At 66.4% G+C, this 115,343-nt stretch carries 96 protein-coding genes, 2 tRNA genes and 2 pseudogenes (2 of these 100 running past the window's edge); 47 read left to right on the top strand and 53 right to left on the bottom strand.

Features of this window, described 5'->3' with window-relative positions; genetic code table 11:
* A protein-coding gene (locus tag HT578_RS05990) for a bifunctional diguanylate cyclase/phosphodiesterase (protein ID WP_239026512.1) crosses the window boundary here: on the bottom strand, positions 1–2,513 show its 5' portion. 304 nt of this gene lie to the left of the window's left edge; the window shows 2,513 of its 2,817 coding nt (coding positions 1–2,513); its start codon is at positions 2,511–2,513; the stop codon falls past the left edge of the window.
* A 241-nt stretch (positions 2,514–2,754) separates the two neighbouring features.
* On the opposite strand from HT578_RS05990, the gene HT578_RS05985 reads away from it, so the two are divergent.
* Entirely contained in the window at positions 2,755–3,696 is a 942-nt protein-coding gene (locus HT578_RS05985; RefSeq protein ID WP_039396878.1) for an IS110 family transposase, read from the top strand.
* Between the two features lie 195 nt (positions 3,697–3,891).
* On the opposite strand, the gene HT578_RS05980 is transcribed toward HT578_RS05985, so the two are convergent.
* Positions 3,892–4,194 carry a hypothetical protein gene (locus tag HT578_RS05980; protein ID WP_039392569.1) on the bottom strand — a complete coding sequence of 101 codons (303 nt, stop codon included), beginning with the start codon at positions 4,192–4,194 and terminating at the stop codon, positions 3,892–3,894.
* 28 nt (positions 4,195–4,222) lie between these two features.
* Positions 4,223–5,815, bottom strand: coding sequence for an isocitrate lyase (locus HT578_RS05975; protein WP_213502692.1), 1,593 nt, complete (start codon positions 5,813–5,815; stop codon positions 4,223–4,225).
* A gap of 184 nt (positions 5,816–5,999) precedes the next feature.
* On the opposite strand from HT578_RS05975, the gene HT578_RS05970 reads away from it, so the two are divergent.
* The 4 genes from HT578_RS05970 (at position 6,000) to HT578_RS05955 (ending at position 9,825) form a co-directional block, all read left to right on the top strand.
* A complete protein-coding gene (locus HT578_RS05970; protein ID WP_213502685.1) occupies positions 6,000–7,397 on the top strand; it encodes a helix-turn-helix domain-containing protein in 1,398 nt (465 codons plus the stop codon).
* Positions 7,398–7,536: 139 nt separating this feature from the next.
* A complete protein-coding gene (locus HT578_RS05965) occupies positions 7,537–8,481 on the top strand; it encodes a GAF domain-containing protein (protein ID WP_213502683.1) in 945 nt (314 codons plus the stop codon).
* 57 nt (positions 8,482–8,538) lie between these two features.
* Positions 8,539–9,315, top strand: a complete 777-nt coding sequence (locus HT578_RS22385) for a TonB family protein (RefSeq protein ID WP_277884192.1) — start codon at positions 8,539–8,541, stop codon at positions 9,313–9,315.
* Positions 9,316–9,384: 69 nt separating this feature from the next.
* On the top strand, positions 9,385–9,825 hold the full coding sequence (locus HT578_RS05955) for a DUF2721 domain-containing protein (protein WP_213502681.1): 441 nt from the start codon (positions 9,385–9,387) through the stop codon (positions 9,823–9,825).
* Positions 9,826–9,921: 96 nt separating this feature from the next.
* Here the strand turns inward: HT578_RS05955 and HT578_RS05950 are convergent, their stop codons facing one another.
* Positions 9,922–11,682: a fatty acyl-AMP ligase gene (locus HT578_RS05950; protein ID WP_213502679.1), complete on the bottom strand. Its 1,761-nt coding sequence runs from the start codon at positions 11,680–11,682 to the stop codon at positions 9,922–9,924.
* A gap of 153 nt (positions 11,683–11,835) precedes the next feature.
* On the opposite strand from HT578_RS05950, the gene HT578_RS05945 reads away from it, so the two are divergent.
* On the top strand, positions 11,836–12,381 hold the full coding sequence (locus HT578_RS05945) for a regulatory protein RecX (RefSeq protein WP_039392573.1): 546 nt from the start codon (positions 11,836–11,838) through the stop codon (positions 12,379–12,381).
* A gap of 115 nt (positions 12,382–12,496) precedes the next feature.
* On the opposite strand, the gene HT578_RS05940 is transcribed toward HT578_RS05945, so the two are convergent.
* On the bottom strand, positions 12,497–12,829 hold the full coding sequence (locus tag HT578_RS05940; protein ID WP_039392574.1) for a glycine zipper 2TM domain-containing protein: 333 nt from the start codon (positions 12,827–12,829) through the stop codon (positions 12,497–12,499).
* 247 nt (positions 12,830–13,076) lie between these two features.
* Between HT578_RS05940 and HT578_RS05935 the strand changes: the two genes are divergently transcribed.
* Both HT578_RS05935 and HT578_RS22460 read left to right on the top strand, forming a co-directional pair.
* On the top strand, positions 13,077–13,478 hold the full coding sequence (locus HT578_RS05935; RefSeq protein WP_039392575.1) for an NADH:ubiquinone oxidoreductase subunit NDUFA12: 402 nt from the start codon (positions 13,077–13,079) through the stop codon (positions 13,476–13,478).
* Positions 13,460–13,921, top strand: a pseudogene (locus HT578_RS22460) (DUF2155 domain-containing protein); the annotation flags it as partial. The gene HT578_RS05935 and the pseudogene HT578_RS22460, both read left to right, overlap by 19 nt.
* 35 nt (positions 13,922–13,956) lie before the next feature.
* Here HT578_RS22460 and aat read toward each other — a convergent pair.
* On the bottom strand, positions 13,957–14,691 hold the full coding sequence (gene aat, locus HT578_RS05930; RefSeq protein WP_213502677.1) for a leucyl/phenylalanyl-tRNA--protein transferase: 735 nt from the start codon (positions 14,689–14,691) through the stop codon (positions 13,957–13,959).
* Positions 14,692–14,877: 186 nt separating this feature from the next.
* On the opposite strand from aat, the gene HT578_RS05925 reads away from it, so the two are divergent.
* The 6 genes from HT578_RS05925 (at position 14,878) to rplA (ending at position 18,987) form a co-directional block, all read left to right on the top strand.
* Positions 14,878–14,953: transfer RNA gene (locus HT578_RS05925), tRNA-Trp, on the top strand.
* Between the two features lie 173 nt (positions 14,954–15,126).
* The gene (locus HT578_RS05920; protein WP_239026510.1) at positions 15,127–16,698 is read left to right on the top strand and encodes a hypothetical protein; all 1,572 of its coding nucleotides are present in this window, start codon (positions 15,127–15,129) and stop codon (positions 16,696–16,698) included.
* Between the two features lie 144 nt (positions 16,699–16,842).
* Positions 16,843–17,037 (top strand): preprotein translocase subunit SecE, encoded by a 195-nt coding sequence (gene secE, locus HT578_RS05915; RefSeq protein WP_039392576.1) that lies wholly within the window; start codon positions 16,843–16,845, stop codon positions 17,035–17,037.
* A 34-nt stretch (positions 17,038–17,071) separates the two neighbouring features.
* Positions 17,072–17,608: a transcription termination/antitermination protein NusG gene (nusG, locus tag HT578_RS05910; RefSeq protein WP_039392578.1), complete on the top strand. Its 537-nt coding sequence runs from the start codon at positions 17,072–17,074 to the stop codon at positions 17,606–17,608.
* Between the two features lie 241 nt (positions 17,609–17,849).
* Positions 17,850–18,281 (top strand): 50S ribosomal protein L11, encoded by a 432-nt coding sequence (rplK, locus tag HT578_RS05905; protein WP_039392579.1) that lies wholly within the window; start codon positions 17,850–17,852, stop codon positions 18,279–18,281.
* A gap of 4 nt (positions 18,282–18,285) precedes the next feature.
* Entirely contained in the window at positions 18,286–18,987 is a 702-nt protein-coding gene (rplA, locus tag HT578_RS05900) for a 50S ribosomal protein L1 (RefSeq protein ID WP_148625302.1), read from the top strand.
* A 110-nt stretch (positions 18,988–19,097) separates the two neighbouring features.
* Here rplA and HT578_RS05895 read toward each other — a convergent pair whose 3' ends face one another.
* Positions 19,098–20,624, bottom strand: coding sequence for a TolC family outer membrane protein (locus tag HT578_RS05895; protein WP_213502669.1), 1,527 nt, complete (start codon positions 20,622–20,624; stop codon positions 19,098–19,100).
* A 215-nt stretch (positions 20,625–20,839) separates the two neighbouring features.
* On the opposite strand from HT578_RS05895, the gene HT578_RS05890 reads away from it, so the two are divergent.
* The 7 genes from HT578_RS05890 (at position 20,840) to HT578_RS05860 (ending at position 30,719) form a co-directional block, all read left to right on the top strand.
* Positions 20,840–22,642: a type I secretion system permease/ATPase gene (locus HT578_RS05890; protein WP_213502667.1), complete on the top strand. Its 1,803-nt coding sequence runs from the start codon at positions 20,840–20,842 to the stop codon at positions 22,640–22,642.
* Positions 22,639–24,000, top strand: a complete 1,362-nt coding sequence (locus HT578_RS05885) for an HlyD family type I secretion periplasmic adaptor subunit (RefSeq protein WP_239026509.1) — start codon at positions 22,639–22,641, stop codon at positions 23,998–24,000. Before HT578_RS05890 ends, HT578_RS05885 begins: the two co-directional genes overlap by 4 nt.
* A gap of 53 nt (positions 24,001–24,053) precedes the next feature.
* Complete coding sequence (locus tag HT578_RS05880; RefSeq protein ID WP_213502665.1) at positions 24,054–25,424, top strand: outer membrane beta-barrel protein; 1,371 nt, start codon at positions 24,054–24,056, stop codon at positions 25,422–25,424.
* A 34-nt stretch (positions 25,425–25,458) separates the two neighbouring features.
* On the top strand, positions 25,459–27,696 hold the full coding sequence (locus HT578_RS05875; RefSeq protein ID WP_213502663.1) for a GumC family protein: 2,238 nt from the start codon (positions 25,459–25,461) through the stop codon (positions 27,694–27,696).
* Between the two features lie 59 nt (positions 27,697–27,755).
* The gene (locus HT578_RS05870) at positions 27,756–28,835 is read left to right on the top strand and encodes a glycosyltransferase (RefSeq protein WP_213504098.1); all 1,080 of its coding nucleotides are present in this window, start codon (positions 27,756–27,758) and stop codon (positions 28,833–28,835) included.
* A gap of 17 nt (positions 28,836–28,852) precedes the next feature.
* Complete coding sequence (locus HT578_RS05865) at positions 28,853–29,401, top strand: polysaccharide biosynthesis/export family protein (protein ID WP_239026508.1); 549 nt, start codon at positions 28,853–28,855, stop codon at positions 29,399–29,401.
* 64 nt (positions 29,402–29,465) lie between these two features.
* Positions 29,466–30,719 (top strand): glycosyltransferase family 4 protein, encoded by a 1,254-nt coding sequence (locus HT578_RS05860; RefSeq protein WP_239026507.1) that lies wholly within the window; start codon positions 29,466–29,468, stop codon positions 30,717–30,719.
* Positions 30,720–30,891: 172 nt separating this feature from the next.
* Here the strand turns inward: HT578_RS05860 and HT578_RS05855 are convergent, their stop codons facing one another.
* The 3 genes from HT578_RS05855 to typA form a co-directional block, all read right to left on the bottom strand.
* A complete protein-coding gene (locus tag HT578_RS05855) occupies positions 30,892–32,880 on the bottom strand; it encodes a TonB-dependent receptor domain-containing protein (RefSeq protein WP_239026506.1) in 1,989 nt (662 codons plus the stop codon).
* Positions 32,881–33,272: 392 nt separating this feature from the next.
* Complete coding sequence (locus tag HT578_RS05850) at positions 33,273–34,193, bottom strand: LysR family transcriptional regulator (RefSeq protein WP_213502661.1); 921 nt, start codon at positions 34,191–34,193, stop codon at positions 33,273–33,275.
* A gap of 276 nt (positions 34,194–34,469) precedes the next feature.
* Entirely contained in the window at positions 34,470–36,302 is a 1,833-nt protein-coding gene (typA, locus tag HT578_RS05845) for a translational GTPase TypA (protein ID WP_213502659.1), read from the bottom strand.
* Between the two features lie 263 nt (positions 36,303–36,565).
* Between typA and HT578_RS05840 the strand changes: the two genes are divergently transcribed.
* Entirely contained in the window at positions 36,566–37,048 is a 483-nt protein-coding gene (locus HT578_RS05840; RefSeq protein WP_213502657.1) for an RDD family protein, read from the top strand.
* Between the two features lie 62 nt (positions 37,049–37,110).
* On the opposite strand, the gene HT578_RS05835 is transcribed toward HT578_RS05840, so the two are convergent.
* Entirely contained in the window at positions 37,111–39,639 is a 2,529-nt protein-coding gene (locus HT578_RS05835) for an ABC transporter permease (protein WP_213502655.1), read from the bottom strand.
* Entirely contained in the window at positions 39,632–40,381 is a 750-nt protein-coding gene (locus tag HT578_RS05830; RefSeq protein ID WP_213502653.1) for an ABC transporter ATP-binding protein, read from the bottom strand. The genes HT578_RS05835 and HT578_RS05830 overlap by 8 nt, the downstream gene beginning before the upstream one ends.
* 38 nt (positions 40,382–40,419) lie before the next feature.
* On the opposite strand from HT578_RS05830, the gene HT578_RS05825 reads away from it, so the two are divergent.
* On the top strand, positions 40,420–41,166 hold the full coding sequence (locus HT578_RS05825; protein WP_213502651.1) for an arylesterase: 747 nt from the start codon (positions 40,420–40,422) through the stop codon (positions 41,164–41,166).
* 211 nt (positions 41,167–41,377) lie between these two features.
* Positions 41,378–41,815: an FKBP-type peptidyl-prolyl cis-trans isomerase gene (locus HT578_RS05820; protein ID WP_039392589.1), complete on the top strand. Its 438-nt coding sequence runs from the start codon at positions 41,378–41,380 to the stop codon at positions 41,813–41,815.
* A 90-nt stretch (positions 41,816–41,905) separates the two neighbouring features.
* Here the strand turns inward: HT578_RS05820 and recF are convergent, their stop codons facing one another.
* Together recF and HT578_RS05810 are read right to left on the bottom strand one after the other, a co-directional pair.
* Entirely contained in the window at positions 41,906–42,994 is a 1,089-nt protein-coding gene (gene recF / locus HT578_RS05815; RefSeq protein WP_213502649.1) for a DNA replication/repair protein RecF, read from the bottom strand.
* 62 nt (positions 42,995–43,056) lie between these two features.
* Entirely contained in the window at positions 43,057–43,878 is an 822-nt protein-coding gene (locus HT578_RS05810) for a queuosine precursor transporter (RefSeq protein WP_039392591.1), read from the bottom strand.
* Positions 43,879–43,978: 100 nt separating this feature from the next.
* Here HT578_RS05810 and HT578_RS05805 point away from each other — a divergent pair.
* Positions 43,979–44,055, top strand: a tRNA-Arg gene (locus HT578_RS05805).
* Positions 44,056–44,110: 55 nt separating this feature from the next.
* On the opposite strand, the gene aqpZ is transcribed toward HT578_RS05805, so the two are convergent.
* Positions 44,111–44,827, bottom strand: a complete 717-nt coding sequence (gene aqpZ / locus HT578_RS05800) for an aquaporin Z (RefSeq protein ID WP_039392592.1) — start codon at positions 44,825–44,827, stop codon at positions 44,111–44,113.
* Positions 44,828–45,141: 314 nt separating this feature from the next.
* Here aqpZ and katG point away from each other — a divergent pair, with 314 nt between their 5' ends.
* On the top strand, positions 45,142–47,325 hold the full coding sequence (gene katG, locus HT578_RS05795) for a catalase/peroxidase HPI (protein ID WP_213502648.1): 2,184 nt from the start codon (positions 45,142–45,144) through the stop codon (positions 47,323–47,325).
* A gap of 75 nt (positions 47,326–47,400) precedes the next feature.
* On the opposite strand, the gene HT578_RS05790 is transcribed toward katG, so the two are convergent.
* The 5 genes from HT578_RS05790 to HT578_RS05770 all read right to left on the bottom strand — a co-directional run bounded on the left by HT578_RS05790 (position 47,401) and on the right by HT578_RS05770 (position 52,567).
* Positions 47,401–48,219 carry a ferredoxin--NADP reductase gene (locus tag HT578_RS05790; RefSeq protein ID WP_039394904.1) on the bottom strand — a complete coding sequence of 273 codons (819 nt, stop codon included), beginning with the start codon at positions 48,217–48,219 and terminating at the stop codon, positions 47,401–47,403.
* Positions 48,220–48,623: 404 nt separating this feature from the next.
* Positions 48,624–49,529: an alpha/beta fold hydrolase gene (locus HT578_RS05785; RefSeq protein WP_213502646.1), complete on the bottom strand. Its 906-nt coding sequence runs from the start codon at positions 49,527–49,529 to the stop codon at positions 48,624–48,626.
* 29 nt (positions 49,530–49,558) lie between these two features.
* The gene (locus HT578_RS05780; RefSeq protein ID WP_052322405.1) at positions 49,559–50,311 is read right to left on the bottom strand and encodes a GntR family transcriptional regulator; all 753 of its coding nucleotides are present in this window, start codon (positions 50,309–50,311) and stop codon (positions 49,559–49,561) included.
* A 79-nt stretch (positions 50,312–50,390) separates the two neighbouring features.
* Positions 50,391–51,755, bottom strand: coding sequence for an alpha/beta hydrolase (locus tag HT578_RS05775; protein ID WP_213502644.1), 1,365 nt, complete (start codon positions 51,753–51,755; stop codon positions 50,391–50,393).
* 47 nt (positions 51,756–51,802) lie between these two features.
* Positions 51,803–52,567, bottom strand: a complete 765-nt coding sequence (locus HT578_RS05770) for a hypothetical protein (RefSeq protein ID WP_213502642.1) — start codon at positions 52,565–52,567, stop codon at positions 51,803–51,805.
* A gap of 471 nt (positions 52,568–53,038) precedes the next feature.
* On the opposite strand from HT578_RS05770, the gene HT578_RS05765 reads away from it, so the two are divergent.
* From HT578_RS05765 to HT578_RS05755, 3 genes are all read left to right on the top strand, one after another.
* Positions 53,039–55,459, top strand: coding sequence for a TonB-dependent receptor (locus HT578_RS05765; RefSeq protein WP_213502640.1), 2,421 nt, complete (start codon positions 53,039–53,041; stop codon positions 55,457–55,459).
* Positions 55,460–55,497: 38 nt separating this feature from the next.
* Entirely contained in the window at positions 55,498–56,733 is a 1,236-nt protein-coding gene (locus HT578_RS05760; protein WP_213502638.1) for an MFS transporter, read from the top strand.
* 63 nt (positions 56,734–56,796) lie between these two features.
* Positions 56,797–57,321: a VOC family protein gene (locus HT578_RS05755; RefSeq protein ID WP_213502637.1), complete on the top strand. Its 525-nt coding sequence runs from the start codon at positions 56,797–56,799 to the stop codon at positions 57,319–57,321.
* A 2-nt stretch (positions 57,322–57,323) separates the two neighbouring features.
* Here the strand turns inward: HT578_RS05755 and HT578_RS05750 are convergent, their stop codons facing one another.
* The 6 genes from HT578_RS05750 to hmuQ all read right to left on the bottom strand — a co-directional run bounded on the left by HT578_RS05750 (position 57,324) and on the right by hmuQ (position 63,766).
* Complete coding sequence (locus HT578_RS05750) at positions 57,324–58,811, bottom strand: PepSY-associated TM helix domain-containing protein (protein ID WP_213502635.1); 1,488 nt, start codon at positions 58,809–58,811, stop codon at positions 57,324–57,326.
* On the bottom strand, positions 58,796–59,359 hold the full coding sequence (locus HT578_RS05745; RefSeq protein ID WP_213502627.1) for a hypothetical protein: 564 nt from the start codon (positions 59,357–59,359) through the stop codon (positions 58,796–58,798). The genes HT578_RS05750 and HT578_RS05745 overlap by 16 nt, the downstream gene beginning before the upstream one ends.
* The gene (locus HT578_RS05740) at positions 59,359–61,503 is read right to left on the bottom strand and encodes a TonB-dependent siderophore receptor (protein WP_213502625.1); all 2,145 of its coding nucleotides are present in this window, start codon (positions 61,501–61,503) and stop codon (positions 59,359–59,361) included. The genes HT578_RS05745 and HT578_RS05740 overlap by 1 nt, the downstream gene beginning before the upstream one ends.
* A 215-nt stretch (positions 61,504–61,718) precedes the next feature.
* Entirely contained in the window at positions 61,719–62,936 is a 1,218-nt protein-coding gene (locus HT578_RS05735; protein ID WP_213502623.1) for a TetR/AcrR family transcriptional regulator, read from the bottom strand.
* 90 nt (positions 62,937–63,026) lie between these two features.
* Entirely contained in the window at positions 63,027–63,440 is a 414-nt protein-coding gene (locus HT578_RS05730; RefSeq protein ID WP_084592167.1) for a group II truncated hemoglobin, read from the bottom strand.
* Positions 63,437–63,766: a heme-degrading protein HmuQ gene (hmuQ, locus tag HT578_RS05725; RefSeq protein WP_213502621.1), complete on the bottom strand. Its 330-nt coding sequence runs from the start codon at positions 63,764–63,766 to the stop codon at positions 63,437–63,439. The genes HT578_RS05730 and hmuQ overlap by 4 nt, the downstream gene beginning before the upstream one ends.
* A 191-nt stretch (positions 63,767–63,957) precedes the next feature.
* On the opposite strand from hmuQ, the gene HT578_RS05720 reads away from it, so the two are divergent.
* Together HT578_RS05720 and HT578_RS05715 are read left to right on the top strand one after the other, a co-directional pair.
* Positions 63,958–65,598 carry an NAD(P)/FAD-dependent oxidoreductase gene (locus HT578_RS05720; RefSeq protein WP_213502619.1) on the top strand — a complete coding sequence of 547 codons (1,641 nt, stop codon included), beginning with the start codon at positions 63,958–63,960 and terminating at the stop codon, positions 65,596–65,598.
* Positions 65,595–66,770, top strand: a complete 1,176-nt coding sequence (locus tag HT578_RS05715; protein WP_213502618.1) for a BaiN/RdsA family NAD(P)/FAD-dependent oxidoreductase — start codon at positions 65,595–65,597, stop codon at positions 66,768–66,770. The genes HT578_RS05720 and HT578_RS05715 overlap by 4 nt, the downstream gene beginning before the upstream one ends.
* A 6-nt stretch (positions 66,771–66,776) precedes the next feature.
* On the opposite strand, the gene msrA is transcribed toward HT578_RS05715, so the two are convergent.
* The 5 genes from msrA to HT578_RS05690 all read right to left on the bottom strand — a co-directional run bounded on the left by msrA (position 66,777) and on the right by HT578_RS05690 (position 73,825).
* On the bottom strand, positions 66,777–67,409 hold the full coding sequence (msrA, locus tag HT578_RS05710) for a peptide-methionine (S)-S-oxide reductase MsrA (protein WP_422394390.1): 633 nt from the start codon (positions 67,407–67,409) through the stop codon (positions 66,777–66,779).
* Positions 67,410–67,629: 220 nt separating this feature from the next.
* The gene (locus HT578_RS05705) at positions 67,630–69,414 is read right to left on the bottom strand and encodes a hypothetical protein (protein WP_213502616.1); all 1,785 of its coding nucleotides are present in this window, start codon (positions 69,412–69,414) and stop codon (positions 67,630–67,632) included.
* Complete coding sequence (locus HT578_RS05700) at positions 69,411–71,123, bottom strand: Hsp70 family protein (RefSeq protein WP_213502614.1); 1,713 nt, start codon at positions 71,121–71,123, stop codon at positions 69,411–69,413. Before HT578_RS05700 ends, HT578_RS05705 begins: the two co-directional genes overlap by 4 nt.
* A 221-nt stretch (positions 71,124–71,344) precedes the next feature.
* Positions 71,345–72,412 (bottom strand): LacI family DNA-binding transcriptional regulator, encoded by a 1,068-nt coding sequence (locus HT578_RS05695; RefSeq protein ID WP_213504092.1) that lies wholly within the window; start codon positions 72,410–72,412, stop codon positions 71,345–71,347.
* 48 nt (positions 72,413–72,460) lie between these two features.
* Positions 72,461–73,825 (bottom strand): MFS transporter, encoded by a 1,365-nt coding sequence (locus HT578_RS05690; RefSeq protein ID WP_239026505.1) that lies wholly within the window; start codon positions 73,823–73,825, stop codon positions 72,461–72,463.
* Between the two features lie 197 nt (positions 73,826–74,022).
* On the opposite strand from HT578_RS05690, the gene HT578_RS05685 reads away from it, so the two are divergent.
* Positions 74,023–74,928, top strand: a complete 906-nt coding sequence (locus tag HT578_RS05685; RefSeq protein ID WP_213502610.1) for an ROK family protein — start codon at positions 74,023–74,025, stop codon at positions 74,926–74,928.
* 13 nt (positions 74,929–74,941) lie between these two features.
* On the opposite strand, the gene HT578_RS05680 is transcribed toward HT578_RS05685, so the two are convergent.
* Genes HT578_RS05680 through accD form a run of 4 tightly spaced genes read right to left on the bottom strand, consistent with a single transcriptional unit; the run spans position 74,942 to position 78,580 of the window.
* Complete coding sequence (locus tag HT578_RS05680) at positions 74,942–75,892, bottom strand: acetyl-CoA carboxylase carboxyltransferase subunit alpha (protein ID WP_213504089.1); 951 nt, start codon at positions 75,890–75,892, stop codon at positions 74,942–74,944.
* 20 nt (positions 75,893–75,912) lie between these two features.
* Positions 75,913–77,262, bottom strand: a complete 1,350-nt coding sequence (accC, locus tag HT578_RS05675; RefSeq protein WP_213502608.1) for an acetyl-CoA carboxylase biotin carboxylase subunit — start codon at positions 77,260–77,262, stop codon at positions 75,913–75,915.
* Positions 77,263–77,276: 14 nt separating this feature from the next.
* A complete protein-coding gene (accB, locus tag HT578_RS05670; RefSeq protein WP_213502606.1) occupies positions 77,277–77,735 on the bottom strand; it encodes an acetyl-CoA carboxylase biotin carboxyl carrier protein in 459 nt (152 codons plus the stop codon).
* Complete coding sequence (accD, locus tag HT578_RS05665) at positions 77,732–78,580, bottom strand: acetyl-CoA carboxylase, carboxyltransferase subunit beta (protein WP_213502604.1); 849 nt, start codon at positions 78,578–78,580, stop codon at positions 77,732–77,734. The genes accB and accD overlap by 4 nt, the downstream gene beginning before the upstream one ends.
* A 276-nt stretch (positions 78,581–78,856) precedes the next feature.
* Between accD and fdhD the strand changes: the two genes are divergently transcribed.
* The 11 genes from fdhD (at position 78,857) to HT578_RS05615 (ending at position 89,617) form a co-directional block, all read left to right on the top strand.
* Entirely contained in the window at positions 78,857–79,696 is an 840-nt protein-coding gene (gene fdhD, locus HT578_RS05660; protein ID WP_213502602.1) for a formate dehydrogenase accessory sulfurtransferase FdhD, read from the top strand.
* 95 nt (positions 79,697–79,791) lie between these two features.
* Positions 79,792–81,012 (top strand): toxic anion resistance protein, encoded by a 1,221-nt coding sequence (locus HT578_RS05655; RefSeq protein WP_213502600.1) that lies wholly within the window; start codon positions 79,792–79,794, stop codon positions 81,010–81,012.
* A gap of 57 nt (positions 81,013–81,069) precedes the next feature.
* Positions 81,070–81,780, top strand: a complete 711-nt coding sequence (locus tag HT578_RS05650) for a hypothetical protein (RefSeq protein WP_213502598.1) — start codon at positions 81,070–81,072, stop codon at positions 81,778–81,780.
* Complete coding sequence (locus tag HT578_RS05645; protein WP_213502596.1) at positions 81,780–82,394, top strand: YqiJ family protein; 615 nt, start codon at positions 81,780–81,782, stop codon at positions 82,392–82,394. The genes HT578_RS05650 and HT578_RS05645 overlap by 1 nt, the downstream gene beginning before the upstream one ends.
* Positions 82,395–82,831: 437 nt before the next feature.
* Positions 82,832–84,502, top strand: coding sequence for a flotillin family protein (locus HT578_RS05640; protein WP_422394389.1), 1,671 nt, complete (start codon positions 82,832–82,834; stop codon positions 84,500–84,502).
* A 228-nt stretch (positions 84,503–84,730) separates the two neighbouring features.
* Complete coding sequence (locus HT578_RS05635; RefSeq protein ID WP_039392612.1) at positions 84,731–85,990, top strand: pilus assembly protein TadG-related protein; 1,260 nt, start codon at positions 84,731–84,733, stop codon at positions 85,988–85,990.
* On the top strand, positions 85,987–86,475 hold the full coding sequence (locus HT578_RS05630; protein ID WP_213502592.1) for a TadE/TadG family type IV pilus assembly protein: 489 nt from the start codon (positions 85,987–85,989) through the stop codon (positions 86,473–86,475). The genes HT578_RS05635 and HT578_RS05630 overlap by 4 nt, the downstream gene beginning before the upstream one ends.
* A complete protein-coding gene (locus tag HT578_RS05625) occupies positions 86,472–86,879 on the top strand; it encodes a TadE/TadG family type IV pilus assembly protein (protein WP_039392614.1) in 408 nt (135 codons plus the stop codon). Before HT578_RS05630 ends, HT578_RS05625 begins: the two co-directional genes overlap by 4 nt.
* 152 nt (positions 86,880–87,031) lie before the next feature.
* Entirely contained in the window at positions 87,032–88,030 is a 999-nt protein-coding gene (locus HT578_RS05620) for a Zn-dependent hydrolase (protein ID WP_338422182.1), read from the top strand.
* A gap of 20 nt (positions 88,031–88,050) precedes the next feature.
* On the top strand, positions 88,051–88,290 hold the full coding sequence (locus tag HT578_RS22145; protein WP_239026504.1) for a M20/M25/M40 family metallo-hydrolase: 240 nt from the start codon (positions 88,051–88,053) through the stop codon (positions 88,288–88,290).
* Positions 88,291–88,393: 103 nt separating this feature from the next.
* On the top strand, positions 88,394–89,617 hold the full coding sequence (locus tag HT578_RS05615) for an MFS transporter (RefSeq protein ID WP_213502590.1): 1,224 nt from the start codon (positions 88,394–88,396) through the stop codon (positions 89,615–89,617).
* A 6-nt stretch (positions 89,618–89,623) separates the two neighbouring features.
* Here HT578_RS05615 and asnB read toward each other — a convergent pair whose 3' ends face one another.
* The 6 genes from asnB to HT578_RS05590 all read right to left on the bottom strand — a co-directional run bounded on the left by asnB (position 89,624) and on the right by HT578_RS05590 (position 95,758).
* Positions 89,624–91,567 (bottom strand): asparagine synthase (glutamine-hydrolyzing), encoded by a 1,944-nt coding sequence (gene asnB / locus HT578_RS05610; protein WP_213502588.1) that lies wholly within the window; start codon positions 91,565–91,567, stop codon positions 89,624–89,626.
* 58 nt (positions 91,568–91,625) lie between these two features.
* Positions 91,626–92,747, bottom strand: coding sequence for an aspartate/ornithine carbamoyltransferase family protein (locus HT578_RS05605; protein ID WP_239026503.1), 1,122 nt, complete (start codon positions 92,745–92,747; stop codon positions 91,626–91,628).
* Entirely contained in the window at positions 92,744–92,866 is a 123-nt protein-coding gene (locus tag HT578_RS22380) for a hypothetical protein (protein WP_264191994.1), read from the bottom strand. Before HT578_RS22380 ends, HT578_RS05605 begins: the two co-directional genes overlap by 4 nt.
* On the bottom strand, positions 92,866–94,290 hold the full coding sequence (locus HT578_RS05600) for a sodium:solute symporter family protein (RefSeq protein ID WP_213502586.1): 1,425 nt from the start codon (positions 94,288–94,290) through the stop codon (positions 92,866–92,868). Before HT578_RS05600 ends, HT578_RS22380 begins: the two co-directional genes overlap by 1 nt.
* Entirely contained in the window at positions 94,280–94,522 is a 243-nt protein-coding gene (locus HT578_RS22140) for a hypothetical protein (protein WP_239026502.1), read from the bottom strand. Before HT578_RS22140 ends, HT578_RS05600 begins: the two co-directional genes overlap by 11 nt.
* A 765-nt stretch (positions 94,523–95,287) precedes the next feature.
* Positions 95,288–95,758: an Lrp/AsnC family transcriptional regulator gene (locus HT578_RS05590; RefSeq protein ID WP_039392622.1), complete on the bottom strand. Its 471-nt coding sequence runs from the start codon at positions 95,756–95,758 to the stop codon at positions 95,288–95,290.
* Between the two features lie 98 nt (positions 95,759–95,856).
* On the opposite strand from HT578_RS05590, the gene putA reads away from it, so the two are divergent.
* Positions 95,857–99,495 (top strand): bifunctional proline dehydrogenase/L-glutamate gamma-semialdehyde dehydrogenase PutA, encoded by a 3,639-nt coding sequence (putA, locus tag HT578_RS05585; RefSeq protein ID WP_213502584.1) that lies wholly within the window; start codon positions 95,857–95,859, stop codon positions 99,493–99,495.
* Positions 99,496–99,578: 83 nt separating this feature from the next.
* Here putA and HT578_RS05580 read toward each other — a convergent pair whose 3' ends face one another.
* The 3 genes and pseudogenes from HT578_RS05580 to istA form a co-directional block, all read right to left on the bottom strand.
* On the bottom strand, positions 99,579–100,787 hold the full coding sequence (locus HT578_RS05580) for an MFS transporter (RefSeq protein WP_213502582.1): 1,209 nt from the start codon (positions 100,785–100,787) through the stop codon (positions 99,579–99,581).
* 179 nt (positions 100,788–100,966) lie between these two features.
* The gene (gene istB / locus HT578_RS05575) at positions 100,967–101,824 is read right to left on the bottom strand and encodes an IS21-like element helper ATPase IstB (RefSeq protein WP_213502580.1); all 858 of its coding nucleotides are present in this window, start codon (positions 101,822–101,824) and stop codon (positions 100,967–100,969) included.
* Positions 101,821–103,322: pseudogene (istA, locus tag HT578_RS05570) on the bottom strand (IS21 family transposase). Before istA ends, istB begins: the two are co-directional and overlap by 4 nt.
* A gap of 498 nt (positions 103,323–103,820) precedes the next feature.
* Here istA and HT578_RS05565 point away from each other — a divergent pair.
* Positions 103,821–104,051, top strand: coding sequence for a hypothetical protein (locus tag HT578_RS05565; RefSeq protein ID WP_213502568.1), 231 nt, complete (start codon positions 103,821–103,823; stop codon positions 104,049–104,051).
* Positions 104,052–104,127: 76 nt separating this feature from the next.
* Here the strand turns inward: HT578_RS05565 and HT578_RS05560 are convergent, their stop codons facing one another.
* The 7 genes from HT578_RS05560 to HT578_RS22135 all read right to left on the bottom strand — a co-directional run bounded on the left by HT578_RS05560 (position 104,128) and on the right by HT578_RS22135 (position 111,137).
* The gene (locus HT578_RS05560) at positions 104,128–104,940 is read right to left on the bottom strand and encodes a phosphoadenylyl-sulfate reductase (RefSeq protein WP_213502566.1); all 813 of its coding nucleotides are present in this window, start codon (positions 104,938–104,940) and stop codon (positions 104,128–104,130) included.
* A 28-nt stretch (positions 104,941–104,968) separates the two neighbouring features.
* On the bottom strand, positions 104,969–105,403 hold the full coding sequence (locus tag HT578_RS05555; protein WP_039392627.1) for a DUF934 domain-containing protein: 435 nt from the start codon (positions 105,401–105,403) through the stop codon (positions 104,969–104,971).
* Positions 105,396–107,030, bottom strand: a complete 1,635-nt coding sequence (locus HT578_RS05550) for a nitrite/sulfite reductase (protein WP_213502564.1) — start codon at positions 107,028–107,030, stop codon at positions 105,396–105,398. The genes HT578_RS05555 and HT578_RS05550 overlap by 8 nt, the downstream gene beginning before the upstream one ends.
* Positions 107,030–107,326 carry a DUF2849 domain-containing protein gene (locus HT578_RS05545; RefSeq protein ID WP_039392630.1) on the bottom strand — a complete coding sequence of 99 codons (297 nt, stop codon included), beginning with the start codon at positions 107,324–107,326 and terminating at the stop codon, positions 107,030–107,032. The genes HT578_RS05550 and HT578_RS05545 overlap by 1 nt, the downstream gene beginning before the upstream one ends.
* Positions 107,323–108,123 carry a uroporphyrinogen-III C-methyltransferase gene (cobA, locus tag HT578_RS05540; protein WP_039394937.1) on the bottom strand — a complete coding sequence of 267 codons (801 nt, stop codon included), beginning with the start codon at positions 108,121–108,123 and terminating at the stop codon, positions 107,323–107,325. Before cobA ends, HT578_RS05545 begins: the two co-directional genes overlap by 4 nt.
* Positions 108,124–108,293: 170 nt before the next feature.
* Positions 108,294–110,576 carry a putative bifunctional diguanylate cyclase/phosphodiesterase gene (locus HT578_RS05535; RefSeq protein ID WP_239026501.1) on the bottom strand — a complete coding sequence of 761 codons (2,283 nt, stop codon included), beginning with the start codon at positions 110,574–110,576 and terminating at the stop codon, positions 108,294–108,296.
* Positions 110,577–110,705: 129 nt separating this feature from the next.
* On the bottom strand, positions 110,706–111,137 hold the full coding sequence (locus tag HT578_RS22135; protein WP_239026500.1) for an MHYT domain-containing protein: 432 nt from the start codon (positions 111,135–111,137) through the stop codon (positions 110,706–110,708).
* A 232-nt stretch (positions 111,138–111,369) separates the two neighbouring features.
* Here HT578_RS22135 and HT578_RS05530 point away from each other — a divergent pair, with 232 nt between their 5' ends.
* Positions 111,370–112,047 (top strand): helix-turn-helix domain-containing protein, encoded by a 678-nt coding sequence (locus HT578_RS05530; protein ID WP_039392631.1) that lies wholly within the window; start codon positions 111,370–111,372, stop codon positions 112,045–112,047.
* A gap of 17 nt (positions 112,048–112,064) precedes the next feature.
* Positions 112,065–113,018, top strand: coding sequence for a GGDEF domain-containing protein (locus tag HT578_RS05525; RefSeq protein WP_052322410.1), 954 nt, complete (start codon positions 112,065–112,067; stop codon positions 113,016–113,018).
* A gap of 49 nt (positions 113,019–113,067) precedes the next feature.
* Here the strand turns inward: HT578_RS05525 and HT578_RS05520 are convergent, their stop codons facing one another.
* The gene (locus HT578_RS05520) at positions 113,068–114,126 is read right to left on the bottom strand and encodes a mechanosensitive ion channel family protein (RefSeq protein WP_422394388.1); all 1,059 of its coding nucleotides are present in this window, start codon (positions 114,124–114,126) and stop codon (positions 113,068–113,070) included.
* A 32-nt stretch (positions 114,127–114,158) separates the two neighbouring features.
* Positions 114,159–115,343, bottom strand: the 3' portion of a protein-coding gene (metC, locus tag HT578_RS05515) for a cystathionine beta-lyase (protein ID WP_213502562.1). The gene runs 42 nt beyond the window's last position; the window shows 1,185 of its 1,227 coding nt (coding positions 43–1,227); the start codon falls outside the window, past its right edge — the gene reads right to left on this strand; the stop codon is at positions 114,159–114,161.

The following is a 115,343-nucleotide window of genomic DNA, read 5'->3' as shown; positions in this document are numbered from 1 at the left end:
CCGAAGTCGTCGATGGCCACCCCGATCCCCATCGCCTTCATTTGGCGCAGGCAGTGGAGTGCGCGCAGCTTGTCTTCGATGATCGCGGTTTCGGTGATCTCGAGCTCGAGGCGGCGCGGGGAAAGACCGGTTTCGGCGAGGATGCCATGGATCGTGGCGACAAGATCGGGCTTGGAGAACTGCACGGCGGACAGGTTTACCGCAACTTTCTCTCCGCCCGGCCAGCGCTGGGCCTCGCGGCAGGCTTCCTCGAGCACCCATTCGCCGATGGCGAATATCGATCCGCTTTCTTCGGCGATCGGGATAAACTCGTCGGGTGGAATGAAGCCAAGGCGGGGATGTTGCCAGCGCAGGAGGGCTTCGTAACCGCTGAGCTTGCCACTGCGCAAAGACCTCTGCGGCTGGTAGAGCAAATGCAGTTCACCGCGTGCGATGGCCTGGCGCAGGTCTCCTGCCAGAAGGCGACGTCGCCGGGCGGCGGCGTCCATGCCTTCCTCGTAGCAGCAGCAGCTTTCGCCGCGCTGGCCCTTCGCGCGGTACATCGCAAGGTCCGCGTTGTTGAGGAGTGTTTCCCGGTCGGAGCCGTCGTCGGGAAAGATCGCGATGCCCAGACTTGCGCCGACCTCGATGTCCCTGCAGTCGTTGGCGCCCGCGATGCAGGCGTGCAGTCGGCTGACGAATTCGCTGAGGTCCTGGGTGTCGGTAAATATCTTGGCCGCGGCAAACTCGTCCCCGCCGAGCCGGGCGACGACTTCGCTCTCGAGTGTGCCCTCCGTCACCGCGCGGCCGATGGACTGGAGCAGTGCATCGCCGGCGGCATGGCCGTGCGTGTCGTTGACGTCCTTGAAACGGTCGAGGTCCATCGCGATCACGGCGACCTTGCCTTGGGTGCGCTTGGCCAAAGCCAGCTTGTCGTCGAGACGCTGGTTGAAGCGGGTGCGGTTGGGCAGTCCGGTGAGGCTGTCGTGCAGCGCCATGTGCGCGATGCGCGCTTCGGAGCGGCGCTGTTCGGTGATATCATCGCACGTGGTGACCCAGCCACCGTCGGGCAGCGCGCGGTTGGCAATCGAGACGGCAAGGACCCCGTCGAAATCGATCGTGATCGGGGGCAGGGACGGGTTGGCGAAAGTCTCCTTCAGGAGCTGGCGGTACTGGGCAAGAGCGGGGGTGGCGTGCTCTGCCCCATCGGGGTTCATGAAACCGGCGCGGACCATCTTGGCAAGCGGTGTACCCGCTTCGCACACGGCGTCATCGAGGCCCCATAGCTCGCGGAAGCGGGCGTTGCACAGCACCAGGTGGCCGTCGGCATCGAACAGGCCGAGGCCCTCGTGCATGTTGGTCAGCGCGGTGTCGAGGCGCATCGAGGTCTGGGCAATCAGGTCCTTGTCTGCCTTGAACCCGCTCACGTCGCGCATGACGAACGAGTAGCCGACCAATCCCCCTTCGGGACCGCGCGTGGCCTGAAAGGTGCCGTGCCCCCAGAACGTGGACCCGTCTCGCCGCATGTAGAGACATTCGCCTGAGGCACTGCCCGTTTCGCGCGCATGCTCGAGTGTGCGCGCGGGCAGGTCGTCGCCGCGGTCGCCATAGCTGAACAGCCGCGCGACGGGCATGCCGAGCATGTCCTGTGCGCTGTAGCCGGTCAGGTTGCGCGCGCCTTCGTTCCACTGCGTGACGGTGCCGTCCGTGCCGAGCAGGACTATGGCATAGTCCGAGATCGAGCGGACGAGGTCGGAGAATTGCCGTTCGCTCCGCAGCAGTGACGCCTGGGCCTGGCTGCGTACGAGTTGGGTCGCCATGCCCGCCGCGAGCACGGCCAGCGCGACGGCGGCCACCCAGCCGGCAAGGGAACTTGCCGGGATGGCTGGAGCACTCAGTGCGCCATGTTCGGGGCCCGGTGTCAGTGCGGCCGATCCCAGAAGATGCAGGAGCGCCGTGCCCAGCGCAAGCAGGAGGGCGGCGAGCCACAGCGTGCCTGCACCGCGCCGCGCCAGCGTGTGGGTGAGCGCGGGATAGAAGAACAGTGCGGGCAGAAGGAGGGAGGCGGCGACAAGGCCGGGGTGCCATCGGAACGTCGTGTCAACCTGGAGTGAGAGGCCTCCCAGATAGTGCATGGCGCCGAAGCCGATGGCGAGCAGGGTCGCCGCCAAGGCCTTTGCTCGGACCGTTTGCCCGGGCACGGCCAGATGCAGGGCGAGGAGCCCGGCGGCCAGTCCGGAGGCCTGGCTGGCCAGCGTTAGGACCGCCGAATGGGCGTGATCGTGGCGTGAATCGTCTCCCAGAAGCGCAATGAAGTGGCTGGCCCAAGCGCCAAAACCAAAGGCGCCGCCAGCCGCCAGTGTCCAGAGGCGTCGTTCGCGATGTCGGCTGCTGCGCGCCTGGCGCAGCAGCAGGACGGTCGTCCCCGAAGCCATCAGGCATACGATGCCCGCCAGCAATACCAGGTCCATCCGGGACTGCTGGAGCGCGCTCGTCGCGATCAGGTCGAGGGTATCCGTGCCGCTGGTGCCCATGCGTAAGCTGTAGTGGGATCGGGCTTGAGACCGCTTGTCTTATGACATCGCCGTCCGTTTGGGCCATGCTGGATTGCCCGGACCGGGGTGGCCACCCCGGTCCGGGCGGAAGGGGACGGATCGCGAAACCGCCGGTCGTTAAGGGACCGGGTTAGAGTAGGATCGCCCCTTTCTTTTCCATCAGGCCCGAACGGATACCGGGGTTTTGGACCCGGATGACAAGCATGGGACAGCGGAAAAGATGAGCGACAATCTACCACAGACGATCGGCATCGACATCTCCAAAGCGAGCCTCGATTGCCATGCCTACCCCGTCGGCGCCGAGCGCCAGTTTGCCAATACCGCCAAGGGGCACAAGGCGCTGATCGCCTGGCTGCGACAATGGCCGATCGAACGGATCGCCTACGAGGCAACCGGCACCTATCATCGCGCACTGGAGGCGGCGCTGACCAACTGGCCCTGTGTGAAGCTCAACCCTGAACGGGCCCGGCGCTTCGCCCAGGCGACTGGCACGCTGGCCAAGACTGATCGCATTGACGCCATCCTGCTGGCTCGTATGGCCGCAACCTTGCAGCCAGTGGTCAGACCCGCTCGAAGCCCACAGCAGACCCAAATGGCGGAACTCATCAATGCCCGAGATGGCCTGGTTCGTGATCGCACCGCGCTCAAAAATCGTGAGAAAAATCTCACCATCGCCTTTCTCAAGCGCCAGTGTCGCCAGCGGCTCGAACAGATTGATCGACATATCGCGGCCCTCGATGCTGAGATCTCCAACCTGATCGCCGCCGATGCCGTACTCGCTCGTCGACACCAGATACTGACCAGCATCGCGGGTGTGGGAACGCTGACCGCCAACCAGCTCATCGCCACCATGCCCGAACTCGGCAGCCTTGAGAACAAGCAGGCCGCGTCCCTTGCCGGCCTTGCACCGATTGCGCGGCAATCCGGACAATGGAAAGGCAAAAGCTTCATCCGCGGCGGACGTGCTAACGTGAGGCAGGCCCTCTATATGCCGGCCCTCGTCGCCGCCCGATACAACCCTGACCTCAAGGCAAAGTACCAACAACTCGTCACCGCAGGAAAGCCCGCCAAAATCGCCATCACCGCCGTCATGCGAAAGCTCGTCGTGACCGCAAACGCTCTGCTCAAAGCCGATAGATGCTGGGCGCAATCTCAGACTTGATCATCACGGATACTCTAATCGAGCCTTGCGTAACTATCCGGGAGTACCGCTCCTCCATCTCAACAGGGCGCTCCGGCATGCAAATGGGCCCGCCCCGCAGTGACTGCGGAACGGGCCACGCTTTCCTCCCCAGGAAAACTCGAAGAATTCGGCTTCCCGACCCGGCGTTCTGGAGCGCCGGTGCCGGGGGCTCCATCAACGGCGGATTGCCGAGCCGAGGCGGTGATAGAGCGCGGAGTACTTGGACGAGATGGGATCGTCCTCATGGGCCTTCAGGTAGAACAGGCAGGCGTCCTGCAGCAGCTTGAAGTCCTGGTTGGACAGCACCGCGCGGGCGCGGGCCGGTTCGGTCGTGGTCGTTGCAGTCATCATGTCACGTCTCCTTCCATTGCGCGCGCCGGGATTGGCGTCGGTCGTTGTCAGTTCTTCGGTATCGGCGAGCGGGGCGAGTTTGAGAGTTACCCCGCTCGGCAATTTCAGGTGTTCGCGGATATCCATGCGCTCGCTCCTCTCCCAGGCGAGGCGGTCAGGCCGCGAACTGGTTCATCGTATTGTGTTCGCCGCCAGCCTTGAGAGCCGCTTCGCCGGCGAAGTATTCCTTGTGGTCATCGCCGATGTCCGAACCGGCCATGTTCTGGTGCTTCACGCAGGCGATGCCCTGGCGGATCTCCTGGCGCTGGACACCCTTGACGTAGCCGAGCATGCCCTGTTCGCCGAAGTACTCCTTGGCGAGGTTGTCGGTCGACAGCGCCGCGGTGTGGTAGGTCGGCAGGGTGATGAGGTGGTGGAAGATGCCCGCCTCGCGCGCCGCGTCCCTCTGGAAGGTGCGGATGCGCTCGTCGGCCTCGGCCGCCAGCTCGGTGCCGTCGTAGTCCACGCTCATCAACTTCGCGCGGTCATAGCCCGAAAGATCACGTCCCGCCGCTTCCCAGGCATCGTAGACCTGCTGGCGGAAATTGAGCGTCCAGTTGAAGCTGGGCGAATTGTTGTAGACCAGCTTAGCATTGGGCATTTCCTCGCGAATGCGGCTGACCATTCCGCCGATCTGGCCGATATGCGGCTTCTCGGTTTCGATCCACAGCAGGTCGGCACCATTGCGAAGCGCGTTGATGCAGTCGAGCACACAGCGGTCCTCGCCGGTTCCCTTGCGGAACTGGTAGAGATTGCTGGGCAGGCGCTTGGGGCGCATGAGCTTGCCGTCACGGCTGATCAGGACTTCGCCGTGACCGACCTCACCGGCTCCCACTTCCTCGCAGTCGAGGTAGCTGTTGTACTGGTCGCCGATGTCGCCCGCCGTGCGGGTATAGGCGATCTGCTTGGTGAGTCCGGCGCCCAGCGAGTCGGTGCGCGCCACGATCAGACCGTCCTCGACCCCCAGTTCCATGAAGGCATAGCGGATTGCCCGGATCTTCGCGATGAAGTCCTCGTGCGGAACCGTGACCTTGCCGTCCTGGTGGCCGCACTGCTTCTCGTCCGAGACCTGGTTCTCGATCTGGAGGCAGCAGGCGCCCGCTTCGATGAACTTCTTGGCGAGGAGGTAGGTTGCCTCGGCATTGCCGAAGCCGGCATCGATGTCGGCGATGATCGGAACCACGTGGGTCTCGTAGTTGTCGATCGCGGTCTCGATGCGCTTGGCTTCCATCTCGTCACCGCCCTTGCGGGCCTTGTCGAGATCGCGGAACATGCCGCCAAGCTCGCGGGCGTCGGCCTGCTTGAGGAAGGTGTAGAGCTCCTCCACCAGGGCCGGGACGCTGGTCTTCTCGTGCATCGACTGGTCGGGCAGGGGGCCGAAATCCGAGCGCAGCGCGGCGACCATCCAGCCTGAGAGATAGAGGTAGCGCCCCTTGGTCGAGCCGAAATGCTTCTTGATGGAGATCATCTTCTGCTGCCCGATGAAGCCGTGCCAGCAGCCCAGCGACTGGGTGTAGTTGGCCGGATCGGCATCGTAGGCCGCCATGTCCTGGCGCATGATCTTCGCGGTGTAGCGGGCGATGTCGAGCCCGGTGTTGAAGCGGTTCTGCAGGCGCATGCGCGCCACCGACTCGGCCTCGATGCCGTTCCAGTTGGGTTCGTTGCCGATGGTCTGTCCGGCGGCGCTGATCGTGCTCTGGTAGGTCACTGGTCTCATCCCGTTCATGGTGCCGTTGGCCTGCATTGCGAAGGGCCTTGGAAGCGGCGGTTGTTTCCGATGACCACCAGATACGGGCAAACTTTCTTGCGCGAAATGGCTTGCGCAGTGCCGTTGTCAAACTTTACAAGATTTGGATGTAAAGTTGTACAGGCCTCACAGGAGCCACCCCCGCATGGCTGAAACCCGCCCCTTGTACCTTGGTCCGCGCCTGCGCCGCTTGCGCCGGGAGCTCGGCCTCACCCAGCAGGCCATGGCCGACGATCTGGAGATCTCGCCCAGCTATGTCGCGCTGCTCGAGCGCAACCAGCGTCCGGTCACGGCCGAGATGCTGGTGCGGCTTGCGCGCACCTACCGTCTGGAAATCGGCGACCTCGCGAGCGAGGACGGCGAGGACTATGCGCGGCGTCTGTCCGACGTGCTGCGTGATCCGATCTTCGGTGATATCGACCTGCCCGCGCTGGAGATCTCGGACATCGCGATGAGCTTTCCGGGGGTGAGTGAAGCGCTGCTGCGCCTTCACGGCGCCTATACGCGCGAGCAGCAGGCACTGGCGGAACAGCGCGCGGCCGGCCCCGGCGCCGAGGAAAACGAGCCCGTGCGCGAGGCGCAGCGATTCCTGGCGGCGCGGCGGAACTATTTCCATCCACTCGACACCCGCGCCGAGGATCTTGCGGCCGAGATCGAGCAGGCAGGCGGGGCCGAGGCATGGCTCAAGGAGAAGGGGGTGCGCGTGCGCGCGCTGCCGCCCGAGGTCATGATGGGCGCGCTGCGCCGCTTTGATCGGCACAACCAGCAACTCCTGCTTGATGACACGCTCGATGGTCCCAGCCGCGACTTCCAGACGGCCACCCATATCGCGCACACCGCGATGCGCAGCGATATCAAGGCGATCCTGCGGGTGGAAACCTTCGCCAGCGAGACCACGCGGGTGCTCCTCCAGCGTGCGCTGGCGGCTTACGGCGCGGCGGCGATGCTCATGCCCTATGGCAAGTTCGCGCGCGCCGCCGAGCAACGTGGTTACGACATCGAGGCGCTGGGCGGCCTGTTCGGTGCGAGCTTCGAGCAGGTCGCACATCGCCTCACCACGCTCCAGCGGCCCGGCGAGGAGCGCGTGCCGTTCTTCTTCCTGCGTCTGGACGAGGCGGGCAATGTCTCCAAGCGCCTGGATGGAGCGGGCTTCCCCTTTGCCGCGCATGGGGGCGGATGCCCCTTGTGGAGCGTGCACCAGGTCTTTCGTGCGCCTCGGGTGATCCACACCCAGTGGCTCGAACTGCCTGGGGGAGAGCGCTTCTTCTCGGTCGCGCGTACGGTGGCAAGCGGGGGCAATGGGTACGGGCGAGGGCAGGTCACCCGCGCCGTGGCGCTGGGCTGCGCGGCAAGCGAGGCGTCCCGCCTCGTCTATGCCCGGGGGATGGATGCGGATATCGCGAAGGCCACGCCGATCGGCGTGACGTGCCGGTTATGCCATCGGTCGGACTGCACGGCACGTTCGGTGCCGCCGATTGGACGCGATGTCATGGTCGATGACACGCGGCGCGGGGCGCAGCCCTATACCTTCACGGATGGCTGAAGGGCCGCAGCGCTAAGGATTTCGCCGGTGCCGGCGCTTGAAACTCCGTTACCCTTGTTCGCGTATCGCTCGCCTTGGGCGTCATGCCTGTTGAGGGCCATCGCTCGGGCGGTGGGAGGAAGGAGGGCGGCACAAGAGGATGGAGCGCGAGCCGTTCATACGCGCGATCGAGGTGTGGGTGCCGTCTGCCGATGGGACAACGATCGATCTGCAGTCGGGGATCTATGGCGAGATGGATTATTTCGCCTCAGAGAGCCGGGGCATGCAATTCCGCCTTGGAGAGGGACTTCCGGGACGCAGTTGGAAGGAGGGGAGGCCGATCCTTATCAAGGATCTCGCCAACTCGTTCTTCGTGCGCAAGGAGGCTGCTCTCAGCGAGGGGCTCAGTTGCGCCGTTGCAGTGCCGGGCTTCGATGGCCCGCGATGTGTATCGGTGACCTTGTTCTTCTGCGGGGACGATCGCTTTCGCCTCGGTGCACTCGAACTGTGGTGCGCCCGTCAGGGGGAGGAGGAGTTGTGCCTCGTAGATGGCTATTTTGGTCATGCGCGACGCTTTGAGGCCGACGCGCATACCTTTCGCTTCCATCGCGGCTACGGAGTTCCGGGGAAGGCCTGGGACCAGGGGCAACCGGTCATTCTGCCCAAGCTGTCGCCCGAAGGGCGGTTCCAGTGCAACGAAGCGCAGGAGCCGACCGGCTTCGACCGGGCGATGGCGGTGCCCTGTCCTTCACGCGATGGCGCAACCTGGGTGCTCACGCTCGTCTCTTCGCGGATTTCGCCGGTTGCGGGACGGGTTGAACACTGGCGCCTCGATGAGAGCGGGGCCGCATTTCACTTTGCCGCGGGGTATTGCGAGACCGAGTGCGATCTTACCCTGATCCACGCGCAGGCACATGTATCGACAGAGGAGGGGCCATTTGCGCGCGCGTGCCGCAAGGGCATTCCCCTCGTCGACGAAGATCTCGCGACCGATGTGACCGACCCGATCGCTCAGGGCGCCGTCGCGGCAGGGCTCAAGTCGATGATGGTGTTTCCTCTTCGCGGCGGCGAACACTGCGACGGGGTGCTGGTCTGGTATTTCTGAGCCGCGAGGTGCGCGGGTAAATGGCATTCGGGCCAAGCGCTTCCTATCTGGGAGGGCATGGGCGCAGGCCGTACATCTTCCGAGACATCCGCGCAGGCTCGCGGTTATCGGGCCTCTGTCGGGGCAAGGCTGCCGGTCATTCTGGTCGTTGCGGGCCTGCACGTTCTGCTCGCCTTCGTGGTTGTGAACATGTTCGCGCCCGGCCTGGCCGAGAACGTTGTTGCGGCGGGCGAGCGGCTGGCCGTGACGTTCACGCCCGAGCCGCCCGAACCGCCCGAAGATCCGGTGGAAGAGCCTGCACCTGCGCCAGACCCTGCTCCCGAGCCGGAAGGTGCCTCGGCCGAGGCGGGAGAACGCGCGCACGCCAAGCCGGTTGCCGCGCCCGAGGCCCCCGTGGCCCTGCGTCCCCGCCCCGCACCACCGGTTTCGGGCGATGGCAACGAAGATGATGCGGGCGCGGGGGACACAGGTGAGGGCACCGGGGCCTCGGGCGAAGGGCTGGGGCCCGGCGCCGGGCGCCGCGGCTTGGGACAGGGCGGAGGTGGTGGTGGCACGCCCACCGTGAAAATCGCGGGAGACATCAGTTCGGCGCGCGACTATCCCCGAAAGAGCCGCAAGCTGCGTCTTGGCCATTCGGTCGTCATCGATCTGCGCGTCGGGACCGAGGGGCGCGTGACAGGCTGCCGCATCGTGCGTTCCAGCCCCGATCCGGCGGCGGACCGTATTACCTGCGAACTGGCGCAGGCTCGCTTCCGCTTTCGCCCGGCAACCAACGGTGCAGGCGAGCCGATCCCGGCGGTCTACCGCTGGCAGCAGCGCTGGTTCGTGCCCTGACGTCCTTGCCGGGAGGTATTTCGCAGCCCGCTTGCAGGGCACAGGCTATAGCGGCAGGATAGGGCGCAGATGATCACGCAAACCATCCAACTCGCCCTGACCCCTGTGTTCGTGCTGGTGGCTATCGGCAACATTCTCAACATCCTGTCCACCCGGCTGGGACGGGTCGTCGACCGGGCGCGGCTGCTGCAGAAGCTCTATGCCGAGACCGAGGGCGGAGAACATGATGGCATCGTGCGCGAAATTCGTCTGGTCGACCGCCGCATCAAGATCATCACGCGCGCGATTCGCCTGATGGTGCTTTCGGCGCTCGCGATCGGTTCGACGGTCGCGGTGCTTTTCCTGCAAGGGCTGGCCGGGCTTGACCTGCATGTCCTGGCCGCCGGGATCTTCCTTGTTTCCATCGTCCTGCTGCTGATTGCGCTCGTCCTGTTCCTTCAGGAAACCCAGGTGGCGGCAGACGCCCTGCAGGTTCCGGCCGATCTCCTCGAGCTGCATCGCAATATCTGACGGACTCGTCCGGATGGGACGGGGCTTGCCCGGGCAACAAAAAAGGCCGGTCGCGAGTACCGGCCTTTCTCGTGTTGGCTATCCGTCAGGCTGCGATCAGGCGGCCAGCTGGAAGGGGGCGATCTCGCCCGAAAGGTAAAGCTTCTTGGCCTTGGCGCGGCTGAGCTTGCCCGAACTGGTGCGCGGCAGGCTCTTGGGCGGAACCAGTTCGACCACGCAGTTCATGCCGGTGATCGAACGGACCTTGTCGCGAATCAGTTCGCGCAGTTCGAGGCGCTTGTCCGGGTCCGAGACGCGGCAATGGACGAGCACGGCAGGGGCTTCTTCACCGGCGTCGGTCTCGACCGAGAAGGCCGCGATGTCACCGTGGTTGAAGCCGGGCAGCTGCTCCACGGCCCACTCGATGTCCTGAGGCCAGTGGTTCTTGCCGTTGATGATGATCATGTCCTTCGCGCGGCCGACGATGAACAGGTACCCCTGCGCCATGTAGCCCATGTCGCCGGTATCGAGCCAGCCATCGACGAGGCATTCCGCCGTCGATTCGGGGTCGCGGAAGTACGAATGCATGACGCTGTCACCGCGGCACCAGACCTTGCCGATCTGGTGGTCGGCGAGTTCCTGGCCGTTCTCGCCGCGGATCACCACTTCCATGTCGCGCACGGGCTTGCCACAGTTGACGATGGCGCGGTAGCGGGCCGGACGGCTGAGGTCGCGGGGCGTGCCCGAGAGGCGCTCTTCCTCGACCAGTTCGACGCGGATGCCTTCGCCCGGCGGCATGATCGTGACCGCCAGGGTCGCCTCGGCAAGGCCGTAGCTGGGCAGGAACGCGCTGGCCTTGAAGCCGGCCGGGGCAAAGGCGTTGACGAAGCTCTGCATGACATCGGGGCGGATCATGTCCGCGCCGTTGCCGGCAAGGCGCCAGCGCGCGAGGTCGAAGCGCTCATCCACGCTGGTCTGGCTGGAAATGCGGCGTGCGCAGATATCGTAGCCGAAGGTCGGCGAGTACGAGATCGAGGTGCCCTCGTTGCGCGTGATCATGTCGAGCCAGGCGAGCGGACGGCGCGCGAAGTCCTCGGTCTTGAGGTAGTCGCCCGAGACCTGGTTCGCGATCAGCGAGAGGAAGCAGCCGACAAGGCCCATGTCGTGGTACCAGGGCAGCCAGGAGATGCAGCGGTCGCTCTCGATCAGCTGCATGCCGTGGCTGTGCGCGGCCAGGTTCGACATGAGCGAGCGGTGGGTGACCGCCACGCCATGCGGGAAGCGGGTCGAGCCGCTCGAGTACTGCAGGTAGCAGATGTCGTCGGGGCTGGCCTTGGGCAGTTCGGTCGCCGGCGCGTCCTTGGCGGCGAAATCGGCCCAGGTCGCGTGACCACAGCCCTGGCGCTCAGCCGCGGCCGAGGTGAGGTGGGCGATCTCGTCCGGGCCAATGAGCAGCAGCGGGTCCGCGCTCGAAAGCTGGACCGAAAGCTGCTCGATGTAGTTGTCCTTGCCGCCAAAGCTGGTGGGCAGCGGCAGCGGCACCGGCCAGGCGCCCGCGTAGACGGTCGCGCAGAACAGCGCCGCGAAGTCCGCACCGGTCTCGGCGATCAGCGCGATACGGTCACCCGGCTTCACGCCGCGTGCGATCAGCGCGTAGGCGACCTTGTGCGCGTCGGCGCGCAGTTCGCGGAAGGGATAGACCTGTTTGAGTTTTCCACGTGGATCGTGGAAATTGAAGCCGCGCTGGCCCTGGGCCGCATAATCAAGGGCGTCGCAGAAGGTGTCGAAGTCCGCGAACCGGCGCGCAAGCGCGTCCTCGTTCGGGGTGGCGACCAGCGCCGGATCGGTCTTCGTCACCATGCTGATGGTGTCGCTCATTATATCGTAACCCGTTGTCTGTTCTAACTATCCTGAAGCAGTCCGTCCCGGCTTAGTGGTTCGTTCGTGAACCGGATATTGCCAAGGTTTTCTCCTTGCAGGGGTCCATAAGCACTCCCCATTCTGCGCCGAGTGTGGCACGAATAGGGCAAGATGTCTGCCAAGCGTCGCAATCCCCGTCCGCTCGACCTGCCTCGACTCGAGGAAATGGCGCTCGCCTATGTCGCGCGATTCGCCACAACGCAAGCCAAACTGCGTGCCTATCTGGTGCGCAAGGTGCGTGAACGCGGCTGGGAAGGTGAGGACGCGCCGCCGCTGGACGCGCTCGTGGAGCGGTATGCGCAAGCGGGTTACGTCGATGACGAGACCTGGGCCCGCATGAAGGCGGGCAGTCTGCTGCGGCGCGGTTACGGGGCACGCCGGGTGCGCGAAGCGCTCAACCAGGCCGGTGTGGACGAGGATGTGCGCGAGGATATGGCGCCGGGCGAGGCGCAGCAGCGCGAGGCGGCGCTGGCTCTTGCGCGAAGGCGCCGCCTAGGGCCGTTCTCGCGTCAGGACGAAATCGACCGCCCCACGCGCGAAAAGCACATTGCCGCGCTGCTGCGGGCCGGGCACGGGCTGGAGGTGGCGCGCCGCATCATCGAGGCACGCGATGAGCGCGCGGCAGAGGAATGGGTCGCCGAAGCGTTCGACGAGTGAAGAGAGCTCGTCGCCTTCCGCGCCGAGCATAAGAAAAGCCGGCGCGTGCAAGGGACAACACGGCGCCGGCTTCTTCAGGCCCTTGCGGGCTTGCCGATTATCTCATCGTAAAGGGTCAGCGGCACTTGGGCTTGCTGGTGCTGCGGTCGACTTCGCGGCCAAGCAGTGCGCCCGCGGCCGCGCCGACCACGGTGCCCATGGTGCGGTCGCCCCTTGTATCAACGGCGCGGCCTGCAAGGGCACCTGCGACGCCACCGATCAGCAGGCCGGTCGTGCCGTTGGACTTCTTGCAGCGGTAGCGGCCGCGGTCATCCTTCCAGTAGCGGATGCCATTGTCGGTGCGGTGGTAGCGGTGGTGGTCGCGCGCGGCCACTTCGGTCGTGGTGGCGACGAGCGTTGCGGGGGCGGCGACAGCCGTCATGGCGGCGGCGAGAATGAGGTTACGCATCAGCGTTCTCCTGTGAAAATTTGCGATCCGTTCGGGAAAGGAACTCGCTGATAAGCCAAGTGATCCCCAACCTCAGATGAACGAAACGCCGCGCCCGCGAAGGCGCGCCGGGATGTGCCCGTCATGCGGTGAAGTGTGCATATGTGCGCTTTGTGCACGGGCACTTTCGCGATTGGGGGCGTCAAAGCCGGGGCAAATGCACGCTAGGCGCTTGGCATCCGCGCAAAAGAGGTCTAACGCGCGGCTCATGGGAATCCTGTCCAAGATCTTCACCTGGTGGGACGGCGCCACCATCGGCACCTCGCTCTGGTCCTCGCGTAATGGCGAGCACGTGGGCACTGACGCGCAAGGTAACAAGTATTACCGTGCGAAGAAGGCCAAGACCACCGAGGGATACGAGCGGCGCTGGGTGATCTACGCCGGTGCGAACGACGCAAGCCGCGTGCCCTCGGAATGGCATGGCTGGCTGCACCACTCCTACGACGACGTGCCGGAAAGCCACCTGCCGCCCGCGCGCATCTGGGAAGCGGACTACACCCCCAACGCAACCGGCACCGTGGCCGCCTACCGTCCGCAGGGCGCGCTTGAGCGTGGTGGCCGCCGCGCCGCTGCGACCGGCGACTACGAGGCATGGTCCCCGGACGCCTGAGCGTTTCAGGCCTTATGGTTTCGCTCTATCGCCGCGTCTGCGGCTTCCTGCCCCTGGTATTGCTGAGCGGCGCACTGGCCGCCTGCGGCGGTGCGCCCGAACCGGCGCCCGCCGAAACCGAAGTGCCCGAGGCTATCGCGGGCATGCAGGCCGGCCCTGCGCAGGCCGCGCAAGGGCAGGAACTGGGCACGCCCAACAAGGACCGGGTGGCCACGCTCGGCATCCTCAACAAGCGTAACAACCTTACCCAGGACATCACGATGAAGCCGGGCGAATCCAAGCGCCTGGGCAATCTCGTGGTGAAGCTGTCGACCTGTGAGAAGTCGCTCCCCTGGGAGCGACCGCAGGAAGAGGGCGCCTTCGTCCAGGTTTTCGTCGAAGAGCGGGCCAGCGTCGAGGAAAAGCCGGCCTGGCACAAGGTCTTCTCTGGATGGCTCTTCAAGAACTCGCCGGCGCTCAACGTTGTCGAGCACCCGGTCTATGACGTCTGGGTCAAGAACTGCGCGATGAATTTCCTGGGTGAAGAGGACGGTTCCGCTTCGCCTGCATCGTCCAGCAGCGCAGCAAACGCATCCGGAAGTGATAACGCCGCGGACTGATCCGGCGTTTCCGGCTCGTCCTGAGCGTCATTCAACAAGGTCAGGTACCGCGCTTGCGGAATCTCCACCGCGCCGAGCGAGGCGAGGTGCGAGGTGATGAACTGGCAGTCGAGCAACTGTGCTCCGCCCCGGCGCAGCGCCGCGACGAGCCAGCACAGGGCGACTTTGGACGAATCGCGCGTGCGCGAGAACATGCTCTCCCCGCAGAAGACCCGATCGAAGCCGACCCCGTAGAGCCCGCCGACCAAGACGCGCTCGCCTGTTTGTGCGTCGCGCTGCCAGCACTCGACCGAATGGGCGAGGCCCAGAGTATGCAGCATCTCGTAACTGCGCTGGATGCGGTGGCTGATCCAGCTTTCGCCGGTCTCGTCGCCATCCTCCTCAAGCTCGGACGGGCGTACGGCACGCGGCGCGGCGCAGGCGTCCATGACCTGCGAGAAGGCGGCATTGCAGGTGACTTCGAAGCGGCCCCGCTTCAACGTGCGGGCGAGCGAGTGCGAGACGTGGAGGCCTTCGAGCGGCAGGATCGCGCGCATGCGAGGCTCGATCCAGAAGACCTCGGGGTCCTCGCGGCTGTCGGCCATCGGAAAGATCCCGCTGCGATAGGCCAGCATCAGGATCTCGGGCTCGATGATGTCATCTGACTTGGGTGCGTGCACGCCGCCCAGACTAGCAAATCGGCGCTGGGGGCAAATACCTTTTTCAGCCCTCTACGGGTACTTTCGGAGGAAGAATTTGCGGCAAGGCCAATTAGGTCCTTGTCATCTGTCTCTGCACGCTCTAGAGGGCCCGTCACCCGCAGGAGTGTAGCTCAGTTGGTAGAGCATCGGTCTCCAAAACCGAGGGCCGCGGGTTCGAATCCTGCCACTCCTGCCATTTTCCTCACATCGTCGAAAACGTCACCCCGCCCGGGGGCAGTACGGGGCTGCGCCGCGTGCGCGCCCTTGCCAATCGCGCGCGCTGAATTATGGGAACCCGACCGCAAAATTCGGGGCGAGGGTGGGGCAGTGTCCTGCCAACGCAGCGTGGAGTGAGGCCAGCATTCGCATATGACGGACAAGTCGCAGATGGACGTTTCGCCCGAGCCGGAGCCGGTGATGCCCGCGTCCGACGCGGGGGATGCACCTGTATCCGTGCAGGAAGGCGCGCCCCGCGCCCGCTATGACCTCGTCTTCTGGATCGGGATCGCGCTGGCTCTCTTTGCCGCGATGCCCGCTCTCGTCGCCTGGGCACCGCAGATGACCGACTACCCCTCGCACCTGGCGGGGTACAAGATCATGCTCGAGCATGGGGGCAATCCCTTCCTGACCTGGTATTTCCTGTTCCACTGGGAGTGGACCGGCAACCTGGGTGTGGAATTGCTGATGGTGCCGCTGGCGCCGCTCTTCGGGGTGGAACTGGCCGGGCGCATCCTTGTCGCGGCCATCCCTGCGCTGACGGGGCTGGGCATTGTCGCGGTGTCCTGGGTGCTGCGGCGCCGAGTCGGCATCGGTCCGATCCTGGCCATGGTGACGATCTGGTCGCCCTCGCTGCTGATGGGCTTTCTCAACTATTCGCTTTCGTTGGCCCTGGCGCTGTTCACCTTCGCCCTCTGGGTGAAGATGGAAGGCTCGGTCTGGCGGCGGGTGGTGATGATCCCGCTGGGCTTCGTGGTCTGGCTCAGCCACGTGTCGGGCTGGGGGATCCTGGGCGTGATGGTCTTCGGCTACGAATGGACCCGGCGCGCGAGCTGGCGGGACTGGCGCCCGTTCCTTGCGCCCTGGCCGCTGATCTTTCCGCTCCTGCCGATGCTGGCGGGAATGGGGGCCAACTCCAAGGTGTCCTACGGGCGCTGGGGCGTGCTCGAATACAAGTGGGGCATCCTCTACAAGGCGCTGCGCAGCTACGATTATGTCTTCGACATAGCGACCCTCGTCGCGGTCCTGCTGGTGGCCTTGGCGGCCCTGGTGGTGAAGCGGATCGACGGACGCCTGGGGTGGGCGGCGCTTATCATGTTCGGCCTCACCATGGCCGTGCCGCGCCAGATCTTCGGCGGCGATTATGCCGATTATCGCCTGAGCACCGCGGCGCTCATGATCCTCCTGATGGCGGTCGACTTCCGCGCGAAGGCACCGGTCTGGCTCCTGGCGGCCTGCTCGCTGCTCTTCGTCGCGCGCACCGGGCTGACGTCGGTGGTCTGGTACCGCGATGCGCAGACCGCGCGCAGCCTGATCAAGGCGCTCGACTACGTGCCCGAGGGGGCCAGGGTCGCCACGGCCGTGGCTATCCCGCGCAGCCAGTGGTTCTTTGGTCCCTTCGAGCATTTCGGCAGCTATGCCGTCGTGCGGCGCAGCGCGATGGAGAATTCGAACTTCGCGCTGCCCGACGTGCACATGCTCTCCATGCGCGAGGAGGGCTACAACTTCGCCGATCCTTCGCACCGCATCCTCTATTCGTCCTACCAGCGCATCGACCTGAGGAAGTTCCGTCCGGCCAACCATGCCGACTACCTGTGGTATATCGGAAATTCGCAGCCCGTCGCGCTGCCCGATGGCGCGCATATCGTCTACGAGACCGAGAATTCGTTCCTGGCGCGCCTGCCCGATGCCGTGGACCTTGCAAATCCGGCGAACGGAAGCTAAGTCAACATCTCTTCCGACATGAGGATCCTTTACCGCCCCTCCCGGCCTTGGCCGGGACGGCGATGAGCCCTAGCCGGAAGACACGGAACCTATCTTCATTTGCGTTCGCGCAAACCAGGCAAGAGACACGAGAGCGTTACGGACATGGCCAAGATCAATCCCGGCGAATTCATGCGCCAGGTTCAGGCAGAAACGCGCAAGATCCACTGGCCCTCGCGCCAGGAAACGGTGACGACCGCGATTTTCGTTGGCATCATGACGGTGCTGCTTGCGACGTTCTTCCTGGGCGTGGACGCGCTTTTCGGCTGGGTCGTCAGCTCGCTGCTGTCGCTCCTGTGATCGCTTAGAACCTGTAGACCCAAAAGAGAGAATCATGGCCCGCTGGTACATCATCCACGCCTATTCCGGCTTCGAGAACAAGGTGAAGGAAGCCATCATCGCCGAGGCCGAACGCATGGGCCTCTCGCAGCTTGTCGAGGACATCCAGGTCCCGTCCGAGACGGTGACCGAGGTCAAGCGCGGCAAGAAGGTCCAGGTCGAGCGCAAGACCATGCCGGGCTACGTGCTCGCCAAGCTGGGCCTGAACGACGATGTCTACCACCTCGTCAAGAACACCCCCAAGGTGTCCGGCTTCCTGGGCGTCAACGGCAAGCCGCAGGCGATCAGTGAAACCGAGGCCTCGCGCTACTTCGGCGCGGCCGAAGCCGCCGCTGCCGAGCCGCGCAAGCAGGTCAGCGTCGATTACGAGATCGGCGATTCGGTCAAGGTGCTGGAAGGCCCCTTCGCGAGCTTCAACGGCATCGTCGAGGAACTCGATTTCGACAAGAGCCGCGTCAAGGTCTCGGTCTCGATCTTTGGCCGCGCGACGCCGGTCGAACTCGACTTCGAGCACGTCGAGCTCAGCAAGTAACTTGCGCATTTCCCATGCCGCACTGCGCGGTGGGGAAAGCAGGGAGGGGGCGCTGCACGGCGCCCCTTTTCATTTGGTGCGTTGTGGTGTAACGGCGCGCCCTTCGGACCGGCTTTTTGCCGGTGCGATTCCCGGCGGGAGAGGGCGAAGGTCCCTGCAGGCGCAGATGCCTCCTCCCTCGTCACACCGCTAAACATGAGGGCTCCCGGTGTGGGGCCCGACAGTGTGAAAGGAGGCCATCGTGGCCAAGAAAATTGAAGGTTACATCAAGCTGCAGGTGCCCGCGGGCGCAGCAAACCCCTCGCCGCCGATCGGTCCGGCGCTGGGTCAGCGCGGCGTGAACATCATGGAATTCTGCAAGGCGTTCAATGCCGCCACGCAGGAGATGGAAAAGGGCATGCCGATCCCGACCATCATCACCGTGTACGCCGACCGCAGCTTCACGTTCGTCACCAAGACGCCGCCCGCCACCTTCCTCATCAAGAAGGCTGCCAACCTCAAGTCCGGCTCGAAGGAGCCCGGCAAGGTTTCGGCCGGAAAGATCGCGCGTTCGAAGCTGACCGAGATCGCCGAAGTCAAGATGAAGGATCTCAACGCCAACGATCTCGACGCGGCAACCCGCATCATCGAAGGCTCGGCCCGCGCGATGGGTCTCGAAGTGACGGAGGGCTGATCTGATGGCCAAGATTACCAAGAAGCAGAAGTCGCTGACCGAAAAGCTGGGCGACAACATGAAGCTCTACGCCGTTGGCGAAGCGCTCCAGACCCTGCGTGACCTCAAGACCACCAAGTTCGACGAGACCATCGAAGTCGCGATGAACCTGGGCGTCGATCCGCGTCACGCCGACCAGATGGTTCGTGGCATGGTTTCGCTCCCGGCCGGCACCGGCAAGACCGTCAAGGTCGCCGTGTTCGCCAAGGGCGACAAGGCGGACGAAGCTCTCGCCGCTGGCGCCGACAAGGTTGGTGCGGAAGACCTCATGGAAGACATGCAGGCCGGCAACCTCGACTACGACCGCGTCATTGCCACCCCGGACATGATGGGCGTCGTCGGCCGTCTCGGTAAGCTGCTGGGCCCCAAGGGCCTCATGCCGAACCCGAAGCTGGGCACCGTCACCCCGAACGTGACGCAGGCCGTGAAGGACGCCAAGGGCGGCCAGATCGAGTTCCGCGTCGAGAAGCAGGGCATCATCCACGCCGGCATCGGCAAGATGTCGTTCTCGGATGAAGACATCCAGAAGAACTTCGCCGCGTTCGTCGATGCGATCGTCAAGGCGAAGCCCTCGGGCGCCAAGGGCAAGTACGTCCAGAAGATCGCGCTGTCCTCGTCGATGGGCCCCGGCCTCAAGATCGACACCGCGCAGGTCCAGGGCGCCTGAGCGCACCACTTGCACAAGATCGTGTGAGCCTTTTCATTGAGGCTCCCGCGTTCTGAACACGAAAACGGCCGGCAAGGATTGTCCTTGTCGGCCGTTTTCGCATGCGCGGTTCAGGGGATGGCCTCGTCATCGTGCAGCACAGGCGGTGAGAGCGGGTCGGGCAAGGTCTCGCTCCACTCGAAGTAGGAGGCGTCCTCGCGTACGATGGGCGCTTCGCGTCCGGCCCGGGGCTGGAGGAGGCGGTCAATCGGCTCCATCACGATGCGCACCGGATGGCCCGCGTAACGCGCGATGCCGGGGACGCGTGTGTCCGGATCGTAAGGCGCGTGGTCGGTCAGTGTGGTGATCGAGAGGATCCCGGTGTCGCGCAATAGCGCGGCCTGGCGCAGGTAGATTTCCGCTTCGGTCTGGGCCGCGGCCGTGCGCGCGTTGAGCAGATCGTTGGTGACCTGAAGCACATCGCGCAAGGTGCGGATGCCCGCGGTCTCCTGGCGCGAGACGCCGTCCACGGCGCGTTCGCCCGCCTGCACGGCCGCGCGGTAGCGTGGAAGCGAAGCCTCGGCGGCCTGAAGGCGGCTCCAGTTGGCGGCGAGTGTCTCGCGCATGGTTCGGCGGGCTTCCTCCACGAATTGCTGGTCGGCCAGGTTCGCCGTGATCGCCTGGCGCAGCGCAGACGATTGCAGTCCGCCGGAATAGAGCTGGAGCGTCAGTCGTACGCCCGCGCTCACCGCCTCTTCCCGCACGGTGTTCTGGTAGGGGGAGAGGGGGGAGCGCGAGAGGGCGGAGAAGGCGCTGACCTGGGGGCGCATCTGGGCCCTAGCGGCGCGCACCTGCGCCCGCGAGGCTTCGGCTGTCAGCGTGGCGGCGGCCAGGTTCGGGTTGTACCTCTCTGCGGTCACGTAAAGCGTTTCCAGCGTGGAGAGGGCGGGCAGCGGCGGAGGGGGCGCCAGGTCCTGCGGATAGTGTCCGACAAGATGGCGGTAACGCGCCGCACTTGCTTCCACCGTTGCGCGCGCTTCGATGACGCGTCCGGCAGCAAGTTCGAGTCGGTTGGCGGTCTGCTCCAGATCGGGCCGGGTGGAGTCGCGCAGGGCGTAGCGCGCGGCGATGACATCGTTCTGGCCACGCAGCAGTTCGTAGTTTTCGACCGCAATGGCATAGAGTTGGGTGTCACGGCGCACGCCGACATAGGCGGATACGACGTCGAGCAGGAGTTGCTGGGTCTGCCCGCGCAGCGCCTCACGTGCGGACAGGCGGGTCGCTTCGGCCGCGTCTATTCCTGCGGCCAGGCGCCCGGATGTGAAGAGCGGTTGGTTCAGCGATAGCTCCACACTGGATGCAAATCCCTGGTCCTCGGCGGGCAGTGCGGTGCCACGGGTGCGCGCTGCCGTGAAGGTGTGCTGCGCGGAAAGGCTGAGGCTGGGGCCATAGGCCGCGCGTGCCTGCACCACGAGTTCATCGCTGGCCGCGACAAGATCGCGGTTCCCCTGCAATTGCGGATTGCCCGCGTAGGCCGAGGCAAGCGCTTCGGCGAGCGTTTCGGCACGGCTCTGGGGCGCGGTCAGCGGGAGCGAGACGGCCAGCAGGCATGGCAGCGCAAGGGCGGGTACGCGGCGCAAGGGCAAGCGAAGGAGCAAGGCAGATCCCCTTTGTCGGACGGCTGGGAATTCGAGCGAGCCCCTATTCAATCCGGAACAGAGGTGTTCGCGGTGTCGGTGTACGTTGCGGGCTGTTCTAATGCAGCGCGAGATAGTTCCAGACAGGACGCAACTATGAATCGACTGGATTTGGGCGGCCCTGTTGGGGGCGGAAAACGCCACGTGCGTGCGGAATACTTGGGCGGAGGTAGGCCATGCTGAATCCGTTCGGACGCCTTTCGCAGGACCTGCGTGACGCCCTCAGGGGACTTGGCCGCGTGGCTCCGGTCGTGCTGGTCATCAGCAGTGTCTACAACGTCCTGCTGCTTTCGGGCTCGTTCTTCATGCTGCTGGTCTACGACGATGTCCTGCCCAGTCGCTCGCTTCCCTCGCTGTTCAGCCTGCTGGCGCTCGTGCTGCTCGCCTACGTGTTCCAGGCCGTGCTCGATGTCGTGCGCGGGCGGATCATGGTTCATGTCGGATCGCGCTTCCTGGAGGAGACCAGCGGGCGCGTGCTCGACATTCTCGCCCGCTTCGAGCTTTCCCGTGGCAGCCTGCCCAACGGGACCCAGGTGGTTCGCGATGCCGATACCGTGCGCGGGTTCCTGTCGGGGCCGGGCCCCCTCGCGCTTGTCGATCTGCCTTGGATCCTCGTCTATCTGGGGGTCCTCAGCGTATTCCACTGGAGCCTGGGCCTGCTTGCGCTGGTGGGGGTGGGCGTGCTGGTCACGCTGATGGTGGCCAACAACCGCTCCACTGGCCCGCTAGCGCTCGAGACGATGAAGGCGGGCGCGCGGCGCGCGTCGCTGGCCGAGGCCACCTTGCGCAACGCCGAGACGCTGAAGGCTCTGGGAATGGCGCCATCTCGCCGGGAGGAGTGGACCGAGGCCGAGGCGGCGTACCTGCGCGCGAACGAAGCCTTCTCCGCGCGGGCCAGCACGCTGTCGGGGGCGACCAAGGCGTTCCGCATGTTCCTCCAGTCCGCCACCCTGGCACTCGGCGCCTATCTGGTGATCGAGGGGCAGGCGACGGGGGGGATCATCATCGCCAGCTCGATCCTGTCCTCGCGGGCACTGGCTCCGGTGGAGCAGGTGATTGCCCATTGGAAATCGATGGTGGCCTGTGGCCAGGCGCTGGGGCGCATGCGCGAGCTGATGGAAGCTGTCCCCGCGCACGCCGAACCGTTGGGGCTTGAGCCCCCGCGCGAGGCTTTGCGTGTACAGGGGCTGACCGCGGGACCTCCGGGGCTCAAGCGGGTAACACTTGCCGAGGTACGCTTCTCTCTCAAGGCCGGGGATGCGCTGGCCGTGGTCGGACGCAGCGGCTCGGGAAAGACCACGCTGGCGCGTGTGCTGTGCGGGGTCTGGAGCCCGCTGCGCGGTGCGGTGCGGCTCGACGGGGCGACGTTGGATCAATGGTCGGCGCCGCAGATCGCACAGTTCATGGGCTACGTACCCCAGAAGATCGAGCTGTTCGAGGGCACGATTGCCCAGAATATCGCGCGGTTTCGTCCCGATGCGGACCGGGATAAGATTCTGGCCGCGGCCCGTGCGGCGGACTGCCACGAACTGATCGTGCGCCTGGAAGGGGGCTATGACGGACGGATCGGCCCGGGCGGAGGAGGTCTCTCGGCCGGGCAGCAACAGCGCATCGCGCTGGCCCGCGCGCTCTACGGCGATCCGTTCCTCGTGGTCATGGACGAGCCCAACAGCAATCTCGACCACGAAGGTGAGGCCGCGCTGGCCCATGCCATCGCGGCGCTGCGCGCGCGCGGCGGTATTGCGATCGTCATCGCGCACCGTCCCGCCATCGTTTCGCAGGTGAGCCACATCATGGTGATGAACGGCGGACGTGTCGAACGCTTTGAAACGCGGGCGGAGTTCGAGGCACGCATGCGCCCGGGCAAGGAGGCTCCGAAAGGGGCGACGACCGGCAGGACCGCAGGAGCCAATGCCCCGGACGGCGAGGCTGCGCAGGCGCTGCGCACGGTGCGCATGGAAGAGGAACTCGATCAGTGAACGTCCATTCTTCCATGCTTGATCCGGTTGCGCTGCACGGCAACGAACCTCTCGCGCGTGCGCCCGAGGCTAGAGGGGAGCGCCGCCTGGCGCGCCTCTCCCGCCTCGGATTGGGGACGGTCGGCGCGCTGGTGGTGGGCGGACTTGGGCTCGTGGCCTTGCTCCCCATGGCGGGCGCGGTCATCGCGCCCGGCACGGTGACCGTGGAAACCCACGTGAAAGAGATTTCGCATCCCTATGGGGGAGTGGCCGCCGCAATCCTGGTCGAGGATGGCGATGCGGTGCGCAAGGGGCAGCCTCTGGTTCGGCTGGATGACAGTGTGACGGGGGCTTTCGCCACGTATGCGGGATTGGAGCTCGATCAGTTGGTCGCGCGTGCGGCGCGTTTGCGGGCGATCCAGGCGGGCGCACGGAGCATCGATTTTCCCGAGGAACTGAGGGCACGTGCAAGCGAACCGGGGGTGGCGCGGGCGATGGAGGATGAACAGCTCAGCTTCCAGTTGGAGCGACGTGCCCGCGCGGACCAGTTGGGGCAGTTGCGCGCGCGGGTGGTCCAGACACGCGCGGATGCCGACAGCTATCGCAGCCAGTTGGGCGCGCTGGGGGAGCAGGAGCAATTGATCCGGCAGGAACTGGACCAGATGCGCGCGCTCTACGCGGATCGGCTGACCACGCTCGACCGCCTCAACGCGCTGGAGCGCTCGGCGGTCGGCGTGCGTTCCGAGCGTGAAGGCGCAGGCGCTGGTCTGGTGCAGGCCCGCGCGCGGGTCGGCGAATTGCGGGTGCAGATGGCAGGTCTTTCCAGCCGCGCGCGCAGCGAGGCGGCGCTGGAGTTGGCCCAGGTCGAGGCGGCTATCGCGCAGCACCGACGTGAAACGGCCGAGGCCCGCGACCGCGCCGAGCGAACGGTGATCCGCGCCCCGCAGGATGGGCTTGTCGACAAGCTCGCCGTACGAACCCTGGGAAGTGTGGTCCCGGCGGGCGAACCCCTCATGGAGATCGTCCCGGAAGCCGATCGTCTGGTTGTGCGCGCGCAGGTGCGGCCCATGGATATCGATCAGGTCGTGTCGGGCGGCGTGGCCCATGTTCGCTTCTCGGCGCTCAATATGCGCACGACCCCCGAACTGGAGGGCAAGGTGACGCATATCGCCGCCGACAGTTCCCTGGATCGAGTGACGGGGGGCACATACTATCCGGTCACTATCACCATTTCGGATGCAGAGTTCGATAAGCTCGAAAAGGCCCGTATTTCGGTGGGTATGCCCGTCGAAGTATTTGTGCAGACCGAAGAGCGTACGATCCTGCACTACATTATTAGGCCGCTTTCGGATCAACTCCGGCGGGCGCTGCGCGAGTAGGTGCGATACCTCAAGGACATTCTTCTTAGGTTGAAACCGAAAGGTCGATGGCCATGACGGCATGTCCCGCCAGTAGCGAACGGATCGAGGGAACACGCCGCCCCGGTGCATCGGCAGTGGTTGGCGCCGCCATCTCGGGGCGCTGGGGCTGGTGGATCGGAGGCGCGAGCCTTGCGATGGGGGGCGTCGCGATGCCTGCCGGTCTGCAAGCGCAGAGCCTGGGGGCGGGATGGGCGCTTGATGGCACGCCGTCGCTGGACCGGCCCGGGGTTGCCGGCAACCGTATCGAGCCCGGGTTCGAGGCGACGCCCCTGCATGTGGGTTCGTTCCAGCTTGAGCCCAGGATCTCGGCCATTGGGGGATACGATGGCAATGTCTTCAATGAACCCGACGCGCGCCGCGACGCGGCGTTGGTCGTGGCTCCTCGCCTCGATGTCGCGCTCGACGATCCCCGGCATCGCGTGAATGTCGTGCTGTCCGGTCGCTTGCGCCGCTTTGCACGGACCGGGACGGAAAACAGCGACGCGTACGGCGCACGTGGCAACGCCCAGTTTGCGCTGGGCCCCGATATGCAGTTCGCCGTGACACTCGAAGCTGCCCGGCAGATCGAACCGCGCAGTTCTTCGGGGGCCGCGATCAATGCGCGTGAGCCGGTGAGCTACCACCGCCTTGGCGGGGAAGCGGCCCTGCAGTTCGACCTTGGCCGCTTGCGGGTGTCCGGTGGGGCAGGGGTTCGCCGTGTGTCTTACAACGATCTGGATCTGAGGGACGGGAATACCCGCGACCAGTCCTTCCGCGATACGCGGGCATTGTCGGCCGATCTGCGGATTGCTTACGACCTTTCGGGATTTCTCTCCGCGTTTGTCGAGGCGCGGGGGGATACGCGCCATTCGTTCCGCGCTGCGCCCGACCAGGCCCGCGATTCGCGTGGCGGGGCGATCACCGCAGGGATCAAGGGCGAAATCGCGCCGCTGGTTTCGGTGGAGGCCTCCGCAGGCTACCAGGTGCGCGACTACGACAACCCCGATTTTCGCGATTTCCAGGGAGTTGGCTTCGCCCTTGAGGGGGAGTGGTACGCGACCCCCTTGCTGACCTTGCAAGTGCGCGGGGAGCGTCGGTTTCGGAACAGCGGCAACCGGGATGTGGCCGGTATCCTGGCGGATACGTTCACCGCAACCGTGTTCTACGATCCAACGCGGCGCCTTCGCTTGTCGCTCGCAGGGGAAGTCGCTCGGGACAACTACCGCGACGTCACCACGCGGGCGTGGCGTCTGCGCACCGATGTCCAGATTCAGTATCGCCTCAACCGGCACGTCGCGCTCGCCGGGCAGGTCTACTGGCGCGACCAGCATGTGTCCGGTGCGCCGCTTGTCAACGCTTTCACCGCATTCGGGGCGGGCCTGGGCCTGACCATCACCCCATGACCGCACGGAACACACCAGCCAGGGAGCCTGTCGCTTGAACCTGCCCGCCCTCTACGAGCCGCAAGGCCGACCGCCGCAGCTTCTCGCCCGGGATACCGGGACCTACCGTGAGGAGGATGGCGAGGACGCCATCTCGGTGCGCTTTCTTTTCGCCATGCTCATGCGGCGCCGGGAGGTCGTGGTCCTCACCCTGGCCCTGTGCGTCTTGCTGGCTCTTGTCTTTACCTCGGCGCAGTCCCGCATCTACTCGGCGAGCGCGGACGTCGTGATGATTACCGGCGATACCCAGATTGCACCCGAAGACGAAGGGGAGGCTCGGGAAGGGCCGACCCGGGCCGAGGACGTGGAAACACAAATTCAGCTGATCCGCTCGCGCGATATGGCCGGCCAGGTCCTCGAGGCGACGGGATTGGAGGAGGACCCGACCTTCCGAGCCGATGTGCTGGAGCCGCGCTCGATGCTGGACAATCTTCTTGGCTCCGTAGGGCTGTCGGACAGGCAAGGCGGGAGCCAGGAGATCGACGCGGGGACCCTGCGGGAGCGGGCGGTTACCTATCTGATCAAGCGCATCCATGTCGTCCGGGTGGGCAATTCCTTCAACCTGCGTATCGAATTTTCCGACGTGGACGCCGCGCGCACGGCACAGGTCGTCAATACCTATGCACGGCTCTACACGCTCGATGATCTGCAGGAACGGGCACGCGGAAGCGCCGAAGCGGCGAAAACCCTGCGCGAGAAGGTCGCGGAACTGAGCGAAACGGCGAATGCCGCCTTTGCGAAGGTGCAGGCCTATCGCGTGGCCAATGGCCTGATCTCGTCTTCGGCAACCGGGCTGACGGAGCAGGAAATTTCCACCTACAACCAGCAGGTGGCCAGCGCCCGCGCTGAAGCCGCGCGCGACGCAGCTGCCCTGCAGAGCGCGCGTTCGCAGATGGCCGTCGGCGGAGCGGGCAACGTCGGCTCTGCCGCGTCCTCCCCGGTGGTCGCGTCGCTGCGCGCCCAGCGTGCGCAGCTGGTGACGCGTGAACGCGACCTTTCGCAGCGCTACTTCGATGAAAACCCCGAACTGGTCACGGTGCGTCGCCAGATCTCGGATCTCGACACGCAGATCGCAGCCGAAGTCAATCGCTCGCTGCAGGCCCTGTCCACGCAGGCTCGCGCTTCCGCGCAGCGCCTTTCGTCGCTGCTCGCGAGCCGCAATGGCACGCGTGCGCAGCTTGGGGCGGACAACACCGCGCTGGTGGCCCTGGCCGGTCTCGAGAAGGAGGCCGATGCGGCCCAGTCGCTCTATCGCAGCTATCTGGAACAGCTCAACAAGGTGGTTGCGGGCAGTGGTACCGAACGCCCGGCCGCGCGCCTCATCTCGGCGGCCAACGTGCCTGGACTGCCCGTGTCGCCCAACCTCGCGCTCAACCTGGCGCTGGGCGCGGTGGCGGGCATCTTCGCGGGTGCACTGCTGGCGATCGTCTCGGAGATTTCCTACCGCGGTTTCACCACCATGGAGGATGTCGAGAAGCGCCTGGGCGTGCCAGGCCTCGGCGCGATCCCGGCCTTTGCAACCGTCCAGCCGCACAGCGCCTCGCCGCTGGAGACCGTGCGGGACTTCCCGGATGGCGCTTTCTCCGAGGCCTTGCGCAACGTGATCGTCTCGGTGCGCTATCTGACCGGGGGGGCGGGCCGTGTCATTGCTCTCGCCTCATCCGTGCCGGGCGAAGGCAAGACCACGCTTTCGGCGTGCCTGGGGCGCTCGTTGGCGACGGCGGGAGAGAAGGTGGTCGTGGTCGATTGTGACGTGATCCGCATGCAGCTGAGCCGCATGTTCGCTTTCGATAATGGACAGCCGGGTCTGATGGAGGCGCTGGCCGCAGAAGACAGTCCGATCCCGTGCTACGAAGAACCGCAATCGGAAATGCGGATCGTTCCGATCACCCGTGCCTTCGCAAAGGGGGAGCGATTGACCGAGCGGGGGCGCTTTGCCCGGATGGTCGCGCGGCTGCGCGAGGACTATGACGTGGTCCTGCTCGACTGCCCGCCGGTTCTGCCGATCGCCGAGACGCGGGATATCATCGCCTGTGCCGATGCGACCTTGCTGGTGGTGGGGTGGCGCAAGACCACCGACCGGGTTGTCAGGGCCGCAATGCGGCTGCTGCCCGCGCGGGCGCGCAAGAACCTGGGCGTTGTCCTCAACAAGGTCGATATGGAAAAGCAGGTGCGCTTCGGAGGGGACGATGCGGCCAGTTTCTATACGCAGTATGCGGGGTATTACCGGTGAGCGGCGCGCAGCCCGCTTTTTCGGGGCGCGTGGCTCTCGTCCACTACTGGCTGGTGGGCATGCGGGGCGGCGAACGCGTGCTGGAGCGGCTCCTGCGTCTCTTCCCGCAGGCCGATATCTTCACCCACGTCTACGATCCGGCGCGCATGTCCGGGGCCTTGCGCGGGGCGCGCGTGCAGGAAAGCTTCGTCGGGCGGCTGCCGGGCGCGCGCAAGCACTACCAGAAGTACCTGCCGCTCATGCCGATGGCGCTCGAGGAACTGGATCTGCGTGCCTACGATCTTGTCATCAGTAGCGAATCCGGCCCGGCCAAGGGCGTCATCACGCGCAATGACGCGCTGCATCTTTGCTACTGCCATTCGCCGATGCGGTACCTTTGGGATCACTACCAGGACTACAAGTCGGCCGCGGGGCGGCTCAGTCGGGCGCTCATGCCCGCGATGTTCCACCGCCTGCGCCAATGGGATGTCAGTTCCGCGCAGCGCGTCGACACGATCCTCGCCAACAGCCGCTTCATCGCCCGCCGCGTCGGCAAGGTCTGGGGGCGCGAGGCCGAGGTTGTGCATCCCCCGGTCAGCGTATCGGAATTCGCGCCATCCTCGCAGGTCGGCAACCGCTACCTCTGGGTCAGCCAGATGACCCCCTACAAGCGCGCCGATGTCGCGCTGGAGGCCTTCAACCGCATGGGCGTGCCCGCGCTCATGGTGGGTGATGGGGAAATGGTGCGCGAGATCGAGCGGCGCGCCGGTCCCAATGTGGAGGTGCGCAGGCGCCTCAGCTTTTCGGAACTGAAAGAAGCCTACGCGACCTGCCGCGCGCTGGTCTTCACACCGGAAGAGGACTTCGGGATCGTTCCGGTGGAAGCCAATGCCAGCGGCAGGCCGGTGATCGCCTTTGGGCAAGGCGGGGTCACGGATTCGATCGTGAACGGAAAGACCGGGCTGTTCTTCCCCGAGCAGAGCGTCGAGGCGCTGTGCGAGGCCATCAGCCGGTTCGAGCGGTGGGAGGGGGAGTTCGATCCGGCCGCAGCCGTTGCGAACGCACAGCGCTTCGCACCCGAGGTGTTCGATGCGGGCATCCTGTCCGCGGTGGAAAAGCTACGCGCGCGCGGGCCAATGTCTGCGCCGGCGATGACATGAGAGGAAGGGGACGGATCATGCAGTTTCGTTTGGGGATGGCGCTGAGCCTTCTGGCGCTTTCAGGATGTGGTGCGCAGGTCAGCCGGGAACTTCCGAGCGTGGGTGTGGTGGAATACCGCCTGTCCCCGGGCGATCAGCTGCACCTTGAAGTCTTCCGCGAGGAAACCCTCAGCGGGGACTACGTGGTGAACGATGCGGGCGCGATCACGCTGCCCATGGCAGGGGACTTTCCGGTTACGGGCAAGACCGTGGCACAGGCGCGCGCCGAACTGGAGGCCCTGCTCGCAGGGGGATACGTCCGCGATGCCAGGGTCAATCTCACGATGACCGAATACCGCCCGGTCTTCATCCTGGGCGAGGTGGCCCGGCCCGGTGAATATGGCTACGCGCAGCGCATGTCCGTTCATGCCCTGGTCGCGAAGGCGGGCGGCTTTACCTACCGTGCCAACGAAAAGGTGGTCTACATCCGGCACGCGCTGGAAGGGGAGGAAACGGCCTACGCGCTGACCAGCGCGGCGGCGGTCATGCCGGGAGACACGGTGCGCATCGGTGCGCGCTACTTCTGAGATGCACAGGCTGGACACCTGCCTGAAGTCGGCGCAGGATTTCTTTCCGGGAGGAGGACGCGGCGTGGGAGTGAGGCCCGAGCGAGTGGTCGTTCTGCACGATTTCAGCGAAGTGCTGGGTGGGGCATCCCACCTGGTCCAGGTGCTGATTGGGCAATTGCGGGCGCGGGGCATTCCGGTCACCTTCATCGCCGGGGATACGGGCACCCACTTCACGCGTGAGGATGTCGCCTTCGTACCGTTAGGCGGAAAGGACTTGCTGGCGCGTTCCCGGCCCGGTGCGTTGGCGCTGGGGCTTCACAATCCGGTTACGCTGCGCAGCGTGCGGGAATGGATCGCGATGTACGACACGCCCGGCACGATCTATCATCTGCACGGCTGGTCCAAAGTCCTCTCGCCCTCCGTTTTTGCAGCCCTGAAGCCGGTAGCGCGGCGTCTTGTCCTGCACGCGCACGACTATTTCAATGCGTGCCCCAATGGAGGCTTCTTCGATTACCGGGAGGAGCGAGACTGCGAGTTGAAGCCCCTGTCACGGGCGTGTCTCATGCGGCGCTGCGACAAGAATTCCCAGGCGCAGAAGTTCTGGCGTGTCGGGCGTGAGGCGCTGCGCAGACACTGGCAGGATGGAGTATCGAACGCAGCCCGTATGCTGCTGATCCATCCCGGTCAGGCGCGGCTGTTCCAACAGGGGGGATGGCCCGAAGACAGGCTTCATGCCGTTCGCAATCCGGTGACCCCGCCCTGCCAGGCGCGCGTGCGCGCCGAGGCCAACTGCGGAGTTCTCTTCCTCGGACGGATTTCGCGTGAGAAGGGCGCGGATCTTGCGGCTCTGGCTGCGAAGGAGGCGGGCGTGCCGATCACGTTCGTGGGCGAAGGTGCCGATGAGGGCGCCTTGCGGGCGCTTCATCCCGGCGCCCGCTTCCTCGGGCGGCTCGATCGCGACGGCGTGGCACAGGCCATGGCCGAGGCGCGCGTGGCGGTCATGCCCAGCCGGTGGTCCGAGCCGTTCGGTCTCGTCGCGCTTGAGGCGATCGGCTCGGGCCTGCCCGTCATCGCCAGTGCGCGGGCGCTGGTGGGACCGGAGATCGCGGAGGCCGGGTTCGGGCTCGCGCTCGATACGGCGGATATTACGCAGTTCGCCGCAGGCATCGCGAAACTGCATGCGGACGATGCGCTTGTACGGCAGTTCTCCGAAGCTGGACGGGCCCACTACCGCGACCTGTGCCACGGCCCGGAAGGCTGGGCGGAGGCCGTATTGGACCACTACGGACATGTCTTGCGCCAATCGTGGGACCTGGGAGCCGCCACACCAGGTTGAGCCTGGGCGAAGGCAGGCGCGTGCAAAGCCAGACGGAGGATCCCAGAGCCATCGCCCTCGGGTTGCCCGAATTGCCGGACTTACCTCAGGCAAGCCGCCTTGGTGGAAAGAGTGAGGTAGCCGAGGTGGGGCGACGCTTTGTCGGGCTTTGCCCTTTCCCGGCTCTCCTTGCTCAGAATCGCGCGGTTACGCCCAGCCACAGGCGGGCCGGATCGATGACGTAACCCGAGGTGTCATAGTCGAGGCGCTTGTCGAAGAGGTTCTGGATACCGCCGTGCAGGCTGAACTCAGGCGAAATGCGGTAGGTGCCGCCGATATCGACCGTGGTGTAGGAGGCCGCAAAGACGTTCGTGCCGCTGATCTGCGCTTCGGTGACCGCTTCCTTGCCGCGGTAGATGGCGCGGGCGTAGGCGCTCAGGCGCTCGTCCGGGCGCCAGTTGAGCGAGGCGGAGGCCTGCTGTTTGGGCGTGTCGTTGAGCGCGCGGCCCGCGTTGTCGCCGGTGAGCTGCTCGGAATCGGTGAGGGTGCCGCTGGTGGTCAGGCGCAGTGTCGGCGTCAGGCGCAGGTTCAGCGTGACCTCGATGCCGCGCACACGGGCCTCATCGATGTTGACGTAGGTCGTCGGAGGACGGCCGATCGAGCTCAGAGGCTCATCGATACACCAGGCGGAGGCCTGTGAGCAGGTGATGCGCGTGATGCGGTCGTGGAACTTGGTGTCGTAGGCCGTGACACTGGCTTCGAGCGGGCCGCTGTCGAACATGGCGACGGCCTCGAAGGTGCGCGAGGTCTCGGCTTGCAGGTCGGGGTTGCCGTAGATTGTTCCGCCGCGGCTGTTCTGGCCCCAGTCGACGAGGGTCTGGCGCAGGTTCGGCGCGCGGAAGCCCTGCGAGTAGCCCCCCTTGAAGGTGATCTCGGGCGTGGCGTTCCACACCGCGTAGAGGCGCGGGGTCCAGTGGGTGCCGTACTGCTGGTCATCGTCGAGGCGCAGGCCGCCGGTGAGGTGGAGGCTGTCCGAGATTTCCAGCTCATTCTCGGCAAAGAGCGCCCAGTTGGTGCGCGAGGCGCCGGTGCGGCTGGAACCGGAGAGGCCATTGCTGGTGAGGTCGGTCATGTCCTCATTGCGGTAGAACCCGCCCAGCGTCAGGTTGTTGGACGGCAGCGGGATCGCCCAGATCGACTGCGCGACGGTGTTGCGGATGCGCTTCTGGCCCTCGACGTGCTTGGCGTCCTCGTACTGGACGTAGGTGTCGTCGCTGGCAAAGCCCCAGTCGCCGTGGTGGCTGAGCGAACCGACGTAGCGGCGCTGGGTCATGGCGTAGATCGTGCCATCCGGGTCCTCGGTGCCGCGGTTGGCCTCGACCGACTTGCCCACCGTGGAAAGGGTCTGCTGGCTGTAATAGCCTCCCTCGACAAGGAAGCGGTGGTCGGGGCCGGCCTCGAAGCCGATCTTGCCGGCAAGACTCTCGTCGCGGCGCTCCGGGGTGCCGCCAATCACGCTGTCTTCCGAGCGGCGGTTGAGCGAACCCTGGACCTGGAGCCCAACGCCCTTGGTGACAGGGCCCGAGAGGTAGAAGTTGGCATCGCCGAAGTTGCCGAACGTGTCGGAGAGCTGCATCGTGCCGTTGGCGCGCAGGCTGCCCGACCAGGTGTCCGCGATGGCGCGGGTAATGACGTTGACGACGCCGCCCATCGCGTCCGAGCCATAAAGCGAGGACATGGGCCCGCGCACGACTTCGATGCGCTCGATCGATTCCAGCGGGGGCAGGAGGCCACCTTCGGAGATCGAGCCGCCGTTGGTGCGCGATTCGCGCGCGCTCAGGCGCTTCCCATCGACGAGGATCAGCGTGTACTGCGGCGACATGCCGCGGATCGAGATGTCGCGGCTATTGCCTTCGCCCGTGGTTACCGTGACGCCGGGCACTTCGAGCAGCGCGTCGGTGACCTCGCGGTAGGGAAGGCGATCGATGTCGTCGCGCGTGATGACACTGATCGAGGCCGGGGCGTCCTTCACCTCCTGCGCGCGGGTCGAGGCGGTGACGACGATCTGGCCCGGATCGCTGATGTCGGCCGCATCCTCGGCCAGTGCCGGACTTGCGACAAGGCTCGTTGCAATCCCACACATCGCAGCGCTGAGGCGCAGGGCACTGATCGGCTTCTTCACGTTCGGTATCACCATATCTGATATTGCGAATTGTTCGCGTGTTGCGCTCTTGCACTACTGCGACGCACTCGCAACGATCAAATGCGAATAGGTCCTATTCAGGTGTGGATAGCGCAAGGGGGCTGAGGGCGACGGTGGTGCGGGGCGATGAGGTGATCCTCAAGGTACCTAGGTTCGAGGTGGGAGAATGGTTTCCTGCCGTGCCGAAGACGCTGACAATCAAAAGTGGTGGTCCGAGGGCCATCGCCCTCGGGCTGCCCATACCGAGGTCCTCACCTCTCGTGCGCCACCTTGGTTCAGAGGGGTGAGGTGGCCCAGTTTGGGGTCGAGGGGTGATGACCCCTTGAAGCGCTTTTCCTTCTGTCGACGTTTTCTGTGTCCCTGGTCGTGGCTCAGTCTCGGGGGGGCGCCTCCGCGTTCGCGGTGAGCAGCTGTTCGCGTAGCCAGATCGAGGCCGGATCGTTGCGGCTGCGCTCATGCCACAAGAGCCAGTAGGGGAAGGGGCCAAGGCCCTCCGGGGCGCCGAGAATGGCGAGTTCGTCGCGGCGGGGGCAGGCATGCACAAGGCGTGAAGGGACGACCGTGACGAGGTCTCCGGCCAGCAGGAGGTCCGGTGCTAGGGCAAAGTAGGGCACGCTCAGCATGACCTTGCGGTGGCGCACCGCTTCGCCAAGTGCGGTCGAGACACGATCAAGCTCCGCATCGCTGACGGTGAGGCCGAGGTGCGGGTGGGCAAGGAAGTCGCCCAGGGGCACCGGCCCCTCACCATGGCGCGCGAGAGGGTGGTCCTTGCGGGTCACGCAGACGAAGTGATCAGTGAACAGGAGTTCGCGGTGGACCTGTTCGGGATCGTGATCGAGGCCTGAGATGGCAAGGTCGATCTCGCCATGCGCGAGCTGGCGGTGCGAGGCATGGCCGAGCGGCTGCAGGTCAAGCGCGAGCGAGGGCGCCGAGGCACGCAGGTGCGCCATGGCGGGCAGGCAGGCCGATTGCACCCCGAAGTCGGTGGTCGCGATGCGGAAGCGCCGTTCGAGCCGGGCCGGATCAAAGTCGGCCTCGTCGAGAAGGCTGGTCGTGGCGGCAACCCAGTCGGTCAGGCGGTCGACAAGTTCCTCGCCGCGCCAGGTTCGGGCCATCTGGTTGCCCGAGCGCACCAGCAGCGGATCCTTGAGCACCTCGCGCAGGCGGGCCAGGGCCCGGCTGACACTGGGCTGGCTCATCCCCAGCATGAGCGCGGTCGTGCTGACGCTGCGGGTCTTGAGCAGGTAGGCCAGCACCAGGAGCTGGTTCGGCGGAAGGTGGGGCGAGAGCATGATCCTGCTAATGCAAGTCATTCCCATGGCAGTGCAAGGGCACTCTGCCGGAATTTACAGGCTGGCAATGGTTTGGAAATGGCTGCGCCATGTGGGCGGGGCGGCTCGCCGGAATCCAGAGCGTGTGTGTGCTCCTTCACCGCGTGGCAGGGGGGAGGGTCGGGAGTGGCGAATCAGGGCACCTCAACGAAAAGCCCCCGCCGCGCAGCAGGTGCGGGCGGGGGCTTTCAAAGCTGTCCGGCGCCAGAAGCGCCGGTAGGCTCGCAAGGGCTGGCTTTACGCGTCGGCTTTCTTGCGGCTCATGCGCTTGCGCTCGTTGGGGTCGAGGTAGACCTTGCGCAGACGGATCGACTGCGGGGTCACTTCGACCATTTCATCGTCGTCGATGTAGGCAATGGCCTGCTCGAGCGTCATGACCTTGGGCGGGGTGAGGCGGATGGCGTCGTCCTTGCCCGACGAACGCACGTTGCTCAGCTGCTTGGCCTTCATCGGGTTCACTTCGAGGTCGTCCGGCTTGGCGTTCTCGCCGATCACCATGCCCTCGTAGAGCTTTTCCTGCGGAGCCACGAACAGGATGCCGCGGTCTTCCAGGTTGTTGAGCGCGTAGGCGTTGGCTTCGCCGCTGCCGTTCGAGATCAGAACGCCGTTGAGGCGGCCTTCGATCTGGCCCTTGTAGGGACCGTACTTCTCGAAAAGGCGGTTCATGATGCCGGTACCGCGCGTGTCCGAAAGGAACTCGCCGTGGTAGCCGATGAGGCCGCGCGAGGGGGCCGAGAAGGTGATGCGGGTCTTGCCCATGCCCGAGGGACGCATGTCGGTCAGCTCGGCCTTGCGGCGCTGCATCTTCTCGACGACCGTGCCCGAGTGCTCGTCGTCCACGTCGATCACGACGGTTTCGTACGGCTCGGTGCGCGCGCCGTTCTCGTCTTCCTTGAAGAGCACGCGCGGACGCGAGATGCCCAGCTCGAAGCCTTCGCGGCGCATGGTTTCGATGACGACGCCCAGCTGCAGTTCGCCGCGGCCGGCAACCTCGAAGCTGTCCTTGTCCTCGCTCTCGGTGACGCGGATGGCGACGTTGGTTTCCGCTTCGCGCATCAGGCGGTCACGGATCAGGCGGCTGGTGACCTTGTCACCTTCGCGGCCCGCGAGCGGGCTGTCGTTGACCGCAAAGCGCATGGCGAGCGTCGGCGGGTCGATCGGCTGCGACTGGATCGGTTCGCTCACCGAGGGATCGGCGATGGTGTGCGCGACGGTCGCCTTTTCAAGGCCGGCGAGCGCGATGATGTCGCCCGCGCGGGCTTCCTCGACGGGAACGCGATCAAGGCCGCGGAAGGTCATCAGCTTGGACGCACGGCCCGTTTCGATGACGTTGCCCTGGCGGTCCATGGCGCGGATCGGGTCGTTCATCTTGACCACGCCCGACTGGACGCGGCCGGTGAGGACACGGCCCATGAAGTTGTCGCGGTCGAGCAGCGTTGCGAGGAACGAGAAGGGCGCGTCGACGTCGAGGTTCGGTGCGGGAACGTGGTCGCGGATCAGCTTGAACAGCGGCTCCAGCGTGCCTTCGCGCGCTTCGATGTCTTCGCTTGCGTAGCCGTTGCGGCCCGAGGCGTAGAGTACGGGGAAGTCGAGCTGCTCGTCGTTGGCATCAAGGCTGACGAAGAGATCGAAGACTTCGTCGAGAACTTCCTCGGCGCGGCCGTCGGGACGGTCGATCTTGTTGACGACGACGATGGGCTTGAGGCCCAGGCCCAGCGCCTTGCCGGTCACGAACTTGGTCTGCGGCATCGCGCCTTCCGAGCTGTCGACGAGCAGGACAACGCCGTCGACCATCGAGAGGATGCGCTCCACCTCGGCGCCGAAGTCGGCGTGGCCCGGGGTGTCGACGATGTTGATGCGCAGGCCTTCCCACTCGATCGAGGTCGGCTTGGCGAGAATCGTGATCCCGCGTTCCTTTTCGAGGTCGTTCGAGTCCATGGCGCGCTCCTCGACGCGCTGGTTGTCACGGAACGTACCGGACTGGCGGAAGAGCTGGTCGACGAGGGTGGTCTTGCCGTGGTCGACGTGCGCAATGATTGCAATATTGCGCAAGGGAAGCGGGGCGGACATGCGGAGGCCTTCAAAATAAGAGGGGCGCATTGCGGGGCACGATTGCCTGCAAAATCCGCGCGCCCTTAACGGAAATGTTGCATGGCGGCAAGCTATCTTGGGTCCGGCCCTTGCACAGTGAACTGGGTCAGTCCGATGCCTTGGGGGCATCGAATTGGTGGAAAGTTACTCGAAAATCTTTGAAAATTTGCGCCGTACGTGGGACGAATTGGTCATCTGGCCGATGTTCGAAATCGGTCATCCGAGAAAAGAGAGGGGCTCTTATGGTGCCGTACGGCGGTTTTTGGTGGCGGGTTCTCGCCTATTTCATCGATGCGATCCTGTTGCAGATCGCCCTGTCCATCGTGACCGGCTTCCTGGGGCTGGGCGTGGGCTTCAACGCCGCGCTCATGGGTGGCAACGAGGACCTGATCATGGGTCCGATGGTGGCCGCGTCACTTCTGATCAGCTTCGTCGCGCAGTGGCTCTACTTCGCGCTGCTGGAAAGCTCCAAGATGCAGGCGACGGTGGGCAAGCTCGCAATCGGTCTGATCGTGACTGATCTCAATGGGCAGCGCATCAGCTTCGGCCGGGCGACCGGGCGCTACTTCGCCAAGATCCTGTCGGGCCTGATCCTGCTCATCGGCTACATCATGGTGGCCTTCACCCTGCGCAAGCAGGGTCTGCACGACATGATCGCGAGCACGCTGGTCTACAAGACCCGCGACCCGCGTGAGGTTGCCGAAGGCGCCGACGTCTTCGCCTGAGGCGAAAGACCGCGCACCTGAAAAGGGGGCAGGGGCATGGCGCCCTTGCCCCTTTTTCGTATCTAGAGCTCGCGCAGGGCGCGGGCAGGCCGGGCGCGCAGCTGCGGCAGCGAGCCGCCCAGCGCAAAGGCGAGGACAAGGACCAGCCCGGCGGCGAGGACGGCGAGGATACGCGGCCAGTCGGGAAGCCATTCGAACTCGAAGAGCTGGGTGATGACCGCCCAGGCCATCGCGCTCCCCAGGGCCAGCGCGACAAGGCCCAGCACCAGCGCGAGCGCGCCGTACTCCACGATCTGGAGGACAAGCAGCTGGTGGCGGCTGGCGCCCAGCACGCGCAGGATCACGTTGTCGTAGGTCCGGCTGGCGCGCGCGGCGGCAATCGCGCCCAGCAGCACGGCAAGACCCGCCAGCACCGCGACCGAGGCGGCGGCCAGGATTGCCAGCGTCATCTGATCGAGGATGCCGCGCGCCTGGGTCAGCAGCGACCCGGTCTCGATCACCGAACTCGAAGGAAATTCGCGGGCCAGGACCGGGAGGAAATCGCGCGGCCTACCCTTGCCCCCGGTATCGATGGTGGCGGCGAGGTTATGGGGGGCATCGGCAAGGGTGTTGGGCGAAAAGACCATCACGAAGTTGAAGCCCATCGTGTCCCAGTCGATCCGGCGCAGCGCGGCGATGCGCGCGGTGCGCTCGACACCGAGCAGGCTGACGGTGAGATAATCGCCCACCTTCAGGCCCACGGCCTCTGCAAATTCCTCGTCGATCGAGACGAGCGGCTCGCCCGAGTAATCGGGTGCCCACCAGTGCCCCGAGGTCACGGTGCTCCCCTCGGGGACCGTTTCGGCATAGGTGAGGCCGCGTTCGCCGCGCAGCGCCCAGGCGCCCTCGGGGCGCTCGTCGAGATCGGCGACGCGGGTCATCGCGTCCCTGGGGCCATAGGCGATCACCCGGCCGCGCAGGTTGGGCACGATGCGGACGCTGGAGCCGGGAAGCGTGCGTTCGACGGTGGCGCGAAAATCCTCGGCTCCGGCCTTGGGGATGTCGAGCACGAAGTAGTCGGGGGCGCGGTCGGGGAGAGCGTTGCGCATGTTGCCATCAAGACTGGTCTGGATCGCGGCGATGAGGACGAAGGCGGAAAGCCCGAAGCCGAGCGCGGTGACAAGGGCGCCGGTCTGCGCGCCGGGGCGCGAGAGGTTGGCGAGCCCTGCGCGCAGGATCGGATCGCCGGGACGCGGCAGGTGGGCGGCCAGCTTGCGGATGCCAAGGCCCAGCGCGGCGAGGAGGCCAAGCAGCAGCGCCGATCCTGCGAGGAAGCCGAGCGTCACCATCGGCTGCGCGGCGTTGACAAGCGCGAGCGCAACGATGGCGGCAAGGCCAAGGCCCACGGGAAGCGCGAACGTGCGCAGGTTCGCGCGCAAGGGGGAAACGCCCGCGCGCATCAGCGCCATGGCCGGGAAACTGCGCGCACGGGCCAGCGGCGGCGCGGCGAAGATCAGCGCGACAAGAAGGCCGTACGCGGCGGCTGTTGCAAGTGCCGCGGGGGCTATCGTGGTGCCCGTGTCGACCGGGAGGAGATCGCCCAGCGCGCGGGCCAGAAGCGGGGTGACCGCGACGCCCGCGACAAGGCCTGCAAGGCTGCCGGCCAGCGCGGCGCTGCCGACCTGCAGCAGGTAGATGCGCGCGATATCGCGGCTGGTGGCGCCCAGGACCTTCAAGGTGGCGATCGAGGAACGCCGGGCCTCGAGGTAGGAGGAGACGCCGCCGCCGATGCCGATCCCGGCAATGACCAGCGCGGCAAGGCCGACAAGGATCAGGAACTGGCCCATGCGCTCGACGAAGCGCGCGGTGGAGGGGGAGGCGGCTTCGTGGGTTCGAACCTCGAAGGCGTCCTCCCCGAAGGTGTCGGTGAGCGCCTCGGCCGTCGTTTCGGCGTTGCGCGAGGGCGCATCGAAGCGCACGCGCACAGCGCTGCGGTACATGGCACCGGGTGCGGTGAGATTGGCCCTGGCTGGCAGGTCGGCGGCCGCGATGGCCAGATCGCCCAGCGCGAAGCCTTCGGAAAGCTGTTCGGGGTCGCTGGCAATGATCCCGCCGACCCGGACCGTCTCGCCGCCCAGCGAGAAGCTGTCGCCGACATCAAGGCCGAGGCGTGCGGCGGTGCCGCGCGCGATCCAGGCCGTGCCACTGGGGGGGGCGCCCATGTTGCGGCCATCGGCAAGGGCCAGGGACCCGTAGAGCGGCCAGGCCGCGTCCACGGCCTTGAGGGCCACGGGCGCGGTGAGATCGCCCTTGCGGGCAATCGCCTGCATGCGGGTGCCTTCCGACACGGTGCCGAGTTCGTGCAGGGCTGTGCGTTCTGCCTTGGTCAAGCCGCGCTGCCACATGCGCAGTTCGATGTCCCCGCCCAGCACCTCGCGGCCCCGACTGGTCAGTTCGCGCTCGATCGAGCCGGTCAGCGTGCCGATGGCGGCGAGCGCCCCGACACCCAGGAACAGGCAGACGAGAAGCAGGCGCAGGCCCTTGAAGCGGGCGTGAAGGTCGCGCCGGGCGATCTTCCAGGCGGTGGCCCAGGGCAGCGTTTGCTCAGACATCGGGGGCGGACGCGGGCAAGCTGTCGTGGGCGATCACGCCATCGCCGATGGTGACGATGCGCTCGCAGCGCTGCGCGAGGCTGGCGTCGTGGGTGATGATGACGAGTGTCGCCCCGGCTTCCGCTCGGCGGGCGAAGAGCAGCTCGACGATGCTCTCACCCGTCGCCTGGTCAAGGTTGCCGGTGGGCTCGTCGGCGAAGACGAGCGTGGGGCGCGGCGCCAGCGCGCGGGCAATCGCCACGCGCTGCTGCTCGCCGCCCGAAAGCTGGGCCGGGTAGTGGCCGAGGCGGTGGCCAAGGCCGACCGCCGCCAGTTCGGCTTCGGCCCGTTCGTGGGCGCCGGTGATCCCGGCGAGTTCGAGCGGTGTCGCGACGTTTTCGAGCGCGGTCATCGTGGGCAGCAGGTGAAAGGCCTGAAGGACGATGCCGATGCGCCCGCGACGGGCCCGGGCGAGCTGGTCCTCCTCCATCCCGGCGAAGTCCGCACCTGCGACCTGCAACGCACCGGAACTGGCACGCTCAAGGCCCGAGAGGACCGACATCAGCGAGGACTTGCCCGAGCCCGAGGGGCCCAGCAGCGCCAGCGTCTGGCCAACAGGAACGGTGAGGTCGATGCCCTTGAGGATCTCGACCGCGCTTGCACTCTGGCCGAGCGTCAGGCGCAGGTCCCGCGCGTGGATCGCGGGCGAGGGGGCGGGGGAATTGTCGGAAGGGGAGTGGGAAGATCGGGTCACGGCTCCCATATGGGGGGGGATTTACGCATTTCACAAGCCCGCCGAATATGGAGAAGTCCTTGCGCCGTCTGAATTTCGTGGTTCCGCTGCTGCCCCTCGTCCTTCTGTCGGCCTGCGGCGATCCCGCGCCCAGCTCGGCTCCGGCCAGCGAAGGGGGGGGCGCAGAAGTGGGCGATGTCGGCGCGGCCATGCCGGTGATGGGGCCCGAACGGCGCATTCTTGCCTTCGGGGACTCGCTGCTGGCGGGCTATGGGCTGGACGATGGCGAGAGCTACCCGGAGCGTCTGGAACAGGCGCTGCGTGCGCACGGCGTGAACGCGCGGATCACCAATGCGGGCGTTTCGGGCGATACGACAGCGGCGGGCCTCGCGCGGCTCGACTTCACGCTGGAGAGCCAGCCGCAAAAACCCGAACTCGTCATCATCAGCCTCGGCGGTAACGACATGTTGCGCTCGCTTCCCCCCGAGGAGACCCGCAAGAACCTCGAAGAGATCGTCGCGCGTCTGAAGGCCGACAACATTAAGGTTGTGCTCCTGGGCATGCTGGCCGCGCCCAATCTGGGCATGGATTATGCCGAGCAGTTCAATCCGATCTACCCGCAGATCGCGCAGGAAGAGGGCGTGACGCTGGTGCCTTTCTTCCTCCAGTCGGTGATCGACAAGCCCGACCTCATGCAGGACGATCACGTGCACCCCACGGCACTTGGCGTCGATGCCATCGTCAGCGCCACGCTCGACGACGTGACCCGGGCGCTGCCTCCGGTCGAGGAAGAGGACACGGCGGAAGGCGGCTGAAAAAGATCGCTTGAAGATCGGGAGGTAGGCCCCAGATAGCCTGTCCCAAGAGGCGCCCCGGGGCGCCGTCCGGCCACTTCGGTTGACGCGCAGGCACAGGTCTGCGACTCTTGGGGCCAAGCTGGCGCGTGTTTGACGCCGCCGAACGAGCGATGCGCGGGGGGCCTGGAGGGCACGGCGCGTCGGAACGAATTATCCCGAAGGAATATCTATGCAGAGCGCAAAGAGCGGCGATACCGTGCTCATCAACTTTGAAGTTCGCACCGATGCCGGTCAGGTTGTCGGCAGCACCCAGCAGGAAGGCCCGCAGACGGTCACCATCGGCGGTTCGGAAATCTTCCCGCAGGTGGAAGCTGCGCTGATCGGCATGGAAGTGGGCTCCGAGCAGTCGGTGACCATCGCTGCCGCCGACGCGTTCGGCCCGCGCCGCGAGGAAATGATCGTCGAGATCCCGCGCAGCAACCTGCCCGCCGAGCCCGAGCCGCAGATCGGCATGGAACTCGCCGCACGCCAGCAGGACGGCTCGACCGTCAACCTCGTCATCACCGAGATCGGTGAAGAGGCGGTCAAGGTCGACGGCAACCACCCGCTCGCGGGCGAGGACCTGCACTTCGGCCTGACCCTGGTCGAGATCAAGGCCGCCGCCTGATCCGATCCGGCTTGGCCAATTGAAAAGGCTCGCTCTGGCCTCCCTGCACGGGGAGCGCCGGGCGGGCCTTTTTCGTGTCCGGGCAGGGGGTTACATTCGTGTCGCGGTGCCTTCGCGCACGTGCCAGACGGCGGCTTCCTCCAGGATCGGTCCGAACGGCGCGGTCTCGGTTCCGGTCAGCCAGACCTGGGCGGAGCCCGTGCGAAGCCGGTCGAACAGCGCCTCGCGCCGCACCGGATCGAGATGCGCCGCAACCTCGTCCAGCAGCAACAGGCGCGGGCGCGTCTCGCCGCCGCTTTCGAGCAGGTGCGAGTGGGCCAGGACAAGAGCGATGAGCATGGCCTTCTGCTCCCCGGTCGAGCAGTCCGCGGCGGGCTGGTTCTTGGCGGCCATGATGACCTCCAGCTCGTCGCGGTGGGGGCCGGTCAGCGTGCGCTGGGCGGCGCGTTCGCGCGGGCGGCTTTCGCGCAGGGCTTCGGCCAGCACCTCGGCCGCAATCGGGCCACCGGGGCGGTAGGTGAGGGCGGGCCTTGCAAAGGGCGCGTCGGGGAGCGCGGCCAGAACCGCGTCCAGCTGGGCAATGAGGTCCGCGCGGGCCTGCGCAACGGCGCTTCCCGCCTCGGCGATCTGGAGTTCTATCGCGTCGAGCCACCAGGGATCGGGCGTGCGCGGATCGGCGAGCATGCGGTTGCGTTCGCGCACGGCGTTCTCCAGCCTGGCCGCGTGCCCGGCATGGGCCGGGCGAAGGGCCAGCACCAGCCGGTCGAGAAAACGCCGCCGTCCGCCTGCGCTTTCGGTGAAGAGGCGGTCCATCGCCGGGGTCAGCCAGCCGATGGAGAGCCACTCGGCAAGGCTCGTGGCCGTCGCGTTGGCGCCGTTGACCTGAACCAGCCGCCGGGTCGGCTTTTCCGGCGCGGTGCCTGTACCGAGGCGCACCGGCGCGGCGCCCGGCACGCACAGGTCCGCGCTGACCGCAAAGCCGCCGCCCCCGTCCTGGCCTGCGATTTCGGGGAGGCCTGCCCGGCGCAAGCCGCGCCCCGGTGCGATCAGGCTGATGGCTTCCAGCACGTTGGTCTTGCCCGCACCATTCTCGCCGACCAGCAGGTTGAACTGCGCCGTGCCCGAAAGGACGGTTTCGCCGTGGTTGCGAAATCGGGAGAGGAACAGGCGGTCGAGCATGGGCCGCGCGGGCCTAGCCGGTTGAGGGGCAGCTTGCCAAGAGGCGCCCTGCGATGGCGCGCTCAGACCGCGTCGGTCTTGGCAAACGGCGAGAAGTCGAGGTTGTCGTCGAAGACGTCCACGCCCTCGCGCGCTTTCAGCCAGCCTACGACGAGGTAGGTCAGCGGGGTGAGGACGGCCTCCCACAGCACCTTGAGCGCCCAGTTGGTGAGCATGACGACAAGGATCGACTGGCCCGTCCACACGCCCAGGAACGCGACCGGGTAGAAGATCGCACTGTCCATCGCCTGCCCGAAGACGGTCGAGCCAATCGTGCGCATCCACATGTGGCGGCCCTTCGTCCACACCTTCATCTTGGCCATGACGTAGGAATTGACGAACTCGCCCGCCCAGAACGCGACGACCGATGCGGCAACGATGCGCCAGGTGCTGCCAAAGACCGAGACGTAGGTGGACTGGCACACGGTGCCGGGGTTGGAGGCGGACACGACGTCGGCCAGCAGCGGGTCGGCGCTCGCCGCGCAGCCCCAGTCGGCCGACGGGGGCATGGCAACGACGACGAAGCTCATGAAGGCCATGAAGATCAGCGCGAAGAAGCCCACCCACACGCAGCGGCGCGCGTTGGCATAGCCGTAGACTTCGGTCAGCACGTCGCCCAGCACGTAGCTGACGGGGAAGAACAGGATGCCCGCGCCGAAGGTCCAGCCCTCGACCGTGGTTAGCTTGGCCGCACCGATGAGGTTGGAGAGCAGCAGGATCGCGACGAAGGCGGCCATCGCGTAGTCGAAATAGCGAAAGTGGCGCCGCCCACCGCTCTTCCCGTCGATGCGGGTGAGGTGCGAGGTGGTGGAAGAGGGGGATGCTTGCGGATGCGCCTGTGCCATGGCGCTTTGCCTAACCTGCCTTTCCCCCCAAACAAAGCGTTGATTGCAGGCCTCAGGTGGTTTGCGCAAAACCCGAAGCGCGCTATGAGCCCTGATGTGCGCGCCCGTAGCTCAGCTGGATAGAGCACGAGCCTTCTAAGCTTGGGGCCGCAGGTTCGAACCCTGCCGGGCGCGCCAATTCCCTTTCATCTGTCCGGGGGAGGGCTCTTGCCGCTTCACGCAAGGAAGCGGCTCAGGTCTCGCCGCCGAGGTTGGCCAGTGCATCGCCCGGGGTGAGGATGAAGCGCCAGATGAGCGCGCCTAGCGCTGCGCCGATCATGGGGGCGCTCCAGAACAGCCAGAGCTGGGCGAGCGCGTCGGTCTCGGCGAAGAGGGCAACGCCGGTCGAGCGGGCCGGGTTCACCGAGGTGTTGGTGACGGGAATCGAGACAAGGTGAATGAGCGTGAGCGCAAGGCCAATGGCAATCGGCGCGAAGCCGCCCGGCACGTAGGCCGAAGTGGCGCCCAGGATCACGATCAGGAAACCGGCGGTCAGCACGATCTCGGCAAGCAGCGCGGCGCTCAGCGAATAGCCTCCGGGGGAGAGGTCGCCAAAACCGTTCGAGGCAAAGGCCCCTGCGGTGAAACCCGGCTGGCCCGAGGCGATGGCGTAGAGAACGGCGCCCGCGACAATTGCGCCCAGCACCTGGGCGATCCAGTAGGGCACAAGGTCCCTCCAGGCAAAGCGCCCCGCAATGGCAAGGCCGAGCGAGACCGCCGGGTTGAAATGCCCGCCCGAGATACCGCCCACGGCGTAGGCCATGGTCAGCACGGTCAGCCCGAAGGCGAGGGCGACCCCGGCAAAGCCGATACCCAGGTCGGGGAAGCCCGCCGCAAGGACGGCCGCGCCGCACCCTCCGAAGACGAGCCAGAATGTTCCGAACAATTCGGCACCCAGTGTGCGCAGCATGGCAGTCCCTTCCCTGTCGTGAAGGGGCATATCCTAAGGGGGTGTTCGCCAGGCGCTCTCGTGGATAGGCCTGAGGTCTCGGGGATATTTCTACGCATCAGGCGCGTGGACCTGTCCGCGTGCGGGGAGGCGCGTCGCTGTACTTGGGGTTTTCCGCAATGGCCGGCGAGGGGTGTGCCGGTGCAGAGTGCGCGCGTGCGTGCGCCCTTGAGCCGGGAGGCGGACGGGCATAAGCTGCCCGCTGTCCTGCAAGAGGGCGCACCGGGCCAGACGGCCTTCGAGATGTGCCGGGACCACGAGAGGAGCACGATGCGATGAACGCGAGCACGCCCACCGACACCGCCAAGGGGGGCACGTGCCCCGTCATCCACGGAGGCATGACCTCGGCGGGGACCTCGAGCACGGGCTGGTGGCCCCAGGCCCTCAAGCTCGAGATCCTGGCCCAGCACGACACCAAGACCAACCCGATGGGCGCAGGCTTCAATTACCGCGAGGCGCTGAAATCGCTCGATATCGAGGGGCTGAAGGCGGACATGCGCGCGCTCATGACCGACAGCCAGGATTGGTGGCCCGCCGACTGGGGGCATTATGGCGGGCTCATGATCCGCATGGCCTGGCACTCGGCCGGGTCCTACCGCATCGCCGACGGGCGCGGCGGTGGGGGGACGGGCAACCAGCGCTTTGCCCCGCTCAATTCCTGGCCCGACAACGTCAGTCTCGACAAGGCGCGGCGTCTGCTCTGGCCGCTCAAGAAGAAGTACGGCAACGCGGTCAGCTGGGCTGATCTCATGATCCTGGCGGGCACGATCGCCTACGAGACGATGGGGCTGGAGCCGTTCGGCTTCGGTTTCGGGCGCGAAGACATCTGGGCGCCCGAAATCGACACCTACTGGGGGAGCGAGACGGACTGGCTGGCGCCCAGTGGCAGCGAGGGCACCCGCTATTCGGGCGAGCGGGACCTGGAGAACCCGCTGGCGGCGGTCATGATGGGGCTCATCTACGTCAATCCCGAAGGGGTGGACGGCAATCCCGATCCGCTGAAGACCGCGCACGACATGCGCGTCACCTTCGCGCGCATGGCCATGGACGATGAGGAGACCGCCGCGCTCACCGCAGGCGGGCACACCGTGGGCAAGTGCCACGGCAATGGCGATGCCAGCGCGCTTGGTCCCGAGCCCGAGGCGGCGGGGGTGGAGGCGCAAGGGTTCGGCTGGGTCAATCCGGGCGGCACCGGGGTCGGCCCCGACGCGATCACCAGCGGCATCGAAGGTGCCTGGACGAGCAACCCCACGGTCTTTGACATGGGCTATTTCGACATGCTCTTCGACCACGAGTGGGAACTGGCCAAGAGCCCGGCGGGGGCCTGGCAGTGGGAGCCTGTTTCCATCGCCGAGGAGGATCGTCCGCTCGACGTTGCCGATCCCACCCGGCGCCACAATCCGATCATGACCGACGCGGACATGGCGCTCAAGGTCGACCCCGACTACCGGCGCATCATGGAAGGTTTCCGGGCCGATCCGGCACGCTTCAAGGACGCCTTCGCGCGGGCCTGGTTCAAGCTGACCCACCGCGACATGGGGCCAAAGGCGCGCTATTTCGGCCCCGACGTGCCGGCCGAGGAGCTGCTCTGGCAGGACCCGGTGCCGCAGGGCCCCACCGACTATGACGTTGCCGCACTCAAGGAATGGATCGCGGGCAGTGGCCTCACCACGCGCGCGCTGGTGTCGACGGCCTGGGACAGCGCGCGCACGTTTCGGGCCTCGGACATGCGCGGGGGCGCGAATGGCTCGCGCATTCGCCTGGCGCCCATGAAGGACTGGGAGGGCAACGAGCCCGAGCGGCTGGGGCGCGTCATCGGGGTGCTCGCCTCGCTGGCGGATTCGGTCGGGGCAAGCCTGGCCGATACGATCGTGCTGGCGGGCAACGTCGCGATCGAGCAGGCGGCGGCGGCGGCGGGCTTCCCGATCGAGGTGCCGTTCACGCCCGGACGGGGCGACGCGAGCGCGCAGCAGACCGACGCGGAGAGCTTCGAGCCGCTCGAGCCGCTGCACGATGGCTACCGCAACTGGCTCAAGGCCGACTTTGCGGTGAGCCCGGCGGAACTGATGCTCGACCGCACGCAGCTGATGGGGCTGACCGCGCCGGAAATGACCGTGCTGGTGGGGGGCATGCGCGTGCTCGGCACCAACCATGGCAACAGCGAACTGGGCATGTTCACCGAGCGCGAAGGCGTGCTCAGCACCGATTTCTTCGTGAACCTCGTGGACATGGGCAATCGCTGGGAAAAGATGGAGGATGGCCATTACGCCGTGATCGACCGGGCTTCGGGCGAGACCCGATGGACGGCGAGCGAACTCGACCTTACCTTCGGTGCGAACTCGATCCTGCGCGCCTATGGCGAAGTCTACGCGCAGGACGACAACCAGCAGAAGTTCGTCGAGGACTTCGTGGCGGCCTGGACCAAGGTGATGAACGCGGACCGCTTCGACCTCGCCTGAGCGCATCGTACCGGACACAAAAAAAGGGCCGCATCGCTGCGGCCCTTTTCGTGTCTCGGGTACATGGAGACGAAATCAGTCGACGAAGGCGCGCTCGATCACGAAGTCGCCGGGCTTGGAGTTGGAGCCCTCGGTAAAGCCGATGCTTTCGAGGTACTCGGCCTGGCCCTTGATCATGTCCATCGAGCCGCACAGCATGATGCGGTCGGTCTCCGGGTTGAGCTTGGCATCGCCGTCCAGGCCCTGGAACAGGCGGCCGTTCTCGATGAGGTCACCGATGCGGCCGGTGGTGTGGAATTCCTCACGCGTCACCGAAGGAACGTAGTGGAACTTCTCCACCGCCTCTTCGCCCACCAGCGGGTCCTCGGCGAGACGCGCTTCGAGCATCTCGCGGTAGGCAAGGTCGCTCACCTGGCGCACGCCGTGGACGCAGACGACCTGGTCGAACATCTCGTAGACGTCGGGATCGCGCGCGAGCGACATGAAGGGAGCAAGACCGGTGCCGGTCGAGAAGAAGAACAGGCGCTTGCCCGGAAGCAGCGCGTCGGTGACGAGCGTGCCGACCGGCTTGCGGCCCAGGAAGATCTGGTCGCCGGGCTGGATCTTCTGCAGGCGCGAGGTCAGCGGGCCGTCCTGGACCTTGATCGAGAGGAACTCGAGTTCCTCGTCCCAGGCGGGGCTGGCGACCGAGTAGGCGCGCAGCAGCGGGCGGCCGTTGTCGTCCATCAGGCCGATCATGATGAATTCGCCCGAGCGGAAACGGAAGGTCGAGGGACGCGTGATCTTGAAGCTGAAGAGGCGGTCGTTCCAGTGATGGACCGAGTTCACCGTCTCGACGCTCAGCGCCTTGGTGGGTTCGAGAGTTACCGGGGCTTCGGCAGTGGGTTCGCTCATCGTGTCAAATTCCTCGGTATGCGCAAAATTCGTTAGTTCGCTCGGCGCGCCGGGAGCGGGAAGATCCCGCCTGGCGGCGCCTGCGGCGTGGTCGGGCCACACCGCCGCAGCCTCCGGGGCGAAGCGGGACATGACCCATCTCGTGTGGCGTGCGTCAAGCGTAACTTGGCCCCTTGGTCAAGATATGGCCAGACGTGGCGGGGTCGAAATTTGCTTGGCGCGGGCCAAAGTTTTCTAACACGTAGGGCGCAACGTGCCGGAAATGCCCATTTTCGGGCCGTAAGCCGGGGTTCTGCAGGTGCGAAAAATGGTGCGCGGGCCGGGCTGTCCGGGAGGCCCCCAGTGGGTGCGGGGCGTCAGGATGAGGTGGCTTTTGCGAATCGGTCGCAAGTTTCAGCTCAGGGTCATTCCGGCGCGAAGCTTCCCGCCTCGGGTGGGGGCCATATCGGACCAAGGGCGGAGGCCGGGGCCGGGGCACCCATCACGGCGGTCCGCGCCTCCCGGCTCCCGGCATCGAGCCAGGCGCGCAGCACGGCGGCAAGGTCCCGGGCGTGGGTGGTGGCAAAGCCATGGCCCCAGCCGGGCGCGTCGAACATGTCGATGTGCGGCGAAAGGCGGCGGGCAGGCTCGGTCTGGAGGGCAAGGTCATCGCCGGTCTTGAGGATGAGCGTGGGATGGGCGAGGGCCTTGAGGGCCGCTTCCAGCTCGTAATCGAAGGCCGCGGCATGGCCCCACCAGGCGTTGGCGCCGCCGGTCATGGCCTCCTCGAAGTGCTCGGCGACCTCCTCCAGGCTCATGCCCGGGCGTCGGTAATGATGGACAAAGCCGCGCCAGCGCCGCGCGAGGTGCTCGCCGTCCGCGCAGGGGCTCGTCGGGCCGTAGTAGCTCCTGAAGGTGGCACGCTCGTCAGGGTTGAAGAGCGGCGCGCCGATGAGGACGAGACGGCCCACCCGCCCAGGGCTGAGCGCGGCAAGCGCGGTCGCGGTCAGCGAACCTGTATGATAGCCCAGGATGTCAAAGGGGCCATCGGGAGCAAGCGCCTCCATCGCCTCGCCCAGCGCGGCGGCGTACGTCTCGATGGAGGGCTGCGTGTCCGGGGCATCGGACTGGCCATAGCCCGGCGTGTCGAAGGCGACGGCCAGCCGGTCCTCGCCCATTTCGCCCGCCAGCGCCTCGAAGATGCGGCCTGTCATCGGGCTCATGTGGATGAGCAGGAGCGGGCGTTTGCCGCAGTCCCTGTCGGGCTGCGCGATCCGGGCGTGGACCTGGCCGAAACGGCCCTCGACGTAGCGGCGGCGAACGGCCGTCATGGATGTCTCCTTGCAGGGGCGTACAGGGCTCAGGTCTGTTCGGGCTCGATCACCATGGAATAGGAGAAGGCCTCGCCCGGGTGGTGGGTGTTGGTGATCTCGAAGGGGACGCCGTCGCTGTCGTGGTAGACGCGCACGATTCGCAGGCACGGTGTACGGCGCGGGATCCCGAGCGCCTTGGCCATGGCGATACTGGCCGGGACCGAGGCGATCTGCTGGATCACGCGCCCGATGGTGAAGTCCCCGTGGCTTTCGAGCTGGCGAAAGAGCGCGCGCGAATCGAGATCGACGCGTTCCAATAGATGCGCCAGGTCCGGGCGGACGTAGGCCTCGATCGCGGCGACAGGGTGGTCATCGCCGCCGCCCTGGGTGAGAAGGCCCCGCAGGCGCGCCCACTTGCCCTTGTGAAGGGCCGTGTGCTGGGCTTCGACAAAGGCGGCCAGGCTGCGGGGCAGGGCGGCCTCGCCGTCGCGGGCCAGCGTCATGCGCGCATCGGCCGCGTACTGGCGGCTGGCATCGAGGCTGGAAAAGGCCTGGAAACGCGCGCTCTCGCGCACGCTGCGTGGCTCCACCACGGTGCCCGAGCCGCGTCGGCGCGAGATCAGCCGGTCGTTCTGGAGGCAGCGCAGGGCCTCGCGCACGGTGAAGCGGCTGACGCCATAGTGCTCGCACAGCGCGTTCTCGGTGGGAAAGGTCGCATCCGTGTCGAACTGGCCGGAGCGGATCGCGCGGCGCAGTTCGTCGGCGAGCTGTTCGTAACGTGGCGCCTGCCTCTTGCTCACGGTCTCTCCCTAGTCAGATCGGATATCGGGCGCCGGGGGCGCCTTTCGACGCGCCCCCTTACCTCCATGCGCTGTATCTTTACACGTTCTGGCAGGCACTTGCCCACGCCTTCGCGGCGCGGCTGCGCAGAAGGGCGCGGTGCTCGATGCGCAAGGTCTGGGGATCGAGCGCCTCGGGGACAAAGTCGATCGCGTTTGCCGGGTTTGCCTCGTACCACGGCGCGAACATCTTGCCCGCGCGCACGATTGACCAGGCGCGGGTGAGGTAGGCGCCGAAACGGTCGGGGGTGAGATCGGGGAACAGCGCCTCGGGATCGCCGAGCGGGGCAGGCGGCAGGACGATCTCGCTGCAGCCCAGGGCCTGCTGAGCCGCCTCGAGCACCGCCATCCAGCTGGCGAGGTCGGTCGGCGCAGGGCCGCTCCAGTCATCCGAGAGGCCGTGGCCGGGCAGATCGATGGCGCAGGCCGAGGTCGTGTCGAGGAGTTCGAGCGAACTGCCCGGCGCATGGATCGCCAGTGGCTTGCCAGCATCCCTGAGACCGCGCCAGTGCAGGCGCCCTGAGAAGCCCTCGCAGGTGAGGGTCAGGAAACCTTCGTCCGCGCATTCGCCCAGCTGCGCCGGGGGCGGGCAGGCGTGGGCGCCCAGGTGCGCGATGTGCTGGTCCTGCTGGTCGGCGGGCGTGGCGACCTTGCGCGCTTCCCACTGGGCGGGAAGGGCGGGCAGGCGGTCGATGTGCTCGTAAAGAACGTCGGCGGCGTAGGCGAGGATGAGGACGGGGCGGGTCTCGTCGCTGGGGCCGGGCACTTCGCGCGGGGCGCGCAGCACCGCGCCATAGCCCACGCGGTAGGCATCGCCCGAATCGAGCATCTCGCGGATCACGGCGTCCACGCGCACCGGATCGGCATGGGCGACGCCAATACGCGCCTCCTTGCGGGTGTCGAACCAGGGGAAGAACCAGGTCTGCTCCAGAATGCGGTTCCACAGCCAGGTCAGGTGTTCGCCGTAGCCACTGGGCTGGAAGGGCGGGAGATAGCTCTCCGAGAAGGCCTTGCTCTCTTCCTCGGTCCAGATCGCGTAGCCGCCGATGGCGAGCGCGGTGAAACGCTGGGGCGCGCGCTTGAGCGTGTTGACCAGGATCGTGCCGCCCGAGTGGAAGCCATAGGCCGCGACCTTCTCCAGCCCCAGTGCATCGAGCAGGTCGACCAGTGCGTCGGAGAAGTCATCGATGGTGGCATCTGCCTCGGGCAGGGGATCGGACTGGCCGAAACCCGGCGTGTCGGGCGCAATGCAGGTGAAGTTCGCGCCCCAGGTGCGCATCAGCGCCTCGTACTCGGTCGAGGAGCGCGGGCTCTGGTGGACCATGAGCACGACGGGGCCTGCGCCGCAGCGGCGGTAGTGGACGCGCCGGGAGCCGACATCGACGAAGTGGCGGGTGATTTCCATGGAGGCGGGGTCTTTCGGTTGGTTCAGGCGAGAGGGCAGGGTGGGGCTCAGGCGTCGCCGAGCGGCGCGCCGTCCAGTTCGACGAGTTCGAAGACCGAGGCGAGGTACCCTTGCGCCTCGCCCTTGATGTAGAGGCGGTCGGCGTCACGGCTCAGCCACATGTCGTAGGGCGGGTGGTCGTTGACGATGCCGCGCAGGCGCACCCGGTTGCAGGTGAAGGTGCCGGCCGGGACCGTCACCTCCTCCACGCCCAGGAATTCGAAGCCCGAGGTGGTGGTGGCCAGGCTCGGGCCGGTGGCGCCCAGATGATGCAGGCTGTGCATCAGGTTGCGGCCCTTGAACTCGACATGGCCCACGCCCTTCTCGAAGGGGAAGGTGGCGGCCAGCCAGCCGTCGGACTGCACCGCATGAAGGCCAAAGCCGCGCATCGGGCGCTGGATCTCGATGGTCTGGCTGACCCGCCCCAGATCCTGCGAATAGCTCTCGCAGTGGGCCTCGGTGTCGGTGAAGCGGAACCAGCCGCTGCCGGTCAGGAGCCCCTTGTTCATGATCCGCACGTAGGCCTCGCAAGGGTGGAAGTCGGCGTGGACCGAAATCACGCTGTCGCGCACGACGACGTCGCCCGCGATGGCGAGCTCGCAGTGCGAGGTGAGCGTGCGCATGCCATCGGCGCCGAGCGTGATGTCCCAGTCCTCGAAGCCCCAGGGCGCGGTCTCGTCGAGCTTGCGATAGTGGATCCGGCCGCGGCGGCGCGGGAGCGGGGCAAAGGCAGCGCTGGCGGAACCGGCGGGGGTGGAGGCGGGGCTGTTCATCGGTCGACGGTCTCCCTTTTTTCAGACGTCAGGCCATGGGTGAGCCGGACTGTCAGGCGTGAACAAGACGACCTGATGTCCGCCTGTCGGATAGCGACTGGACCCTGCGCTTTGCGCTGTCCTGCCTTGGATATGTCTGGACAAATTACGGCCTGTCAAGCGCTGAGGAGCACTCTGCGGGCTTCGCCGTACTGTCTCTCGGCGTCAGAAATAATGCCTGTAAATCAGCACGTTATTGTGATTATTTGTGTGATTCGTGTGGCCTGTGACAATTTTGTAATGGAGTTATACCAAAAAAGTCAAGTGTCGCCATTTCTGGCTTGACAGAAGGCCTCTCGGGACGAACCTTCGTAGGGGAAATCCGGAGCAGTTCGACGCAGATCGAGCGGTCCGGAACGATGGGCTCCTTCGAGGGTGTGGAGCCAGCCAGAACGGCCACTTCGGTAGCCGCGCAACACAAAGGGATGGAACATGAGGAAAGCAGTACTGACGGCCAGCACCGCGCTATGCGGTCTCTTCGCGATCGCGACCCCGGCTCGTGCCCAGGACACGGAGGGTGAGAGCGCCCGCCGCCCTGCGGCCCAGGTCGCGGAAATCGTCGTCACCGCACAGCGCCGCGAGGAAACCGCGCAGAGCGTGCCGATTGCGATCTCGGCCATTTCGGGCGCGGAACTCGATGCGCGCGGCGTTACCAACACGCTCCAGGTCGTGCAGTACATCCCCAACATGATCGGCATGAACAACACCGGTCTGGGGTCCTCGAACACGTATTACATCCGCGGTATCGGCAGCACCGAATCCATCGCGACCTTCGATCCTCCGGTCGGCACCTATGTCGATGACGTCTACATTTCGCGTCAGGGCGCCAACAACTTCTCGACCTTCGACATCGACCGCATCGAGGTCCTGCGCGGGCCCCAGGGCACGCTGTTCGGCCGCAACACCACGGGCGGCGCGGTCTCGGTCCACATGGCCCAGCCCGAGTTCGATTCGATCGGCGGCTTCCTCGAGGGCGGCTACGGCACGTACGAGGCCAAGACCCTGCGCGGCTCGATCAACGTGCCGCTCAGCCCGACGTTCGCGGCCAAGGTCTCGGCCTACTGGCAGGACAGCGACGGCTATGTGAAGAACACGACAACGGGCGACCGTCTCAACGACATCGATGGCTGGGGCGCGCGCCTCGCGCTGCGCGGGGAGCTCAGCGATTCGGTGCGCTGGTCGGCCGGCTACACCCACATCGTCGATGAATCCGAGAACATCCTGAACTTCGACTGCGATCCCGCCGATCCGAGCGAATGCAGCGGGCGCTACGCCTCGAGCGGCTACACCGAGGCCTCCTCGGACGTCTTCCGTGATCTGGGCGTGACCGGCGACAAGGCCGACTACGGCCAGCACAGCAAGTCGGTCACCGACCTCATTACCTCCAAGTTCTCGGTCGACGTGGCCGACGAGGCGACGGTCGAGTTCATCACCGGCTACCTGCGCCAGAACATGGAGTACGGCCTCGACTTCTACGATGGCCGCTCGGCGCCCTCGATTGCCACCCCCTATCCGGCGGTGGGCGGCTATCCCTTCGGCGGCTTCACCATCCTGGGCGACATCTGGACCGACCAGATCAGCCAGGAAGTGAAGGTCAACGGTTCGCTCTTCGACGGCTTCCTCGACTACGTCGTGGGCGGCTTCTACATGAAGGAGAAGAACAACACGAACACGGCCGACATCTTCGGCCTGTCGTCCTCCTTCGCGCTGCTGCTCGACGACAAGGTCATCAAGAACTCGACCGAATCGCTGGCGGGCTATGCGCAGTTCGACGCCAACGTCACCGACCGCCTCAAGCTGACCGCAGGCATCCGCTACACCGACGAGACCAAGAAGGTGGGCGTTAATGACCTTCGCGAGGTCTGTTTCACGGGCGGTCCGGCCTGCCTCAACAACGGCAATCTCCAGGCCGCGGGCATTCCGCTCGAGCAGAAGACCAAGATCTGGACCCCGCGCTTTGCCATCAACTACCAGATCAATCCGGACGTGCTGCTCTACGCCAGCGCGACCAAGGGCTTCAAGTCGGGCGGCTGGGCCTCGCGCGCGACGCGCCCGGGTGAGTTCCTGCCCTTCGGTCCCGAACGCGTGTGGAGCTACGAGGCGGGCATCAAGTCGGAATGGTTCAACCGCATGCTGCGCGCCAACCTCACCGTCTACTGGATGGACATCTCGGACCTGCAGACCCCGGCGGGCTTCGTGCGTGACGATGGCTCGATCGCCTTCCTCACCCGCAACTTCGCGGACTATCGCAACAAGGGCGTGGAAGCCGAATTCGTCTTCGTGCCGACGCCTGGCCTCAACCTGCACCTCACCGCAGGCTACCAGGACGACAAGTACATCATCGACCGCAACGCGCCCGAAAGCGACGAATACGGTGTGCTTTCGGTCGCGGCGCAGCAGGCTGAGTGCCTCTCGGGTGTGACCTCGCGCTGCGGCGTGGGCATCGTGACCGATGCGGGCGGCATCTCAACCCCGGTGCGTACCCCGGACTGGACGCTGGCGATGGGCGGCAGCTACGAGATCCCGATGGGCGATCTCTCGCTGGTCCCCTCGGTCGATGCGACCTGGCGTTCGGCCATGGAAGTCCAGTCGGCCAACCGCACCATCTACTACGATGCCGACACCGGCACGGGCACTTACGAGGCTTCGGGCAACCGCTACGTCGTGGGTTCGCACTCGGCCGCGCAGTGGACGCTCAACGCAGGCATCGCGCTCAACGGCCCGGACAAGCAGTGGCAGCTTTCGGTCAACTGCCAGAACTGCACCAACGAGGTCTTCACCGAGACCTATCTGGGCTATTCGTACATCAATCCGCCGCGCACCATCATGGGCAAGCTGCGGTACAATTTCTGATACTTTGAAACCGCAACAGGATCGTCGAGGCAAAACAATTGGCTAGTGAATTCAAGAAGGGGTGGAAGGTCGTCTTCGCCGCCCTCCTCGCAACCGCGTGTGGCGCCTCGCCGATCCCGTTCAACGTCCTGCCGCTCGTCATGGGTCCGATCCATGACGAGTTCGGCTGGGACTATACCCAGATCAGCGCCGCCACGCTGATGTGGGGTGTGCTGGGCGCCATGCTGGCGCCTGTCTATGGCGGCTTCTGCGACCGCTTCGGCGTGCGCCGGGTCGGCATCCTCTCGATGCTGGCCTTCATTCTCGTCTTCGCCTCGTTCTACTTCGTGCCCGACTGGCTGCCTGGTTGGTACATGTGGTGGGCTGCGCTGGGCCTTGTCGCCATCGGCTCGACGCCGGTGACCTGGAGTCGCGCGGTCGCGATGTGGTTCGACCGGCACCGGGGGCTGGCCCTTGGCATCATGCTCCTGGGCACCAGCGCGACCGCCATGTTCGTGCCCCACTTCGTCAACTTCGCGATCAACCTAGGCGGATGGCGCGCGGCCTTTCCCGCGGCGACGGTCTTCGCGCTGTTCCTGGCGATGCCCTTCATAATCGCCTGGTTCCGCGAGCCACGCCCGGAAGAACGCCCCGCCACGCTGGAGCAGGCGGCCGATGGCGATGTCGTGGGTCTCTCGCTGCGCCAGGCCATGCACGGCCGCCAGTTCTGGATCCTGCTGGTCAGCACGCTGCTGATCTCGTTCTCCTATGGCGGCGCGCACATCCACATGGCCCAGATGGTCGAGCTGCATGGCTTTACCGCGGGCGATGCGGCGACCGTGATGAGCTGCGTGGCGCTGGGCATCCTGATCGGGCGCCTGGGCATCGGCTTCCTCTTCGACCGCTTCTGGGCGCCGGGCGTCGCGTTCCCCGCGATGCTGCTGCCCGCGATCGCCTGCTACCTGCTCATGGGCACCAGCACGAGCTTTTCGCTCATTCTCTTCGGCGGCTTCCTGATCGGTGTCGCGGCCGGGACCGAGACCGACATCGTGGCCTTCATGACCGCGCGCTATTTCGGCCTGCGCCACTACGGGCGGATCTACGGCTTCCTCTATGCGCCTTTCGGCATCGGTTCGGCCATCTCGCCCATGCTCTATGGCTATGTGCGCGACACGACCGGCAGCTACGATCTCATGCTGACCGTGGCGATCGTGCTCTTTGCCATCGGCGGCGCGGCGCTGCTGGCGCTCGGACGCTATCCGGACCGTGAACAGCTCGCCCGTTTGGACGTCTGAATTCACGTGCCTGCGCCTAGCCTCGTGACTTCATCCGAAGTTATCGAGGCGAGGCCCACGCGCATGACGACACCGACCCAGCCATCTCTGCCCAGTTCCGCGCTGATCCGGGCCACGATCTTCGTGCGCGATGTTGCGCGCTCGGCGGCCTTCTATCGCGCCATCGGCCTGTCGGAGACCTATATCGAGGCGCATCTCGCGCACCCTTCGGCGACCGCGATCCTGGGGTTCGACGATCCGCGTCCGTTCGACATCTGCATCCTCAAGCGGCCGGGGCCGAACTACGGCATGGTCGGCCTGTTCCAGCTGGCCGATGGCACGACGCAGGAGGAACTCCCCGCGCCCACCGGCCCTGCGCGCATCGGCGAAGTTGCGCTGGTCTTCTACGTGACCGATATCCTCGCCACGATGGCGTGGCTGCGCGCGCTGGGCGCGACCTGGGCGCCCGAGCCGCAGACTTTCGCAATGGAGCACCGCGCCCAGCTTGAGGTGTGCCTGCGCGATCCCGACGGGGTCCTCATCAACCTCGTCGAGACCGACCCGGCCGAGCAGGAGCGCACGCGGCCGGAACTTGATTACGCGACCTGATCTCAGCTCTGCGGCGCAAGGCGCGCCTTGCCTGCGCGCTCCCGGCGCAGCAGGTGCAGGGCTTCGGGGCCAAGGAGCGCCAGCGCGCCCAGGCACAGCGCGGCATCGATCAGCAGCGAGCTCACGGGCAGCGGCCCTGCAAAGATCACGTGGCCGATCCCGGTCAGCACCAGCATGGCGGCCAGGACCCGCCGCAAGGTCGGAGAGGGCGCCAGCGCCGGACGTAGAGCGGCAAGGATCGTGGCCAGGACCAGAGCCGACCAGAACAGCGCGGCGAAGGGCAGCTGCGGCCCGGCCACGACGCGCAGCCAGTAGGCTCCTGTCATCAGGATCGGGCTGCCCCAGATCGTCACCGCCCAGACCGCCTCGAGGCGGGGTGAGGGCAGGCCGCGCGCGCGCCGCTTCATCAGCCACAGCGTGGTGCCGGTCGAGATGATCGCGCACAGCGCAAGGCCAAAGACAAGGTAGGCCAGTTCCACGGGAATGCCGCCATAGGTGCCAAAGTGCAGCTTGTAGACCGAGGCGGCGGCCTGCTGGCCGAGCGCGCCGTCGGCAAGGCCTAGCGCCTTCTTGAAGTTGCCCGCGCCATCGAAGAGGTAGTTCTCCCCATAGATCAGGCGGCGCGGATGCTCGGCAAGGACCGAGATCTGCTGGCCCGCCGTGGCGGTTTCCTCGATGGTGACATAGCTGACGAATAGGTCCGGGTGGTTCTGCGCCATCCACTCCAGCGCGCGGTCGGCGCGCGCGACGGGCGCAGGTGCGGGATCGTGCGCCGGGTGTTCGCCGAAGATCGGGGCAAAGGCCTCTTCCAGATTGCCGCCGTGGCGCTCTTGCGCGGCGGTGTAGAAGACAAGCTGGCCCAGGCCGATGACGGCGCCGGTAAAGCCGAGCGCGGCAATGAAGGGGAGGAGCCAGACCCCGAAGCGGTTGTGCAGGTCCGCACGGGCCAACTGCGGCTGGGCGCGCAGGCGCATGCGGAAGGCATCGCGAAAGATGCGCGGGTGGGCCAGGACACCGGTGACGACGGCCGCCACCAGCATCGCGCCGAGCGCGCCCGTCACCATGATCCCCCAGAACGCGGGCAGGTTCAGGTAATAGTGCAAATAGAGCACGAACTGCGTCCAGGCGTGCGCCTCGGCCCGGTCGTAATTGCCTTGCGCATCAACGTAGTTCGCGCCGTTGTCGGTGGTGACGATGGTGCGGGGCAAGCCGCGCGTGGGCATGTGGACAAAGGCATGGTCGGTGGCCTTGCCCTGGCGTTCGAGCGTGCCCTCGATCGCGCGCTGCACGGCGGCGGGCGATATCGAGGTCATTTCGGCCGCGCTGGGTTCTTCCCAGCGCTGGAGGTCCTGCTGGAACACCGCGAGCGCGCCCGAGAGGCACACCAGATAGAGCAGGGCGCCCGTGAGCAGGCCGAGCGCGGCGTGGCCCTTGAGCGCGCGGGCGACGAAGCCCTCTTTCGGAGCGGCGGGATTTACAGCGTCAGCCATGGAAGTCCTCCGGCGATGGCCACGGCAAGTGCAGCCAGCAGCATGTCGGTGATGCGAATGCGGGTCAATTGCCAGCTCGCCAGAAGCGCCCAGCACAGCGGCAGGGCGAAAAGCCCGACAAGAAGCGCGTCGGCCTCGGCCATGCCCGAGAGCCAGGCCAGACGCTGCGCCCCCCAGCCCAGGGCCAGCGAGGCGACAAGATCGGCAAGGGCGATGATGAGGAAGATGCCGGTGCGCCGGGCGATGTCGGGCAGGGACGGGCGCGGTGCACGGCGCAGGGCGGGTTCACGCGGCGCGCGGGTGCGCGCCGGGGCGGGGCTGCGCAGGGCCGCCACGGCAAGAAGGCCAAGTGCAACCAGAGAGGCCAGTGTGGCGCCCGCCGCAAGGCCCCAGGCACCGCCAGCGGTCAGGGTCAGGACAAGCGCAAAGCCCAGCGCGGCCCAGCCCAGGGCGACCGCCGGGCGGGGGCCGTTCCAGCCCATCCGCAGGAGGACAGGGCCTCCCGCAGCGAGCACGAAGCCGGTCGACAGGAGAAACGCCGAGGCCATCAGAAGCTGACGCCGAGCGTGCCGCGCCAGGTGCGGGGCGCGTCGTAGAGCCCCTGCGCGAACTGGATGCTCTGCCAGTACTTGGCGTTGGTGAGGTTATCGAGGTTGAACCCGAGCGAGATGTTGCGGGTCAGCTGGTAGCGCGCCATCAGGTCGACCACGGCGTATTCGTCCTGGACCGCGCCATCGTTGGTGATGCGGCTCTGGTAGCGGACCGAACCGCCCAGGCGCAGCGCATCAAGCACGGGGGGAGTGTAGACCGTGCTCAGGCGCACGGTGTGGCGCGGGATGAAGGTGCGGGCATTGATCCCGTCGTTGTCCTCGATATCGACATAGGCATAGCCGCCGGTCAGCTGGAGGCCCGGCAGGAGTTCGCCCGAGACATCGAACTCGACCCCGCGCGACGAATTGTCGACCTGGATGTAGGCGTTCTGGACGGAGTTCTCGACGAGTTCGCCGGTCGCCTCGGCCACGTTCTGCTGGTCGGTCCTGAAGACGGCGATGGCCGCGTTGAGGCGCCCGTCGAGCCATTCGCCCTTGATCCCGGCCTCGTAGGTCTTGCCCTCAAGGGGATCGAGCACCGAGCCGTCGCGGCGCATGTTGATCTGCGGGTTGAAGATCGTCGCGTAGCTCGCATAGGCGCTGAGCGAGCCGGTGAGATCAACGGTCAGGCCGGCGAAGGGCAGGAAGCGCGTCTTGGCGAAATAGTTGGGGGTTCCGTAGGACTGGCCCTCGCGCTCGGTGCGCGTGACATTGCCGCCCAGGAGCAGGTGGACCGGATCGGCGAGCGAGAGGCGCAGCGTGCCGTACCCGCCGTACGTCTTGGTCGTGTAGGCGGCCTGCAGGCTGTACTCTCCAAAATCGGGACGCGCGAAGGCGCCGCCGAAGGCCTCTTCGGGGGTGAGCGGAAGGTTCGTCTGCGCGGGCGCCTCGGCCTCATCCTCGCGCAGATGTGCCTCGCCGTAGTTCGCGCCCAGGACCAGATCGTGGCTGCGCCCGAACAGGGTGAAGTTGCCCGTCAGGTGCGCATCGAAGGTGGTCTCGCTGTGACGGTCGATGTAGGCGCCCGGCCAGGAGTAAAGGCCGTTGCCGTCCGCGTCCTGCGCGCCGTAGAGGTAGAAGAGTTCCGCCTCCATCGTGCGCACGCGGCGCAAGACCGAGACCTTGCCCTCCCAGCCATTGCCGAAGTCGTGGGTGATGTCACCGAACAGGTCACGGCTGATCGAATGCCAGCTGGACCAGGGCTGGGCCGTGGTGATCGAGCGGTCGTATTCGAGCATGTCGCCGTTCGCATCGAGGAAGGGAACGCCGCCCCAGGTCACGCCGGTCGGGTCGTTCTCCTGCCAGCCGTAGCCGACGGTGGCGACCGTGCTGTCCCCCAGATCGGCCGAGAGCGTGCCGTAGAGCGTCAGGCGCGAATCGTGGTAGAAATCGAGATGGCTCCCGCCGTCCTCGTAGGCACCCACGAAGCGCGCGCGTACGCCGCCGTCCTCGGTCAGGGCCATGTTCACGTCGACATCGCCGCGAACGCGGTCGAAGCGGGTGTAGGCAAGGCTGGCATGGCCGCCGGTTTCGCGGCGCGCACGCTTGCGCACATAGTTGACCGCGGCCGACGGGTTGCCGGTCAGCGAGGTCAGGCCGCTCGAGCCGCGCACGACCTCGACGCGCTCGAAGGTGGCGGTGTCGATCGCGCCGATCTGGAGGCCGGAGGGCAGCGGCTGGCCCACGCCGTCGTACTGGAAGTTGATGATGTCGAAGCCGCGCGCGTTGTAATAGGTGCGCGTCGTCTCGGCACGTTCGACATTCACGCCCGGGGTCATCAGCAGGACATCGTTGATCGTGTCGAGGTTGAAGTCCTCGATCTGCGCGCGCGAGATGACCGTGGTCGCCTGCGGCGTCTCGCGCAGCGAAAGGTCGAGGCGGGTCGAGGTCGACTGGTCGTCCACTGTATAGTCGTCGGGGACGGCGCCGGTCACGATGATCCTGTCGGCAGGGGCGTCCTCGGCCCGGGCGCTCGTCGCGCTGAGGGCCGCAAAGGCGGCGAGCGCGCCGAAGGCACTGCTGCGCAGAAGCGTTGACCGGCCGGAGCGACGCACCTCCTTCCCGGAATGCTTCACCAGATGTGCCCCACGCATCGCGGCCATTGCTCGTATCCTTATAATGAGAATGAGTTGCATTAACGTTCTGGCCGCGAAGTAGCACGCACGGGCTCCCTGTCAAGCCATGCGGGACATGCGGTGCGGAATGGGGAGCGCGCGCTCAGCCCCGGATGCACCCGAGCCGAAGACGGAGGGCAGGCCGCTGTTCGGAGCCGGTCCATGCCGGCGAAGGGCGCTCGCTCAGGGGCGCAGGAACGCCGTCAGGCGTCGGGTGAGGGACGCTCGAAAAGGGCGAGGAGTTCGACGAACTCGGCGCGGATCTGGCCGCAGATGTCGTAGGACGGGAACAGGGCGTGACGGCGGATCTGGCCCAGGCTGAAGTCCGAGAACAGCGCGCCTTCGGTCGCGGTGATGGTGCGCTGCGAGCCCACCAGCGATTGCAGCAGGCCGCGGCCGGTGCGGCCACGCAGGTAACGCAATTGGCGGCCGAAATGGGACAGGGCCGGGTCGCGGGCAACCGCAAGGAACAGTTCGTTGCGCGCTCTTTCGCGCGTGGCGCTGGAGATGCTGTCGGCGATCGCGTGGATCACGGCGTCGAGATCGGCAGAGGAGAAGCTTCGCGGGTCGAGCTTGTCGACCATCACGCTGTAGGCACCTTCAAAGGCGGCTCCGAGCAGTTCCGACTTGGTCGGGAACTTGTGGGATACCGTGCCCAGCGTCAGTTCGGCCCGGCGGGCCACCCGGCGGTGGGTGAGGTGCGGGCTCCCTCCCTCGGCCAGGACCTGCTGCGCGGCCTCGACGATGCGCCGGGCCGTCTCGTCACGTTCGGGAAGAGCGGGCATCGTCTTCAAGGCGAGCGCACGGGTATGGTCACGCCATGGGGTCGGCGGTGGCGGGGTTCCCGCGAGCCAGCTGCCCAGCGTACGCGCCAGTTCGCCCAGCGCGGCCTGGTCAATGGCGCGGTGCCAGCGCATCAGGTGAAACATGCTCTCGGTATCGAAGATGCGCTTGGTGATCACCCGGCCGTGGGACACCTGGAAGTGGGCGCAGGCCTCGCGCCAGAACTCGTACCAGAGCCGTTGCCAAGCCTGGGCCTCGCCGTGAATGAGGTCTTCGGTATCGGGGGCGGAATCGCATTCGCGCCAGGCAAAGGCGAGATGGCGCTGCGCTTCGCACCACGCGTCGATCACGTGCGCGAAGAAGCCGCCGAATGCTTCGGGGCAGGCGGGAAAATCGCCGATGGCCTCGAGCAGGGCGGCGCACCAGTTCTCGGCCTCATGGCGCGCGCGCTGCTGCGCGCAGACCTGCAGTTCCTCAAGCGAATCGAAATGATGGTAGATCGAGGAGACCGGCACATCGGCCTGCGCGGCGAGGCGGCGGGCCGAGATGCCCGAAGAGCCTTCAATCTGCCACTGGTTCAGGACAGCCGTGATCAGACGGTCCTGCGTAGGGTGGGGGGAGAGTGCCAAGGTTGCCATTGCAAATCATTATCTGCCGAACTTGTACGGCAATTGGCAAGCGTTATTTGCAGATAGCTCTAACTGTTAACAAAGCCTTGCTCAAGGCCCTTACGCCGGGGTGTCCTCGGTGTTGCGCATCCAGTCGGCAAGCTTGGCCATGGCGTTGCGGATGGCCTCGCGCGCGGGCGCGTCGGCAATACATTCGTCGAGCGCGCCGTTCATGCACAGCATCCACTGGTCGCGCGCGGAATTGCCGATCGGCACCTTCATGTGCCGCATGCGCATGCGGGGATGACCCTTTTCGCTCGAATAGAGGGGCGGTCCCCCCAGCCATTCGGTGAGGTAGTTCTGGAGCATGAGGGTCGTGTGGGCAAGATCGTCAGGGTGCAGCGCGCGCAGGGGCCGCGCCTCCTCCAGCGTGTCCATGCGTTCGTAGAAGCGCACGACCAGCCGGTCGATGACATCCTTGCCGCCGACGCGTTCGATGATCGGCTGGTCCTCGCCTGCGGTTTCCTCGCTCATGCGCCTTCGTCCCCGGCGGGCACGGACAGGAAGGTCTCGAAGCCTTCGAAGCGGGGCGGTCCGAGGTATTTGGGCTTGCTCTCGGAGGCCTGCGAATGGGCCTTGCGGAAGGCTTCGCTCTTCGTCCAGGCCTCGAAATCGGCGCGGCTGCGCCACAGCGTGTGCGAGGCATAGAGCGTGTGATCGTCCGCCGCGTCGCCGCGCAACATGTGAAAGCCCTCAAATCCGGGCACTTCGTCGAGATAGGTCGTGCGGTTTGTCCAAAGCGCTTCGAAGGCGTCCTCCTCGCCCCGCAGCACCTGAAAACGGTTCATCGCGATGAACATGATCGTACCTCCTTGGCTGGGATCGGCCCTTACCCCATGGCGAGGGCTCCCGAAAGGGGACGCAATGTCCTCCCCCCGGTCCTCCCCCCCCCCGGGTCCTCCCCCGCACGCGGTGCCTGCCTGCCTTCCCGGGCCGATACATAGGCAATCTTGCGATGGCACCGGCGCGCAAAGGCGTCTATGGCGCGGCCATGATCCGACTTTCCGACCTTGCCCTGCCGCTCGACCATGCGAGCGAGGACCTTGAGGCAGCCGTCATCGCGCGCCTTGGCCTGGCTGCGGGCGAACTCCAGCGCCTCGCCATCGCGCGGCGGGGCAATGACGCGCGCCGCAAGAACGCCATCAAGCTCATCTACACGCTGGACCTGCAACTGGCCGACGAGGCGACCGTGCTCGAACGCTTCGCCGACGATCCGCATGTGCGCAGGACGCCCGACACCAGCTACAAGTTCGTGACGCGGGCTCCGGCGGACTATGCAGGCCCCCGCCCGGTGGTGATCGGGGCGGGCCCGTGCGGCCTGCTTGCCGGGCTGATCCTCGCGCAGATGGGCTTCAAGCCGATCATCGTCGAGCGCGGCAAGGCGGTGCGCGAGCGCACCAAGGACACCTGGGGGCTGTGGCGCAAGTCCGTCCTCGATCCCGAAAGCAACGTCCAGTACGGCGAGGGCGGCGCAGGCACCTTCTCGGACGGCAAGCTCTATTCGCGCATCAAGGATTCGCGACACCTGGGCCGCAAGGTCCTGACCGAGTTCGTCAAGGCCGGCGCGCCCGAGGACATCCTCACCGAGGCGCACCCCCATATCGGCACCTTCCGCCTCGTCACCATGGTGATGTCGATGCGCGAGACGATCGAAAAGCTGGGCGGGGAATACCGCTTCAGCACGCGGGTCGACGATTTCGAACTGGAGACGGGAGAGGACGGCGTCCAGAAGATCTGTGGCCTGCATCTCTCCACGGGCGAGTTCCTGCCCGCAAGCCACGTGATCCTGGCGGTTGGCCACTCCGCGCGCGACACCTTCGAGGTGCTCTACAAGGCGGGCGTTCACGTCGAGGCCAAGCCCTTTGCGATCGGTGTGCGCATCGAGCATCCGCAAGGCTGGATCGACACCGCGCGCTATGGGCCCAACGCGGGCAACAAGATCCTGGGCGCGGCGGCCTATGCGCTCTCGCACAAGTGCTCGAACGGACGCACGGTCTACTCGTTCTGCATGTGCCCGGGCGGGCGCGTGGTGGCCGCGACCTCGGAAGAAGGGCGCGTCGTCACCAACGGCATGAGCCAGTACTCGCGCGCCGAGTTCAACGCCAATTCGGGCCTCGTCGTCGACATCAGCCCCGAGCGGGACTTTCCCGGCGACGTCCTGGCGGGCGTAGCGCTCCAGCGGCGTCTGGAAGAGCTGGCGTTCAAGGCGGGGGGCTCGAACTACAAGGCGCCGGGCCAGAAACTGGGCGACTTCCTCGAAGGCAAACCCTCGAGCGAATTCGGCGTCGTGACCCCGAGCTATCAGCCCGGTGTCCACCTGACCGACCTGGCCGAGTGCCTTCCCGATTTCGTGATCGAGGCGATCCGCGAGGCACTGCCTGTCTTCGGGCGCCAGGTGCCGGGCTACGACCACCCCGATGTCGTCCTGACCGGGGTCGAGACGCGCACCTCCTCGCCCGTGCGCATCACGCGCGGGCGCGACTTCAACAGCCTCAACACGCGCGGGCTCTACCCGGCAGGTGAGGGCGCGGGCTATGCAGGCGGCATCCTCTCGGCCGCGGTCGATGGTATCCGCGTCGCCGAGGCGCTCGCGCTCGACCTTGTCGGGGCGGCGGAGACGGCCACCTCGTGAGCGATACCTACGATGCGATAATCCTGGGTGCAGGCGCGGCAGGTCTGTTCTGCGCGCGCGTTGCCGCCTTGCGCGGGCGCCGCGTGCTCGTGCTCGACCATGCCGAGAAGCCGGGCAAGAAGATCCTGATCTCGGGCGGCGGGCGCTGCAACTTCACCAATATCGACACGCTTCCAGAGCGTTACCTCTCGAACAACACGCACTTTGCGAAGTCGGCGCTGAGCCGTTTCACCCCGCGCGATTTCCTCGACCTGGTCGAGGCGCACGGGATTGCCTGGCATGAGAAGACGCTGGGCCAGCTGTTTTGCGATGGCAGCGCGAAGCAGATCGTCGAGATGCTGCTGGAGGAATGCGCCAGGGGCGATGTCACGGTCCACTGCGGCGATGCCGTGGCCAGCGTGGAGCGCGGCGACGAGGGCTACACGGTACGATACGGCGCGGCGCAGGCGCAGGCCCCTTCGCTGGTGATTGCGACGGGCGGCCCCTCGATCCCCAAGATGGGGGCGACGGGCTTTGCCTATGATCTGGCGCGCCAGTTCGGCCTCAAGGTCGTCCAGCCGCGCCCCGCGCTGGTGCCGCTGACGCTTCCAGCCGACGAGGCCTTGTTCCGCGAGCTTTCGGGCGTTGCGACCGCAGTCGTCGTGACCTGCGGCAAGACCGCCTTTCGCGAGGCCGCCCTGTTCACGCACCGGGGGCTGTCAGGTCCCGCCATTCTCCAGATTTCCAGTTACTGGCAGCGCGGGGATACGGTCCATATCGACTTCCTGCCCGGGCAGGAGCGCGGCTGGCTCAAGGCCGCCAAGCGCGCGCGGCCCAAGGTCGCCTTGCGCAAGGTGCTGGGCGAGGCGCTGCCCGACCGCCTGGCGCAGGCGCTGGCCGAGCGGTTGGCGCTGACGGGCGAGCTTGGCAACTTGTCCGACAAGGCCCTGGACACGGCCGAAGCGCAGCTTGCGCGCTGGCCCTTTGTCCCGGATGGTTCAGAAGGCTTTGCCAAGGCGGAAGTGACCGCGGGCGGGATCGACACCGCCGGTCTCTCCTCCAAGACGATGGAGGCGCGCAAGGTGCCCGGGCTCTACGCCATTGGCGAGGCGGTCGATGTTACCGGGTGGCTGGGCGGCTACAATTTCCAGTGGGCCTGGGCGAGCGGGTTCGCGGCCGGTGAGGCGATCTGAGCGGCTTCAGCGCGTGTAGAGCGCGGGAAATTCGCGCTTGAGCCTGGCCACCTTGGGCTTGTCCCAGCGCACGATATAGGCGTTGCGCGGGTTCTTGCGGGCAAAGTCCTGGTGGACGTCCTCGGCCTTGTAGAACGCCCCCTGTTCCAGCTTCGTGGCGATCTTGCGCCCGAACGTGCCCGCGCTGTCGAGCTGGGCGATGTAGCTGCGCGCCATCTGCCGCTGAAGCGGGGTCTGGGGGAAGATCGCCGAGCGATAGCTGCGCCCGACATCGGGCGTCTGGCGGTTGAGCTGCGTGGGGTCGTGGGCGACGGCAAAGAAGACGTGGAGGAGCTGGCCATAGCGCACCTCCTCGGGGTCGTAGACGATGCGTACGGCTTCGGCGTGCCCGGTCTTTTCGCTGGCGACGCGGCGGTAGTTGGCGTCCGCGCGGGCTCCTCCGGCATAGCCCGAGGTGACCGTGCGCACGCCTTTCACATGTTCGAATACGGCTTCCACGCCCCAGAAGCAGCCGCCAGCGAAGACCGCGGTCTGGAGGCCGCTGGGGACCGGGCCTGCCTCACGCGGTGGGGGCGGCAGGTCCTGCGCGGTGGCGCTGGAGCGGAAGGTGAAGACGGCCGCTCCGGCAAGGGCGAGCAGGCAGGTCGCGGGCAGCGCGAGCGAGAGCGCATAGGGGCGCGCCTCGCGGGGGGGGCTCCCCTTCCGGCGGTCTCGGCGATGGTGTCACGTCCACTCTCCCGCTTGCGGCCGCGTGCCGCGGCTGTGGAGAGGGAACGTGGAAACGGCCCGCTGCGTTCCCGACAGGTGTTCCGGCGGCTTGGGGTGGCCCCGGATCCCCGCCCCGGATCCTCGGGCGAGATCAGAGCGCGCGCAGGATCGCCTCGCGGGTGGCGGGGTCGCCCTCCCAGTCGAGTGCCGACGCCAGCAGCGCAATCGCGACGTCGCACCGGGGCGCATCCTCGCCCTCGTTCTGAAGGGCCTCGCGCACGGCCGCGTCGGGCAGGCCCGTGCGCGCAATGATCGCGTCGATGAGAGCGCCTGGAATGGGAACCGAGGTGTCCTCCTCGCCCGGGTCCTCGAGCGGGAGCGGGGTCTCGGCAAGGCGCGCGGCAGCGGTCCGTTCGCGCGCCCGCAGCGGCTCGGGAAACGCCGACGCCTGTTCGGGCAACTGCCCGTCGTGGAGCAGCGCGAGGCAGGTGGCAGGGGCCATTTCGCGGGCGGCGCGCAACTGGTCGAGGCGCAGGCGCATGGCCGCCTCGCGGGCTTCTGCGCGAAGGGTGTGACCCTTGGCGTGTGTTGCCGCGCGCACGAGGTTGACGGCCGCGCGGGTGGCCCCCTCGGCACCGTCCCCGCTGTCCAGGCTGGCGCGCACTTGCGCGACAATGCGCCGGGCCAGTTCGGCGTCGCGGTCCCAGAGCCAGGCCAGGTCATGCCCCCGCCCTAGGCTCTCGGCCACCGCGTTCTCGATGTATTCGCCAAAGAGCGTGGGCCCCGGACCGTCCTCGGCAAGTTCGATCCGGCTGCCATCGGGCAGCTCGTAGCCCGGGGTGCCGAAGGGCCAGGACAGGCCCAGGAGATTGGCCAGAAGCGCGAGCCAGCACAGGCCCAGGACCACGCGCGGCCAGATCACCGGACGGTTCCACGAGGCGATCCGGCGTGGGTCCAGTTCGTCTTCCAGATGCGCGAAATTCGCGCGCAGGCCCGAAAGCACGAACTGCACGTCATCGCGCGAGGCCCGCAGCCAGCGGAAAGGGCCGGCGGGCCCCTTGCGGTTCAGCTCACGCCAGGCGGCGTGGTAGCGGTGCCCGGGGTCTTCCACGCGCGCCCGGAATCGCGCTCCGCGAAGGCGCGCGCCGATGAAGCGCACGGCGGGGCGGGCATCGAAGCGGTGCCACTCCTCGTGCCAGGCGAACGCCTGGGTTGCCGTTTCGAGCAGCGGAGCCGAGCGTGGCCAGTGGGTGGCAAGAAGGTCCGCCAGCCAGTCTTCCACCTGCTCCTGCCGGTCGATCCCTTCCGAACGGACTTCGCCGATCGCGGCCTGCAGCGCGCGCAGCGCGACGATGCGTTCGGCCTCGGCCAGTTCGGGATCCTCGCTTTCGGTCAGCACGGCCTCGAGCCGTTCGCAGGCCGTCTGTCCCGGGATCAGACCCAGCGCGGCCTCGATCTCGCCGTATCCGGACAGGGTGGGTGCGGCGAGGCTCTGGTGGGGGCCAAGCTCCAGCGTGGCGGCAATCGGTGTGTCGGCGGGGGCATCGGGAAAGATCGTCTCGAAGCAGGGACGCCCGGGGGCAGGCTCGGGGACCTGCGGCGCGGTGCGGACAGAGCCTTCACCGAGCGGGCGCAGCAGGCGCGGGGCGGCCAGCGGCCAGAACCCGGAGCTGGACGTGGAGGCGGCCTCGTCCTCGGGCACTGCATCCTCATCGTCTTCGGGCACGTCGTGCAAGACCGGCGGGGAAACGGCGTCTGACGGAGCCTCCCTGGCCAGGGCCAGTGCCTGGTCGCGCGCGCTGCGAAGGCGGGCGTAGCCCTCGACCTCGGCGTCGATGTCCATGGCCTTGACGGCGGCGGCATAGGCCTTGCGGATCGCCGCGCGGTCGCTGGTCGGCGCGATGCCCAGCACCGACCAGGGAAAGGTCTCGCTCATAGCGGGGCGCTGCCTTCGATGGCGTCGAGCTGCGCGCTGAGGCGCTCCCTGGCCTCGGCGATGAGGCGAGGCTCCTGGGTGTCGAGGATCCCGGTGAACCGGGTGATCGCGCGGCCCAGGTTCTGGCGGACAGGCCCGATATGGTCTTCGTAGCAGCGCTCGGCGCGCGCGAGGAGCGCCATGTTGGCCGCGTCCTCGCGGGGGTGGAACTTCAGCGCGGCCAGCGCCTCGCGCCGGGCGGCCAGGCTCTCGGGGCCCTCGCGGTCTTCCTCATCCAGCAGGACGAGGTTGTGGCGGCTGTCGTCAAGCGGGATGTGCAGGTCGACTTCGAGAAGTCCCGAACTGTCGTAGGAAAAGCGCACGTCGACATCGACTTCGCCCGCCGGGCGCGCGGGCACGGGAATGCGGATTTCGCCCAGGCGAATGTTGCGCGCAACCTCGCGCGCCTCGCCCTGGTAGATGCCGAACTCGATCTGCTTCTGCCCGTCCGACAAGGTGGAGTAGGACTGCACGCGGCTGACAGGCACGGGCGTATTGCGCTCGATGATGGGGGAGAACAGGCCCTTCTGGAGCCCGCCATGGGGGCTGGGCTCGGCCACTTCGACACCCAGCGTGTAGGGACAGACGTCGGTGATGCGCACTTCGTCGAGCGCGGCATCGCGTGCGGCCAGGCCCGCCTGGATCGCCGCGCCGAGTGCTACCGCGTGGTCGGGGTGGACGGCGGCGTTGGGGAAACGGCCAAAGAGGCGGGTGATTGCCTTGCGCACGGCGGGCATGCGGGTGGCCCCGCCCACGAGCACGATCTCGGAGAGGTCGTGGGCGGCGATGTCGCTGTCGCGGAGCGCACGCACGATGGGATCGCGCAGCCGGTCGAGGAGCGGCGCGCTGGCCGCTTCGAATTCGTCCTGTCCGACCGTGACGGAGAGCTGCGTCTCGCCATCGAGCGTGACGGTGAAATCGGCCTCGACGGCGCTGGAAAGGGCCTTGCGGCAGCGCTCGGCGGCGCGGGCAAGGAGCGCCTCGCGCCGTGTTTCGGGAAGCGCGGCAAGGCGGCCTTCGGGATCGAGGCGCGGGGCGGTGAGCGCGATCAGCGCGCGGTCGAAGTCATCGCCGCCCAGGCGGTTGTCGCCCGCCGAGGCGCGGACCTCGACGATGCCCTCGAACATCTCGACAATGGAGACATCGAAGGTGCCGCCCCCCAGGTCGAAGACCAGGAACGGCTCGCGGTCGCCCTTGTCCTGAAGGCCGAAGGCGAGCGCGGCGGCGGTCGGTTCATTGATCAGGCGGCGCACGGTGAGCCCGGCCAGCTCGCCCGCCTGGCGCGTGGCCTTGCGCTGGCGATCGTTGAAGTAGGCGGGCACGGTGATGACCGCCTCGGTGGGGCGCGTGCCGGTCTCGGCAGCGATATCCTCGACAAGCGCGCGCAGGACCAGCGCGGAGAGGTCTTCGGCCCGGAATTCGCGGCCGGCAAGGTGGAACAGGGTGTTCGTGCCCATGGCGCGCTTGAAGCTGGTGGCGGTGTCGGCGGGGTGGGCCGCGCGGCGGTCGCGCGCGGGCGTCCCGACCCAGGTCGCGCCCGCTGCGTCACAGCTTACCGCCGATGGGGTCAGGAGTGCGCCATCGGCGCTCGCCGGGATCAGTCGGGCGGCTCCCTCCTGCCAGATCGCCGCCGCGCTGTTGGTCGTCCCAAGGTCAATCCCGATCAGCATGCGACGTCGAACATGGGTCTTGGCAATTCCTGCTCATGGGGTCCGTGCGCCGTTGGTCTTGACCGGGAGCGGCGCCAGCTCGGCGCTGTCTAGCGTGGGGCGCCCGGCACCGGAAGGCATGGTCTGCGCTTCTGGGCGAGATTACCGCGAAGCGATGCCGGGAAGACACGCCGCCATCGCAGCGCGGCCGGAAAATGGCACTTTGGGACTTGCGTTACAAACTAACGCGTAGAATCCCGGAGGATGAGCGTCGGGGCCATGACCTCGCTTGGCGCCGCTTGGCCCGCGATCCGTGCCTTGAGCTTTTCGACCATGAGGTGCGCGCCGGTCTGGATTTCCTGGCGCAGGGTGGAAAGCGGCGGGAAGGTCTGCGCGGCGAGCGGGAGGTCGTCGAAGCCGATCACCTGCACCTCGGCGGGAACCTGGTGCCCGTTCTCGAACAGGACGCGCAGGGCCGACATCGCGATGAGGTCCGAAGCGGCGACGATGCCGTCGAATTCGATACCGCTACCATAACCGAGCGCGGAAGAGACTTCCTCAAAGACCTGTTCGTGGGCCATGTGGACCGGGAGGTGGGTGACGGTGAGGCCGGCTGCGCGCGCAGCGGCCAGCGTGCCCTCGAAGCGCTTTGCGATCTCGATGCCGACCGTGCTGCCCAGGAACGCAAGGCGACGCGCACCGCGCTTGATCAGGTGCTCGGCGGCGAGGCGCCCCCCCTCGAAGTTGTCGCTGCCCACCGAGCAGTGGATCTGCCCTTCGCGGTGATGGCCCCAGACGACCATCGCCGGGTAGTGGCGGGCCACCCGCTCGATCGTCTCGAACTGGTTGGACTGGCCGATCACGATGACCCCATCGACCATGCCCGAACCGGTCATGCGCTCCAGCCAGTCGCTTGTCTGGTCGGGGATCGCGCGGCTGAGCATGAGATCGTAGCCGCTCTCGGTCAGTTCGTCGGCAAGGGCGCCCAGCAGAGTCAGGAAGAAGGGGTCCGAAATATGCTGGCGCTTGTCGTGCCCCAGGGGAATGACCACCCCGATGACGCCGGTGCGGCGTGAGCGCAGCTTGCTGGCCATCTGGTTGGGCCGGAACCCGTGCTTGCGGGCCAGCGCCTGGATCCGCTCGCGGGTCTCGGCATTGACCAGCGCCTTGCCGGCAAGGGCCCGCGACACCGTGCCCGCCGAAACGCCCGCCAGGCGAGCGAGGTCGGCGAGAGTGCGCACCTCGATCTCTTCTGTGAGGGCGAGTTCGGAAGAATCCGCCTCGGCCTCGTTCCTCAATTTTTCCACCATCGTGGGCATTTGTAGCACCCTATTGGTCAGTCGGATAGATACGCGAGGCTATTTCTTGCGATTCTGTCGCAAAAAGGCGGAAACGCTGGGCTTCCCTGACAGAAAAATGGTCAAGCCCCCGGTCATCATGATGAATCCTGCCATTACAATCGCTTGCGATGGGTCACTGCCCAGCAGGTGGCGGTAGAGCAGGGGCATGGTCACGGTCTCGGCGAGCATGGGGATCACGATGAAGAGGTTGAACAGACCCATGTAGATGCCGATCCGGTGCGCTGGCAGGCAACGCGCGAGCAGGGCGTGGTTGTTGCCCATGAGGGCGGCCCAGCCGATCCCGATGCCGACCATGGCCAGCGCCAGCGAGGTCACCGATCCCGCCCGGGCCAGAAGGAGCATGGAAAGGCCGCTCAGGGCAAGGCAGGTCGCATGGATCGTGCGGATCGGCCAGCGCCGCAGGAGGGAGATCAGGGCGAGCGCGGCGACAAAGGCGATGGCGTTGTAGAGCGTGCCCAGCTGCTGGGTGAGCAGGATCGCCTCGCGGTAGGCGTCCGACGCCGGGTCGTGGGTGCCCAGGAGGCGGCGCGCGATGGTATCGAGCCAGAACTGCCAGAACACGAACATCGCGTACCACTGGCACAACATGGGAAGCGCCAGGCGGCGCATGGGCGCGGGCATGGTGCGCAGCGCCGTCCAGATTTCCGCAAGGAGCGAGCGGCGGGGCAGGCGGACCAGCGCCTCGCGTTCGCTGGGGGAGAGGCTGGGTTCAGGCACGCGCAGCAGCGAGTAGAGGATCGTGGAGAGCGTGATCACCGCGCCGGCACCAAAGGCGATGCGCACGGTCAGTGGCACGCCGTTGGCATCGACAAGCCGGTGGTCGATAAGTGTGGCGAGCGCCCAGGGCAGGAGGTAGGCCAGCGTCTGCGCGGCACCGGTGAAGGCGCTCTGGACGAGAAAGCCGCGCGGCAGCTGGTCGGGCGGCAGACGGTCCGCCACGGTCGCGCGGTAGGGTTCGAGCACCAGGTTGTTGGCCGTGTCGAGCACCCAGAGCAGGGCGACCGCGACCCACAGCGCAGGGGCCAGCGGCATGGCAACCAGGCTGGCCGCGGCGAGCACGCTGCCCGCCGCAAGGAAGGGCGTGCGCCGCCCAAAGCGTGAGGTGGTTCGGTCGCTGAGCGCGCCGACGAGCGGCTGGACGAGCATTCCGGTCATGGGGCCCGCGATCCACAGAAGCGGAAGTTCGCTTTCTTCGGCGCCGAGGCTGCGGAAGATGGGCGAGGTGTTGGCGACCAGCAGGCCGAAACTCAGTTGCAGGCCGAAGAAGCCCAGGTTCAGTTCGACAATCCGCGCCAGCGACAGACGGCGCTTTCCTTCCAGCGCCGTCACCGCTTCGGCAACCGCGCTGCCGTGCGATCTCACGGGCCTTTGAAACTGTTTGACCGGCCCGTGTGGTGGCCCTGCCCGCATTTTGCTTCCCCTCGCGGCCTGTGCGATGGATACAATCGTTATTGCCTACCAAGGTCTGGTGCGGGCGAGGCTCCGTACACCTACGTGTTTGGCTCCGATTACGAGCCAACTTTGGGGAGCGGCGGAGCGGTTCGGGAAGGAAGAGGCGCGTGCACAGGTTGGCGGGAATCGAGTTGGGCGGGACCAAGACGGTCGTGGTGCTCGGGCAGGCGGGACGGATCGACGAGCGTGTCGAGTTCGCGACCCGCGATCCTGAAACCACTCTGGAAGAGGCGCTTGAGGTTCTGTCCGGTTGGCAAGGCACGCGGGCGCTCGATGCGCTGGGGATCGCGAGTTTCGGCCCGATCCGTCTCGAACCGCGCGCCACCGATTTCGGATGCATGCTGGCAACCCCCAAGCCGGGGTGGAGCGGGGCGGAGGTGCGCGCGCCCTTTGCGAAGGAGCTGGGCTGCCCGGTCGGGCTTGATACCGATGTGAACGGTGCGGCGCTGGGCGAATACCGGCATGGGGCAGGCAAGGGCTGTTCCAGCCTTGTCTACGTCACCATTGGCACAGGGATCGGGGGCGGCGTGCTGGTCGAGGGCCATCCGGTCCATGGCAGCCTGCACCCGGAACTGGGCCACTTGCGCCTGCGCCGGGCGCGCGGGGACGGTTTTGCGGGCGCCTGCCGTTTTCACGGGGACTGCGTGGAGGGGCTGCTGAGCGGGCCTGCGCTCGCTGCGCGCCTGGGCTGCCATCCGGGGGAAGTGCCCGCGCACGATCCGCGCTGGGAGGTGATCGCGCAGGATCTTGCCGAACTGCTCGTCCACCTGCTGCTGACACTGGCGCCGCAGCGGATCATCGTGGGGGGAGGGGTCACCCATCGCCAGCGACATCTGCTGGCACGTGCGATCGACCACGTGCCGCATCTGCTGGGCGGCTATCTGGAGGATGCCACGCCCGCCGTTCTGGCGCAGCGGATCGTGCTGCCGACGCTGGGGGACGATGCGGGGCCGACAGGGGCCTTGGAAATCGCGGCCCGGGCGCTTGCGCAGCGGCCCGGGCACGCGGTTTAGGTCACGTTCGTTCTCAGAGCGAGCCGATGGCGAGGAAGCGTTCCTCGCGCTGGCGCACGAGCGCCTCGGCGCCGAGCTTCGCGAGCTTGGCAAGTTCCTTCTCGATCGCCGTGGCGAGCGCCTTGGCGGTCTTGGCCGGGTTGCGGTGCGCGCCGCCCAGCGGTTCCTCGACGATGCCGTCGATGACCTTGAGTTCGAGGAGGTCCTGCGCCGTTACCTTCATCGCGGTGGCGGCGTCGGCGGCCTTCTCGGGCGTGCGCCACAGGATCGAGGAGGCGCCCTCGGGCGAAATCACCGAGTAGACCGAATGCTCGAGCATGAGCACCTTGTTGGCCGCGGCAATCGCGACCGCGCCGCCCGAGCCACCTTCGCCGACGATGGCCGCGACCATCGGCACGCCGAGCGCGAGGCAGGCCTCGGTCGAGCGGGCAATGGCTTCGGCCTGGCCGCGTTCCTCGGCCTCGATGCCGGGGAAGGCGCCTGCGGTGTCGACAAGCGTGACGACCGGCAGGCCGAACTTGGAGGCCATCTCCATCAGGCGGATCGCCTTGCGGTAGCCTTCGGGCTTGGCCATGCCGAAGTTGTGCTTGACGCGGCTGGCCGTGTCGTTGCCCTTTTCGTGGCCGATGAGCATGACGCGCTGGCCATTGAGGCGGGCAAAGCCGCCCAGGATCGCGCAATCCTCGCCATAGAGGCGGTCCCCGCCCAGCGGCACGAAGTCGGTGAAGGCCATCTCCACGTAGTCGACGAAGTGCGGGCGCAGCGGGTGGCGGGCGACCTGGGTCTTCTGCCAGGGCGTCAGCTTGCCGTAGGTGGAGGCGAGCATGGCCTCGCTCTTGGCCGCGAGCTTGGCGATCTCGGCCTCGATGTCAATGTCGCTGCTGCCGTCCTGGGTCGCGCGCAGCTCGGCCACGCGGGTGTCCAGTTCAGCAATCGGCTTCTCGAAGTCCAGGTAGGATTTCATCGGTTTGGTCATGCTTTCGCTTAGCCGGCGCGCTTGGCCAGCCACTCCTCGAGCCACTTGATGGTGTATTCGCCCTCGTTGAACTCGGGGTCCTCCACCAGGGCCTGGTGCAGCGGGATCGAGGTCTTGGGACCTTCGATCACCATTTCGCCCAGCGCGCGCTTGAGGCGCATGATGGCGCCCGCGCGGCTGCGACCCGACACGATCAGCTTGCCGATCATCGAATCGTAGTAGGGTGGGATCGAATAGCCGGCGTAGAGCCCGCTATCGACGCGCACGTTCATGCCGCCTGCGGCGTGGTAGTTCGAGACCTTGCCGGGCGAAGGCGTGAAGTTCCAGGGATCTTCCGCGTTGATACGGCACTCGATGGCGTGGCCCTTGAACTCGATCGCGTCCTGCGTGAACGAGAGCGCCTGGCCATCGGCGATGCGGATCTGCTCGCGCACCAGGTCGACGCCGGTGATCGCCTCGGTCACGGGGTGTTCCACCTGGAGACGGGTGTTCATCTCGATGAAGTAGAACTCGCCCTTTTCCCACAGGAACTCGATCGTGCCCGCGCCGCGGTAGCCCATGTCCGCCATCGCCTTGGAGACGATACCGCCCATGCGGTCGCGCTCTTCGGGGGTGATGACGGGCGAGGGAGCTTCCTCGAGCACCTTCTGGTGGCGGCGCTGGAGCGAGCAGTCCCGCTCGCCCAGATGGACCGCATTGCCCTCGCCGTCGCCGAACACCTGGAACTCGATATGGCGCGGATTGCCGAGGTACTTTTCCATGTACACGGTTGCATCGCCGAAGGCGGCGGCCGCTTCCGAGCGGGCCTGGCCCATCTGGCTCTGCAGTTCCTCGGCCGAGTTCACGACCTTCATGCCGCGGCCACCGCCGCCCGAGGCGGCCTTGATGATGACCGGGTAGCCGATTTCCGCGGCCAGCTTGCGCGCCTCGTCGAAGTCCTCGATCGCGCCGTCCGAGCCGGGCACCAGCGGCAGGCCCAGGGCCCCTGCGGTGCGCTTGGCCTCGACCTTGTCGCCCATCGTGCGGATGTGCTCGGGCTTGGGGCCGACCCACTTGATGCCGTGGCTTTCCACGATTTCGGCGAAGCGGGCGTTCTCCGAAAGGAAGCCGTAGCCGGGGTGGATCGCGTCGGCATCGGTGATCTCGGCGGCCGAGATGATCGCGGCGACGTTCAGGTAGCTGTCCTTGGCGGCCGGCGGACCGATGCACACGGCATGGTCGGCAAGGCGGACATGCATGGCATCGGCGTCGGCGGTGGAGTGCACCGCGACGGTCTCGATGCCCATTTCCTGGGCGGCGCGGTGGATGCGAAGCGCAATCTCGCCGCGGTTGGCAATCAGGAGGCGTTTAATGGCCATGGAAACGCTCTACCTCAGCCGATCACCACGAGCGGCTGGTCGAATTCGACCGGCTGCTGGTTGTCGACGAGGATCGCCTTGATCGTGCCCGACTTGGGCGCGGTGATCTGGTTCATGACCTTCATCGCCTCGACGATGAGGAGGACATCGCCTTCCTTGACCGACTGGCCGACCGAGATGAAGGGCGCAGCGCCCGGCTCGGCCGACATGTAGGCGGTGCCGACCATCGGCGACTTGACCGCATCGACGGGGGCTTCGGGCGCCGGTGCGGGCGCGGCGGCTGCGGCCGGTGCTGCAGGAACTGCGGCCGCCTCGGCGGGATAGCCCACCGGGGGGAGCGTCGCGCTCATCTGCTGGATCATCTGGCGGCTGACGCGGATCTTGCGTTCACCGTCCTCCACCTCGATTTCCGAGAGGCCGGTTTCCGCAAGGAGCTCTGCAAGCTCGCGGACAAGGGCGCTGTCGATATTCACTGGGCTTCCTTTCGTTCAAGGTATCCGAGGAGCTGTGCCAGCGTGCCTTTGAGGTCCTTGCGGTGCACCACCATGTCGACCATGCCGTGGTCGTGGAGGTATTCCGCGCGCTGGAAGCCGTCGGGAAGTTTTTCGCGGATCGTGTCCTGGATGACGCGCTGCCCGGCAAAGCCGATGAGGGCGCCGGGCTCGGCGATCTGGACGTCGCCGAGCATCGCGTAGCTCGCGGTCACGCCGCCGGTGGTGGGGTCGGTCAGGATGACGATGTAGGGGAGGCCCGCAGCCGCAAGACGGCGCGTGGCGACCGTGGTCTTGGGCATCTGCATGAGCGAGAGGATACCCTCCTGCATGCGCGCGCCGCCGGCCGCGGTGCAGATGATGTAGCCGCACTTCTGCGCAATCGCCTTCTCGACGCCCGCGACGAACGCCTCGCCCACGGCCATGCCCATCGAGCCGCCCATGAACTTGAAGTCCTGGACGCCGAGCACGGCCTTGTGGCCCTCGATCGTGCCGAAGGCGTTGGTCAACGCGTCGGGATAGGGATTGGCCGCGCGGGCGGCCTTGAGGCGGTCCGAGTACTTCTTGGTGTCGCGGAAGTTCAGCGGGTTCTCTTCCACCTCGGGCGTGGGCAGCACCGTGAAGCCGGCGTCGAGGATCTGCTCGAAGCGGACCTTGGCGGTGATGCGCCCGTGGTGCTCGCAGCGCGGGCACACCGAGAGGTTGGCCTCGAACTCCTGGGTGAAGAGCATCTCGCCGCAGCTCGGGCACTTGATCCAGAGGTTGTCGGGGGTGTCACGCTTGTTCAGGCTCGAAAGCGAATTGCGGACCTTGCTCAGCCAACTCATGTAGGGTTCAACCAATCTCTTGCGAAAAATCTTTGTCCGGTCGGGTGGGAAACGCCGCCGCGAATGCGGGTAATGCCATATCTTAATCCGCGGGGCATGCCCATCGACCCTTTATCTGGCGCGCCCGTTTAGGGTAAGTCCACAGCGCCAAGCAAGCCAAATTGGCACGTTGGGCCTCGCGGGGCGGGATTCGCCCGTGGAAAACGCGTATGCAGATTGCGATGAAACCATGCATTTCGGCCATTTTTTGACCGCTGCGGCAGGGAGCCTGTGGCCATGAGCGGCGGCGTTCCCGGAGCGCTTGAGGCGCTTTTTGTGCGTGCGGATTACACACAAGGGCCGATTTCGGAAGGCGCAAGAGAGCATCTTCTGGCCATCGAATGCCCCGTTGCCATCGAGATCAACGGCATCGCCTTTGCCGTCATGATGGCCTCGCCCCTGGACCTGGAGGACTTCGTGACCGGGTTCCTCATGGCCGAGGGACTGGCGCGGGCCGAACAGGTCGGCGAGATTGCGCTTTCGCATGTCGACAAGGGCGCATGGGGGCAGGGCATGGTGGCGCGGGTCAGTCTTCCGTCCGAGTGTCTGGGCCCGGTCCTGGAGCGTGCGCGTCGCCGGATCGGGGACAGCTCCTGCGGCATCTGCGGGATGGACGGGATCGAGACTGCGCTGCGCCCGCTGCCCATGCTGGAGCCCACCTTGCGCTTGTCGCGCGCCGCGGTGGGCAAGGCGCTGGAGGCGATGCGCGGACGGCAGGTGCTGGGCCAGGCCACCCGCGCGACCCACGCGGCGGCCTTCTGCACGCCCGAGGGCGAGGTGCTCCTCCTGCGCGAGGATGTCGGGCGCCACAACGCGCTCGACAAGCTGGTGGGGGCGCTGGCGCGGCAGGGGCGCGACGCAGGCGCAGGCTTCATCGTCATGACCTCGCGCTGTTCCTACGAACTGGTCGAGAAGACGGTGCGCGCGGGCTGCGCGCTCCTCGTCACCATCTCGGCGCCGACCAATCTGGCCGTGCGCCGGGCCGAGGCGGCGGGGCTGACCTTGTGCGTCGTGGCGCGCGGCGATTCCATGTTGATGACGCAGGTCGACGGCCATGGCCCCTTCATCGACGACTAGGGCGCTCAGCTTCCGGTTTTTCTTGTAGAGACGGGCGCCCAAACCTACCTTGTCTGTCCAATACCGGGTAAGATGCAGGACAAGGACTTTCACGAATGGCGAGCACGACCGACACGGCTGTGGCTGACGAACTCAAGCTGACGCCGCCCGATCCCGTGCCCACCGTGCAGGCCGAGAAGGCCGCCGGACTCGTGCCGGTGAACGAGGAGCAGAAGTCCAAGCTGCAGGTGCGCGTGGACGAATTCGTCTCCGATCTTGTCTCGCAGGACGCCAGTTCGCCCGATTTCGGCCGCCGCGTCGACCAGATCACCAACATGGGCCGCAAGGAGATCTCCGAGGCGGCCGGGCATTCCAACCGCTTCCTCGACCGCCCGATCCGCGCGATGGACCGCGACAGCGGCGTGGGCGCAGACCTTGCCGAGCTGAGGAAGACGGTCGAGGACCTCGATCCCTCGACCAAGGGCGATCTGCTCTCCAAGCGCAAGTTCTTCGGGATCATTCCCTTCGGATCGAAGCTGCGCGACTATTTCGACGGCTACCAGAGCGCGCAGGGCCACATTTCGGCAATCCTGACCCGTTTGCAGAACGGCAAGGACGAGCTCCTGATGGACAACGCGGCCATCGATGTTGAGCGTCAGAACCTGTGGGTCTCGCTCGGCAAGCTGGAACAGATGATCTGGATGTCGAAGGCTCTCGACACCGCGCTCGAGGACAAGGCCGCCGATCTCGACCACAGCGATCCCGCCAAGGCCAAGGCCGTGCGCGAGAGCGCGCTGTTCTACGTGCGTCAGCGCACGCAGGACCTGCTTACGCAGATGGCGGTCTCGGTGCAGGGCTACCTTGCGCTCGACCTTGTGAAGAAGAACAACGTCGAACTCATCAAGGGCGTCGACCGCGCCTCGACCACGACGGTGGGGGCGCTGCGCACCGCGGTCACCGTGGCGCAGGCGATGGCCAACCAGAAGCTCGTGCTCGACCAGATCACCGCGCTCAACACCACGACCGCCAATATCATCGAGGGCACCGGCCAGATGATGAAGGACAACACCGCGCGCATCCACGAGCAGGCCGCGAGCGCGACCATTCCGCTCGAGACGCTGAGCCGCGCCTTCCAGAACATCTACGACACGATGGACTCGATCGACACCTTCAAGGTCAAGGCGCTCGATTCCATGAAGCAGACGGTGACCTCGCTCGAAGGCGAGATCGACCGGTCCAAGGCCTATATCGCCCGCGCGCAGGGACAGAGCGAGGGGCTGGCCGAAGGCGATACCAAGGCCGCGCAGAACCTTCTGGAAGCGCTCGACGAGAAGTAAGGCCGGGTGGCCTCCGCAGGGGGCTTCATGTAACGACAGCAGGAGAGAACGAGAGACATGGCACAGGTGCCCGCGCGCCGGGTTTCAAAGGAGATCGTCCGGGCCGCGCGCCGCCAGCGCGCCGCGCGTCTCTACACCGCGAAGAAGGAGCGCTGGGCTTTTCGCCTGCGCCGCCTGCGCCGCGCGGTGCTGGCCGTGGGCGCGATCTTCGTGGCCGCACTGACGACCGCGCTGATCCTGGGCGGCCTGACCTTTGCGACCACGGTGCTGGTGACGCTGCTCGCTTTCGTCGTCTTCTGCCTGCTCGCGATCTACCCGTCCGCGCCGCGCACGCGCGCGGGCGATCTACAGGGGACCGAGCTCGCTGAACTGGCGGGCTCGACCGAGATCTGGCTGGAGGGCAAGCGCCGCGCGCTCCCCAACGCGGCGGTCGATGCCATCGACATGATCGGCGTGCACCTGGAACAGCTCGCGCCCCAGCTTGCCAACATGGAGGAGACCGGGCCCGCCGCGCGCGAGGTGCGCAAGCTTCTCTCCGAGCACCTGCCCAGCCTGGTCGACAGCTACACCCGCATTCCGCCCTCGCTGCGCGCCAGGCCCGGCACCTCGGGCCTGTCGCCCAACGAGCAGCTGGTCGATGGGCTCTGCGTTATCTCCGATGAGATCGAGGCGATGAGCGAGGACCTCTCGCGCAACGACGTCGACGCGCTGGCCACGCGCAACCGTTTCCTCGAAACCAAGTACATCGACGCAAGGGATCCCGGCTGATGCTGGACTTCCTGACGGCGGGCGAGAACCTGCCGTTCTCGGCCGCGCTGGGTGTCGTCCTTGTCCTCGCAATCGTGCAGGTCTTCGGCCTTGCCGATGCGCTGGAGGGCGACGCGGACGCGGACATCGATCTTGATTCCGGCCTCCTCTCGCTGGTGGGTCTCGGGCGCGTGCCTTTCATGGTCTGGCTGACCGTGCTGCTCAGTGTCTTCGGGATCCTTGGCCTGTGTGCGCAGGAACTGCTGGCGGGGCTGACGGGAACGGCCTGGACGCCCTGGCTGGTCGGCCCTGCAACAGGCCTCGCCGCGCTGCCGCTGACGGGCGGGCTCTCGCGCCCGCTGGCGCGCCTGCTGCCCCGCGACGAGACTTCGGCGATCGACCGATCCGCGCTGGTCGGGCGCGAAGGCGAGATCGTGGTCGGCACCGCCAAGCCCGGCTCGCCCGCGCGGGCGAAGGTCCTCGACCATTTCGGGCAGGTCCACCACGTCATGCTCGAACCCGACAACGCCGGGCAGACGTTCGTCACCGGCGAGCGCGTCCTCATCGTGCGGCGCGAGGGCGACCTGTTCAAGGCCATCGCCCGCGGCGACCACTACCTGCCCCGGCTGGGATGAGCGCAGGGCAGGGGACTACCTGCAATCAACTCGCAACAATCCGGTTTTCCTAGGCAGCATATCGCGATTTCGCTATGTAAGTCGCAACGGAAACAATGAATTGTCAGAGCGGGGCGAAGGGCTGTCCGCAGCGTTGTTTCCAGGAGTTTGGACTATGTGCATCGCCTTTGAAGGGGCTTGATGCCGACGCCACTTGAAGAACCGGACCTGGCGCACTTTGCGCAACTTTCCAAGGTCCGCGTTTTATCCACATAGCCTTGGCAGGCATGCGAAATTGAAGTCATTTGAGCTCAGCCGCGTCTTCGCGTGCGCGGTTGAGTTGGGATGAGTTCAAGAGCGGGGCATTGGGCCATCCGCTGCATCCCGCTCAAGGAGAGAGTGAAATGACGGGGCTTTACAGCATCGCCGTGTTGGTCGGTGCGGTTGTCGTGGCGCTTATGGCGATCGGCATCGTGATGGCGCGCCTGTACAAGCGGGCAAGCAAGGAAATCGCGTTCGTGCGTACGGGCGTGGGGGGCGAGCGTGTCGTGATGAACGGCGGCGCCTTGGTGCTGCCGGTCTTCCACGAGACCATGCCGGTCAACATGAACACCGTGCGCCTGGCCGTGGAGCGCAAGAACGGGGATGCGCTCATCACGCTCGACCGCCTGCGCATCGACGTGAAGGCCGAGTTCTACGTGCGTGTCCGCCCGGATGCCGGCGCCATTGCCATGGCCGCGCAGACGCTGGGCGCGCGTACCATGCACCCCGAAGCCTTGAAGGACCTGGTCGAGGGCAAGTTCGTCGACGCGCTGCGCTCGGTCGCGGCGGGCATGTCGATGAACCAGCTGCACGAGCAGCGCGCCGACTTCGTGCAGAAAGTGCAGCAGGTGTCCTCCTCGGACCTTGCGATGAACGGTCTGGAGCTGGAATCGGTCTCGCTGACCGGGCTCGACCAGACCTCGATCGAGCACTTCAACGCCAACAACGCGTTCGACGCCGAAGGTCTCACCAAGCTGACCGAGCAGATCGAGCTGCGCAAGAAGACGCGCAACGACATCGAGCAGGACACCCGTGTCCAGATGGAGACCAAGAACCTGGAGGCCGACCGCCAGTCGCTCACCATCCAGCGCGACAACGAGTTCGCGCGCCTCGAGCAGGAGCGCGAGGTGGAAATGCGCCGCGCCGAGCAGATGGCGGAAATCGCCCGCGAGCAGGCCAAGCGGACCCGGGAATCGGATGAAGCCCGGATCGAGGCCAAGCAGCAGGTCGATGCCCGCCAGATCGAGGCCGACCGCTCCATCGAGGAGGCGCGGATCGCGCAGGCCCAGGCGGTCGAACTCGCCCGCCAGGAGCAGCAGATCGCGATCCAGAACAAGAGCCGCGAGGAAAGCCAGGCCAAGAGCCAGGCCGACGAGGCCCGCGCCAAGGCGGTCGCCGCCGAGGAGCAGGTCACGACCAGCCGCGAAACCGAAGTGGCCGAGCGTCTCAAGAGGATCGAGCTGATCGAGGCGGCCAAGGAAGCCGAGCGCCAGGCCATCGCCATCAAGGTGGAGGCCGAGGCCGAGAAGGAAGCCGCGTTCAACCGGGCCGAAGCGGTACGCCGCGAGGCCGAGGGTGAGGCGGAAGCCGAGAAGCTCAAGGCCGAAGCGGCGCGCGTGCGCATGGAGGTCGAAGCGGCGGGCCAGCGTGCGATCAACGAGGCGGCGAACATCCTCTCCTCGGAGCAGATCTCGCTCCAGATGAAGATGGCGCTTCTGAAGGTCCTGCCCGAGGTCGTGCGTGAGAGCGCCAAGCCGCTCGAAGCGATCGACTCGATCAAGATCGTCCAGGTCGACGGCCTTACCCCGAAGGGGGGCGCCGGCGCTGTCGGCGGAGCCGGGGCTCCGGTGGGCGGCTCGGGTAACCTCGCCAGCGACGCGGTCAGCGCCGCGCTCGCCTACCGCGCGCAGGCGCCGATGATCGACGGCTTGATGAAGGAACTGGGCCTTGATGGCTCGACGCTGTCGAACATGGTTCAGGGCGCAGGCGTGATGCCGGTCCCGGCCGCTCCGCAGGCGGCCGACAACGACGGCGCGGAGCCGACGGGATCGTCCGAGGGGCCCTATCGTCCCACGACGATCGGCTGATCCCTGGCGGGGCGAATCGTCCGCCCTTGTTCAAAAATGTCCGGCCGGGTGGGAACCCGGTCGGACTTTGCCGCGTTAGGGCGGGTCGGGGTTAAAACATGGAAATCCGCAAGCTGCACCGGCGCAATGGGATGGTTTCTGCAAAATTAACCAAGTAAGTTTTGAAGATCTTATCTTTGCAGGCGCTTGGGTGATTTCGATTGCAACAGTCGAAAGCCGCGAACCGCCATGCCTTACCCGGCATTCCTGACCCGCCTGCGTTCTGATCGCTCGGGAAGTATTCTTACTTTCACCGGCATCGGCTTCGTGACCCTGATCGGCGCGGCAGGTCTCGCGGTCGATACCGCGCAGTGGTACCTGTGGAAGCGTCAGCTGCAGCAGGCCGTCGATGCCGGTGCGCGTGCTGGCGCGCTGAGCATGCTGCAGGCCGAAGGCGCAGAACCGGGTGCCCGCAAGGAAATCGGGCGTAACACGGACAACACGCTCAACGTCCTCATCGAGCGGGTCAGCAGTCCGCCGTACTCGGGTGCCTATACCGGCGATACGGGCGCGGTGGAGGTCATTGCGACGACCAGCCAGCGGCTGCCGTTCTCCAGCGTATTCCTCGACGTGGCGCCGACGATCCGTGCGCGCGCGGTCGCCACGCGCACCGATGAGGGCGAATATTGCGTGATTGCGCTGGCCCCGACCGGTATGGGCGTGCGCGCGGTGGGTACCGCCGACGTCAACTTGGGCTGCGGTGTCGGCGCGAACTCGGGCATCCAGGCCGCGATCGACCTGACCGGGACCAGCTGGATCAACGCGCCGACCTTCCACGCGGTGGGCGGCATCGATGCCAGCTCGCGCAACATTCCCGAAGATGCGGTACTCCAGCCCTATGGCCTGCCGATCCAGGACCCGCTGGCGGGCCGTGATCTTCAGGTTCCCAGTGAACCGGAAGGCTGCACCAGCACCAAGTATTCCAACAATCCGCATGACGTTGTGACCCTTTCGCCGGGGCGCTACTGCAACGGCATGACGCTGAAGGGCAACACGACCCTTTCGCCCGGCACCTACATCATCGATGGCGGCAGCCTCGACGTCGCGAGTTCGGCAACGGTCCGCGGCGACGGCGTGACCTTCGTGCTGACCGGGGGCGGCCCGGGCAACGCGGCCTTCGTCAAGATCACGGGCGGCGCGACGATGGAACTGACCGCGCCCAGCGCCGCGCAGAGCCCGACCTGGAAGAACGTCCTCTTCTTCCAGGACCCGCTCGGGTCCAGCAGCGAGAGCAACTTTGCTGGCGGCAGCGAGCTGGACCTCACCGGTGTCATCTACATGCCGAACGGCGATGTGCGCTTCACCGGCAACTCGGGCCAGTCGGCCGAGTGTCTGCTCCTGATCGCGAACCACGTGACCTTTGCAGGCACCTCCTCGCTCAACAACAACTGCACGGTCGACTACGCCAACCTCGATCTGTCGGCCCCGGTCGTGAAGGTGGTCGAATGAGGATGGTCCGCCTGCGTCAGGCTCTGGCCGCGCTGCGCCATGACCGGCGCGGGGCGAGCGTGATCGAGCTGGCGCTGGTCCTGCCGCTGCTGCTCATGGTCCTGGCGGGCATGGTCGAGGTCTCGCGCTTCGTCGTCGCGCGCATCGATGTCGAGCTGGCCGCGCAGCGCACCACCGACTTCGTGCTCGCCAAGCGTCCGCAGAGTTCGGACACAAGCTATATCGTCACCGAGGCTATGGCCGCGGCCGATGTCGAGGCCGGGCAGGTGACCGCCGACCTCTTTCTGGAATGCGACGGGGTTCGCAAGGACCAGTTCGATTCCTACTGCGCGGCGGGCGAGGAATCGGCGCGCTATGTCGAGGTCTCGATCAGGAAGACGATCGAGATGCAGTTCGACTGGTCCAAGCTTGCAAGCCTGTTCGGTTCGCAGGTCCTGGGCTCGACGATTACCCTTGAAGGCACCAGTCTGGAGCGCATTCAGTGAAGATCCTGCACCGCTTGAAGCGCCTCGCCGCGAACCGTGAAGGCGCCTCGGTGATCGAGTTCGCCCTCGCCATGCCGGTGGCGGCCGCGCTCATGATCGGTATCCTGCAGTTTGCGCTCGTGCTTCAGGCCACGGGCGCGATCCGTCATGCGGCGGGCGAGGGCGTGCGCTACGCCAACGTCCATCCCGACGCGACCGAGCGTCAGGTCTCCGACAAGGTGCGCAAGGAAATGGCTGGCCTCAACGAGGATGGCATCGTGCGCATTGCTCTGGAGCGGGGCATCAGCGATGGCGCGCAGTTCGACAAGATCGCCATCGAGTACCAGCTCGAACCCGTCGTGCCGTTCATGCAGCTCGAACCTATCTCGCTGAACGAGACCGCACTCTCCTACGTCCAGAGCTGAGGCACCCGCAGGCCGGGTGCCTGCGCTGCAGTTTCCCCGGCTTGCCCCGTCCCCGTGGTGGCGTCTAGTCTCCCCGCCAACAGAGCGTGGGGAATCCGCGCCGCACATACCGGACAAGGGAGACGCACGTGCCCAGCGTCAGCATCTAGAGGATCGAGCGGGACATCACCGCCATTTCGCGTTTCGGCTTCAATGAAGCGGACGGGGGCGTCTACCGACAGGGCTTCAGCCCCGAGGACATGGCCGTGCGCGAATGGCTGCGTGCGCGCTTTGCGGAATTGGGCATGAGCCACCGCATGGACGGCGCGGGCAATGTCATCGGCCGCTTCGATCCGGCCGGACGGGGCGAGGACGTGCCCGCCGTCATCATCGCCTCGCACACCGATTCCGTGCCCGCGAGCGGCATGTTCGACGGGGTGCTGGGCGTCGTTGCCGGGCTCGAGGTGGTGCGCACGATGAAGGCGAACGGGATCGAGCCGCTCTATCCGGTCGAGGTCATCGCGACCGCCGAGGAGGAGGGGCGCTTCGGGGGCATGCTCGGCGCGCAGGCCATGACCGGGCACCTGACCCGCGAATGGCTCGATGCCGCGGCGGACGAGCGCGGCGTCAAACTGGTCGATGCCATGCGCGAGGCCGGGCTCGATCCTTCCCGCGCAATGCACGCCTACCGCCCGCCCGAGACGATCCGGGCCTACCTTGAACTTCATGTCGAGCAGGGGCCCGTCCTTGATACCGAGAAGACCACCATCGGCATCGTCGAAGGAATTTCCGGCGTCTTCAAGTGGATGGTGCGCCTCATCGGCAAGGCCGACCACGCCGGGACCGCGCCGATGAACATGCGCGCCGATGCGCTCATGGGCATGGCCGATTTCGCCCACGAGATCCCGCGCATCATCGAGGAGGAGGGCACCGGCAAGAGCCGCATCACCATCGGCCATGTCAACTGCAAGCCCGGCTTCCCGCACACGGTGCCGGGTGAGGTCGATTTCACCATCGTCGGGCGCGACCTCGACCACGAGAAGATGAAGGCCCTGGCCAGCGCGTGCGAGCGGGTGCTGGCCGCCATCGCGCGGCGCAACAAGCTCCACTTCGAATACGAACAGATGTCCTGGCTGGCCCGGCCTATTGCGACACGGGGCTCATCTCGCTGATCGAGGGCAAGACGAAGGAGTTGGGCTACAGCTACAAGATCATGCCCTCGGGCGCAGGCCACGACGTGCAGTTCTTCTGCGAGCATTCGCGCGCGGGGCTGTTCTTCGTGCCGTCTGTAAAGGGCGTGAGCCACGCGCCCGATGAATGGACGCACTGGGTCGATTGCGAGCGCGGAACGCGGCTTCTCTACGAATGCGTGTGCGAGCTTGCCTGCAACGAGGGCGCGCTGGAAGAGGCCGGACAGGCCGAGCGGGTCTGAGGCGGGGGCGCCCGTCTCCCGACCAACCGGCCCCTGACCGCCCAGCGAGCAGCGCGGGCAGGGAGCGCTTGCCCTTGATGCTGCGCTGCGACAAGGTGCCGGGATGAGTGGTTCCCTTTCCGGCGCCGTGCGGCGCGAATTTGCAGAAAACTGGCTGACCGTGCTGGCCGCAGGGCTGGCCATTGGCGTGGGCATGATGGGCATCGGCTTCTATGCCCTGGGTCTTTTCGTCACGCCGGTGCAGGAGGAGTTCGGCTGGAGCCGCGCGGCGGCTTCGGGCGCGGCGACCTTCGAGCAATTGGGCATCTTCCTCTCCGCGCCGATCGTCGGGCGCCTCGCGGACCGCTATGGCGTGCGCATGATCGCGATCGCCAGCTACATCGCGGCGCCCATCGGCTTCGTGCTCCTTTCGAGGGCCGGGGATTCGGTGGCGATGTGGTGGGGGCTGTGGCTCCTCGTCAGCCTTGCCGGTTGCGGCACGACGCCCGCGATCTGGGCGCGGGCGGTCTCGGCGAAGTTCGATGCCGGGCGCGGACTGGCGCTCGGGCTCATGCTGATGGGCTCGGGGCTCGCCGCCTTCCTGGCGCCTGCGCTGCTGGGGCCGATCTTTGCCTCGAGCGGCTGGCGCAGCGCCGCGCTCGCCATGGCCGCCACGATCCTTGTCGTGGGCCTTCCGGTGAGCCTGCTCATGCCGCGCGAGAAAAAGGCTCCGGCTCCGGCAGCCAGCGCCGAGCCCAGGGTGCGCGGCCGCTTCGAGGTCAACCGCCAGACGCTGACCATCGTGGGCATTGCCGTGCTCCTCGGCTTCTTTGTCGCCGGGCTCATCGTCCATCTGGTGCCCATGGTGGTGGACCGGGGCATGCCCGCCGCCGAAGCTGCGCAGGTCGCCGCCAAGATCGGCATTGCCGTGATCTTCGCGCGCGTGATCGTGGGCTACCTCTTCGACCGTTTCCACGCGCCGTTCGTGGCCGCGCTGTTCCTGCTCTCGCCGGTGGTGGCCGCCTTGCTGCTCGCCTTTGGCGGGCCGGTGACGGCCGCCGCGCTCATGCTGGGCCTGGCTGCGGGCGCCGAGGTCGACATGCTCGCCTACTTCACCGGGCGCTATGCGCACCTGCGCAATTACGGGGCGACTTATGGCGTGGTGCTGGGCATGTTCAGCTTTGGCGCCGCGTTCGGCCCGGCCGCGTTCGGCTGGTCGGTCGACGTGACCGGCAGCTACCACTTCGCGCTGCTGGCCTCGGCCATCGCCCTTGTCGTCGTCGTCGCGCTGATCGCAACGCTCGGCGCCTACCGTGATCCGGTCGGCGCCGAGGCGCTGGAGGGCTGAGGACGCCTAAACCAGAAGCTCTTCCACGGCGTGCAGGCCGATGGCGTGGTTGAGGATGATGTCCATGCGCGTGTTCTGCGCGTGGTCGTCCGAGGCGCGGTAGTCCGCGATGGCCGCGCCCAGCTTTGCCGGATCGAACAGGCCCTTGGCGGCCAGGCGCTCGGGCGATAGCCAGCGCGCGATCAGCTTGTCGATCTCGGCGGTTTTCTTCGCATCGGTGTGCGCGGGTGGCGCCATGAAGGCGAACTTCTCGCGCTCGTAAAGGACGCGTGGGAGCACGTGCTTCATGGCTTCACGCACCACCCACTTCTCGACGCCGCCGCGCACGCGCACCTGCGGGGGGATGCGCATGGCAAGTTCGGCGACGTGGTGGTCGAGGAAGGCCGGGCGGCTTTCGAGGCTGTTGGCCATGTCGACGCGGTCCCCGCCCCAGTTGAGGATCTGCCCCTCCAGCATCGTCTTGATCCACGAGTACTGCACCTTGTCGAGGACATGGCGGCCTTCCAGCATGGCCGGGTCGAGGCTGTGGGCGATGGCGGCGATGGGGTCATAGTCGCCCAGCTTCGCCTTGAACTCTTCGGACAGCAGCGGCTTTACGCGTTCGAGGGTGAGCATCCAGGGCTGGATCCAGCTGGGGGTGAAGCCCATGACATCCTCGAAGGCGGGGTGGCTGATCGCCTCCTCGGCGAGCACCGAGCCCGAGAACAGCGCGTTCCTCTCCCGCATTTCCTGCGCCGCCGGAGTGGCCGCGTATTCGGGATCGTGCAGGAACAGGTCGGCCTTGAACTGGGCATAGCCGCCGAACAGCTCGTCCGATCCCTCGCCGGTGATGACGACCTTGTAGCCGACCTCGCGCACGTGCTTGCTCATTAGCATCTTGGCGACGCCCAGCGTGTTGTAGAAGGTCCGCTCGGAATAGCGGATCGCGTTCTCGAAGTTGGAGCCGTAGAGGTCCTCGGCCTTGAGCTTCAGGATGTCCTGGTCGGCGCCGGCCATCTGCGCCATTTCCGTCGCGATATGGGCCTCGTCGTAGCGGGCATCGTCGAAGGAGATGGTGAAGGCCTTGACCGGCGACTGCTGGATCGCGGCGGCCATGCCCAGGATCGAACAGCTGTCGATCCCCCCGGATAGGTAGCAGGCGACCGGAACGTCGGCCTCGAGCCGGAAGGTGATCGATTCGACCAGGGCGGCGCGCACCGCCTCGATGTGGTCGTCATCGCTCTTGATGTCGTGCTCTCCCTCGCGCGGGAAATTGGCGTCCCAGTAGCGCTCCTCGCGCACCGACACGCTATCGCCTGCCTTCTCGATGATGAGCATCGTGCCCGGCTTTACCGCCTCGATGCCCTGATAGAGCGTCATGCCCGGCACCATGACCTGCATCATCTGGTGCAGCTGGGCCCGGGGGCAGACATCGCGGGGCACGTCCGGATGGGCGAGCAGGGCCTTGATCTCGCTGCCCCAGATGACCCCGCGCGGCCCGTGGTGGACGAAGAGGGGACGGATGCCGAAGCGGTCGCGCACCAGGATCAGGGGCTGCCTCTCCTCGTCGAACAGGGCAAAGGCAAATTCGCCGCGCAGGTGCTCGACGAAATCGAGGCCATGCTTGGCGTAGAGTTTCAGCGCGATCTCGCTGTCGGACCTGGTCGAGAACTGGAAGCCGTCGGTGCGCAGCAGGCCGCGCAGGCGCTTGTAGTCGTAGAACTCGCCGTTGACCGAGGCGACGAGCCCGCCCGTGCCATCGTCGCTGCGACCATGGAGCGGCTGGTCCCCGGCGTTGAGGCCGATGATCGAGAGCCGCGTGTGCGCCATGGCAAGGCCGTTTGCCGGATCGAAATGGAAGCCGCGCCCGTCGGGCCCGCGATGTTCCAGCTGGTCGGCCATCGCCTCGGCGTGGCGGGGCGTGTCTTGGTCATGGCCCGCTGGGGTCCAGAGACCGGCAATGCCGCACATATCGGGTGTTTCCTTGGGTTGGGTGTTGGCTGGGGCGGGGCGCTCAGGCGCTGGGCATTCAGGCGCTGGGGAGGGGCTCGTCGTCGAGCATGTCGGGGGGCACCACGTCGGTCACCCGCCCGAAGATCGCGAGGAGCAGCGCCTGGCGGATCCACACCGCACCATCGGCCTGGTTGAAGTAGAGGTTGTGGGGGCTGTCATCGAGGCTGACGTCGAGCTCGAGCCCGCGGGCCAGCGGGTGAAGGATCACCGTGTCGGGCTTGATCCGGCTTTCGGACGAGAGCGAGAAGGCGTCGGCGAAGAAGCGGTAGCCATCGCCGATATAGGCGATTGCGTTCATGTAGATGACGTCGAGATATTCGAGATTTTGCGTCAGGCTCTGCGAGAAGCCGATGGTGATCGGGCTGTTCTTGGTCAGCTCGCGCAGTTCCTCGCCCAAGGGATCGGCCATCTCGGAGAAGATGGTGATGCGGTTGATGTTCTCGTGGAAGAGCAGGGCGAGCATCAGGAAGCTCTTGACCGTGCGCATGTTGCCCGGCGTGCCGATGATGCCGATGTTGAGGCGGAATTCCTCGGGCAGGCGGCCGAAGGTGATCTCGGGGCGCCATTTGAGGAGCGCGTACCAGTCGGCCAGCGCTTGCGTGGGGTGCTCGTCCGAACCGTTGCCCCCGTTGATGAGCGGCACGCGCAGGTACTCGCACATGTCGGAGAGGGCGGCCTGCTCGGTGTGGCGCACCACCACGACATCGGCGTAGGAATTGAACATCTGCCCGATGTCGCGCATGGATTCGCCCTTGGCGACGCCGGTCGTCTTGCCATCGGCCACGCTGATCGTCTTGCCGCCCAGATGCAGCATCGCGCTCTCGAACGAGAGCCGCGTGCGGGTGGAGGGCTCGAAGAAGGCGGCGGCCATGATCTTGTCGCTCATCGCCGTTTCCACCTCGAAGCGCTTGAGCTGGAGGTAGGCGGCGAACTTCGCCAGTTCGGTCAGGAGGTCCTTGTCGAACAGCGCGGCGGAAAGGACCGACTGCCCGCGCAGCCGGTCGAGCACGGCGCGGCGGATCTGTGGGGCGTTGGCGATGTAGTCGGCCGGGTTGGGGCAATTGCCGATCTTGCCCGGGCGCTTGACGATGACCGGCGCGTGGCAGACGTGCGAGGCAGGGGACACGTCGCGGCTCACCAGATCTCTCCGCGCCGGATGTCGCGGATGAGCAGGGCGGCGAGGCCGAGCGCGGTGAACATGCACCAGCCCAGCGATCCGTAGACCAGCAGGGCAAGGAAGGAACTTGAGAAGGTCATCAGGAGGCCTCTCGCAGTTGGCTCCAGTCGAAGCGGGAGCGGGACAGAAGCGCGCAGGCGAGCACCCAGACCATCGAGACGGCCGTGGCAACGAGCGAGGCGACGTAGAAACCGATGGCGAAGTAGCTGATGAGGCCGACACCGGCGCCCAGCAGCATGCCGCCCACCGCGCCTGTTGTGCTGGCGCGGCGCCAGTAGAGGCCGGTGACGATGGGCCAGATCATCGCGCCCACCAGCGGTCCTGCGAAGAACAGCACCGAGGCGAGCGTGCCGATGCGTGGCAGGCAGACCAGCCAGGTGAAGAGGCCCAGGCCCAGCGTGATCCACTGCGCGGTGGCCTTGAGCGTCTCCGGGCTGGCCGAGGGGCGCAGGAGGCGGCGGTAGACGTCCTCGGTAAGAAGGTCCGAGGTGGCCGCCAGCAGGCTGTCGATCGAGGAGGCGAGCGAGCAGAAGACGATGACGAAGATGCCCACCGCGCCGCCGATGCCCAGCACCTTGGCCACCACCAGCGGACCGACCATGTCGGCGCTGGGGACAGGCACGTCGAGCGCGCCCGAAGCCAGCGCGATGAAGCCGGCGGCAAAGGGAATGGGAAACCAGATCAGGCCGCCCAGCGCGAAGGCCTTGCCCGCAACGCCCTCGCGAAAGGCGAAGGCGCGGCTCCACCACACGTTGTTGTGGAACACCTCGCCAAGGCCGAAGAGCAGGTTGTTGAAGATCGCCATGAGGGCGGCCGGGAACAGGACATTGAGAAGCTCGGGCCGCTCGCGCGCGAGGTTGGCGTGGATCTCGTCCACCCCGACATGGGCGAGGACCGCGATGCCGACCACGACGATGCCGATGATGATGATGAGGCTCTGGATGAAGTCGGTGCCGATGACCGCGCCCAGCCCGCCGCGCATCGTGTAGGCCACGCACACGGCCAGGATCACGCTCATCCCCCAGCCATAGGGAATGCCCGAAAGCGTGTTGAGGAGGATGCCGCCCGCCATCGCCATCGAGACCAGCCAGGTGAGCGAATAGAACAGCGTGAAGGCGAGGAAGATGCCCCAGGCCACGCGGCCATAGCGCAGGCGGAAGAAGTCGCCGCTGGTGTAGCCTGTCGGCATGAGCTGGCGGATGCGTGTGGCCATCGGCGCGAAGAGGAACAGGCCAAGCGAGGCGGTCGAATAGGCGAGCATCCCCCATACGCCCAGCTGCAGCGCCATCTGCGGGGCGAGCATGGTCGTGTTCGAGGTGATCCAGGTCGCCGCCGCCGTCGCCGAACCGAGCGCAAGGCCGATGTTGCGCCCGGCCAGGGCATGGTCCTCGAAGCTCGTGTTGCGCCGCCCCCAGTAGATGCCAAGCCCGATCCACAGCACCGAGAAGCCCAGCAGCAGCGTCCAGCCAAGCCAGGGCGGAAGAAGGGCCTGTTCAACGCTCACGGCAGGCCCCGCGGAGAATGACGAAGACGGTGGCGGCGAAGACCAGCGCGCCCAGAGCCGTCAGCCAGAGCGCGCGGGAGAGCGACTGGTGCATGACCGCAAGGTGCAGCGGCGGCGAGGGCGGGGCCCCCGCTGCGGCATCGGCGATCGTGAAATAGTAGTCGCCATCCGTCAGTCCGCTGACGAAGAGGCGCGTGCCCGTTCCTTCGAAGATGGTGCGGGCTGCGCTCATGGCCGGGGTGGAGCCTTGCCGCACCACCACCGGGCGCACGGCGTCCCATTCCAGCGTGGTATAGCCGTTGTCGCTGGTCAGTGCCTCTTCGTGCGTGAAGGCGGGCGTCTCGTCGTGCGCGTCGGCCGAGATCGCCGACGTGGCGGAGAGGGCGAGCGCGAGCGCGAGCGCGAGCGTGCCGATCCGCGTCAGAAGCGCGCGGGCTGCGCGTGCAAGGATGCGCCGGTGCGGGCGCGGGTGGGGACCACCTGGGTGGCCCGGCGGTCTGGTCCTGCCTGCAAGGATAATTCTCTTCCCGTCCGCCGACCGTGGTGTCGGTTCTCTGGCTGGTTCCTCCTAATGCGGACCGCGCCCCTAGCAGATACGGTCTTTTAAAAGAACCCCAAGCTGTCCGAAGTGGTCCCGTTGCATTTAGGTTGCGTGCGCGGATCGGGTGAATTTGTATGATTTGTAGTGTGTTCAATAGTATTCGCTGCGATGCGAGTGTTCGATGAAGATACAGCCTGTTTATTCATTGCGCTGTGGCAGGTTGCGGCACGCTTCATCCATGCCGGGGTGCAGCATTGGTTCGGGGCAGGGCGTGATGGGAAGGGGTTTCCCCGCGCTTTCCCGCATGGGCGCGCGGCAGGGGGGGTATGATCGCCGCCGAGACACGCGCGCGTGCTCTCGGGCAGGCGTTTGGCGCTGCCGGGACCTGGGGTGGCGCGTGTCTGGCCGCAGGAGACGTGCGCAGGCGGACCCGATTCGCGCACAGGGGGGTGTGGGCTACCCGTGCACTTCCTTTACCGCTTCCATGACCACGAAGGTCGAGGTCGTCGCCACGTGGGGGAGATTGGTGATCTTCTCGCCCATGACCTTGCGATAGCGGCGCATGTCGAGCGTGCGCACCTTGAGCAGGTAGTCGAAGCTGCCCGCGATCATGTGGCACTCCTCCACCTCAGGGATACGCCGCACCGCCTCGTTGAAGTCCGTGAGCGCCTTCTCGTGCGTGCTGGCAAGGCCGATCTCGACAAAGGCGATGTGATCGAGGCCCAGGGTCGCGGGATCGACGACGGCCTGGAAGCCGCGAATCACACCGCTGTCGATCAGGCGTCGCATGCGGATCTGGCAGGGCGTTTTCGAGATGCCGACCTCGCGCGCCAGATCGGTGACGGTTTTGCGCCCATCTGCACGCAATACCGAGATAATCCGGCGATCCACCTCATCCAAATCGCCTGCAAACGTTTTTCTGACCATCCAAATCGCCCAAGATGAAACTAAACTTTAGCCCAGACGCTTTGGAAATAGACGCCGAAAAGGCAGACTGCCAACTGCAAAAAAGATAATCTGGGATCATGACCGCGACACAAACCAAGCACACGCCCTTCGCCTCCTTCGCCCCACCCGTGCGCGAGCCCAGCGCCTTGCGACGTGCGGTCACCGGAGCCTGCCGACGCGAGGAGGGCGAAGCGATGGCCCCCTTGATCGAGGCGGCGAGCTTCCCCGGTGAAATGCGCGATTCCATCCGCAAGACCGCGGCCGACCTGGTTGAGATGCTGCGCGCCAAGCAGAAGCAGCAGGCCAAGCTGGGCGGCGTCGACGCGCTGATGTACGAGTACTCGCTCTCCAGCTTGGAGGGCGTGGCGCTGATGTGTCTGGCCGAAGCGCTGCTGCGCATTCCCGACGACGACACGCGCGACGCTCTGATCCGCGACAAGATCGGCAAGGGCCAGTGGCACGAGCATATGGGCGGGGATCGTTCGCTCTTCGTCAACGCGGCAACCTGGGGGCTGGTCGTGGCGGGCAAGCTCTATGGCGGGATCGACGGCAGCGTTGATGACCAGGGCCTTGGCCGTGCGCTCAACCGCCTGATCGGCCGCGCCGGTGAGCCGGTCGTGCGTCGCGGTGTCGACATCGCCATGCGCATGATGGGGGAGCAGTTCGTCACCGGGCAGACCATCGCCAAGGCGATCAAGCGCGCCAGGGAGCTCGAAGCCAAGGGCTTCCGCTACAGCTACGACATGCTGGGTGAGGCCGCGGTCACGGCCAAGGCGGCCGAGGACTACTACGAGGATTACGAGAACGCGATCCACGCCATCGGTGCGGCGGGCAAGGGGAAGGGCGTCTACAAGGGCCCCGGTATCTCGATCAAGCTCTCCGCGCTCCACCCGCGCTACATGCGCACGAAGGCGGGCCGTGCGGTCGACGAACTGCTCCCGCGCGTCAAGGAACTGGCGCTTCTCGCCAAGGGCTACGACATCGGCTTCAACATCGATGCCGAAGAAGCGGACCGTCTTGAGCTTTCGATGGACCTTCTGGAATCGCTGGCGCTCGACAAGGACCTGGCCGGCTGGAATGGCCTTGGCTTCGTGGTCCAGGCTTATGGCAAGCGCTGCCCGCAGGTGATCGACTGGCTGATCGACTTGGGCAAGCGCGCGGACCGGCGCATCATGGTGCGCCTCGTCAAGGGCGCCTACTGGGACGCCGAGATCAAGCGCGCACAGGTCGACGGGCAGTCCGACTTCCCGGTCTTCACCCGCAAGCGCCATACCGACGTCGCCTACATCGCTTCGGCCCGCAAGCTGCTCGCCGCGCCGGACGAGATCTATCCGCAGTTCGCGACCCACAACGCGCAGACGCTCTCGACCATCTACCACATGGCGAACCCGGAGACCTTCACGGTCGAGCAGTACGAGTTCCAGTGCCTTCACGGCATGGGCGAGGCGCTCTATTCGCACGTCGTTTCCAAGGACAACCTGGCGCGTCCCTGCCGCATCTATGCGCCGGTCGGCACGCATGAGACGCTGCTGGCCTACCTCGTGCGGCGCCTGCTGGAGAACGGGGCGAACTCCTCGTTCGTCAACCGCATCGCCGATCCCAAGGTGGATGTCGCGACGCTGGTCGATGACCCGGTGGAATCGCTTCTCGAACTCGACGATCCGGCGGGCAAGCACGACAAGATCGACCTCCCGAGCGAGATCTATCCCGACCGCGCGAACTCGGCCGGGCTCGACCTTGCCGACGATGCGGTGCTGGCCGATCTCACCATCAAGCTCGCCGGAACGGTCTCCCACCCCTGGCAGGCCGCGGCCGATGGCGCCGAGGGAGAGGGCAAGGACGTCATCAACCCGGCCGACCACGACGATGTCGTGGGCACGGTGATCGAGACCCCGGCCGAAATGGCCGAGGCCGCGATGAAGCGCGCGGCGGCGAGCGAATGGGCCAACACCCCCGTTGCCGAGCGCGCCGCCATCCTCGAGCGCGCCGCGAAGGTCATGCAGGACGAGATGCCCGTGCTCATGGGCCTTGCCATGCGCGAGGCGGGCAAGTCGGCGGCCAACGCCATTGCCGAAGTGCGCGAGGCGATCGACTTCCTCCACTACTACGCCCTGCAGTCGCGCCAGACGTTCGGCGCCGCGCAGGTGCCGCTGGGGCCGGTGGTCTGCATCAGCCCCTGGAACTTCCCGATGGCGATCTTCACAGGGCAGGTCGCGGCCGCGCTGGTTGCGGGCAACACCGTGCTTGCCAAGCCTGCCGAGGAAACTCCGCTGATCGCGGCCGAAGCCGTGCGTATCCTGCACCAGGCGGGCATTCCGGGCGACGCACTCCAGCTCCTGCCCGGCGATGGCTCCATCGGTGCCGCGCTGATCGAGCAGCCGCAAGTGGCCGGCGTCATGTTCACCGGCTCCACCGAAGTGGCGCGCCTGATCCAGAAGCAGCTTTCGAGCCGTCTTTCGGATGACGGCCACCCGATCCCGCTGATCGCGGAGACTGGCGGCCAGAACGCGATGATCGTGGATTCCACCTCGCTTGCCGAGCAGGTGGTGGGCGATGTCATCATCTCGGCCTTCGACAGCGCGGGCCAGCGCTGTTCGGCGCTGCGCATCCTGTGCCTGCAGGACGAGATCGCCAGCAACACGCTGAATATGCTGAAGGGCGCGCTGGCCGAACTGGAAGTCGGCAACCCGGATCGTCTTTCGGTCGATGTGGGCCCTGTCATCACGCAGGAAGCGCGCGACAAGATCAACGAGCACATCGAGACGATGCGCTCGCGCGGTCACACGATCCACCAGGTCGATCTGGGCGAGGACTGCGCCAAGGGTACCTACGTTGCGCCCACGATCATCGAGATCGACAGCGTCGAGGACGTGGAGCAGGAGGTCTTCGGGCCGGTCCTTCATGTCCTGCGCTTCAAGCGCCGGAACCTCGACGCGCTGATCGATTCGATCAACGCGACCGGCTATGGCCTGACCTTTGGTCTTCACACCCGCATGGACGGGACCGTGGCGCACGTCCTCTCGCGCATCCGCACGGGCAACCGCTACGTCAACCGCAACCAGGTCGGCGCCATCGTCGGCGTCCAGCCCTTCGGTGGGCGGGGCATGTCGGGCACCGGTCCCAAGGCGGGCGGCCCCTTGTACCTCGGGCGCCTCGTGCGTCAGGCGCCGCTGGTCCTGCCGCCCTCGGGCGTGCGCATGCCGCTCGTCGACGAGTTTGTCGGCTGGCTCGCCAAGAAGGAGTGGTTCGAAGGCGCCGCCCAGGCCCGCGCGATCCATACCGCAAGCCGCCTTGGTGTGCAGATGGAACTGCCCGGCCCTGTGGGTGAGCGCAACGAATACGCGCTCCATCCGCGTGGGCGCATCCTGCTGCGGCCCAAGACCCGCTCGGGGCTCGTGCGCATGATGGCGCTGGTGCTGGCCACCGGAAACACCGCGAGCGTCGAGGGCATGGACCTTCCCGAAGGTCTGCCCGACAGCATCGCGGCCGCCTTCAAGCCCGAGCCGGATGAGCCGCTGGCCGTCTGCCTTGTCGAAGGCGGCAAGGACGCGCTGCTCAAGGCCTGCGCCGACATGGCCGAGCGTCCCGGGCCGATCGTGCCTGTCCACGCCGCGGGCCGTCCGGGGCCGGGGCTTGCCTGGCTGCTTGAGGAAGTGTCGGTCTCGATCAACACCACGGCGGCAGGCGGCAACGCCAGCCTGATGATGATCGACTGATCGTCTTTGCCACGATGAATGAAAAAGGGGCCGGGAAGCATTGCTTCCCGGCCCCTTTTACGTGGTCTCTGGTGAGCCCCCGCTCAGGCCATGGCGAGCGCGGCCTGGCGCTGGTCGCGGCGGTAGAGCGCGAGCGTGACGAGGTAGACGGCAAGGCCGCCAAGCGAGAGCACCGCACCGATCCAGCCTGTGGAGGGAAGGCCGAGACCCGCCGTGATGGCAAGGCCCCCCAGCCAGGGGCCGAGCGCGTTGGCGGTGTTGAACGCACTGTGGTGCGCGGCCGCGGCCAGAGCCTGCGCGTCGCCCGCCACGTCCATCAGGCGCGTCTGGAGGATCGTGCCGAGGCCGCCGCCAAAGCCGATGAGCAGGACGTCGATGGCGAGCAGCCAGACGTTCTTGACCACGAGCGGGAACAGGGCGAGGGCAATCGCGACCCACACGAAGGCGATGATCGCGGCGCGGTCCTGGTCGCGGTCGGCGAGCCAGGCCCAGAACAGGTTGCCCGCCGTCATGCCCACGCCATAGACCGCGAGGACCACGGGGACGAGCGTTTCGGGCGTCTTCGTCACCTCGATCATGGTCGAGGCGAGGTAGGTGTAGACGCAAAACATGCCGCCAAAGCCGATCACGCCGGTCAGCAGCGTGAGCAGCACCTGCGGGCGCTTGAAGGCGCCCAGTTCGCGTAAAGGACTGGCGTCGGGATCGGCACCGTGGCGCGGCGCGTAAAGCGCGACGAGCGCCATCGTGGCCATCGCGAGGAACGCGACGATGCCAAAGCCATAGCGCCAGCCCACGATCTGGCCGAGCAGGTTGGCCGCGGGCACGCCGATGATGGTGGCGATGGTCAGGCCCAGGAACACCTTGGCGACGGCCTGTGCGCGCTTCTTGGCTGGCACGAGCGAGGCCGCGACGAGGGCGGCGACGCCGAAGAAGGCGCCATGGGGGAGCCCGGCGAGGAAGCGGAAAAGGAGCAGCGTCGAATAGCTCGAGGCCATGGCGCTCAGCGCGTTGCCGACCGCGAAGATCGCCATGAGGCCGATCAGCATGGTGCGGCGCGACAGGCGCGCGCCCAGCACCGAGAAGATCGGCGCACCGACCACGACGCCCAGCGCATACATGCTGATCGCGTGGCCCGCCTGCGGGTCGGTCAGGCCAAGGTCGCGCGCGAAATAGGGGAGGAGGCTCATCGCGGCGAACTCGGTGGTGCCGATGGCAAAGGCACCCACGGCAAGCGCGAGAATGACGAGAGCCGGGTGAACCGGCTGGGAGGGGGGCAAGGTCTGTACGGTCATGTTGCGCCGCAATATAGGGCAAAGTCGGCTTTGGCTGGAGGGGGAAACCTTGCGGTTTGTGCGGGTGAATGCTGCAAATGGCGCAAGTGCCCGCGTGTGTAGCGCGACAAACAGGATGAGGATTGCGCGTCAATCAGGATGAGAATGTGATTGTCGCGGCGCGTCATTCAGTGCCGATTTTAATTGTCGCTGGCAAGGACCTCGTTCTCATCCTGATTGTCGCGGATGGTCTCGAGGACTTTCGGAGTGGTGTAGGCGGCAGGACGTCCAGCCCCGGTGCGGCGGGCCTGAGCCGTGCGCCGGCGATAACTTTCGACGTTCATCTCGAAGATCGTGGCGTGATGCACGAGCCTGTCGACCGCAGCGAGCGTCATTGCCGGGTCCGGGAAGACGCGATTCCATTCACCGAAGGGCTGGTTGGCGGTGATGAGCAAGGATCTGCGCTCGTATCGGGCACTGATCAGTTCGAAGAGGACGGAGGTTTCCGCCTGATCGCGTGAGACGTAGGCAAAGTCGTCGAGAATGAGCAGATGATATTTGTCGAGCTTGGCGATTGCGGATTCCAGCGTCAGTTCGCGGCGAGCGACCTGCAGACGCTGGACGAGGTCAGAGGTGCGGGAGAACAGCACTCGCCAGCCATTTTCCACCAACGCCAGGCCGATCGCCGCCGCCAGATGGCTTTTGCCGCCGCCTGGCGGGCCGAACAGGATGAGATTGGAACCCTGGTCGAGCCAGCCATCGCCGGCGCACAGGGCCATGACCTGGGCCTTGGAGATCATCGGCACGGCCTCGAACGCAAAGCAGTCCAACGTCTTGCCTGCCGGCAGGTGGGCTTCAGCCAGATGACGCCCGATCCGGCGGCGATCGCGTTCGGCGAGTTCATGTTCGGCAAGGGCTGCAAGGAACCGGCTCGCGGGCCATCCTTCCTTGTCCGCACGGGCCGCAAAATCTCCCCAGATATGCTTGATGGTTGGCAAGCGCAGTTCATTGAGCATCAGGCCCAGGCGCTGTGCGTCGATCATAGGAGCCGTGCTCATGCCGCTTCTCCCTGTTCGATCAGCCCGTCGTAGATCGAGAGCGAGACCATCTCGACCACGACTTCGGGCAAAGTGGCGGGATCGGGGCTGAAGCGGGCCCGTAGTGCCGACAGGCATGGGGTCCTGCGGATTGCGGTCCTCCTCCGAGGATATGGGCGAGCTCCGCCTCGCAGGCGCGCTCGTGGGCCATGGCCAGAAGCTCGACCATGATCCGGCAGGCTTCTTTCTCGCCCACAGCTTCCAGCAAGTGCTCGAACATGAGGCGGTAGGGCGCGCGGGGGAACAGGCTGTCACGATAGACCAATCCCCGTAGCGCCATCGGCTTGCGCCGCAGGGAATGAATGACATGGCGATAATCGACGACGTGGCCGTGCTTACCGTTCACACCGGCGCGGCCGCGCTGCAGGGTCATGAGCCTTGCCGCCGATGAAGACATCGAGACGGTCGTCGTAAAGGCGCACGCGCAGGCGATGTCCGATCAGGCGCGAGGGGACCGTGTAGAACACCTTGCGCAGAGTGAAGCCGCCCGAGGACGTCACCGTCACGAGGACTTCCTCGTAATCGGTAGTCCGTGCGTTCGGGAGGGATTGCAGCGCCTTGCGCTCAGCATCGATGCCGGGACCGTGGCGCCGGTTCCTTGCGGTCACGACTTCGTCGATGAAGCGGCGATAAGCGGCAAGGTCGGTGAAGTCGGTGGTCCCGCGCAATAACAGCGCGTCCTTGACTGCAGCCTTGATATGGCCGTGGGCGCTCTCGATCGCACCGTTCTCGTGGGCAATGCCTGTGTTGTTGCGCGTCGGCTCCATTCCATAATGGGCGCATAGGGCGTCATAGCGCTTGGTCAGGTCGGCCTTCGCATCTGCGTCCAGGTTGCGGAAGGCGGCCGACAAGCTGTCGGTACGGTGGAGCCTGGGCGCTCCGCCAGCAGACCAGAGCGCATTCTGCAGCCCTTCGGCGGGGCGACGAAACTCTCGCCGCCCAGAATGACGTGCCCATGTTCAAAGCCACCGCAAGGCAGGCGGAAGTGATAGAGCAAGTGATCCAAGGGGGCCCCGGCGATGGCGACGTCCAGATCGTTCATGCACGTAAAATCGGACATGCCGAGCCGTCCCGGTTCATGAACCTGCCTGAAGATGACTTCCCGATCCTGGCCGTTCAGAGCGCGCCAGTCGCGAATACGCCTCTCCAGGGTTCGTCGTGAGCCGAACTCGGTATCCGGGTACCGGCGGCGCAGTTCCTCGAAGATCGCGACAGGACGAAGACCGGGGGCGGCCTCCAGCATCGGCACGACGACTTCTTCGAAAATGCCTGATAGCGGATCAGGCCGCCGTCGGCCGCGCGGCGCCTGTCGCTGAGAAGGCAGGCGCGCATCCTGCAGCACCCGGTAGCCTGTCGCCGGGCTGAAACCGGCCTTGGCCGCCGCCAGGGCGACGGGATCGTTACGTCTGTGGGTCATGAAAAGTCTCACCTGATGATCGTTGATGTGTCGGCCCGCCACACGTCAGGTCCTCCTCCCTAGGAAAACCCAATGCATAGCGACCACCACGACCATCACAGGCACCCTTCAAAAGGCGCCCCCTGCGTTCCGGCATCGGCTACGGGCTACGCCCTTCGCCAATCCCGGAACGCAAGATTCTCATCTTGTTTGTCGCGCTTTCTCAACCTGAATGTCGCGCGACACGCGTGGCAGGTGCAAGTGCGATATGTTCGCGGGGCGTGGCTCGGGCGCGTGTCCGCCCACGGCTTGCGCCAGCTCGGGGTACGGGAAAGGAGGTGGCGAGGGCGGCCGCTCTCGCCATCCAGTATATGTGAAATTGTCCGTTAGACCGCGCTTGCGGGCGCACGGTGCTTCTGGCGGGAGCGCACAGTCGCGGCTAAGGAAGGCGTCCCGCCGGGCAAGTTGCTCCGGCGCGCGGTACTAGGGGAAATTTCAATGGGTGACGTGCGTATCAGTGTGCGGCCGGCACGTTCGGCAAACGCACAGAATCTTCTCTTGATGGTCGATGGTCAGATCCTCGATCTGGGCGAGGAGGAGGCGGCCGCAAGCCTGAAGCCGGGCGAGCATACGGTCTCGGCGATCCTGACCCGCAAGGACGGGGAGAGCGGCCCGGTCAGCGGCGAGGTCACGCTCCAGTCCGAAAACGGGGACGTGATCGACACGTTGCAGGTCGAAGTCGCCGACTGGGGCGAGATCAACCAGGTCAAGAAGACCATCCGCATCGGCTGACACGGCCCGGCGGCACGAAAAAAGGGGCGAGCCCAGGCCGGGCTCGCCCCTTTCTCATGTTCTGCGCGGCTGTTCTTCAGAACACCGGGTCGAAGCCGGGCGGCAGATCGCTGGCGGGGCCATTGCCCTCCTCGCCGGGCTTGTGGATGCCGCACTCGGTCTTGTCCCAGCCCCTCCAGCGGCCCGAGCGTGGGTCTTCCCCCGGCGCGACCTTGCTGGTGCAGGGCATGCAGCCGATCGAGGGATAGCCCTGTGCCACCAGTGGGTGGGGCGGCAGGTCGAATTCCTGGATGTAGGCCTCGAGCCGTTCGGGGGTCCAGTCGATCAGCGGGTTGATCTTGAGGCGGCCCTGCTCGTCGGTCGTGTCGATCTCGAAGCGGGGCAGGGTCTTGCGGGTGGACGACTGGAAGGCCTTGCGGCCCGTGATCGTCGCATCGAAGCCTGCGAGGGCCTTGGCCAGCGGCTTGACCTTGCGGATCTCGCAGCAGCCATCGGGATCGTAGGACCAGCGAAGGCCGCTCTCGTCCTTCTTGGCCAGTTCCTCTTCGTCGGGCGTCAGGTTGACGAGGTTCTTGAGGCCGAGGCGCTCCACGAGGTCGTCGCGGTAGGCGAGCGTCTCGGGGAAGTGCTTGCCCGTTTCCAGGAAAAGCACCGGCAGGTTCGGATCGATCCGGCTGACGAGGTGGAGGAGCACCGCGCTTTCCGCGCCGAAACTCGACACCTGCGCCACGTCGCCCGCCATGCCTTCCTTGAGCAGCGTCTCAAGCATCTCGCTCGTGTCGGTGCCGCGAAAGAGGCGGTTGAGGCGCACCGCGTCGGCCTCGACGAAGCGAGGGCCGGTCTCGATGCGGTCGCGGATGCGGCCTTGGGTGTCGTTCTGTTCGGTCATCGGGTGCTCCCTCCTGACAGCGGGGGTCTTACGCCGGGTGGCGCTTGGCCCAGATCGGCGCACGGCCATCGACGACCGTTGCCTGGTACACATTCTCCCAGCGCGCGAAGGCGGCTTCGGCATCGCGGGTGTTGAGCGGCTTTTCGGGTGCGAAGGCATCGAATCCGCAGCGGCGCATGTGGTGCAGCATGTCGATCACCAGATCGCCGGTGGCGCGCAGTTCGCCGGTGTAGCCCGCCTCGCGCAGGATGCGCGCGGAGGAGTAGCCGCGCCCGTCGGTCCAGGCCGGGAAGGCCACCTCGACCAGCGCGAGCCGGTCAAGCGCGGGCAGGAGGTCGCGGGCATCGTCGCTGGGCTCGATGCGCACGGCGGTGGCGTTGGACTGCTCGGTGAAGGCGCTGACCGTCACGGCGGGGTCATTGACCGCTTCGTCGTCGCGGAAGCGGAACTGTACATCAACCATAGATTGCCTCCTTGAACGGGGCCATGCCGATACGGCGGTAGGTGTCGAGGAAGCGCTCATCGCCCTGCTTGTTGGCAAGGTAGACGTCGATGGCCTTTTCGGTGGCGTCGACCACTCCGTCCTCGTCGAAGCCGGGGCCGGTGATCTTGGCGAGCGAGGTGTCCGCCCCTTCCGATCCGCCGAGCAGGAGCTGGTAGTTCTCCTTACCCTTCTTGTCGACGCCGAGGATGCCGATGTGGCCCGCGTGGTGGTGTCCGCAGGCGTTGATGCAGCCCGAGATCTTGAGCTTGAGTTCGCCGATCTCGGCCTGACGCTCGGCGCTGCCGAAGCGCTCGGAGATCTTCTGCGCGACGGGAATCGAGCGTGCGTTGGCAAGGCTGCAGTAGTCGAGGCCCGGGCAGGCGATGATGTCGCCCACGGTGTCGAGGTTGGGCGTCGAGAGGTCGGCCTTCTCCAGCTTCTGCCACAGCGCGTAGAGATCGCTCTTCTTCACGTGCGGGAAGACGATGTTCTGGGCGTGGGTGACGCGCAGTTCATCGAAGCTGTAATCCTTCGCCAGGTCGGCCATCAGGCGGATCTGGTCACTCGTCGCGTCGCCGGGAATGCCGCCGATGGGCTTGAGCGAGACATTCGCGATGACATAGCCGGGCGCCTTGTGGGCGTAAGTGTTGCGCTCCACCCAGAGGCGGAAGTCGGGATCGGAAAGGTCCAGCTCGTCCGACAGGCCGGTCTCGAAGGCGGGGTCGAAGAACATCGCCTGGATGCGCTCCAGCTCGGCGAGCGGCGGCTCGATCGGCTGGGAGAGCAGGTGCGCGAATTCGGCGTCCACTTCCTTCGAGTAGGCCTCAAGGCCCAGTTCGTGGACGAGGATCTTGATGCGCGCCTTGTACTTGTTGTCGCGGCGGCCGTAGCGGTTGTAGACGCGCACGCAGGCCTCGGCATAGGTGACCATCTGGTCGATGGGCACGAAGTCCTTGATCTTCTTGGCCACGAACGGCGTACGGCCCATGCCGCCACCCACGTAGAACTCGGCGCCGACCTCGCCCGCCTCGTTCCTGACGAGGTTGATGCCGATGTCGTGCAGGCGCATTGCGGCGCGGTCGATCTCGCTGGCGATGACCGCGATCTTGAACTTGCGCGGCAGGACCAGGAATTCGGGGTGGAAGCTCGACCACTGGCGCAGCAGCTCGGCGTAGGGACGCGGGTCGACGACTTCGTCGGCCGACGCGCCCGCGTACTGGTCCGAGGAGATGTTGCGGATGCAGTTGCCGCTGGTCTGGATGGCGTGCATCTCGACCTTGGCAAGATCCGCCAGCGCGTCGGGCGTGTCTTCCAGCTTGATCCAGTTGTACTGGATGTTGGTGCGCGTGGTGAAGTGCCCGTAGCCGCGGTCGTACTTGTCCGCGATATCGCCCAGCACCTTCATCTGCGCCGAGTTCATCGTGCCATAGGGCACGGCGACGCGCAGCATGTAGGCGTGGAGCTGGAGGTACAGGCCGTTCTGCAGGCGCAGCGGCTTGAACTGGTCCTCGGTCAGCTCACCGGCAAGGCGGCGGCGCACCTGGTCGCGGAATTCCGCGACGCGCGTGTCGACCATCTGCTGGTCGTATTCGTCGTACTTGTACATCAGATCACCCAGTTCACGGCGTTGGCGTCGGCGGGCTTCACCGTCAGGTCCAGGCGGACCGTCGGGCCAAAGGCGCGGATGCGCTCCTTGATGTGCGCAGGGCGCACGCCCTGTTCGTCCTTCTCGGCGTCGATCACGTAGGCCGAGACGGCGTTCTGCGCGCCTTCCTCGCGCGCGATGACCTTGGCGCCATCGTCCCCCACATCAGCGGCCTCATTGACATCGAGCGACCAGCCCACGCCGGTCCACCAGATGACGGCCCCGCTCTTGAGGTCATTTGCGGTCACGATCTTCACTGCTCTGCCTCCAGCGCCATGGCGCGAATGGTATGGTCGGCAAGGCCGCCCTCGATGCGGGCAACCTCGCCGATAACGATGAGAGCCGGGCTCTTGACGGCGTGGTCGGCGACCAGTTCGGCAAGTCCGGCAAGAGGGGCGCGCAGGACGCGCATGTCGGAACGGGTCGCCTTCTCGATGACGGCGACGGGAACATCGGGCGCAAGGCCATCGCCCATCAGCTTCTCGCTGATCTGCGCGGCGGTGGCGAGGCCCATGAAGATCACCAGCGTGCGGCCCTTGCCGGCAAGACCCGACCAGTCCTGTTCGGAGAGGCCCTTGCACTGGCCCGCGACGAAGCTGACGATCGAGGCGTGGTCGCGATGGGTGAGCGGGATCTGGCTGGCCGCCGAGGCGCCGAGCGCGGAGGAGATGCCCGGCACGACCTGCACCGGGACACCGGCTGCGCGGCAGGCTTCGGCTTCCTCGCCGCCCCGGCCGAACACGAAGGGATCGCCGCCCTTGAGGCGCACCACGTCCTGACCGCCAAGGGCTTCGGCGACGAGCAGGGCGTTGATGTCCTCCTGCTTCATGGTGTGGCGCGAACGGCTCTTGGCGACCGAGACGAGGCGGGCGCTCGGGCGCGCCATCTCGAGAATGCGCGGATCGACGAGGCCATCGTGGACGATGAGCGCGGCACCCATCACCAGCCGCGCGGCGCGCAGCGTGAGCAGGTCGGGATCGCCGGGACCGGCGCCGACCAGGTGGACGGTGCCGACAGGCCCCGCGTGGCCAGGAAGAGCGGAATGAACGGTCATGTTTCCCGACATGGCCAGCTTGCGAAGGCGATGCCAGCCAGAATGCCTTGGGCGTGCCCAAAGGCATCTTTAGTGCCCCTTGAAAAGGGCCGTTTCCGGGGCCTTGCAGCCTGGGTGCGGCCTGGGTGCGGCCTGGGTGCAGCCTCGGCGCCGGGCGCGGTGTCCTGTCCTCAGGCGGCGTCCAGAGGTGTCGCTGTGATGAGCGGGCCGTGGGGGCTCTCGCCGGAGGAAAGGCTGCCTTGGGCCACAAGCCGGCTTGGCGCATGGCCGGGCCGGCCCAGGAAATAGCCCTGGGCTTCGTGGCAGCCCTCGTTGACGAGAAGGTCGAGATGGCCTGCGGTCTCTACCCCTTCGGCCAGGACCGGGATCTGCAGCGACTGGCCGAGCCCGAGCACCGCGCGGATGATGGCCTGAGCCTGCTCGTTGCTGTCGGACTGGAGCAGGAACGACTTGTCGATCTTGATCTTGTCGAACGGGAAGGACTGCAGGGTGTCGAGCGAGGAATAGCCGGTGCCGAAGTCGTCCATGGCAATGGCGACGCCCAGGGCCTTGATCTGGCGCAGGTTGTGCAGGGCCCGAGCCTTGTCCGAGATGATCGAGGTTTCGGTGATCTCGAGTTCGAGGCGCCTTGGCGGCAGGCCGGTTTCGAGCAGGATGCGGGTGACCGTCTGGGCGATGTCGGGCTGGACCAGCTGGATGCCTGAGAGGTTGACCGCGATGCGCAGGTCGTTGTCCCAGAGGGTGGCCTCCAGGCAGGCCTGGCGCAGCACCCATTCGCCGATGGGCAGGATGATGCCGGCTTCCTCGGCGATGGGGATGAATTCGACCGGCGAGACCAGGCCGCGGGTCGGGTGATGCCAGCGCAGGAGGGCCTCGTAGCCCGAAAGCTCTCCGCCCTGGAGGTAGCACTGCGGCTGGTAGAGCAGCTCCAACTCGTCCCGCTCGACGGCCTGGCGCAGGTCACTGGCGAGCTTGCGCCGCGCCCGCGCGCTTTCGTCCATGCTCGGCTCGTAGAAGCACACGTTCTCGCCGATCTGGCCCTTGGCGCGGTACATCGCGAGGTCCGCGTTGTTGAGCAGTGTCTCGCGGTCGATGCCGTCATCCGGGAACGTCGAAACGCCGATGCTGGCGCCGAAATGAAGGGTCTGGCCTTCGTGCTCGATCGGCTCGGCAAAGCAGCGTTCGAGGCGGCGCAGGAACTCGGTGAGCTGGGTGTTCGTGGTGTAGATCTTGCCGGCGCCGAATTCGTCGCCGCCCAGCCGCGCGGCAAACTCGCCGTCGGCGAGGGTCTCGCTGAGCCTGCGGGCGATTTCGGCAAGGACGATATCGCCCCAGGCGTGGCCGAAGCTGTCGTTGATGTCCTTGAACCGGTTGAGGTCGAACACCGCGATGGCCAGCTTGCGCCCATGGTGGCGGGCGGTCGCGATCGATTCCTCCAGCCAGAGGTTGAGGCGGGTCCGGTTGGGCAGCCCGGTGAGCCCGTCGTGCAGCGCCATGTGCTCGATGCGCGCCTCGGACTTGCGCTGGTTGGTGATGTCATCGAAGGTCGAGACCCAGCCCCCGTCGGGCAAGAGGCGGCTGGCTATCGAGACGATGAAGTTGTCTGAATATTCGGCCATGACCGGGGACAGGCTGGGGTCGCGCAGGCTCATCTGGACGAGGTCGCGGGTCGTTTCCAGGTGATCGGGCACAAGCGACTGGCCAAGGCCGGAGGCGCGCGCGGCCTGGATCACCTCGTCCTGTGACATGCCGATCCGAAGGTCCTCCGGACCAAGGTCGTACATTTCCAGGAAGCGGGTGTTGAAGAGCGCCAGGCGTTCCTCGGCATCGAACAGGCACAGGCCCTGGTGCATGTGGTCGAGTGCGGCGTCGCGCTGCACGCCGATCGCGTTGATGCGGTCCTGCGCTTCCTTGTGCTGGGTGACGTCGCGGGTGATCTTGGCAAAGCCGATCGCCCGGCCTTTCTCGTCCTTGAGCAATTCGATCGTGACCTGCGCCCAGAAGCGCGTGCCGTCGCGGCGCATGCGCCAGCCTTCACCCGTGAACTTGCCAGTGCTCGCGGCAATCCCCAGGGCGCGTTCGGGAAGGCCGGCTTCGCGGTCTTCGGGGGTGTAGAAGCTGCCCAGTTGGCGGCCCAGGGCCTCTTCGCGGGTGTAGCCCTTGAGACGCTCTGCGCCTGCGTTCCAGCTGGCGACCCGGCCCTTGAGATCGAGAATGTAGAGCGCGTAGTCCGAGATGCCCTTGACCAGCAGGGTGAACTGGCGCTCGCTGGCGCGGATCACGGCCTCGGTCTTGCGCACGAGGATGACCACGGTGATGGCCAGTCCGACCAGGCCCATCGAGATCACGCTGACCGCGAAGGCCATGGCGCGCGGAGAGATGAAGTTGGTGTGGACGGGCAGGTTGGCAGGGATCACCGCAAGGCCGGTCATGCCGATGAAGTGCAGGGCCACGACGGACAGCGCGAGAAGCGCCGCAGCGCCCGCGAAGCTGACGTTGCCGTGGCGCTTGAGGCCGAGGTGAAAGGCGGGGAAGAGGGGGAGTACCGAGGCCAGGATCGAGGCGACGATATAGGTCCCGTCCTAGGTGATGCGGGCCGGCAGTTCGAGGCCCAGCATGCCGCAGTAGTGCATCGCGCTGACGCCGCTCCCGCACAGGATGGCGCCCAGCGTGATCGATGCCGTGTTGGGACGTCCCGTGTGCATCACGGTGGCGTAGGCCAGCGTGGACGTGACCACGACCAGGACAAGCGAAAGCAGCGTCAGGAAGGTGTCGTAGCCCATGATCACCCCCGGCGCGTAGCCGAGCATGGCGATGAAGTGCGTGGCCCAGATCCCGAAGCCCGACGAGACCCCGGCAAGGGCAATCCAGTTGAGGCGTTCGCGCCGCGTCGCCTCGCGGGCGTGACGCAGCAGCAGGACCGTGGTCGCGGCGGAGAGAATACAGATCAATCCGGCCACGATCACGAAGCGCACTTCATGCTGGTCCTGGATGCAGGAAAGAATCGCTAACACGAAAGATGCGCCCCAATTGTTTGCAGCGTACCTAGGGGCGTGCTGGTTACAGGATTGTAAACGTTGAATGCGCATGTAACGCTTCGGTTCCGCGTAGGCCGCAAGGGTGCAGGGCTTTGGGTGCTTTGCGGGTTCACCGGGTTAGCTGCCCTGCATGCAATTTCAGGGCCTCGCTAACGGAATCTTTACCCCGATGCGCCAGTGCTTCACCCCTTAGTGGAGTACCGTGACCTTGGCCATTGCCGCTCATTTCGATACCGTCGAGGACCCATCGGGGCTGGCGCGCGCGCAGCGTCGGCGCCTGTTCCTGGAAACCCGTGGTAAGCTGCCGTCCGGAAGCGAGGCGCAGGTCGCCATCCACAATTTCAGCGAGACCGGCGCGCTGCTGGAGACCGAGGAGAACCTCGAGATCGGCGAGACGCTCGAGATTGCCCTGCCCGAAGTGGGCGCGCTGCCCGCGCGCGTGATCTGGTCGAGCGGCCGGCTCTACGGCTGCGCCTTTCTCGGCCCGGTCCCTGAAAGCGCGCTGAGCGCGGTCGAACTGCGCAGCGCCATCCAGCTCCAGACCGGCGTTCTGCCGGCCCATCCCGCGCCCGAGACCACGGTCGGCGGGGAGAGCTTGGGCGAGCGCATCCACCGCCTGCGCAAGCTGCGCGGATTGACCCAGGGCGAACTTGCCAATCAGCTGGGCGTCAGCAAGCCGACCGTGTGGGCCTGGGAGCAGGGCCGGGCGCGCCCCATCGAGGAGCGCATGAGCGGGATTGCCGATGCCCTGGGCGTCCCCGTCGATGATCTGCGCCCCGACCGTTTCACACCGGGGCTCGCCGAACTCATCGCGCGCTGCCGCGAACAGATCGCGAGCGCTGTCGAGACCGCACCGGAAAAGGTGCGGATCATGATCGAACTCTAGGTAGCCGGGCGCAGGCGGTGATCGAGAAGCTCAATCTCCAGGAAGGTGTCGCGCTCTATCGGCTTTTGGCCGATGGCAGCGGGGACATCGTCGTCAAGACCGATCTCAAGGGGTACATCGTCGATGCCTCCCCCGCGATTGCGCAGCTCGGCTTCGATGTCGGCACCAATGCGCATGTCGGTGTACACCTGCTCGATCTCGTCGGCGAGGAGGGCAAGTCGCAGGTCGCCCACGCCCATGGGAGCGCGGTTGCAGGCGGCGAGGACGGGGCCTGGATCGAGGTTGCCGCGCACACCCCCGACCAGCGCGAAAGCTGGTACCGCTTCCGGGCGCGGGCCCTGCGCGACGAAAGCGGCGAGGTCTACGGCGCGATCAGCCTGATGCGCAGCATCGACGAGCAGCGCGAGCTGCGCGACCAGCTCTTCGCGGCGACCTACACCGATACGTTGACGCGCCTGACCAACCGGTCCGCGTTCGTCTCGATGCTCGAGCACATGCTGGGCAGCGAGATGAAGGGGTGCCTTGGCCTTTTCAGCCTCGACTTCTTCCGCTCGATCAACATGAAGTACGGCCAGCATACCGGCGATGCGGTGCTGCGCGTCTTCGCCGACCTGCTGCGCGAGATGCTGCGCGGCGATGACATCATCTCGCGGATCGGCTCGGAGCGCTTTGCCGTGCTCCTTCCGCGCACCACCGCCGAACAGGCCGAAGCGATCTGCTCGCGCGTAGTGACAACGCTGGCCGAGCGCCGTCAGAAGGTGGGCGAATGTGAATTCGCGATCACCGCCAGCGCGGGCGTCGCGCAGATCTCGGACGACCTCGATTCGACGATGGAGCGTGCCGAGATGGCGCTCTTCACCGCCAAGGCCAAGGGCCGCAACCGCCTTGAGATGGAGCGCCGCGACCTGCCGCGCTTCGTCGCCGCCCCCTCCGCCACCGGGCAGATGCACAACCGCCGCCACGACGACTGAACCGCCCCTGCGCGCGAAGCGCAATCGCCCGAGGGCGTCAGCTTGAGGCTCAGCGCCCCTCGCGGCCGCGCAGGGCCTCGACCAGATCGCGCAGCGCCTCGTTGGTGCGCAGGTTGATGTCGCGCTGGGGGAAGGGGATCTCGATGCCTTCCTCCTGGAACTTGTGCCACAGGGTCTTGAGGACCTCCGAGCGCACGTTGCCGATGCCTTCCTCGGGGTCGGTGATCCAGCAGTGGATGATGAAGTTCACCGAGCTGTCGCCGTAGGATTCCAGCCACGCGGTCGGCGGCGGGGCATCGAGGACGCGCTTCACCGAGCGGGCCGCTTCCAGCATCAGCTTCTCCGCACGGTCGATGTCGGAATTGTAGGAAATCCCGACCGGCACCTGGATGCGCACGTTGCGGCTGGAATAGGACCAGTTCTCGACCTGATTGATCATCAGGTTCTCGTTCGGGATCAGGTATTCCTTCTGGTCGCGCGTGGTCAGCGAGACCGCGCGGATGCCGATCCGGCGGATCTGCCCGAACGTGGAATTGCCCGCCTGGTCGGTGATCGCGATGACATCGCCTGGCTTGATCGACTTGTCCATGAGCAGGATGATGCCAGCGATCAGGTTGCCGAAGGTCTTTTGCAGGCCAAAGCCGATGGCCAGGCCGAACGCGCCCGAGAAGACGGTGAGCGCGGTGAGGTCGATCCCCAGCACGTCGATCCCGACAAGGATGGCAATGCCCCAGATGAGCAGGCTCAGCCCCTTCTCGATGAGGAGGCGCTGGGTCATGTCGAGCCGCGTCGCGCTGCTCAGCACCCGGTGCGAGAGTTTGCTTGTCATCCAGGCAATCGAGATGACGAGCGCCATGACGATGGCCACCACGGCCAGGTCCCAGAGCGAGAGGCGCGTGGAGCCGACCTCGATCGCGATGGCATCGAGTGTGTTGATGAAGCCGCCGATCGTGTTCGAGTGCGAGGCGACCGCATCGCGCAGGCCGTCCGCGCCCGCCAGTGGCTGTTCGACGTATTGGGTGACGGTGGGCGTCGGGGCGGGCGCGGTGAGGGCTTCGCCAGTGGCTTCGGGGTCGGGGCTCTCGCCCGCGGCCATCTCGTTCGCCATCATTGCGGCGGCCGCCAGTGCGGCAGTGACGTTCATGCGCCCTTCCAGGCGGCAAGCGCCTGTTCGATGTCGGCGATGAGATCGTCGGGATCCTCCAGGCCGATGGCGAGGCGCACGCCGTGCCGGTCGGCGGCTGCGTCGTTGGCGCTGACCGGGGGCCAGGGCATGACCGAGCGCGCGCTCTTGGGCTGGATCGGGAGCGCCAGGCTTTCATAGCCGCCCCACGAGAAGCCGATCCCGAACAGCTGGAGCGCGTCGACGAAGCGGTTGCGGTCCTCCATCGTGCCGCCCCGGAAGACGAAGCTGAAGAGGCCGCAGCCGCCGGTGAAATCGCGGGCCCAGACATCGTGGCCGGGCGCACCGGGCAGCATCGGGCACAGGACCTGCGCCACTTCTGCGCGCTCTTGCAGGAACTGCGCGATCTTGAGGGCGCTGGCCGCTTCCTGGCGCAGGCGCAGGCTCAGCGTGCGAAGACCCCGCAGGGCCAGCGCCGCGTCGTCGGGAGAGACGACATTGCCCAGCTGCTGCGCGCGCTTGCGCAGCGCTTCGTAGAGTTCGGGGCCCGCGCTCGCAGAGCCCATCATCAGGTCCGAGTGCCCACCCACGTGCTTGGTGAGCGCCATCAGCGAAATGTCGATGCCCTTTTCCAGGGCCGCAAAGCCGAGCGGGCTCGCCCAGGTGTTGTCGAGCACCGAGATCGCACCCTTTTCGCGCGCGATGCGGGCCAGTTGGGGCAAGTCGCACATCTCCATGGAGAGGCTGCCCGGCGCTTCCAGCAGGACGGCGCGGGTCTTTTCGCAGAAGGCTGCGGTGTAGGCCTCGATATCGAGCGGGTCGAAGAAGCGCGTCTCCACCCCGAAATCGGCGAGGAGCCCGGTGCCCATCGAACGCGAGGGGTCGTAGGCGTTGTCGCTGATGAGCAGCACGTCGCCGGGTTTGAGCAGCGTGAGCAGCACGCCCGAGATCGCCGCGACACCCGAGGGGTAGATGACCGTTCCGGCCGCCCCCGGTTCAAGCTGGGTCAGCGCCTCGCACAAGGCCCACTGCGTCGGGCTGCCGCGACGGCCGTAGAAGAAGCGTCCGTCCTCATTGTACTGGCTGCCCCGTGCGAGCGCGGCGGTGTCCTCGTAAAGGTGGGTCGAGGCGCGCCAGACTGGCGGGTTGACGACGGCGCCTGTCCATTCCTTGCGCCGTCCCGCACCCACGACCCGGGTGGC

The sequence above is a fragment of the Novosphingobium decolorationis genome (assembly GCF_018417475.1).
GTDB lineage: Bacteria > Pseudomonadota > Alphaproteobacteria > Sphingomonadales > Sphingomonadaceae > Novosphingobium > Novosphingobium decolorationis.
The sequence above is the reverse complement of the archived record's forward strand: the minus strand, read 5'-3'. Positions and strand labels throughout refer to the sequence as shown.

What these genes read in the sequence shown, in the direction of transcription:
- cobA (WP_039394937.1), bottom strand. Translation starts at nt 108,123, where the DNA reads ATGACCGTTCATTCCGCTCTTCCTGGCCACGCGGGGCCTGTCGGCACC.
- HT578_RS05850 (WP_213502661.1), bottom strand. Translation starts at nt 34,193, where the DNA reads ATGCTCTCGCCCCACCTTCCGCCGAACCAGCTCCTGGTGCTGGCCTAC.
- HT578_RS22385 (WP_277884192.1), top strand. Translation starts at nt 8,539, where the DNA reads ATGGGCGCAGGCCGTACATCTTCCGAGACATCCGCGCAGGCTCGCGGT.
- HT578_RS05695 (WP_213504092.1), bottom strand. Translation starts at nt 72,412, where the DNA reads ATGGTGGAAAAATTGAGGAACGAGGCCGAGGCGGATTCTTCCGAACTC.
- HT578_RS05810 (WP_039392591.1), bottom strand. Translation starts at nt 43,878, where the DNA reads ATGGCACAGGCGCATCCGCAAGCATCCCCCTCTTCCACCACCTCGCAC.
- HT578_RS05640 (WP_422394389.1), top strand. Translation starts at nt 82,832, where the DNA reads ATGGCGATCGGCATCGTGATGGCGCGCCTGTACAAGCGGGCAAGCAAG.
- HT578_RS05980 (WP_039392569.1), bottom strand. Translation starts at nt 4,194, where the DNA reads ATGGATATCCGCGAACACCTGAAATTGCCGAGCGGGGTAACTCTCAAA.
- HT578_RS22380 (WP_264191994.1), bottom strand. Translation starts at nt 92,866, where the DNA reads ATGACCTTCTCAAGTTCCTTCCTTGCCCTGCTGGTCTACGGATCGCTG.
- HT578_RS05955 (WP_213502681.1), top strand. Translation starts at nt 9,385, where the DNA reads ATGATCACGCAAACCATCCAACTCGCCCTGACCCCTGTGTTCGTGCTG.
- hmuQ (WP_213502621.1), bottom strand. Translation starts at nt 63,766, where the DNA reads ATGTTCATCGCGATGAACCGTTTTCAGGTGCTGCGGGGCGAGGAGGAC.
- nusG (WP_039392578.1), top strand. Translation starts at nt 17,072, where the DNA reads ATGGCCCGCTGGTACATCATCCACGCCTATTCCGGCTTCGAGAACAAG.
- HT578_RS05840 (WP_213502657.1), top strand. Translation starts at nt 36,566, where the DNA reads ATGGTGCCGTACGGCGGTTTTTGGTGGCGGGTTCTCGCCTATTTCATC.
- katG (WP_213502648.1), top strand. Translation starts at nt 45,142, where the DNA reads ATGAACGCGAGCACGCCCACCGACACCGCCAAGGGGGGCACGTGCCCC.
- HT578_RS05945 (WP_039392573.1), top strand. Translation starts at nt 11,836, where the DNA reads ATGTCTGCCAAGCGTCGCAATCCCCGTCCGCTCGACCTGCCTCGACTC.
- HT578_RS05615 (WP_213502590.1), top strand. Translation starts at nt 88,394, where the DNA reads ATGAGTGGTTCCCTTTCCGGCGCCGTGCGGCGCGAATTTGCAGAAAAC.
- putA (WP_213502584.1), top strand. Translation starts at nt 95,857, where the DNA reads ATGACCGCGACACAAACCAAGCACACGCCCTTCGCCTCCTTCGCCCCA.
- HT578_RS05720 (WP_213502619.1), top strand. Translation starts at nt 63,958, where the DNA reads ATGATCCGACTTTCCGACCTTGCCCTGCCGCTCGACCATGCGAGCGAG.
- aat (WP_213502677.1), bottom strand. Translation starts at nt 14,691, where the DNA reads ATGCTGGCCTATCGCAGCGGGATCTTTCCGATGGCCGACAGCCGCGAG.
- HT578_RS05985 (WP_039396878.1), top strand. Translation starts at nt 2,755, where the DNA reads ATGAGCGACAATCTACCACAGACGATCGGCATCGACATCTCCAAAGCG.
- HT578_RS05825 (WP_213502651.1), top strand. Translation starts at nt 40,420, where the DNA reads ATGGAGAAGTCCTTGCGCCGTCTGAATTTCGTGGTTCCGCTGCTGCCC.
- HT578_RS22140 (WP_239026502.1), bottom strand. Translation starts at nt 94,522, where the DNA reads ATGAGCGCAGCCCGCACCATCTTCGAAGGAACGGGCACGCGCCTCTTC.
- accD (WP_213502604.1), bottom strand. Translation starts at nt 78,580, where the DNA reads ATGAGTTGGCTGAGCAAGGTCCGCAATTCGCTTTCGAGCCTGAACAAG.
- HT578_RS05970 (WP_213502685.1), top strand. Translation starts at nt 6,000, where the DNA reads ATGGCTGAAACCCGCCCCTTGTACCTTGGTCCGCGCCTGCGCCGCTTG.
- HT578_RS05755 (WP_213502637.1), top strand. Translation starts at nt 56,797, where the DNA reads ATGACGACACCGACCCAGCCATCTCTGCCCAGTTCCGCGCTGATCCGG.
- recF (WP_213502649.1), bottom strand. Translation starts at nt 42,994, where the DNA reads ATGCTCGACCGCCTGTTCCTCTCCCGATTTCGCAACCACGGCGAAACC.
- aqpZ (WP_039392592.1), bottom strand. Translation starts at nt 44,827, where the DNA reads ATGCTGCGCACACTGGGTGCCGAATTGTTCGGAACATTCTGGCTCGTC.
- HT578_RS05830 (WP_213502653.1), bottom strand. Translation starts at nt 40,381, where the DNA reads ATGGGAGCCGTGACCCGATCTTCCCACTCCCCTTCCGACAATTCCCCC.
- asnB (WP_213502588.1), bottom strand. Translation starts at nt 91,567, where the DNA reads ATGTGCGGCATTGCCGGTCTCTGGACCCCAGCGGGCCATGACCAAGAC.
- fdhD (WP_213502602.1), top strand. Translation starts at nt 78,857, where the DNA reads ATGAGCGGCGGCGTTCCCGGAGCGCTTGAGGCGCTTTTTGTGCGTGCG.
- HT578_RS05740 (WP_213502625.1), bottom strand. Translation starts at nt 61,503, where the DNA reads ATGGCCGCGATGCGTGGGGCACATCTGGTGAAGCATTCCGGGAAGGAG.
- HT578_RS05700 (WP_213502614.1), bottom strand. Translation starts at nt 71,123, where the DNA reads ATGCTGATCGGGATTGACCTTGGGACGACCAACAGCGCGGCGGCGATC.
- HT578_RS05745 (WP_213502627.1), bottom strand. Translation starts at nt 59,359, where the DNA reads ATGGCCTCGGCGTTTCTCCTGTCGACCGGCTTCGTGCTCGCTGCGGGA.
- HT578_RS05590 (WP_039392622.1), bottom strand. Translation starts at nt 95,758, where the DNA reads ATGGTCAGAAAAACGTTTGCAGGCGATTTGGATGAGGTGGATCGCCGG.
- HT578_RS05560 (WP_213502566.1), bottom strand. Translation starts at nt 104,940, where the DNA reads ATGACCGAACAGAACGACACCCAAGGCCGCATCCGCGACCGCATCGAG.
- HT578_RS05950 (WP_213502679.1), bottom strand. Translation starts at nt 11,682, where the DNA reads ATGAGCGACACCATCAGCATGGTGACGAAGACCGATCCGGCGCTGGTC.
- HT578_RS05890 (WP_213502667.1), top strand. Translation starts at nt 20,840, where the DNA reads ATGCTGAATCCGTTCGGACGCCTTTCGCAGGACCTGCGTGACGCCCTC.
- HT578_RS05565 (WP_213502568.1), top strand. Translation starts at nt 103,821, where the DNA reads ATGGTCGATGGTCAGATCCTCGATCTGGGCGAGGAGGAGGCGGCCGCA.
- HT578_RS05730 (WP_084592167.1), bottom strand. Translation starts at nt 63,440, where the DNA reads ATGAGCGAGGAAACCGCAGGCGAGGACCAGCCGATCATCGAACGCGTC.
- HT578_RS05935 (WP_039392575.1), top strand. Translation starts at nt 13,077, where the DNA reads ATGGGAATCCTGTCCAAGATCTTCACCTGGTGGGACGGCGCCACCATC.
- HT578_RS05790 (WP_039394904.1), bottom strand. Translation starts at nt 48,219, where the DNA reads ATGAGCGAACCCACTGCCGAAGCCCCGGTAACTCTCGAACCCACCAAG.
- HT578_RS05765 (WP_213502640.1), top strand. Translation starts at nt 53,039, where the DNA reads ATGAGGAAAGCAGTACTGACGGCCAGCACCGCGCTATGCGGTCTCTTC.
- HT578_RS05940 (WP_039392574.1), bottom strand. Translation starts at nt 12,829, where the DNA reads ATGCGTAACCTCATTCTCGCCGCCGCCATGACGGCTGTCGCCGCCCCC.
- HT578_RS05650 (WP_213502598.1), top strand. Translation starts at nt 81,070, where the DNA reads ATGGCACAGGTGCCCGCGCGCCGGGTTTCAAAGGAGATCGTCCGGGCC.
- typA (WP_213502659.1), bottom strand. Translation starts at nt 36,302, where the DNA reads ATGTCCGCCCCGCTTCCCTTGCGCAATATTGCAATCATTGCGCACGTC.
- HT578_RS05870 (WP_213504098.1), top strand. Translation starts at nt 27,756, where the DNA reads ATGCGGGGCGGCGAACGCGTGCTGGAGCGGCTCCTGCGTCTCTTCCCG.
- HT578_RS05920 (WP_239026510.1), top strand. Translation starts at nt 15,127, where the DNA reads ATGACGGACAAGTCGCAGATGGACGTTTCGCCCGAGCCGGAGCCGGTG.
- HT578_RS05735 (WP_213502623.1), bottom strand. Translation starts at nt 62,936, where the DNA reads ATGGCAACCTTGGCACTCTCCCCCCACCCTACGCAGGACCGTCTGATC.
- HT578_RS05775 (WP_213502644.1), bottom strand. Translation starts at nt 51,755, where the DNA reads ATGGAAATCACCCGCCACTTCGTCGATGTCGGCTCCCGGCGCGTCCAC.
- HT578_RS05750 (WP_213502635.1), bottom strand. Translation starts at nt 58,811, where the DNA reads ATGGCTGACGCTGTAAATCCCGCCGCTCCGAAAGAGGGCTTCGTCGCC.
- HT578_RS05645 (WP_213502596.1), top strand. Translation starts at nt 81,780, where the DNA reads ATGCTGGACTTCCTGACGGCGGGCGAGAACCTGCCGTTCTCGGCCGCG.
- HT578_RS05550 (WP_213502564.1), bottom strand. Translation starts at nt 107,030, where the DNA reads ATGTACAAGTACGACGAATACGACCAGCAGATGGTCGACACGCGCGTC.
- HT578_RS05635 (WP_039392612.1), top strand. Translation starts at nt 84,731, where the DNA reads ATGCCTTACCCGGCATTCCTGACCCGCCTGCGTTCTGATCGCTCGGGA.
- HT578_RS05965 (WP_213502683.1), top strand. Translation starts at nt 7,537, where the DNA reads ATGGAGCGCGAGCCGTTCATACGCGCGATCGAGGTGTGGGTGCCGTCT.
- HT578_RS05835 (WP_213502655.1), bottom strand. Translation starts at nt 39,639, where the DNA reads ATGTCTGAGCAAACGCTGCCCTGGGCCACCGCCTGGAAGATCGCCCGG.
- HT578_RS05785 (WP_213502646.1), bottom strand. Translation starts at nt 49,529, where the DNA reads ATGACGGCCGTTCGCCGCCGCTACGTCGAGGGCCGTTTCGGCCAGGTC.
- HT578_RS05655 (WP_213502600.1), top strand. Translation starts at nt 79,792, where the DNA reads ATGGCGAGCACGACCGACACGGCTGTGGCTGACGAACTCAAGCTGACG.
- HT578_RS05555 (WP_039392627.1), bottom strand. Translation starts at nt 105,403, where the DNA reads ATGGTTGATGTACAGTTCCGCTTCCGCGACGACGAAGCGGTCAATGAC.
- HT578_RS05880 (WP_213502665.1), top strand. Translation starts at nt 24,054, where the DNA reads ATGACGGCATGTCCCGCCAGTAGCGAACGGATCGAGGGAACACGCCGC.
- accC (WP_213502608.1), bottom strand. Translation starts at nt 77,262, where the DNA reads ATGGCCATTAAACGCCTCCTGATTGCCAACCGCGGCGAGATTGCGCTT.
- HT578_RS05520 (WP_422394388.1), bottom strand. Translation starts at nt 114,126, where the DNA reads ATGGCGAACGAGATGGCCGCGGGCGAGAGCCCCGACCCCGAAGCCACT.
- HT578_RS05770 (WP_213502642.1), bottom strand. Translation starts at nt 52,567, where the DNA reads ATGAACAGCCCCGCCTCCACCCCCGCCGGTTCCGCCAGCGCTGCCTTT.
- HT578_RS05630 (WP_213502592.1), top strand. Translation starts at nt 85,987, where the DNA reads ATGAGGATGGTCCGCCTGCGTCAGGCTCTGGCCGCGCTGCGCCATGAC.
- secE (WP_039392576.1), top strand. Translation starts at nt 16,843, where the DNA reads ATGGCCAAGATCAATCCCGGCGAATTCATGCGCCAGGTTCAGGCAGAA.
- HT578_RS05865 (WP_239026508.1), top strand. Translation starts at nt 28,853, where the DNA reads ATGCAGTTTCGTTTGGGGATGGCGCTGAGCCTTCTGGCGCTTTCAGGA.
- istB (WP_213502580.1), bottom strand. Translation starts at nt 101,824, where the DNA reads ATGAGCACGGCTCCTATGATCGACGCACAGCGCCTGGGCCTGATGCTC.
- rplA (WP_148625302.1), top strand. Translation starts at nt 18,286, where the DNA reads ATGGCCAAGATTACCAAGAAGCAGAAGTCGCTGACCGAAAAGCTGGGC.
- HT578_RS05705 (WP_213502616.1), bottom strand. Translation starts at nt 69,414, where the DNA reads ATGAGCGAGACCTTTCCCTGGTCGGTGCTGGGCATCGCGCCGACCAGC.
- HT578_RS05680 (WP_213504089.1), bottom strand. Translation starts at nt 75,892, where the DNA reads ATGAAATCCTACCTGGACTTCGAGAAGCCGATTGCTGAACTGGACACC.
- HT578_RS05820 (WP_039392589.1), top strand. Translation starts at nt 41,378, where the DNA reads ATGCAGAGCGCAAAGAGCGGCGATACCGTGCTCATCAACTTTGAAGTT.
- HT578_RS05580 (WP_213502582.1), bottom strand. Translation starts at nt 100,787, where the DNA reads ATGACCGTACAGACCTTGCCCCCCTCCCAGCCGGTTCACCCGGCTCTC.